This is a genomic window from Paenibacillus sp. RC21 (assembly GCF_044907935.1).
In the GTDB taxonomy this organism is placed as follows: domain Bacteria; phylum Bacillota; class Bacilli; order Paenibacillales; family Paenibacillaceae; genus Paenibacillus; species Paenibacillus terrae_A.
This window is the reverse complement of sequence record NZ_JBIYCS010000002.1, coordinates 633,359-748,701: the sequence shown is the minus strand read 5'-3', so window position 1 is coordinate 748,701 and position 115,343 is coordinate 633,359. Positions and strand designations below refer to the sequence as shown.

Annotated in this window: 101 protein-coding genes, 1 other RNA gene and 1 other annotated feature (2 of these 103 running past the window's edge); of the genes, 88 read left to right on the top strand and 14 right to left on the bottom strand. The window is 48.2% G+C overall.

Annotated elements, in window-relative coordinates; genetic code table 11:
- The 9 genes from ABIA61_RS08695 to ABIA61_RS08655 form a co-directional block, all read left to right on the top strand.
- Positions 1–24, top strand: the 3' portion of a protein-coding gene (locus ABIA61_RS08695; protein ID WP_044645131.1) for a YqeG family HAD IIIA-type phosphatase. The gene continues 507 nt to the left of window position 1, outside the view; 24 of the gene's 531 nt are visible here — the last part of the coding sequence; its start codon lies beyond the left edge, outside the window; it ends in the stop codon at positions 22–24.
- Positions 17–1,144, top strand: coding sequence for a ribosome biogenesis GTPase YqeH (gene yqeH / locus ABIA61_RS08690; RefSeq protein ID WP_283652577.1), 1,128 nt, complete (start codon positions 17–19; stop codon positions 1,142–1,144). Before ABIA61_RS08695 ends, yqeH begins: the two co-directional genes overlap by 8 nt.
- 105 nt (positions 1,145–1,249) lie before the next feature.
- On the top strand, positions 1,250–2,119 hold the full coding sequence (aroE, locus tag ABIA61_RS08685) for a shikimate dehydrogenase (RefSeq protein ID WP_404518707.1): 870 nt from the start codon (positions 1,250–1,252) through the stop codon (positions 2,117–2,119).
- A gap of 68 nt (positions 2,120–2,187) precedes the next feature.
- The gene (yhbY, locus tag ABIA61_RS08680) at positions 2,188–2,484 is read left to right on the top strand and encodes a ribosome assembly RNA-binding protein YhbY (protein WP_014282548.1); all 297 of its coding nucleotides are present in this window, start codon (positions 2,188–2,190) and stop codon (positions 2,482–2,484) included.
- Positions 2,485–2,502: 18 nt separating this feature from the next.
- Positions 2,503–3,093, top strand: coding sequence for a nicotinate-nucleotide adenylyltransferase (gene nadD / locus ABIA61_RS08675; protein ID WP_283652575.1), 591 nt, complete (start codon positions 2,503–2,505; stop codon positions 3,091–3,093).
- Positions 3,077–3,673, top strand: a complete 597-nt coding sequence (gene yqeK / locus ABIA61_RS08670) for a bis(5'-nucleosyl)-tetraphosphatase (symmetrical) YqeK (protein WP_283652574.1) — start codon at positions 3,077–3,079, stop codon at positions 3,671–3,673. Before nadD ends, yqeK begins: the two co-directional genes overlap by 17 nt.
- Positions 3,670–4,017 carry a ribosome silencing factor gene (gene rsfS, locus ABIA61_RS08665; RefSeq protein ID WP_025682016.1) on the top strand — a complete coding sequence of 116 codons (348 nt, stop codon included), beginning with the start codon at positions 3,670–3,672 and terminating at the stop codon, positions 4,015–4,017. The genes yqeK and rsfS overlap by 4 nt, the downstream gene beginning before the upstream one ends.
- On the top strand, positions 4,014–4,922 hold the full coding sequence (locus ABIA61_RS08660) for a CvfB family protein (RefSeq protein ID WP_014282544.1): 909 nt from the start codon (positions 4,014–4,016) through the stop codon (positions 4,920–4,922). The genes rsfS and ABIA61_RS08660 overlap by 4 nt, the downstream gene beginning before the upstream one ends.
- Before the next feature lie 3 nt (positions 4,923–4,925).
- Positions 4,926–5,699, top strand: a complete 774-nt coding sequence (locus ABIA61_RS08655; protein ID WP_283652573.1) for a class I SAM-dependent DNA methyltransferase — start codon at positions 4,926–4,928, stop codon at positions 5,697–5,699.
- Positions 5,700–5,784: 85 nt separating this feature from the next.
- Here ABIA61_RS08655 and ABIA61_RS08650 read toward each other — a convergent pair whose 3' ends face one another.
- On the bottom strand, positions 5,785–6,171 hold the full coding sequence (locus ABIA61_RS08650; protein ID WP_404580570.1) for a tautomerase family protein: 387 nt from the start codon (positions 6,169–6,171) through the stop codon (positions 5,785–5,787).
- 175 nt (positions 6,172–6,346) lie between these two features.
- Positions 6,347–6,604 (top strand) — a binding site (T-box leader).
- A 61-nt stretch (positions 6,605–6,665) separates the two neighbouring features.
- On the opposite strand from ABIA61_RS08650, the gene leuS reads away from it, so the two are divergent.
- Positions 6,666–9,104, top strand: coding sequence for a leucine--tRNA ligase (leuS, locus tag ABIA61_RS08645; protein WP_283652571.1), 2,439 nt, complete (start codon positions 6,666–6,668; stop codon positions 9,102–9,104).
- Here leuS and comER read toward each other — a convergent pair.
- A complete protein-coding gene (gene comER, locus ABIA61_RS08640) occupies positions 9,085–9,930 on the bottom strand; it encodes a late competence protein ComER (protein WP_283652570.1) in 846 nt (281 codons plus the stop codon). The genes leuS and comER overlap by 20 nt on opposite strands.
- A 281-nt stretch (positions 9,931–10,211) precedes the next feature.
- Here comER and ABIA61_RS08635 point away from each other — a divergent pair, with 281 nt between their 5' ends.
- From ABIA61_RS08635 to ABIA61_RS08625, 3 genes are all read left to right on the top strand, one after another.
- Positions 10,212–10,841 (top strand): ComEA family DNA-binding protein, encoded by a 630-nt coding sequence (locus ABIA61_RS08635; RefSeq protein ID WP_283657165.1) that lies wholly within the window; start codon positions 10,212–10,214, stop codon positions 10,839–10,841.
- Positions 10,842–10,920: 79 nt separating this feature from the next.
- Positions 10,921–11,439 (top strand): deoxycytidylate deaminase, encoded by a 519-nt coding sequence (locus ABIA61_RS08630; protein WP_404580569.1) that lies wholly within the window; start codon positions 10,921–10,923, stop codon positions 11,437–11,439.
- A gap of 227 nt (positions 11,440–11,666) precedes the next feature.
- Positions 11,667–14,348 carry a ComEC/Rec2 family competence protein gene (locus ABIA61_RS08625; RefSeq protein ID WP_404580567.1) on the top strand — a complete coding sequence of 894 codons (2,682 nt, stop codon included), beginning with the start codon at positions 11,667–11,669 and terminating at the stop codon, positions 14,346–14,348.
- A gap of 89 nt (positions 14,349–14,437) precedes the next feature.
- Here the strand turns inward: ABIA61_RS08625 and ABIA61_RS08620 are convergent, their stop codons facing one another.
- Positions 14,438–15,109, bottom strand: coding sequence for a TetR/AcrR family transcriptional regulator (locus ABIA61_RS08620; protein WP_283652566.1), 672 nt, complete (start codon positions 15,107–15,109; stop codon positions 14,438–14,440).
- A 174-nt stretch (positions 15,110–15,283) separates the two neighbouring features.
- On the opposite strand from ABIA61_RS08620, the gene ABIA61_RS08615 reads away from it, so the two are divergent.
- The 5 genes from ABIA61_RS08615 to holA all read left to right on the top strand — a co-directional run bounded on the left by ABIA61_RS08615 (position 15,284) and on the right by holA (position 20,895).
- Complete coding sequence (locus ABIA61_RS08615) at positions 15,284–16,255, top strand: aldo/keto reductase (RefSeq protein ID WP_283652565.1); 972 nt, start codon at positions 15,284–15,286, stop codon at positions 16,253–16,255.
- Positions 16,256–16,409: 154 nt separating this feature from the next.
- Positions 16,410–17,399, top strand: a complete 990-nt coding sequence (locus ABIA61_RS08610; RefSeq protein WP_283652564.1) for an iron-hydroxamate ABC transporter substrate-binding protein — start codon at positions 16,410–16,412, stop codon at positions 17,397–17,399.
- Between the two features lie 231 nt (positions 17,400–17,630).
- On the top strand, positions 17,631–18,179 hold the full coding sequence (locus ABIA61_RS08605; RefSeq protein ID WP_014282534.1) for an RNA polymerase sigma factor: 549 nt from the start codon (positions 17,631–17,633) through the stop codon (positions 18,177–18,179).
- Positions 18,176–19,648: an anti-sigma factor family protein gene (locus tag ABIA61_RS08600; RefSeq protein ID WP_283652563.1), complete on the top strand. Its 1,473-nt coding sequence runs from the start codon at positions 18,176–18,178 to the stop codon at positions 19,646–19,648. Before ABIA61_RS08605 ends, ABIA61_RS08600 begins: the two co-directional genes overlap by 4 nt.
- A 215-nt stretch (positions 19,649–19,863) precedes the next feature.
- Positions 19,864–20,895: a DNA polymerase III subunit delta gene (holA, locus tag ABIA61_RS08595; protein WP_134913416.1), complete on the top strand. Its 1,032-nt coding sequence runs from the start codon at positions 19,864–19,866 to the stop codon at positions 20,893–20,895.
- Positions 20,896–21,029: 134 nt separating this feature from the next.
- Here holA and rpsT read toward each other — a convergent pair whose 3' ends face one another.
- Positions 21,030–21,302, bottom strand: coding sequence for a 30S ribosomal protein S20 (rpsT, locus tag ABIA61_RS08590; RefSeq protein WP_044645117.1), 273 nt, complete (start codon positions 21,300–21,302; stop codon positions 21,030–21,032).
- 198 nt (positions 21,303–21,500) lie between these two features.
- Here rpsT and gpr point away from each other — a divergent pair, with 198 nt between their 5' ends.
- From gpr to ABIA61_RS08505, 17 genes are all read left to right on the top strand, one after another.
- Positions 21,501–22,502, top strand: a complete 1,002-nt coding sequence (gpr, locus tag ABIA61_RS08585; protein ID WP_283656298.1) for a GPR endopeptidase — start codon at positions 21,501–21,503, stop codon at positions 22,500–22,502.
- A 226-nt stretch (positions 22,503–22,728) separates the two neighbouring features.
- Positions 22,729–24,000 carry a stage II sporulation protein P gene (locus tag ABIA61_RS08580; protein WP_283652562.1) on the top strand — a complete coding sequence of 424 codons (1,272 nt, stop codon included), beginning with the start codon at positions 22,729–22,731 and terminating at the stop codon, positions 23,998–24,000.
- Positions 24,001–24,027: 27 nt separating this feature from the next.
- Complete coding sequence (locus tag ABIA61_RS08575) at positions 24,028–24,540, top strand: hypothetical protein (RefSeq protein WP_283652561.1); 513 nt, start codon at positions 24,028–24,030, stop codon at positions 24,538–24,540.
- 71 nt (positions 24,541–24,611) lie between these two features.
- The gene (gene lepA, locus ABIA61_RS08570) at positions 24,612–26,426 is read left to right on the top strand and encodes a translation elongation factor 4 (protein WP_283652560.1); all 1,815 of its coding nucleotides are present in this window, start codon (positions 24,612–24,614) and stop codon (positions 26,424–26,426) included.
- A gap of 340 nt (positions 26,427–26,766) precedes the next feature.
- On the top strand, positions 26,767–27,954 hold the full coding sequence (hemW, locus tag ABIA61_RS08565) for a radical SAM family heme chaperone HemW (protein WP_014282526.1): 1,188 nt from the start codon (positions 26,767–26,769) through the stop codon (positions 27,952–27,954).
- A 154-nt stretch (positions 27,955–28,108) separates the two neighbouring features.
- Entirely contained in the window at positions 28,109–28,585 is a 477-nt protein-coding gene (locus tag ABIA61_RS08560) for an N-acetyltransferase (RefSeq protein ID WP_283652559.1), read from the top strand.
- Positions 28,586–28,724: 139 nt separating this feature from the next.
- A complete protein-coding gene (locus tag ABIA61_RS08555) occupies positions 28,725–29,603 on the top strand; it encodes a hypothetical protein (RefSeq protein WP_283652558.1) in 879 nt (292 codons plus the stop codon).
- Between the two features lie 357 nt (positions 29,604–29,960).
- The gene (hrcA, locus tag ABIA61_RS08550) at positions 29,961–30,992 is read left to right on the top strand and encodes a heat-inducible transcriptional repressor HrcA (protein WP_044645111.1); all 1,032 of its coding nucleotides are present in this window, start codon (positions 29,961–29,963) and stop codon (positions 30,990–30,992) included.
- A gap of 180 nt (positions 30,993–31,172) precedes the next feature.
- Positions 31,173–31,742, top strand: a complete 570-nt coding sequence (grpE, locus tag ABIA61_RS08545; RefSeq protein ID WP_283652557.1) for a nucleotide exchange factor GrpE — start codon at positions 31,173–31,175, stop codon at positions 31,740–31,742.
- An 87-nt stretch (positions 31,743–31,829) separates the two neighbouring features.
- Positions 31,830–33,674: a molecular chaperone DnaK gene (dnaK, locus tag ABIA61_RS08540; protein WP_283652556.1), complete on the top strand. Its 1,845-nt coding sequence runs from the start codon at positions 31,830–31,832 to the stop codon at positions 33,672–33,674.
- A 251-nt stretch (positions 33,675–33,925) separates the two neighbouring features.
- Positions 33,926–35,056 carry a molecular chaperone DnaJ gene (gene dnaJ / locus ABIA61_RS08535; protein WP_283652555.1) on the top strand — a complete coding sequence of 377 codons (1,131 nt, stop codon included), beginning with the start codon at positions 33,926–33,928 and terminating at the stop codon, positions 35,054–35,056.
- Positions 35,057–35,256: 200 nt separating this feature from the next.
- Positions 35,257–36,912 (top strand): DcuS/MalK family sensor histidine kinase, encoded by a 1,656-nt coding sequence (dcuS, locus tag ABIA61_RS08530; protein WP_283652554.1) that lies wholly within the window; start codon positions 35,257–35,259, stop codon positions 36,910–36,912.
- Entirely contained in the window at positions 36,905–37,612 is a 708-nt protein-coding gene (gene dcuR / locus ABIA61_RS08525) for a two-component system response regulator DcuR (protein ID WP_283652553.1), read from the top strand. Before dcuS ends, dcuR begins: the two co-directional genes overlap by 8 nt.
- Before the next feature lie 121 nt (positions 37,613–37,733).
- A complete protein-coding gene (locus ABIA61_RS08520; protein WP_283652552.1) occupies positions 37,734–39,080 on the top strand; it encodes a 2-hydroxycarboxylate transporter family protein in 1,347 nt (448 codons plus the stop codon).
- Positions 39,081–39,156: 76 nt separating this feature from the next.
- A complete protein-coding gene (locus tag ABIA61_RS08515) occupies positions 39,157–40,362 on the top strand; it encodes an NAD(P)-dependent malic enzyme (protein WP_404580565.1) in 1,206 nt (401 codons plus the stop codon).
- Between the two features lie 171 nt (positions 40,363–40,533).
- Positions 40,534–40,908 (top strand): hypothetical protein, encoded by a 375-nt coding sequence (locus ABIA61_RS08510; protein ID WP_044645105.1) that lies wholly within the window; start codon positions 40,534–40,536, stop codon positions 40,906–40,908.
- A gap of 24 nt (positions 40,909–40,932) precedes the next feature.
- Positions 40,933–41,118 (top strand): YfhD family protein, encoded by a 186-nt coding sequence (locus tag ABIA61_RS08505; protein WP_044645104.1) that lies wholly within the window; start codon positions 40,933–40,935, stop codon positions 41,116–41,118.
- Between the two features lie 87 nt (positions 41,119–41,205).
- Here ABIA61_RS08505 and ABIA61_RS08500 read toward each other — a convergent pair whose 3' ends face one another.
- Complete coding sequence (locus ABIA61_RS08500) at positions 41,206–41,625, bottom strand: hypothetical protein (RefSeq protein WP_283652550.1); 420 nt, start codon at positions 41,623–41,625, stop codon at positions 41,206–41,208.
- A gap of 194 nt (positions 41,626–41,819) precedes the next feature.
- Here ABIA61_RS08500 and prmA point away from each other — a divergent pair, with 194 nt between their 5' ends.
- From prmA to ABIA61_RS08475, 5 genes are all read left to right on the top strand, one after another.
- A complete protein-coding gene (gene prmA / locus ABIA61_RS08495; protein ID WP_404580563.1) occupies positions 41,820–42,785 on the top strand; it encodes a 50S ribosomal protein L11 methyltransferase in 966 nt (321 codons plus the stop codon).
- A gap of 2 nt (positions 42,786–42,787) precedes the next feature.
- Entirely contained in the window at positions 42,788–43,480 is a 693-nt protein-coding gene (locus ABIA61_RS08490) for a site-2 protease family protein (protein ID WP_283652548.1), read from the top strand.
- Between the two features lie 163 nt (positions 43,481–43,643).
- Positions 43,644–44,408: a 16S rRNA (uracil(1498)-N(3))-methyltransferase gene (locus tag ABIA61_RS08485; RefSeq protein WP_404580561.1), complete on the top strand. Its 765-nt coding sequence runs from the start codon at positions 43,644–43,646 to the stop codon at positions 44,406–44,408.
- A 1-nt stretch (position 44,409) separates the two neighbouring features.
- On the top strand, positions 44,410–45,753 hold the full coding sequence (mtaB, locus tag ABIA61_RS08480) for a tRNA (N(6)-L-threonylcarbamoyladenosine(37)-C(2))-methylthiotransferase MtaB (protein WP_283652546.1): 1,344 nt from the start codon (positions 44,410–44,412) through the stop codon (positions 45,751–45,753).
- 105 nt (positions 45,754–45,858) lie between these two features.
- Positions 45,859–46,293 (top strand): NUDIX hydrolase, encoded by a 435-nt coding sequence (locus ABIA61_RS08475; RefSeq protein WP_283652545.1) that lies wholly within the window; start codon positions 45,859–45,861, stop codon positions 46,291–46,293.
- Here ABIA61_RS08475 and ABIA61_RS08470 read toward each other — a convergent pair.
- Positions 46,283–47,305, bottom strand: a complete 1,023-nt coding sequence (locus ABIA61_RS08470; protein ID WP_283652544.1) for a Na/Pi cotransporter family protein — start codon at positions 47,303–47,305, stop codon at positions 46,283–46,285. The two genes, ABIA61_RS08475 and ABIA61_RS08470, sit on opposite strands and share 11 nt — an antisense overlap.
- A 536-nt stretch (positions 47,306–47,841) precedes the next feature.
- On the opposite strand from ABIA61_RS08470, the gene ABIA61_RS08465 reads away from it, so the two are divergent.
- The 6 genes from ABIA61_RS08465 (at position 47,842) to ABIA61_RS08440 (ending at position 62,394) form a co-directional block, all read left to right on the top strand.
- Positions 47,842–49,218: a class I SAM-dependent rRNA methyltransferase gene (locus ABIA61_RS08465; protein ID WP_404580559.1), complete on the top strand. Its 1,377-nt coding sequence runs from the start codon at positions 47,842–47,844 to the stop codon at positions 49,216–49,218.
- A 230-nt stretch (positions 49,219–49,448) separates the two neighbouring features.
- Positions 49,449–53,015, top strand: a complete 3,567-nt coding sequence (gene addB / locus ABIA61_RS08460; RefSeq protein ID WP_404580558.1) for a helicase-exonuclease AddAB subunit AddB — start codon at positions 49,449–49,451, stop codon at positions 53,013–53,015.
- Positions 53,012–57,106, top strand: a complete 4,095-nt coding sequence (addA, locus tag ABIA61_RS08455; protein WP_404580557.1) for a helicase-exonuclease AddAB subunit AddA — start codon at positions 53,012–53,014, stop codon at positions 57,104–57,106. Before addB ends, addA begins: the two co-directional genes overlap by 4 nt.
- 48 nt (positions 57,107–57,154) lie before the next feature.
- A complete protein-coding gene (locus ABIA61_RS08450; RefSeq protein WP_404580556.1) occupies positions 57,155–58,342 on the top strand; it encodes an exonuclease SbcCD subunit D in 1,188 nt (395 codons plus the stop codon).
- Positions 58,339–61,737: an AAA family ATPase gene (locus ABIA61_RS08445; protein ID WP_404580555.1), complete on the top strand. Its 3,399-nt coding sequence runs from the start codon at positions 58,339–58,341 to the stop codon at positions 61,735–61,737. Before ABIA61_RS08450 ends, ABIA61_RS08445 begins: the two co-directional genes overlap by 4 nt.
- Before the next feature lie 264 nt (positions 61,738–62,001).
- A complete protein-coding gene (locus ABIA61_RS08440; RefSeq protein ID WP_044645091.1) occupies positions 62,002–62,394 on the top strand; it encodes a hypothetical protein in 393 nt (130 codons plus the stop codon).
- Between the two features lie 214 nt (positions 62,395–62,608).
- Here the strand turns inward: ABIA61_RS08440 and ABIA61_RS08435 are convergent, their stop codons facing one another.
- The gene (locus tag ABIA61_RS08435; protein WP_404580554.1) at positions 62,609–63,460 is read right to left on the bottom strand and encodes a DMT family transporter; all 852 of its coding nucleotides are present in this window, start codon (positions 63,458–63,460) and stop codon (positions 62,609–62,611) included.
- A gap of 77 nt (positions 63,461–63,537) precedes the next feature.
- On the opposite strand from ABIA61_RS08435, the gene ABIA61_RS08430 reads away from it, so the two are divergent.
- From ABIA61_RS08430 to rnpB, 27 genes are all read left to right on the top strand, one after another.
- Positions 63,538–64,887, top strand: a complete 1,350-nt coding sequence (locus ABIA61_RS08430) for an aminotransferase-like domain-containing protein (RefSeq protein WP_404580553.1) — start codon at positions 63,538–63,540, stop codon at positions 64,885–64,887.
- A gap of 161 nt (positions 64,888–65,048) precedes the next feature.
- A complete protein-coding gene (locus ABIA61_RS08425) occupies positions 65,049–65,408 on the top strand; it encodes a histidine triad nucleotide-binding protein (protein ID WP_014282498.1) in 360 nt (119 codons plus the stop codon).
- Between the two features lie 169 nt (positions 65,409–65,577).
- The gene (gene rpsU / locus ABIA61_RS08420) at positions 65,578–65,751 is read left to right on the top strand and encodes a 30S ribosomal protein S21 (protein ID WP_005547957.1); all 174 of its coding nucleotides are present in this window, start codon (positions 65,578–65,580) and stop codon (positions 65,749–65,751) included.
- Between the two features lie 16 nt (positions 65,752–65,767).
- Positions 65,768–66,211, top strand: coding sequence for a GatB/YqeY domain-containing protein (locus tag ABIA61_RS08415; protein WP_013311146.1), 444 nt, complete (start codon positions 65,768–65,770; stop codon positions 66,209–66,211).
- A gap of 283 nt (positions 66,212–66,494) precedes the next feature.
- Complete coding sequence (locus ABIA61_RS08410) at positions 66,495–67,862, top strand: NfeD family protein (RefSeq protein WP_404518724.1); 1,368 nt, start codon at positions 66,495–66,497, stop codon at positions 67,860–67,862.
- 45 nt (positions 67,863–67,907) lie between these two features.
- Positions 67,908–68,909, top strand: a complete 1,002-nt coding sequence (gene floA, locus ABIA61_RS08405) for a flotillin-like protein FloA (RefSeq protein WP_283652536.1) — start codon at positions 67,908–67,910, stop codon at positions 68,907–68,909.
- Between the two features lie 44 nt (positions 68,910–68,953).
- Positions 68,954–69,544, top strand: a complete 591-nt coding sequence (locus ABIA61_RS08400; protein WP_283652535.1) for a hypothetical protein — start codon at positions 68,954–68,956, stop codon at positions 69,542–69,544.
- 452 nt (positions 69,545–69,996) lie between these two features.
- Entirely contained in the window at positions 69,997–71,406 is a 1,410-nt protein-coding gene (gene bcaP / locus ABIA61_RS08395; RefSeq protein WP_283652534.1) for a branched-chain amino acid transporter BcaP, read from the top strand.
- Between the two features lie 384 nt (positions 71,407–71,790).
- Positions 71,791–72,084 carry a sporulation protein YqfC gene (gene yqfC / locus ABIA61_RS08390; protein ID WP_283652533.1) on the top strand — a complete coding sequence of 98 codons (294 nt, stop codon included), beginning with the start codon at positions 71,791–71,793 and terminating at the stop codon, positions 72,082–72,084.
- Positions 72,081–73,274, top strand: coding sequence for a sporulation protein YqfD (gene yqfD, locus ABIA61_RS08385; protein WP_404518728.1), 1,194 nt, complete (start codon positions 72,081–72,083; stop codon positions 73,272–73,274). The genes yqfC and yqfD overlap by 4 nt, the downstream gene beginning before the upstream one ends.
- 6 nt (positions 73,275–73,280) lie before the next feature.
- Positions 73,281–74,252: a PhoH family protein gene (locus ABIA61_RS08380; protein ID WP_014282491.1), complete on the top strand. Its 972-nt coding sequence runs from the start codon at positions 73,281–73,283 to the stop codon at positions 74,250–74,252.
- A 90-nt stretch (positions 74,253–74,342) separates the two neighbouring features.
- A complete protein-coding gene (locus tag ABIA61_RS08375) occupies positions 74,343–76,589 on the top strand; it encodes an HD family phosphohydrolase (protein ID WP_283652531.1) in 2,247 nt (748 codons plus the stop codon).
- A gap of 58 nt (positions 76,590–76,647) precedes the next feature.
- Complete coding sequence (gene ybeY, locus ABIA61_RS08370; RefSeq protein ID WP_283652530.1) at positions 76,648–77,145, top strand: rRNA maturation RNase YbeY; 498 nt, start codon at positions 76,648–76,650, stop codon at positions 77,143–77,145.
- Entirely contained in the window at positions 77,145–77,519 is a 375-nt protein-coding gene (locus tag ABIA61_RS08365; protein WP_283652529.1) for a diacylglycerol kinase family protein, read from the top strand. Before ybeY ends, ABIA61_RS08365 begins: the two co-directional genes overlap by 1 nt.
- Positions 77,520–77,611: 92 nt before the next feature.
- Positions 77,612–78,514: a GTPase Era gene (era, locus tag ABIA61_RS08360; protein WP_283652528.1), complete on the top strand. Its 903-nt coding sequence runs from the start codon at positions 77,612–77,614 to the stop codon at positions 78,512–78,514.
- A 405-nt stretch (positions 78,515–78,919) separates the two neighbouring features.
- On the top strand, positions 78,920–79,057 hold the full coding sequence (locus tag ABIA61_RS08355) for a YqzL family protein (RefSeq protein WP_013372137.1): 138 nt from the start codon (positions 78,920–78,922) through the stop codon (positions 79,055–79,057).
- 42 nt (positions 79,058–79,099) lie between these two features.
- Positions 79,100–79,852: a DNA repair protein RecO gene (gene recO, locus ABIA61_RS08350; protein ID WP_283652527.1), complete on the top strand. Its 753-nt coding sequence runs from the start codon at positions 79,100–79,102 to the stop codon at positions 79,850–79,852.
- 404 nt (positions 79,853–80,256) lie between these two features.
- Positions 80,257–81,144, top strand: a complete 888-nt coding sequence (gene glyQ, locus ABIA61_RS08345; RefSeq protein ID WP_404580552.1) for a glycine--tRNA ligase subunit alpha — start codon at positions 80,257–80,259, stop codon at positions 81,142–81,144.
- Positions 81,137–83,212 carry a glycine--tRNA ligase subunit beta gene (gene glyS / locus ABIA61_RS08340; RefSeq protein ID WP_283652525.1) on the top strand — a complete coding sequence of 692 codons (2,076 nt, stop codon included), beginning with the start codon at positions 81,137–81,139 and terminating at the stop codon, positions 83,210–83,212. The genes glyQ and glyS overlap by 8 nt, the downstream gene beginning before the upstream one ends.
- A 114-nt stretch (positions 83,213–83,326) precedes the next feature.
- Complete coding sequence (locus ABIA61_RS08335; protein ID WP_404580650.1) at positions 83,327–83,809, top strand: YaiI/YqxD family protein; 483 nt, start codon at positions 83,327–83,329, stop codon at positions 83,807–83,809.
- Positions 83,802–85,676: a DNA primase gene (dnaG, locus tag ABIA61_RS08330; RefSeq protein ID WP_404518733.1), complete on the top strand. Its 1,875-nt coding sequence runs from the start codon at positions 83,802–83,804 to the stop codon at positions 85,674–85,676. Before ABIA61_RS08335 ends, dnaG begins: the two co-directional genes overlap by 8 nt.
- Positions 85,677–85,719: 43 nt before the next feature.
- Complete coding sequence (rpoD, locus tag ABIA61_RS08325; RefSeq protein WP_014282481.1) at positions 85,720–86,853, top strand: RNA polymerase sigma factor RpoD; 1,134 nt, start codon at positions 85,720–85,722, stop codon at positions 86,851–86,853.
- An 86-nt stretch (positions 86,854–86,939) separates the two neighbouring features.
- A complete protein-coding gene (locus ABIA61_RS08320; protein WP_283652522.1) occupies positions 86,940–87,779 on the top strand; it encodes a hypothetical protein in 840 nt (279 codons plus the stop codon).
- The gene (locus tag ABIA61_RS08315) at positions 87,776–88,537 is read left to right on the top strand and encodes a tRNA (adenine(22)-N(1))-methyltransferase (RefSeq protein ID WP_283652521.1); all 762 of its coding nucleotides are present in this window, start codon (positions 87,776–87,778) and stop codon (positions 88,535–88,537) included. Before ABIA61_RS08320 ends, ABIA61_RS08315 begins: the two co-directional genes overlap by 4 nt.
- A complete protein-coding gene (locus ABIA61_RS08310; RefSeq protein WP_404580551.1) occupies positions 88,513–89,628 on the top strand; it encodes a Nif3-like dinuclear metal center hexameric protein in 1,116 nt (371 codons plus the stop codon). Before ABIA61_RS08315 ends, ABIA61_RS08310 begins: the two co-directional genes overlap by 25 nt.
- A gap of 64 nt (positions 89,629–89,692) precedes the next feature.
- The gene (locus tag ABIA61_RS08305; RefSeq protein ID WP_283652519.1) at positions 89,693–90,259 is read left to right on the top strand and encodes a flavin reductase family protein; all 567 of its coding nucleotides are present in this window, start codon (positions 89,693–89,695) and stop codon (positions 90,257–90,259) included.
- 77 nt (positions 90,260–90,336) lie between these two features.
- Positions 90,337–90,735: RNase P RNA component class A (gene rnpB / locus ABIA61_RS08300), an RNA gene on the top strand.
- A 343-nt stretch (positions 90,736–91,078) separates the two neighbouring features.
- On the opposite strand, the gene ABIA61_RS08295 is transcribed toward rnpB, so the two are convergent.
- The 4 genes from ABIA61_RS08295 to ABIA61_RS08280 all read right to left on the bottom strand — a co-directional run bounded on the left by ABIA61_RS08295 (position 91,079) and on the right by ABIA61_RS08280 (position 96,705).
- On the bottom strand, positions 91,079–92,299 hold the full coding sequence (locus ABIA61_RS08295; protein WP_283652518.1) for an aminotransferase-like domain-containing protein: 1,221 nt from the start codon (positions 92,297–92,299) through the stop codon (positions 91,079–91,081).
- 330 nt (positions 92,300–92,629) lie between these two features.
- A complete protein-coding gene (locus ABIA61_RS08290; RefSeq protein ID WP_404518741.1) occupies positions 92,630–94,480 on the bottom strand; it encodes an ABC transporter ATP-binding protein in 1,851 nt (616 codons plus the stop codon).
- A complete protein-coding gene (locus tag ABIA61_RS08285) occupies positions 94,473–96,236 on the bottom strand; it encodes an ABC transporter ATP-binding protein (protein ID WP_404580550.1) in 1,764 nt (587 codons plus the stop codon). Before ABIA61_RS08285 ends, ABIA61_RS08290 begins: the two co-directional genes overlap by 8 nt.
- Positions 96,237–96,294: 58 nt before the next feature.
- Positions 96,295–96,705 carry a MarR family winged helix-turn-helix transcriptional regulator gene (locus tag ABIA61_RS08280; protein WP_283652516.1) on the bottom strand — a complete coding sequence of 137 codons (411 nt, stop codon included), beginning with the start codon at positions 96,703–96,705 and terminating at the stop codon, positions 96,295–96,297.
- Positions 96,706–96,935: 230 nt separating this feature from the next.
- Here ABIA61_RS08280 and pdxR point away from each other — a divergent pair, with 230 nt between their 5' ends.
- Together pdxR and ABIA61_RS08270 are read left to right on the top strand one after the other, a co-directional pair.
- Complete coding sequence (gene pdxR, locus ABIA61_RS08275; RefSeq protein ID WP_283652515.1) at positions 96,936–98,411, top strand: MocR-like pyridoxine biosynthesis transcription factor PdxR; 1,476 nt, start codon at positions 96,936–96,938, stop codon at positions 98,409–98,411.
- An 87-nt stretch (positions 98,412–98,498) separates the two neighbouring features.
- Positions 98,499–98,741 (top strand): hypothetical protein, encoded by a 243-nt coding sequence (locus tag ABIA61_RS08270; RefSeq protein ID WP_082067272.1) that lies wholly within the window; start codon positions 98,499–98,501, stop codon positions 98,739–98,741.
- A gap of 62 nt (positions 98,742–98,803) precedes the next feature.
- On the opposite strand, the gene ABIA61_RS08265 is transcribed toward ABIA61_RS08270, so the two are convergent.
- Positions 98,804–100,687, bottom strand: a complete 1,884-nt coding sequence (locus tag ABIA61_RS08265; protein WP_404580549.1) for a S8 family peptidase — start codon at positions 100,685–100,687, stop codon at positions 98,804–98,806.
- Between the two features lie 187 nt (positions 100,688–100,874).
- Here ABIA61_RS08265 and ABIA61_RS08260 point away from each other — a divergent pair, with 187 nt between their 5' ends.
- The 6 genes from ABIA61_RS08260 (at position 100,875) to thiI (ending at position 105,687) form a co-directional block, all read left to right on the top strand.
- Positions 100,875–101,381: a YpuI family protein gene (locus tag ABIA61_RS08260; RefSeq protein ID WP_044648202.1), complete on the top strand. Its 507-nt coding sequence runs from the start codon at positions 100,875–100,877 to the stop codon at positions 101,379–101,381.
- Positions 101,382–101,567: 186 nt separating this feature from the next.
- Positions 101,568–101,795: a DUF1540 domain-containing protein gene (locus ABIA61_RS08255; protein WP_149093304.1), complete on the top strand. Its 228-nt coding sequence runs from the start codon at positions 101,568–101,570 to the stop codon at positions 101,793–101,795.
- A gap of 45 nt (positions 101,796–101,840) precedes the next feature.
- Positions 101,841–102,236, top strand: a complete 396-nt coding sequence (locus ABIA61_RS08250; RefSeq protein ID WP_283652513.1) for a hypothetical protein — start codon at positions 101,841–101,843, stop codon at positions 102,234–102,236.
- 224 nt (positions 102,237–102,460) lie between these two features.
- On the top strand, positions 102,461–103,156 hold the full coding sequence (locus ABIA61_RS08245; protein ID WP_404580548.1) for a lytic transglycosylase domain-containing protein: 696 nt from the start codon (positions 102,461–102,463) through the stop codon (positions 103,154–103,156).
- A gap of 154 nt (positions 103,157–103,310) precedes the next feature.
- The gene (locus ABIA61_RS08240) at positions 103,311–104,459 is read left to right on the top strand and encodes a cysteine desulfurase family protein (protein WP_404580547.1); all 1,149 of its coding nucleotides are present in this window, start codon (positions 103,311–103,313) and stop codon (positions 104,457–104,459) included.
- A 1-nt stretch (position 104,460) separates the two neighbouring features.
- Positions 104,461–105,687 (top strand): tRNA uracil 4-sulfurtransferase ThiI, encoded by a 1,227-nt coding sequence (gene thiI / locus ABIA61_RS08235; protein WP_404518745.1) that lies wholly within the window; start codon positions 104,461–104,463, stop codon positions 105,685–105,687.
- A 100-nt stretch (positions 105,688–105,787) separates the two neighbouring features.
- Here the strand turns inward: thiI and ABIA61_RS08230 are convergent, their stop codons facing one another.
- The gene (locus ABIA61_RS08230) at positions 105,788–106,474 is read right to left on the bottom strand and encodes a TerC family protein (protein WP_404580546.1); all 687 of its coding nucleotides are present in this window, start codon (positions 106,472–106,474) and stop codon (positions 105,788–105,790) included.
- Between the two features lie 249 nt (positions 106,475–106,723).
- On the opposite strand from ABIA61_RS08230, the gene ABIA61_RS08225 reads away from it, so the two are divergent.
- The 5 genes from ABIA61_RS08225 to ABIA61_RS08205 all read left to right on the top strand — a co-directional run bounded on the left by ABIA61_RS08225 (position 106,724) and on the right by ABIA61_RS08205 (position 113,024).
- Positions 106,724–107,383, top strand: coding sequence for a TerC family protein (locus ABIA61_RS08225; RefSeq protein WP_283652508.1), 660 nt, complete (start codon positions 106,724–106,726; stop codon positions 107,381–107,383).
- Between the two features lie 116 nt (positions 107,384–107,499).
- Complete coding sequence (locus tag ABIA61_RS08220; RefSeq protein WP_283652507.1) at positions 107,500–107,991, top strand: hypothetical protein; 492 nt, start codon at positions 107,500–107,502, stop codon at positions 107,989–107,991.
- A 294-nt stretch (positions 107,992–108,285) separates the two neighbouring features.
- Positions 108,286–110,127, top strand: coding sequence for a translational GTPase TypA (typA, locus tag ABIA61_RS08215; protein ID WP_283652506.1), 1,842 nt, complete (start codon positions 108,286–108,288; stop codon positions 110,125–110,127).
- 124 nt (positions 110,128–110,251) lie between these two features.
- Positions 110,252–111,316, top strand: coding sequence for an LCP family protein (locus tag ABIA61_RS08210; RefSeq protein ID WP_283652505.1), 1,065 nt, complete (start codon positions 110,252–110,254; stop codon positions 111,314–111,316).
- Between the two features lie 376 nt (positions 111,317–111,692).
- On the top strand, positions 111,693–113,024 hold the full coding sequence (locus ABIA61_RS08205; protein ID WP_283652504.1) for a PhoH family protein: 1,332 nt from the start codon (positions 111,693–111,695) through the stop codon (positions 113,022–113,024).
- Between the two features lie 142 nt (positions 113,025–113,166).
- Here the strand turns inward: ABIA61_RS08205 and ABIA61_RS08200 are convergent, their stop codons facing one another.
- Positions 113,167–114,255 carry a hypothetical protein gene (locus tag ABIA61_RS08200; protein ID WP_404580545.1) on the bottom strand — a complete coding sequence of 363 codons (1,089 nt, stop codon included), beginning with the start codon at positions 114,253–114,255 and terminating at the stop codon, positions 113,167–113,169.
- A gap of 298 nt (positions 114,256–114,553) precedes the next feature.
- Between ABIA61_RS08200 and ABIA61_RS08195 the strand changes: the two genes are divergently transcribed.
- Complete coding sequence (locus tag ABIA61_RS08195; protein ID WP_044648191.1) at positions 114,554–115,204, top strand: RsfA family transcriptional regulator; 651 nt, start codon at positions 114,554–114,556, stop codon at positions 115,202–115,204.
- A gap of 126 nt (positions 115,205–115,330) precedes the next feature.
- Positions 115,331–115,343, top strand: partial view of a ketopantoate reductase family protein gene (locus ABIA61_RS08190; RefSeq protein WP_404580544.1) — the start only. The gene runs 947 nt beyond the window's last position; 13 of the gene's 960 nt are visible here — the first part of the coding sequence; it begins with the start codon at positions 115,331–115,333; the stop codon falls past the right edge of the window.

Below are 115,343 nucleotides of genomic sequence, written 5' to 3'. Positions count from 1 at the left end.
GAGGAGGAAAAGAAGAATGACTGAAAGACCTGACGGCGGAACTGCTGTCAAATGTAGTGGGTGCGGTATCACGATGCAGACCACTAGCCCGGAGCTTCCGGGATATATTCCTGAAAAATTGCTTACACGCGAGCCTGTCATCTGTCAGCGCTGTTTCCGGATTAAAAACTATAATGAAACGTCTTCGGTAGCTGTGGATCAGGATGAGTTCCTGAAACTGCTCAGCCAAATTGGGGACAAGGACGCTCTCGTCATCCACATTGTGGACATTTTCGACTTTGAAGGCAGTCTGATTTCCGGCTTGCAACGTTTCGTAGGATCTAATCCGGTTGTACTGGCTGTGAACAAGACGGATTTGTTGCCTAAGGTAACGAACTGGAACAAGGTCCTCAACTGGGTGCAAAAGCAGGCTAAGGAGCAAGGACTTCGCACGGCCGATATCGTTCTGTGCTCGGCCAAAAAAAATCAGGGCTTTGATCGTCTGCTGGATGTGGTGTCCGAGTTGCGTGGCAATCGGGATGTGTATGTGGTCGGTGCAACAAATGTTGGTAAATCCACGCTCATTAACCGCTTGATCCGTGATCATAGCGATATGGAGCAGGAGTTAACAACATCCCGTTACCCGGGAACGACGCTGGATATGGTGAATATTCCGCTCGACGACGGTAAGCATATTATTGATACACCGGGTATTGTGTACCCTTGGCGGTTCAGTGAAATCGTGTCCCGGCAGGATTTGAGCGCCATTATGCCGGACAAGCCGCTGAAACCTGCTGCTTATCAGCTGGACCCCGGACAAACCTTGTTTTTCGGTGGGATGGCGAGGTTTGATTTTGTAGAAGGTCAACATCAATCGTTCACCTGCTACATCAACGGTAGTCTTAAAATTCATCGCACCAAGCTGGAGCGGGCGGATCAACTGTTCGAAGATCATGCCGGAGAACTGTTGTCACCGCCGACACGTGATCAGTTGGCAGATATGCCGGAATGGACAAGACATGAGTTCCGCGTTCCTCGTAAATCTCAATCGGATATTTATATCTCCGGTCTGGGATGGATCAGGGTCAATAGTGAGAACGGGGCTTTGGTAGCGGTTCATGCTCCTCGGGGAATCCGTGTCCTTCTACGGCCTTCGTTGATTTAACGAATGTTGAACCATGTGATCGGGCGGCAAGGAACAGATTCAGGTTCCTGCCGCCGTTCATGTATTTGTGCAGCCTAATATTTTGCAACATGGGGGAGAACGACGATGAGCAGCGGGGAGTCTGGAGTGACCGAACAAGGTCTTGTATTATTGGGCGTATTGGGTGATCCGATCAAGCACTCCAAATCGCCTCTCATGCATAAAGTAGCTTTAAAGGCAGCGGGGATAGAGGGGGATTTTGTTCCTCTTCACGTCAAGCCCGATCAGCTGGAGGACGCCATGAAGGGGATTCGGGCTTTGCATTTCCGCGGAGTCAATGTGACGATTCCCCATAAAGTTGAAGTTATGAAATATTTGGATGAGATTGATGAAGGAGCCAGACTCATCGGCGCTGTCAACACGATTGTGAACGACAACGGACGACTTAAGGGTTACAATACGGACGGGATCGGCTACGTGCGTTCCCTCAAAGAAGAGACTTCGGTCAAGCTGAAAGGCACAAGAATTGCGGTCCTCGGAGCCGGAGGTGCTGCCAGAGGTGTGATTCATGCGTTACTGGAGGAACAGCCGGAATCGGTCATTATTCTGAATCGGACACGCGATAAGGCCGAGCAGCTGGCATTGGAGTGGACGACGGAAGCAATCCCTGTGACGGGTTATTCTAACGATGAAGCGGAGAGCGTGCTTGCATCGGTGGATGTGCTGATCAATACGACCTCGGTAGGAATGTCTCCTCTATCCGATGAGCTTCCGCTGGAAACGAGTCTGATTCCAGAAGGAATCATTGTAAGTGATTTGATCTACAACCCGCTGGAAACGAGATTTTTGCGCGAAAGCCGTAAACAGCGCGGCTGCACCGTACACGGAGGCTTGGGCATGTTCGTGTATCAGGGAGCAGTGGCCTTTGAGTATTTTATGGGCGTAGCCCCTGCTGTAGACGAAATGAGAGCGGCTGTGCTGAGAAGCCTGTCGTAAGTCGGATTTTACACTAAAATTATGGAATTGCCGCATGGCATATGTGGTTATGAAGGAGTTAAGTATACATGTTAACAGGTAAACAAAAAAGGTATTTGCGCTCGATGGCGCATCATCTGGACCCGGTTTTTCAAGTAGGGAAAAACGGTACGAACGAGCATCTTATGCGTCACATTAACGATGCGATTGAAAAGCGCGAGCTGATGAAGGTGCAGATTTTGAACAACTGTCTGGATGACAAGCATGAAATTGCGGAAGAACTGGCTACGGAAACAGGTTCCGAGCTTGTACAGCTCATCGGGAGCACGATTATTTTGTACAAGGAATCCCGTGATAACAAGCAAATCGAGCTGCCTAGAGGATAAACACGCGGGGAGGAGACTATGAAAATCGGTATTATGGGCGGTACATTTGACCCGATTCATATTGGACATCTGCTGGCTGGAGAAGCGGCAAGGGATGCCTATGCGCTGGACCATGTATGGTTCATGCCTTCCCATATCCCTCCCCACAAGCACCAGGCGGGGGCTAGCGGCACAGAGCGGCTGGAGATGACGAGTGAAGCGGTGGCGGGCCATCCTGCTTTTGGAGTGTTAGATATTGAAGTGCTTCGAGGTGGGGTATCTTATACTATTGACACGATCAAAGAGCTTCAGGAGCTGCATCCTGCTGTAGATTTTTATTTTATTATCGGCGCGGATATGGTGAATTACTTACCTCATTGGCAGGGGATTGAGGAGCTGGCACAGCGAATTTGTTTTATCGGTGTCCGGCGTCCCGGTTTCCAGCTTGCGCTGAATGAACTACCGCATTATTTGCAGAACAAGGTGCTGCTGGCGGATATGCCGGTGGTGGATATTTCTTCGACGGATATTCGGGAACGTGTTGCGGAAGGGCGCACCATTCGCTATCTTGTGCCTGATCGTGTGCATGACTACATTACAAGGGGCGGTTTGTATGAAGTACAGCCGTGAGCAATTGATGGAGGCTGTATCCGGTCAAATGCCTGAAAAACGCTGGAAGCACACACTGGGTGTCATGCATACCTCCGTGGAGCTTGCCAAGCGGTATGGCGCGGACCCGGATAAGGCCGAATTAGCGGCTATTTTGCATGATGTAGCGAAATATTGGTCCGTTCAGCAGATGGAGGAAGTGATTCGCAGTCATCCCGAATGTGACCAGGAGCTTTTGCAGCATGACAAGCAACTGTGGCATTCTGAGGTAGGATATTGCGTTGCAGCGAGAGACTATGGGGTGGAAGACTCTGAAATACGGAATGCCATTCGCTGGCATACCTCAGGCCGTGTGGGCATGAGTTTGCTGGACAAGGTCGTGTGTCTCGCTGATTATATCGAACCGGGACGAGATTTCCCTGGGGTAGATCATATCCGCAAACAGGCGAAAAAAAGTTTGGAGCAGGGTCTTGTCGCTGGATTTGATTCCACGATTTCACTGCTGCTGGAGAAGCAAAAGGTTATTTTTCCGCTGACGGTACTGTCGCGAAATGATCTGATCCAACAACTTAAACAGAGAAAATCGGAGGTTCATGAATGACCATAACTAATGAGAAATTAATGCAAATTACGGTTGAGGCCGCTGAAGATAAGAAGGCCATGAATATTGTAGCCCTTGACTTGCGGGGCGTATCCCTTGTCGCGGATTATTTTGTAATCTGCCACGGTAATTCGGATACTCAGGTACAGGCGATTGTGACGGAAATTCGCAAACGCGCTCATGATGAAGGTACAACAATCAAAGGGATCGAAGGAATGGATTCCGGCCGCTGGGTTCTGATGGACTTGGGAGATGTCGTAGTGCATGTCTTCCATCGCGACGAGCGTGAATATTATAACATTGAAAGACTTTGGTCGGACGCTAAGGTTGTGGAGAAGGTATGAATCTGATTGCTGGTACTTATGTCACGATTATGGTAGATCGTGAGGTATCCCCTTTCGGCTACTTTCTCACAGTTGGCGATCAGGATGTACTGCTGCATTATACGGAGCTGACACGTGAGATTGAGGTTGGAGAACGGCTGGAAGTATTTATTTTTCACGATACAGAGGACCGTTTGGCCGCTACCATGAAAAAACCGTTCCTGTCGTTGGGCGAACTGGCAAAGCTACAGGTGGCGGATGTGCATCCGCGTCTGGGTTGTTTTCTGGAAATGGGATTGGGTCGTCAATTGCTGCTGCCGATTCGTGAGTTGCCTGAGAACCGGGATTTGCATCCTCAGGTGGGCGACTACGTCTATGCTATCATGGAACATGATAAGCAGGGCAGGCTGCGAGCGAAGCTGGCGGGTGAGCAAGAGCTGGCTCCATTGTCCTTCCATGCACCTGATTCATGGCTCAATACGTGGGTGCAGGCGACGGTGTACAAGCCGCTTCAGATGGGGACATTTGTCCTGGTGGACGGAGGCGTGCTTGGTTTTGGCGCGATTGGCATGATCCATTCCTCGGAACGTAACCGGATGCTTCGTTTGGGTGAAGAGGTGAAGGTACGGGTCACACTGGTTCGTGAAGACGGTCGGGTGAATTTGGCGATGTCGCCGCGCAAGGAAGTGGGCCGTGATGAGGATGCGGATCGTCTCATTGCCTTTTTGAAAGAGCGGCCGGGTGGCGGTATGCCTTATTCCGACGCCACGCCGCCGGATATTATTAAGCAACGGTTTGGTATCAGTAAATCCGCCTTCAAGCGTGCCATGGGCAAGCTGATGAAGGAAGGGCTGGTTACGCAAAAGGAAAACTGGACCTATCTGGTGGAGAAAATGCCTGAACCGAAGGACGGGAATGGGGAATAAAAAATGGCTTCTTACCGGAAGTTTGCCTATGTGTATGATGAGCTGATGCAGGACATGCCGTACCCGGACTGGCTGCGTTTTGCTCGGCAGGCCTGGGATCAGCATGGTATGCCGCATACGGTGGCAGAGCTGGGCTGTGGGACGGGCTCCATTACGATTCCACTGGTCAACTCGGGCTTCGAGGTGGCTGGCATCGACTTGTCTTCAGATATGCTGGCAGTAGCCCGTCGCAAAATGGAAACGACTACGCAAGGACAGCGTTTGTTCCGTGAGGGTAGCATTCGCTGGATAGAGCAGGATATGCGGGAATGGAGTTTACCAGAGCCTGTGGATTCTGTCATTTCTTTTTGCGATTGTCTGAATTATTTGCTGGAGGAAGAGGACATTACTGCTACTTTTCGCAGAACGTATGCCGGTCTTAAGCCTGGCGGAACCTTTCTGTTCGATGTACATCATCCCCAGACGTTTGTGCGTTATGATGATGAGCAGCCCTTTGTACTGGACGAGCGCTCCATCTCATATATCTGGACTTGTGCGTTGGACACTCCGCGCTGTGAAATTGAGCATCATCTCAGCATTTTTGCGAGAGCAGAAAATGAAGGGCGCGATGTATACCAGCGGTTCGAGGAGATTCATGTGCAACGTGCCTATGACCCGGACTGGATGAAAACGGAATTGTCCAAAGCCGGTTTTCGCGATGTGAAGGTATATGCGGACTTTGAATGGGTAGAAGCAGTAGATGACGCGGCCAGATTATTTTATGTTGCTGTAAAATAATGAAGCTTTATCAGGCTAATATAGGACAAAGAAAGACGCTTTTCATGATGACATGAAGGGCGTCTTTTTGCATAAGAGCTTCAAATTATATGTTTACTTTATAGTTCAGTTGAAGTTCATCACCGGGTACACCGCGAATGCCCCAATTCTGTTTCGGTGTCTCGAATATAGTAATTTCAAGATCCTGCGGGGCAATGCCTAAATTGTTAATTCTTTGGAATAGCAGCTGGATGAGGTGCTTTTTAGCCTCTGTCGTTCTGCCTTCAAACACACTAATTTCAATAATGGTGTATGCCTGCGAGCGATCGTGGGCAAATATGAAGTCTTCCTGATTCATCGGGAAAAAACGATGAAACCTTTTGTCGGGGGGATATTGGAACGCATCCACCACAGCGAAGTGAATCACATCTGAAAGTTGCTCCTTGATTGGATTCAGTGCTTCTTTTATTCCGTAAATTTTAATTTGTGCCATGTCTCAGCTCACCTTTCTCATCTCAACTCATCTCAATCTGGCTCGGAGCTAATTATAAAACATTTGCCTCCGTGTGTCATGGAGCAAACGAATGAAGTTGGTGTTTAGCACCAGATGTAGTCCTTATTTGACTTTTTTCGCGGTTTTCAATATAATAGTGCCATTATTAACGGTTAAACAATCGCTGATGAGGAATAGTAGTTTTGTCTGGACATGTAGAGAGCCGGCGGATGGTGCAAGCCGGTTGACAGTGCAAAGTGAACTCGCCTCGGAGATATGCGCCCAACGCAGGAATGCCCTATACAGGTGCTTGAACCCTGTTATTAACCCGCATCGGATCACCTCCGTTATCAGGTGCAAAGGGAGTAGAAGGCGAAGAACGCTTTCTGCTAACTAGGGTGGTACCACGGGAATATAACCTCTCGTCCCTAGCGCTGACACGCTACGGGATGCAGAGGTTTTTTTGTTGCATACCGTTTGAGGAGGAAATGACAATGACAGACACACAGCCGAAGCACGGCTATCAACCGCAAAGTATTGAACCAAAATGGCAGAAATATTGGGATGAGAACAAAACGTTCCGTACCGGGGAAGAGCCGGGCAAACCGAAGTTTTATGCTTTGGATATGTTCCCGTACCCGTCTGGAGCTGGTCTGCATGTAGGCCACCCGGAAGGTTACACGGCAACGGATATTGTTTCACGGTATAAAAGAATGCGCGGCTATAACGTACTGCATCCGATGGGTTGGGACGCCTTCGGTCTGCCTGCCGAGCAGCATGCGCTGGATACGGGAGAGCATCCACGTGAAATTACGGTAAAAAATGTTAATAACTTCCGCCGTCAAATCAAATCGCTTGGCTTTTCATACGACTGGGATCGTGAAATCAGCACAACAGACCCCGATTATTATAAATGGACACAGTGGATTTTCATACAGCTGTATAAGCGCGGTCTTGCTTATGTAGCTGAAGTGCCTGTGAACTGGTGTCCTGCATTGGGAACGGTGTTGGCGAATGAAGAAGTAATTGACGGCAAGAGTGAGCGTGGCGGTCATCCGGTTATCCGCAAACCTATGCGTCAATGGATGCTGAAAATAACGGAATATGCTGATCGTCTGCTGGATGATTTGGAGGAGCTGGATTGGTCCGAAAGCATTAAAGATATGCAGCGGAACTGGATCGGCAAGTCTACTGGGGCAGAGGTTCATTTTCCAATTGAAGGCCATGACAAGCAATTAACGGTATTTACAACCCGCCCGGATACGCTGTTCGGCGCAAGCTACTGTGTGCTGGCTCCTGAGCAGGAATTGGTGGATGTTATCACTACACCTGAGCAAAAGGATGCCGTAAATCAATACCGTGAACAAGCTGCCCGTAAAAGCGATCTGGAGCGTACGGATCTGGCGAAGGATAAAACGGGTGTCTTCACAGGCGCTTACGCGGTGAATCCGGTGAACGGTGAAAAGCTGCCGATCTGGATTGCTGACTATGTGCTGGCAGGCTACGGAACAGGCGCGATCATGGCTGTACCAGGTCACGACACACGTGACTGGGAATTTGCGAAGCAATTCGGGCTGAATATCATTGAGGTTGTCCAAGGTGGAGACGTGGCTAAAGAGCCATACACCGAGGATGGTCCGCACGTCAACTCAGGTCCGCTGAATGGACTTACGAATGAGGAAGCCATTCCGAAGATGATTGAATGGCTTGAAGCCGAGGGTAAAGGACAAGGAAAAGTGACGTACCGCTTGCGCGACTGGCTGTTCAGCCGTCAACGCTATTGGGGCGAGCCGATTCCGGTGATTCATCTGGAAGATGGAACGATCAAAACAGTTTCTGAGGATCAACTGCCGCTCGTACTGCCGGAAATGGATAACATCAAGCCTTCAGGCACAGGAGAGTCCCCGTTGGCCAATGCGACGGACTGGGTAGAAACTATTGATCCCGAGACGGGCTTGAAAGCACGCCGTGAGACGAACACCATGCCACAATGGGCGGGAAGCTGCTGGTATTACCTGCGCTATATTGATCCGCATAACGATAAAGAGCCTGTATCCAAGGAGAAGCAGCGCGAATGGCTGCCTGTGGATCTGTACATCGGCGGTGCGGAACATGCGGTTCTTCACTTGCTGTATGCTCGTTTCTGGCACAAGGTGCTGTATGATATTGGCGTTGTAGAAACAAAAGAGCCTTTCTACAAGCTGGTCAACCAGGGTATGATTCTAGGCAACAATAATGAAAAAATGAGTAAATCACGCGGTAATGTCATCAACCCTGACGATATTGTGAATACGTTTGGCGCGGATACGCTGCGCATTTATGAGATGTTTATGGGGCCGCTGGAAGCGACCAAGCCTTGGAGCGAAAACGGGGTTGAGGGAGCGCATCGTTTTCTGTCCCGTGTATGGCGCCTGTTCGTTTCCGAGGATGGCAGCCTGAACGATAAAATTTCAAATGAAGGCGGCAGTGATGAGTTCAATCGGACCTGGCATAAAACGCTGAAGAAAGTAACCGAGGATCTGGACGCGCTGCGCTTCAATACGGCGATCAGCCAACTGATGATTTTTACCAATGATGCATACAAAGCAGACCGTTTGCCGCGTGCAGCAATGGAAAACTTCGTGCAAATGCTGTCGCCGCTTGCACCGCATCTGGCCGAGGAACTGTGGCAGCTGCTGGGACACAACGAAAGCATTACCTACGCGGCTTGGCCTGCTTATGATGAAGCATGGACGGTGGATGCCGAAGTGGAAATTGTGGTGCAGGTGAACGGTAAAATCGTGCAGCGTGCGACGATTGCCAAAGACCTTGACGCCAAAGCGATGGAGGCATTCGCTCTGTCGCTGGACAACGTTCAGCAGGCGCTGGCCGGTAAAACGGTTCGCAAGGTGATTGCAGTACCAGGCAAACTGGTCAATATTGTTGCGGGTTAATCGGCTTTAAGCCGAAGGAGGCGTCTATCTTTTGCATGTCCTCCTCATACTTGTTGTGTGTGGCCCGTATCAGCTCGGGGAAGACGCTGTGCAGGCTGATGTCCAGCAGTGCGAGGGCTTCAGCGGTAATACCTCCGGGAACTGCTACCCTCGCCTGCAACTCGGCTGGTGTCATTCCGCCCTCAGTAAGCAGCTTTCCTGTGCCGATAATCATTTCACCAGCCAGGGCGCATAGTTCCGTACGGTCTATACCCGTGGCCTGAACCGCAGCATGAATCCACTGGTCCATAAAAAAGGCTAGGAAAGCAGGGCCGCAGCTGGAAAAATCCGACGTAATACGTGTATGGGATTCCTTAACCCGAATCGGCCTGCTAATGTGGGACATAAGCTCTTCCAGAAGGGAGCGATCCTCCTCTGTAATCCGGCTGCCATGGATGCATAGTGAGGCTCCGCTGCCTACCTGGTGGGTAATGCTGGGAATAATTTTGGACACTTTGGCTTTCAGTGAATGCTCCAGGATGCGTAGCTGTACCGGACTTGTAATAGAAACGACGATTTGCTCTTCTGTAATGACGTTGCGTATTTCATCCGTTACGGCTTTGGATTCCAGCGGCTTCACGCAGATAAACAGGATATCGCTATCCGCTGCCGTCTCACGGTTGCTTTGGGCTGCATGTAATCCTGGATAACGACGGGCCAGCTCGGCTACCTTGGAATACGTTCGATTGCTTGCTGATATTTGCTGTGGTTTAAGTGCGTTGGAATGAATAAAAGATTCAATCAGCAGACTTCCCATGCTGCCAGTCCCGATAAATCCAACTTTCATCGTTCAACGTCCTCCTTTCATACTTTGCGGTATAGACGCTGTCATTCTTCTTAGTGTATGCACCCGGTCTTGGCCGACATGACGAATTTTATGTCTGAGCATGTTAGATCGTGCCCAAGGTCGTACCACTCTTTGGAAAATGGCTCACAGCGAGACCGTATGGAGGTTGTTTACATCCTCCGGTTAACGGGAATAGGACAGGCTTGCTCTGTTCGATTGAGACGCTGTATTGAGTGGCTCACTTTCCCTAAAATCTATGTGGAGAAGGGGACAAAATGGAAATGAACCGCTTATGGACTGGAACGGCAATAGTGCTTTCCCTAATCGGCAGTGGGCTTATTCTGTTTGCTGGTGGGCAGCGTCCAGAGCCGGAAGAAGAGTGGCAGGTGCTTAATCATAAGGTGGAGCAGGCTTTAGCGGTAGAGCCGGAGCAAAATGAGTCACGGAGCAATAGCGGCCAGACTCAGGGAAAGAGTGCTGTAGCCGAAGCCTCAGGCAAAGCTGAACTCAGTTCGGGTGGCGAAGGAGCTGGCCATGTGAAGCGTGAGGCTGTACAGGATTCTGCTGGTGCATCGGTCGATGGAAGCGAAAGCTCCAGTACCATAAAGCAGTCTGAGGTGATGGATTCGAGTTCCGTTACTGGCGTTGAAAGCTCGAATGCCACGACGAACAGGTCGAATACAGCAGGCGATCCGGTTGCTTCATCCGCTTCCGGTGAAAAAAAGGTGAACATTAATACGGCGACTGCTGCTGAGTTAATGGAACTGCCAGGGGTTGGAGCTAAAAAGGCCGAAGCGATTCTGAGCTATCGTAATCAGCATGGGCCGTTCAAGCGTGTGAGCGATTTGGATCATGTGAAGGGAATCGGTGCTAAAATGTTGGCGAAAATGAAGCCTTACGTCAGCTTATAAGTGGACATGTGGCAAGGCTGTCAGGATGGCTTTAGCGGATATATTTACGTTGTAACTTGTGTTTACGGGAGAGATGGATATGAGTACAGATGTACGCAAGGACTGGGACACCTATTTTATGGATATCGCTTATATGGTATCCACCCGTTCACGCTGCTCGCGGCGTCATGTTGGAGCCGTACTTGTACAAGGCAAAAAGCTTTTGGGCACGGCCTATAATGGTGCACCATCCGGGGTACCCGACTGCTCTGAGGCAGGCTGTATGATTTCGGAGGAGTACGAAGTCGTTCATCGCGAGGGGCGGGATGAAATGGTTAAGAAGCAGCGCTGTATCCGCACTATTCATGCGGAGCAGAACTTGCTGCTGTTCACCGACCGCATTGATCGTGAAGGGTCCTCAGTATATGTGACCGACCAGCCATGCTGGACGTGTGCCAACATGCTGGCGAACAGCGGAATTGTGGAGATCGTATACCACCGACCTTACCCAAAGGATGCCGACAAGGTTCGTGGCATGATGGAGCAAAAAGGGATTGCCTTCCGTATGCTGGATAACTACCATCCACCGAAAGAAACGCTGATGGATGTTATGAATTAAAATGTATGAATTAAGACTTGATGAATTAAAGAGTAACCGAGGAAGAACCTCTGACGAATGCTATTTTGTCAGGGGTTCTTTTTTGTTTTGCGGTTTGGACACAGAGCAATATTCTGCTATCGGGAGGTGGTTGTATTCAAGCCAAACTTGTTTTAAGCAGACCTATCTTAGCCCTTACGGTATGTTGGATTACGGGGAGTGCAGGAGCTTGTTTGTATTCCGGACGTATGCTTCTATTGCTCTGGGCGGGCGTCACGTTGATTTTTCCTCTTATGGCTCTACTGATGAAGATTCCCGTCCGGCATGTGGTGTTATTATGGCTTGCCTTGAGCGGAGGTGGATTCCATTGGGCTTGGCATGATATGCATAATGTGAGCCATATTCCTGAGGCTCTTCACGTATCGGCCTCCAAGCTGGAAGACGTGCCTGTTCGTGCATCCGGGTTCATCGCTTCCGAGGTACAGGTAGACGGTGATCGGGCACAGTTTGAGATGAGGATTAATGCAATAAGCAGTATGGGAAGTGATTCTCAAAATGACACTTTTCAGGGCGGAGTTGGGAAGAGCGAAGCTATTTCTGAACAGGTTATCGTACACATCAAGCTGGCTGCCAAACAGGAACAGCAACTGGCGGCAGGATGGCAGCGTGGAGATGCAATTCAACTGCGTGGTAGCTTAAAGGCTCCTGCAAAAGCGGGGAACTTTGGCGGCTTTGATTACAATGAATACCTGCATACACAGGAGATTCACTGGCTTTTCAAAGGGAATGGGGCCGCTTCGCTACAGAAGCAGCAAGCTTCGCAGTGGAACCGTTACACCTTGTTCAGGTGGAATGATCAGCTTAGGGAGCAATTAGGGCAACGGATGGAATCGGCATTTGGTTCTCTTCATCACGCAGGATATATGAAAGGACTTGTACTAGGAGTTACGGATGAGCTGGACCCGGCAACGTATAACGAATTTACGCAGCTTGGATTAACGCATATTTTAGCGATATCCGGTATGCATGTGGCGGTATATGCAGCTACACTACTGTATTTGTTCAAGCTATTGCGAGTGAGTCGTGAGACGTCTCTTACGGTCGTGATGGTGCTTATTCCGGCTTATGTACTGCTGACAGGTGCTTCTCCCTCTGTTGTGAGGGCTGGAATTATGGCCATGATCGGCCTGTTTGCAGCCAGACGGGGAATGCTCAAGGACGGGCTTAGTATTTTGAGTGTGTCTGCGTTATTGATGTTGCTTTGGAATCCGTATTACCTGCTTAGTGTCAGTTTTCAGCTTTCTTTTCTGGTAACAGCCGGACTGCTCATTTATATGCCGCTGATGAAGCCGTTTTTCGCCAAATGGCCTCTTCTGATCGGCGGCGAAATTGCGATTACGATCACAGCGCAGCTTGTTTCGTTTCCGATGACAGTCTTCTACTTTAATCAGTTTTCGCTGCTATCGTTTGCGGCTAATTTTGTGCTTGTTCCACTTATTACGTATATCGTGCTTCCACTGGGAACGGTGGCGATGGGAATCACCTTTCTATGGGAGGACGGGGGACGTATCATTGCGTGGCCAGCAGAGCAGCTGAACGAACTGACCTTTTGGCTTGTAAAATGGATGAACGTGGATGACACTTATGTGAGTATTTGGCCGTCTTCCTCCATTCTGTGGGTCATAGCGTATTATGCTGCTTTGTACAGTATTCTGTACTGGCTCAAAACATGGATGATATCTCGAAGGCGAACAGATGAATCTCTGGGCTTTGAGGTAGCACTGGATAAGGACAAGGGGAGGCTTTCAGCCGGACGCAATTTGGTGGGACAAAGCACATCCGTTCCCATGCCATCACCCATACATACAGGATTAGCGGCATCTGCGGAGTGGGCAGCTATATTGCAGACGGAGCATGAGCCTGAAGGAGCAGGCAAATATGCACGTCGACAGTGGAATGGTAATAGTCATTTGGCGCTGGCCGTAAGCGGTATTGGCTGGCTTGGCATTCTGTGTATAGGTTATATAACTCCAGGTGATGGGAATACGGGAATGGTTCAATACCTGGATGTGGGCCAAGGCGACAGCATTTTGATTACAACGCCGAGTGGTAAACACATTTTGGTGGATGGTGGGGGCACGATGGATTTTACGACAGGAAAAAATGCTTGGCGTAAGCGAAAAGACCCCTACGAGGTAGGTGAGGATACGATTGTGCCCTTATTGAAGCAGCGCGGTGTACATCGGCTGGATGCTGTCATTTTAACGCATGGAGATCATGACCACGCTGGGGGATTGCAGGCTGTGCTTGACCAGATTCCAGTATCGGCCTTGGTTTTGAACGGCACCCTGACAGACAAGGCACCTTTCCGCAAGCTATTGAACACGGCTGTAAACAAGCAGGTCAAGCTGTACGGTGCGCATTATGGTATGGAGTGGAGACCGGATCAGGATACGAAAATCCGCTTTATTCATCCGCTTCCGTTGCAGGAGGACGAAACCGGAAGTTTGCCCGTTGTGAAGGAACAAAATCATTATTCCGTTGCAATGATATTGGAGATGGAGGGGGCTTCCTTTTTGTTCACAGGAGATATGGATGATGCAGCAGAATCGTTGTTGCTCTCCGAGTTAACTCATTCTCCTTTCCATACCGAAGCAAAAGGGGAAACGGTGGCTGTAAGGCAAGTGGTAGACGTCATGAAAATAGCACATCACGGTAGCAAGCATTCCACCTCGGAAGAATGGTTATCCTACTGGCGACCGAAGGTATCCGTCATTTCAGTCGGAGCGAGCAACACGTATGGGCATCCAAATGAAGCGGTATTGGGTCGTTTATCGGCGGTTGATTCTGCTATATATCGGACAGATACGATGGGAGAGGTGCAAATCCGTGCGCACCAAGGCAAATTGAGTGTGCGGCACAAAAAATGAGGAGTTTGAAAAATTCTCAAATACAAACAAGCAGGCGCTGTGGCAGCCTGCTTTTAACTTGACCGGAATGGACCTAATTCTCAATGAATTTAGTATAGTTCCTTGGAGATTTTTTGGGCCAGATGCTCAATTCTAGGTATCATCGATGCGTCATCTACGCTTTGAATTTTCTCAGGCTTAAATAATTGAACCTTTTTTAATTGGTAGAAGTCATACAAGACCTGATAAATCGTCAAGTGGTTTAACATTAAGTATTTAATATCAGTCATGGACCGCAATAGCTCATCCTGCAATATTAATAGTTTGCCATTGACTTGGTTGAACACCCCTTTTTGTATGCCCTCTTCATAAAATTCTAACAATTGCTGTTCTTGGAACTGCAACGCTATCCTTAAGCGATCATACTTCTCAGGATATATGTGCTCCAGTTCATTTAAAAAAATGTCTGTAATATATACAGCAAGTAAAATTGATTTTTCAAAAAGCTGCTGAAACCGAGTCCCGTACAATTGATCTGTATCCAATGAATCCATAACCAATTCGTTGATAAACTCAATAAAATTGTTCACAACGTATTCTATAACTTCTTCTTTCGTTGAAAAGTATTTATATAAGGTTGCTCTACTTATATCCATAATTTTTGCGATTTCATCCATACGTAATGTCTGAAATCCGTGTTTTTTTACATAGGGAGCCAGCTTCATGCTGAGTTTAATGCATGTCTCGTTTTTTTTATCTATTACCTTGCTATCGTCGGTCACATCATTAGCCTCCAATCCTGCTTTATTATAACTGATATCCATAATGGAATATATATTATACACTCCAAAAACAATATAGACAAAAAACGTATATTTTGTTTGAATTGTGTTTTTTGATGTGCTATGATGAATCTCGAAGTTAAAAAATGAAGATTTGGAAGAGAGGTCAACTACATGAAAACACGTAACCTGGGTAATAGTGATTTGGTCGTTTCATCTCTTGGTTTGGGTTTAATGGGCATGTCTCCTGGAATATACGGTGAAACTAATGATGACGAATCGATTCGGACGATTCATCGCGCTTTAGAGTTAGGTGTCACCTTGCTGGATACTGCGGATGTATATGGTAATGGACATAATGAGGAGCTACTGGGACGAGCTTTAAAAGGCCGCAGGGAACAAGCCGTTATTGCTACAAAGTTTGCTTTTGGCCCTAATTTTGAAGGCATTAATGGTCATCCGGATTATGTAAAAAAGGCAGCGGACGAAAGTCTTCGTCGGTTAGGTGTGGACTATATTGATCTTTATTACCAGCACCGGGTAGATCCGAATGTTCCTATTGAGGAAACCGTAGGGGCTATGGCTGAGCTTGTAAAGACCGGGAAAGTTCGTTATCTCGGCTTGTCAGAGGCATCTGCTGCTACAGTTCGTCGCGCACATGCGGTACATCCCATCTCTGCTTTACAAACCGAATATTCTCTGTGGAGTCGGGAGATTGAGGATGAAATCCTGCCTGTGATAAAAGAATTGGGAATCACGCTTGTGGGTTACAGCCCTTTGAGCAGAGGCTTTATTTCCGGCGAGTTGCGTAAATTTGAGGATCTTGAAGCTAGTGATGTTCGCAGATATATGCCGCGCTTCCAAGGTGATAATTTCCAGAAAAATGTTGATCTTGTCGATAAGATTAAAGAAGTTGCCCAAGAGAAGAATTGCACTCCTTCCCAATTAGCATTAGCATGGACCATAGCGAATGGCGCATTGCCAATTCCGGGAACCAAACGTGTAAAATATTTGGAGGAAAATGCAACATCCGTGGATGTTGAACTGACCACAGAAGATTTAGCTCTCATCGAAGCCGTGAGTCCCAAAAATAAGGTGCATGGCAGCCGATATGCTGATGCCCAATTGGACACTTTGGATCAATAAGCACAAGAGCGACTCAGGTAAAACACTAAAACATATGCTCACTCTAAGGAGTGGGCTTTTTGCTATTAACACAACCTGCATGGACATAACCTAAGAGCTTTGATAGAATCTAATAGTATTGAAAATGAGAATCATTATTAATGGGAGGACTATTGTGAACTATTTAAAATTCCGAACTTTGGCTTGCCTGTTGATTATTTCATTAATGCTGGTACTGAGCGCATGCGCTACGAATGGAGGAGGAATGGCAACGGATAATGGGACAACGGCTGATTCCAAAACTGCGTCTACTGGTGATGCAGCTGCCACACGTACATATGAAAGCGATAAAGGTACAGTTACTATTCCTGAACATCCACAGCGTGTCGTTGTAGCGGTCGGCGACTATGTAGGCGATGTTCTTGCACTTGGGATTACACCTGTAGGGGCTCCAGACACTGTATTCGATGCTCCATACTATAAAAAATACTTGAATGGTGTTGAAAATATCGGTGATAGCTCCGCACTGTCCCTTGAAAAGGTGACCACCCTGAATCCGGATCTGATCATTACCTATGATGAGAAAGCTTATGAAAATCTGAAAAAAATAGCGCCTACTGTATTCATTCCATATGGTACATATAATTATAAGGACCGTCTGATAGAGCTGGGCAAGGTGTTGAACAAGGAGCAGGAAGCGAAGAAATGCCTGGCTGATTTTGCGTCCAGGATTGCTGAGAAGAAACAGGCTTTGTCTGATGTTATTGATTCAGGTAAAAAAATTGCTATTTTTGAGATAACGGGCAAAGAATTATATCTCTATGGCAAGTCCTACGGACGGGGAGGAGCCGTACTTTACGATGAGTTGGGGCTTCATGCCCCGGCGAAGGTAGAAAAGGCGGCGTTCGAACAGGGCTGGGCCAGTATTTCGATGGAGGCTTTACCGGAGATGCTGGGCGATGCCGATTACCTGATGCTGGGGATTAGGGGAGATGGAGTAGATCAGGGGAAAGATATTGAATCTAAAAGCGTATGGAAAAATCTTCCTTCTGTTAAAGCAGGGAAAATATATCAGTATTCGATTGACGACTTTTATTTTCAGGACCCGATTGCCCTGAATTACCAGTTAGAGCTCATATCGGATTTCCTGATTTCCAAGAAGTAACAATATGCAAGTTCAATTCGACAGATTCCAGCAGATTTATGTGAGTAAGGGCTAAGGGAAGGTGACGACCTTCCCTTTTTCTGTTATTCTAAGGGAGGCTATAATGGGGAATATGGGCTTTTTGGTAACATTTTTTACACTATAAAAAATAAAATTATCGTCAGACGTCTATCCTGCAACAATTTGCAAAGGGGAAACGTCTGTAATATTGCAGGGAGAGGGGGATCCTTTGTGGTAGAGCAGGGACTCATTCGAGCCGCTCAATCGGGCGATCGCGACGCTCTCATTACCCTATTAAGAGAGATAGAACAGCATGTGTACCGTACGGCATATTACATTTTAAACAATGAACAGGACGCCATGGATGCTTCACAAGAAGCCCTCATACGGATTTATTCCAAAATTAACTCTTATGAGGAAAAGGCGCAGTTCAAAACCTGGGTTCAACGCATTGTAACGAACATATGTATCGACAAATTCAGGAGGACGAAGCCCTCGGTATCCATTGACGAGCACGACATGATATTCAACGATCCCCAAAATGTGGAGGCCGAGGTGCTGACCTCTTACTTGGCACAGGATGTTCGTGAGGCTATACAGCAGCTTCCAGAGCACCACCGGACGGTGATCGTATTGAGATATCTGCAGGATTTCTCTTATAACGAGATTGCCGACTCTCTGGATTTGCCGCTTAATACGGTCAAGTCATACTTGTATCGTGCAAGACAGCAATTGCAAGGGCTACTTCAGGAATATCAGAAAGGTGGTGTATCAGGATGAAGTGTGGGGAAGAGGTGATGGATTGGATGCAGCGTTATGTGGATCATGAGCTGGGCGAAGAAGAGACGTCCCAATTAATGAACCATATTGCGACTTGCCCGGACTGTGCGGAAAAATTTCATATTCTTCAGACGCTCTCCCGCGAGCTGGAGGAATTGCCTGCGGTTTCCCCGGCGTTCAGCCTGGTGGATTCCATCATGCCTCAGCTTGATGCCATTGACCGCGCACGTGAGGAGCAGGGAAGCGCGCTTCAGGAGATGCAGCCTGTAGCTACCGATCCTGGACCGGGGCCGAGACGGCGTACCCAACCTATACCTTGGTGGAACCGGATGAGTGGGCGAGCTGCGATGGGCGTGGCTGCCGCTGCTGTTGTACTGGGAATTGTAGTATTCAATTTTGAACCGAAAACGGTGCAGGATGCAGAAGGCTTGCTTGATCCCCAGTCGCCTGGAGTGATGAGTCAGCAGGAACAGACAGAAGTTCCAAGTACGGTGAATGGAAGCGGAGGCCGCGATGCAGCTATTGGATCGGATTCGACCAAGCAGCCGTTAGAGGAGGATCAGGGAACGAACGCAACCCAGCCATCCACAGGGGAGCAATCTGATCCGAGCAAACTGGATGTGAACAGTGCGGATGATGAAAAGAACCCTTCCAAACAGGATGCTGCACAAAATGACGATCCACAGACTGGTGAACAAGATTCAACGAAGCATGCGCCAGCGGGACATCCTCCCCGTCAGGATCGACAGCAGGGACAGCCAAGCGCGGATCGTCAGACCACAAAAGAAAAATCTGCCGGGCAAGATTTTGCTGCGGATGCTCCTAAGTCTGATGACAAACAGTTAAAGCAGGGTAAATCCGAGCAACAAACGATTGCCCCTGAACAGCAAGGAGAACCAAAAGTAGAAAAAGCACCCATAGCGGGTACGGGTACTACTGAAGACAGTAATGACAACAGCACGGCTGCTAATGATTCGTCATCGTCTGTCAGTCAGGGTATGATGTTACAGAATCGGATTGCTTCAAATGATACGTCGAAAGACACGACCTCCAAAGGGGTTACCAAGGATTTGGGGACTACGACGGGAGATATGGGCAGCAATACAGCTTCTAATGATCAGCAGCCCTCCGCGTCGCAAAACCCGGTACGCAATGAAGGATTTTCATCGAATTTGATGATCTCTCCGGACAGCAGTAATCCTTCCACCTTTAGCGCCCAAGCGACGTCTACAGATCAGCTTAATTCGCCTGATGGCAGCTATGCGGTGGTCATTGAGGGCAAAAAACTGAAAGTGTATAAGCTTTCCGACAATGGTGTAGACCGGACAACGCTGGAAGTGCGTACCTTGAAGGGTGCCTGGGTCAAAGGAAGCTGGTCAGAAGACAGCCAAACCTTCATGTATGAGACGGAGCAGGATGGTACAGCAAGTAAATATACGTATACCATTCCGCGTACCTTTGGAAAATAGTTGCTATGAAGATGGCACATTTTTAAAAGCAGAGAATAGATTGTATGAACCGACGTCGTATCCCGACGGTCGAAAGTTTCTAGAGCTTTCTGCTGCCGTGTTGATATAGATGGTGGTGAAGGGATCTTGCCTATAGGCAGGGTCCTTTCGTTTGTATAATGACTTGCCTTCCGACCAGATGTCGGGTACGATCAATGGATGGGGGGGTACGGAGAATGGATGCAAAAACAGCCGCTAAGGCTATTCGCAAAGGCGATATTTCGCCAGTGTATTTGCTTTACGGCAGCGAAAAATATCAAATGAAGCAGTTTGTCGATATGCTTAAGGAAAAAGTGGTGGAAGAGGAGCATCGTGACTTTGCCATTATTCCCTACGATCTGACCGAGACGCCGATTGAGGTAGTCGTGGAGGAAGCCGAGACTGCGCCTTTTTTGGTGCCAAAAAAGCTGATTATTGTACGGGACACCAGTGTATTTGCGGCAGGCAAGGACGGCGGTAAGATTGAGCACCACATTGAAGCGCTGCTGACTTATATGGATAACCCGGCTGACTATAGCATTATCATTTTTACGGTTCAGGCTGAAAAGCTTGATGAACGGAAAAAGATTGTTAAAAGGCTGAAAAGTGACGCCTCGGTTATTGCCTTCACTCCGTTGGGTGGAGATGATCTGGTGGCATGGATTCATAAGCGTGCAGCGGAAAGAGAAGTCCAATTGGCGGCGGGAGCTGCTGAAAGTCTCATTCAATATACGGGGACCGGGCTGCAATCACTGGCTGCCGAGATAGACAAGCTGTGCCTGTATGCGGGAGCGCAGGGTACCATCTCCACAGCCGATATTGAATCACTTGTGCCTCGCAGCACGGAACAAAATGTGTTTGCGATGGTCGAGGATTTGGCTAATTTGCGGCTGGATAAGGCGCTCAGTATTTTTTATGAGCTGCTTAAGCAAAAAGAGGAGCCGATCAAGATTGCAGCTTTGATCACACGACAGTTTCGTATTATGTTGCAGGTCAAGGAGCTGATGGGTCAAAGCTATTCCCAGCAGCAAATTGCGAGTCAGCTTAGTTTGCATCCATATGGGGTGAAAGTTGCCGGCGAGCAGGCCCGGAGATTCCGTCCTGAGCAGTTGCGACAGCTTCTCTACGACTTGGGCGAGCTGGATTACCGTATGAAAACCGGGGTTGTTGACAAGGTGCTGGGGCTGGAGATGTTTTTGCTGAAAATGGGCGCGGGGGCTTCGGTCTAATCCGGCCCGTTTGCCGAGCGGTTTAATGAAAGGTTAACTAGTGTAACGCAGAATCCAATCGTGGTGAACTAAAAAATCCTGATCAGCCAAGGCTGGTCAGGATTTTTTCATTAACGTATAAAAGTAGCTCTTGCTTACGCTTGAGCTGTAAGAGCGTTAAGTTTTTTCGCCAAGCGGGATTTCTTGCGAGCAGCTGCATTTTTGTGGATCAGACCTTTAGTTACAGCCTTGTCCAGCTTTTGGGAAGCTACTTTGAAAGCAGCAGTAGCATTTTCAGCTTCGTTATTCACCAACGCTGTATCGGCAGCTTTTACTGCTGTACGAAGCGCGGATTTTTGAGAAGCGTTCAACGCACGGCGTTTGTCGTTTGTTTTAACGCGTTTGATAGCGGATTTGATGTTTGGCATTACATTCACCTCCTGTAAAGGCATTACTTATGAACACAAACGTTTCACAACTTAAAATATTTTAGCACGCCACACCTCAAATTGCAATAAGAAAACATTCCGGGCTTGGGTAGATTACAGGATGAAAATGGATGTGCATAAACCTGCCGGGTGTCTCGCACACTATAACCTGAGATGGTATAAAAGGAGGCGTAAATGATGGATTTGGATTTGCAGAAGTATGCGGTACGTACGGATTTGGCGCTGGAGGCAAGAGAGTTGGCGGAACGAGATCAGCCAATGCCGCTGGCGGGCATCAATGAGGACGTGGAGGAAGATAACGGTATTAAAATCACGCGTCTGGATGTGCTTAATGAAGAGGGTGCTAACCGTATTGGACGGGTACAGGGGCATTACGTCACGCTGGAAGTGCCCGGCTTACGTGAAGGTGACACGGGGCTCCAGCAACGGGTAGCCATTGCATTCGCGAAGGAGATGGAGCAATTTATACAAAAAATAGGGATCTCCAGTAAGGCAAGCGTACTTGTGGTAGGTCTGGGCAACTGGAATGTCACTCCCGATTCACTAGGTCCGCTTGTCGTTGAAAATTTGATGGTGACTCGTCAATTTTTTGAACTGACGCCTGATCAAGTCAATCCTGGTTATCGGGATGTGAGTGCGATTGCACCAGGAGTTCTTGGCATAACGGGGATCGAGTCGAGCGAAATTGTTCAGGGTATCGTTGATCGAACGAAGCCAGAACTGATTATTGCTATTGACGCTCTGGCGTCACGTTCATTGGAGCGCGTCAATACGACTATCCAGGTGGCAGATATCGGGATTCATCCGGGCTCAGGTATTGGTAACAAGCGGCGTGGCATCACCAAGGATATTATGGGTGTCCCGTGTATTGCCATCGGCGTTCCAACCGTATGCTACGCTTCGACCATCGTGAATAACGTAATTGAGCTGATGAGAACACATTTTGCCAAGGAAAAGGCTTCTACGAAAGCAATACTGGGGATGCTGGATGATATTTCAGAGCCTGAGAGACTGGGATTGGTGAGAGAGGTACTTCAGCCGCTGGGACATGATCTGATTGTGACCCCCAAGGAGATTGATGAATTTATAGAAGATATTGCGAATATTATTGCAACCGGATTGAACGCCGCCCTGCATGAAGCTGTCGATCCCGGCAATGTCGCCGCTTATACACATTAATGAGGGTTAGTAAAAGCATATTTCATACACAAAATTCTCTATCTAGCAGGCATCCTATCTCTTGTAATAAGGGGGGGGATTTACCTGGGGGTGGAGATTTTTTTGTGTTCTAGCAATTGTTCTCCGTTCATAGAGTTGAAGTATAAGAGATTTCCGCTGCTGACTGGAACCTATAGGTTCTGAATATGAGGCGGGCTTCGACGGGACGAAGGAGGACAAGACCCACATGAAAAAAATTCAAACCTGGAACGTCGGAAGATGGAGAAGAAAGGGCCTTGAAATTTTGGCTATGGGACATACGCTTGTGCTGCTTATTATGGGCTCGGCGCTTTTATTTGTTGTATTGGGACTGGGAGGACTGGCGGAAAATCGTTTGCAAACGTCTCCGGTGTCTTCGATGAAAGGATTTGCAGGCTCGGTTTCCAGCGGTTTTTTTGCGGATATGCTCGGCATGGAAGTACCTCATTTGGTACAGAAGAAGCAACAATCTTCGTTGTCGGGTGAACAATGGTCGCCTTTTGTTTTCCAAATGCTCACAGGTATTAATCCACAGGACCCCAAAAGTCTCATAGCTCGCGAAATTCCTGGTATGTCTGCGGGTACGCCTGTTTTGTTGCGTAAGGGCTCAGGGAACAACAAGGTGGAGGCGCCTACTGATTATCAGCCTGATCAGGGAACGACGGATGCTCCCGGCGGCCCGGATGCTTCTACCAATCCACCGAACAATGGCTCTACAACGCCAGATCTTCCGACAACTCCAGAAACGGACCCTGCGCAAGAGGATGATCCGAGTGATACAGCAGTCAAAGGTGCCAAACGTATATTAATCTACCATTCTCATCCGAGAGAGGCATATAACCCTTTGCTCAGTAAAACCAGCTCCAATCCTAATTCTGGCTCTAAATCAGCCAATGTGTCGAGAGTAGGAGATTTTGTAAAAAAGAGATTGGAGAAGCAAGGGATATCTACTTTGCATGTGAACAAGGACTATGCCAAAAACGTTCAAAATTACAATTGGAATTATTCCTATAAATATTCGCGTGAAACGGTCAAGGAAGCTTTGGCTGGAAATAAAAGCTTAACCTATCTGCTTGATATCCACAGAGATTCTCAACGTCACGGCAAAACGACAGCAACGATAAACGGACTTTCTTATGCCAAGGTGTATTTTATTATCGGCCATGACAACAAAAACTGGCGCAAGAATGAAGCTTTCGCCGCTCGTATTCATGAGAAGCTGGAAAAGTCGTATCACGGCGTTTCCCGTGGGATATGGGGAAAGGATGGCGGTAAAGGCAACAACGGTGAGTACAATCAGAGCTTGTCCTCCCATAGTATTTTGATCGAAATTGGCGGGATTGATAATACCGAGGAAGAATTGAAACGTACCTCTGACGTTCTGGCGGATATGATCGGTGAGGTGTACTGGGAGGATCAGAAAGCACAGAAAGCGGGTACTAACGTGTTCGATGCGAAAAAGAGCAACGATGGCAATTAATTGAGGCGGTGGAAAGGAGGAAATGCAATGTCTGGACATTTTCGTAAAAAAGCGCTTGGATTTGTACTTCTGATGGGGGCGGGGGTCCTGCTCGGCATGCAACTGGCAGGCTCCGGACTGCGTTCTGTATATGGTCCTGAATGGGTCGGGGACTCGGTTCAGAGCAAAGTACAGCAGAACGTTGTTGGATATGAGCAGACGGTTATTGAAGACACACCCGCAGCCGATGCTCGTGCGTATACCCGCACATATAACAGAAATGGGAATGTCGTAATGGACTCCGGAACGGGAGCGGCTACTTACAAAGCTAATCCACAAGAACGAGGTGAGACCCAAGCCACAGGAGAAACTCGCCAATGGTATTCGACAGCACAGGATGCCAATTTGCAGGGCCAGGAGACACCGCGTGAACTATTGGCTGTCAAGGCAGAACAAACCTCGGTGGATACCATGGCGGACAAAACGGCCGGGCTGCTGCAAAACCTGTCAAGACAGGGGATTCGCTGGGTTGTGTCTGTTTTTGACGGAGTAACGGAATAGAAATATTGCTGACCCCCTATACAACTGCTATAATAAGCTGATTGACACTAGGCATTGTGTGGGGGTAAGGCATGACTGACATTTTGGCAAGACAACGTAAAATTCGGAACTTTAGTATCATTGCACATATAGACCACGGTAAATCCACGCTGGCTGACCGGATTTTGGAATACACCGGTGCACTCACATCCCGTGAAATGCAGGAGCAAGTGCTTGATCAGATGGACCTGGAACGGGAGCGCGGGATTACAATCAAGCTCCAGGCAGTGCGACTCACTTATAAGGCCGATGACGGCGAAGAGTACATTTTGAATCTGATTGATACACCGGGACACGTCGATTTTACGTATGAGGTTTCCCGAAGCTTGGCGGCCTGCGAAGGTGCCTTGCTGGTTGTAGACGCGGCACAGGGCATTGAAGCACAGACATTGGCTAACGTATATTTGGCGTTGGACAACAATTTGGAGATTCTGCCGGTGCTTAACAAAATTGATTTGCCAAGTGCCGATCCTGAACGGGTGAAGCAGGAAATCGAGGATGTTATCGGCTTGGATACGAGCGAGACTGTACACGCATCGGCCAAAGCTGGAATCGGTATCAAGGAAATTTTGGAACAGGTGGTCAGAAGCGTGCCTGCTCCGCAAGGGAATCCGAATAATCCGCTGAAGGCGCTTATTTTCGATTCGCATTATGATCCATATAAAGGCGTTATCGTGTATGTTCGCGTCGTGGATGGCAGCATCAAGGCTGGTTCCAAAATTAAAATGATGGCGACCGATAAAACGTTTGAGGTTATCGAGGTAGGAGCCTTCATGCCACGTATGAGCATTGTGGACGAGCTGAATATCGGTGATGTTGGTTTTATCGTTGCCGGTATCAAGCATGTGGGCGATACGCGTGTCGGGGATACGGTGACGGATGCCAAAAATCCAACGCCAGAACCGATGCCAGGTTATCGGAAAATTAATCCGATGGTATATTGCGGTCTGTATCCGATCGAAACATCCGAGTATAACGATCTGCGCGAGGCACTTGAAAAGCTGCAACTGAACGATGCTTCGCTCAGCTTTGAGCCGGAAACATCAAGCGCGTTGGGCTTCGGATTCCGTTGTGGTTTCCTCGGTCTGCTTCATATGGACGTTATTCAGGAGCGGATTGAACGCGAATTTAACATCCCTCTGATTACGACAGCGCCGAGCGTTATTTACCGCATTAAGCTGACGAATGGCGAAACGATCCAGATCGATAACCCGTCGAATTACCCGGAAATCGGACGAATTGAGCATGTGGAGGAGCCTTACGTAAGAGCAGGCATTATCGTGCCTAATGATTACGTAGGTACGGTTATGGAGCTTTGCCAGACCAAGCGCGGTGAGTATGTGAACATGGAGTATCTGGATACGACACGGGTAACTATTACGTACCAGATTCCGCTGTCCGAAATCGTGTACGATTTCTTTGACCAGCTTAAATCTAGCACCAAGGGCTACGCTTCCTTCGACTACGAGATTTCAGGCTATCGCCAGTCCAATCTGGTAAAAATGGATATTCTGTTGAATGGCGAACAGGTCGATGCGTTGTCGTTCATCGTTCACAGAGATCGCGCTTACCATCGCGGACGTATCATTTGCGAGAAGCTGCGTGAGCTGATCCCACGCCAAATGTTCGAGGTGCCAATCCAGGCATCTGTCGGAACGAAGGTTGTAGCGCGTGAAACCGTTAAGGCTATGCGTAAAAACGTCTTGGCCAAATGCTACGGTGGCGATATTTCCCGTAAACGGAAGCTGCTTGAAAAGCAAAAAGAGGGCAAGAAGCGCATGAAGCAAGTGGGTAACGTAGAAGTACCACAGGAAGCATTTATGGCGGTACTGAAAATAGATGAGTAAAGCTGCTTGATACAAGCAGCACCATATTCAATTTGGTACATCACAGAACGTGAGTATGAATTGAATACGAATAAGTACCAACAGCATGATCCCGTAGTAACTTAGGTACACACTCTGTGATGCACCGCAAGATACTACGGTCCGCTTGTTCCCAAGCGGTATTCGTCCATTCTTTCATGTGGCCTTTGCCGTGCATGGAGAATGGACGTTCTTTATTTGAGCAAGCTATCCAGAGACGGAGTAAAAAAATGGCCGATTGACGGTGGGCAGCAGCGAAGCGGTTGATCTCGACCTCGGCGCACTTTTTTTCACCACATCACACCTAACAAGGAGGATCGGTATGACCGCATCCATACACAAACATGAACATTCATCCGCGCCTCAAGCGGTTTATCTGCATATACCTTTTTGCACGAATAAATGCTTTTACTGTGACTTCAACTCATACGTGCTCAAGGATCAGCCTGTTATGGAATACCTGTATGCACTGGAACGTGAGATGGAGCATACAGTTCGCCTTCACCCGCCAGGTGAAATTAAAACTATTTTTGTCGGGGGTGGAACACCAACAACGCTGAATCCGAAGGAAATGGAATATTTCCTGAAAAGCGTCCGTACCTACTTCCCGAACTGGTCGGAAGATATTGAGTTTTCCATGGAAGCCAATCCAGGCACAACTGATTTTGAAAAACTCACCGTGATGAAAGAAGGCGGCGTGAACCGGCTCAGCTTCGGCGTGCAGGCTTTTCAAAACGAATTGCTTACGGGCATTGGTCGTATTCATAATACAGATGACGTTTATCGTAGTCTGGAAAATGCACGTAAGGTCGGATTGGACAATCTGTCGATTGACCTGATGTTCGGTTTACCGAATCAGACCGTAGAAATGCTGCATGAAAGCGTCAGCCGGGCACTGGAGCTGGGGCTTCCTCATTACTCCATCTATAGCTTGAAGGTTGAAGAGAACACCTTATTCCACACGCTGTACCAGAAAAATCAGCTTCCGCTTCCACATGAGGACGACGAACTGGAAATGTATTTGCTCCTGATGCGTCGCATGAAAGAGGCGGGCTATGAGCAGTACGAGATCAGCAATTTTGCGAAACCAGGTCTGGGGAGCAAGCACAATATGACCTACTGGCGGAATGAGGACTATTATGGCCTCGGCGCTGGGGCGCACGGATATGTTGGCAGAGAGCGCCATATGAACATTAAGGGCATTAATCCTTATGTGGAGGCTACCCGTAACGGACTGCCGCGTCTGGATAGCTTTGAGGTGCCAGCGGCCGAAGCGATGGAGGATTTTCTCATGGTCGGTTTGAGAATGCTGGAAGGTGTCTCGAAGTCCCGCTTTGAGGCTCAATTCGGCCAGTCACTGGAGGATACGTTTACGGCCCCACTCGGAAAAATGCTGAATGCGGGATTGATCGAACCAGTCGAAGATGGTTATCGTCTGAGCGAACGTGGTATTTTGTTCGGAAATGATGTATTTGCGGAGTTCATCGGTTCCATTACCGTAAATTCATAAGTCGTAGCTTCAAACGGTACATTTGCACACCATAAGCGGGGACATTCATTTTATAACACATTCTGTCACGGCAGGGTAAATGAAGTATTGCGATTCTATGCGTAATGTTGTATATTTATTCATTATATGCGGCAAGCGGCAGGAGGAGAGCAAGATGGCTTCAGTGTGTAAAGATGTATTGTGCAGAAGTGCGGTTCCTGAGGATGTGGAGCCTTTATACCAAATGATTAGCGGCTATGCGGAGCGGGGAATTATGCTCCCACGTTCAAGGGAAGTTCTTATGCGCCAACTGGAGCTGTTTATTGTGGCAGAAGTGGACGGCGAAGTCGTCGGTTGTGGTTCTTTATGCAAACTGGGTGATGATTTGGTAGAGATTCGCTCACTTGGTATTTCTGAAGGACATAAAGGTATGGGCATCGGCTCCAAGCTCGTAGAGGGCCTTATTATAGAAGCACGGCGGCAGCGTATCCCTAAAATTATGGCTTTGACCTACGAGGTCTCCTTTTTTATAAAAAACGGGTTTGATGTGGTAGACAAAGAGATTTTCCCTGAAAAGGTATGGACTGATTGCATTAACTGTAGTAAACAAAACAATTGTGATGAAATTGCAGTGTTGAAAATGCTGAACTGATCTGAGAATATCAGGTCAGTTCGTTTTTTTGTCGGATCGAGATTGCAGCGATTCGTCTCAGTGATACAGGTGCAATCGTTGAAGTCAAAAAGGTAAGCTTTATTTTTGTAGCTAATTTTAAGTGAAGGGCCTAACATCAATGGAAAGAATGAAATTACAAAAAGACTGGCTTGATTATGTTAACAGACTACAAGAAAGAGAGCGGCAAAAAATTATTTCAAGTGGTATTACCAATTGGACTTTACTTTTGGCCGTTTTAGGTCTTGCTTATTGGATATATCCAGACATCATAGCAATGCAAAAAAATTGGCATACTGTTTTAATTGGTTATGTGGTATTCGGAAATATAGCAACCACATTTTTTGATTTTTTTAATAATTTTTATAGGCAAGTAAAAATAAAGAGATACAGTTCCCCGATTACATCAACTGATGTAAAAGGATTGAAAATTCTTTGGAGATACCAGCTTATTTTGGTTACGTCATTTTTATTATCTAATGGGTATTTTCTTTTTTTTCATTCAGTAAATTTTTTCTTCAGCTTATACTTTACAATATACTGTGTAAGATATCTTCTTGAAGCAGTGCAAGCTTCTATTTATATATTCTTAGAAAATAAGAAGAGAAAGTTTGATAGAAAAGCTATCAAAATGGAAATCGAACAAAATAGTTCTAAAATGGAGGCCTATAAATTTCTTAAGCAGTTGTTGATATTTCTAATGTGGCTTCTATTTAGTAATTCGTATAAAGTCATACTAACTTTTCTACTCACCATTTATATTTGTATAAATTACAATTTTAATAATATATTGTGGAAACAAATTTTTGATGGTTTAGCTTCGGTCATTATTGTAATACTGCTTCAATTTTTGTTCACTATTTTTATGAAACGAATGAAGATTGGTTGGTTGGAGAATCTCGAAAGAGAAATTGTTATAAATAATTTAACAGAAGACCAAATAGTTAGTAAATTGAAACTAGGTTATTTCAACGCAAGTAATATTGATAATTACTTTTAAATTGATATATTTTAGAGCTTTATAGGCTTAGTTTGAAAAATGAACATCAAAATGGAGTAGGCGGAATGGTGCTGTACAAGCGAAGCGGTCGCTTTTGTCCCCGGATTTCTATCCTTATAAGGTTATTCAAGAAATCCGGGGGCGGTGGCGATGGGAAGCACTATCCGACTGCGTAGTGGCACGATAAGAAACTTTTGACCGTCTAGAAGCTTATATAGTTGAAAATACGGATCTGACTTGACAATGATCAGGTCGGTTTGGTATTTTTGTATTATCAGTTAGCACTCATCGCGAACGAGTGCTAATGATTCCATTGAACGATCATGCTATTATGGATAAACAAAAGGGGGGATTCGCTTGTTAACCGAACGTCAGAGACTCATTTTGAATGCGATTATTGATGACTACATTCGTTCGGCTGAGCCAGTGGGATCCCGCAGCATATCCAAAAGGCAGGATGTCGGATTTAGCCCCGCCACGATCCGTAATGAAATGTCGGATTTGGAGGAACAGGGCTATCTGGAGCAACCCCATACTTCTGCGGGACGCATCCCGTCTCATAAAGGCTACCGCTATTATGTGGACCATTTGGTACCACTGGATACGCTGAAGCCTATGGAAACGCGGGAACTAAAAGCCTTTTACGCCGAAAAGCTGAATGCAATGGAGCAAGTAATCCAGCATGCATCTGGTATTTTGTCCCATATGACCAATTATACTTCCATCCTGCTTGGGCCGGAGGTTTTTCATACTTCATTGCGTCATTTTCAGCTATTGCCACTCAACGAAACGACGGCTGTAGCGATTATCGTGACCAATACCGGTCAGGTGGAGAACAAGACAGTGGATATTCCGCCGGGAATTTCGATTTCCGAGATGGAGAAGGTCGTGAATTTGTTGAACAGCAAGCTGGTCGGCGTGCCGATTTATCAGTTGAAATCACGTCTTTACACCGCACTTGGTCAGGAAATGGAGAAGCATGTGTCTCATTTTGAGGACGCTATGAAGGTGCTGGATAAAGCACTGGATAATGAATCGGATCAGCGCTTGTATTTGAGCGGTGCGACGAACATGCTAAATCAGCCTGAATTTAAGGACGTTGAAAAGGTCAAACATATTCTCGATCTGCTGGAGGAAACACCGACGCTGCTTAAGCTGATGACGCCTGTCGCCGGAGCGCCTGAAATTCAAGTCCGTATCGGCACAGAAAATGATCATGAAGCATTTGCCAATTGCAGTCTGATTACCGCGACGTATGCGGTAGATGGCGAAGCGTTGGGCACAATAGGCATACTGGGTCCCACACGGATGGAGTATGCGAGAGTTATTAATATTTTGGGTATCCTGTCTAAGGATTTGACCGCAATGCTTACGCAGCGGTTTAAATAGAATAAGACTGCACATGTTGCGGTTCTACATGTTCCGCGCCGGGATATGGTATGTATCCTGCGCGGGTGCATTGCTGCGTGTTTTTGCAAAGTAACAGCAACTTGAAATAAAGTGCAGCAAACAAGTTTGAATACAAATATGAATGTAACGGTAGTTATGACTTGAAGGAGGTGAAACATTTTGAAGGAAGAACAAGCGTTCCAAGAAGAAAAACAACAAAATGTAAGCACAGAGGAAGCCACTGAGACGAGCCAGCAGGAAGAGCCGGTGAACGAAGCGGCAGCACTGGAAGCCCAAGAGAGTGATACAGAGCTGGCTAAGCTTCGCGTGGAGGCGGAAGAGCACCAACAGCGGTTTTTACGCGCACAGGCGGATTTCGATAATTTTCGTCGTCGTACGCTGAAAGAGAAAGAGGACCTTGCCAAATATGCATCTATGAAGCTGGTTACCGAATTGGTACCTGTTCTGGATAACTTCGAGCGTGCGCTGGCAACAGCACCGCAAGGAGAGGCTGAGTCATTCACAAAAGGTGTGGAGATGATCTTCCGTCAGTTTGAGAGCGTGCTTCAGGCTGAGGGAGTAACGGCCATGAATGCGGTGGGTCAACCGTTTAACCCTGATTTCCATCAGGCGATTATGCAGGTGGAAAGCGAAGAGCATGAGGAAGGCATCGTCGTTGAAGAGGTGCAAAAAGGATACATGCTGAAGGACAAGGTGCTTCGTCCGGCTATGGTAAAAGTGAGCATGTAGCTTTTTTAATATACATTAGCAACACATCATTGGCTTTAACTAATTTCGGCCTGAGGGCCTCGTATATACAGAAGGAGGAATTGTCTGATGAGTAAAGTAATCGGTATTGACTTAGGTACAACCAACTCTTGTGTGGCTGTTATGGAGGGCGGCGAAGCCGTTGTAATTCCAAATCCGGAAGGCGCACGCACAACCCCTTCGGTTGTTGGTTTCAAAAAGGATGGAGAACGTACTGTAGGTGAAACAGCAAAACGCCAAGCGATCACGAACCCGGATCGTACAATTATGTCCATCAAGCGTCACATGGGTACAAACTATAAAGAAAGCATTGACGGCAAGGAATACTCCGCACAAGAAATTTCTGCTATGATTTTGCAAAAGCTGAAATCCGATGCTGAAGCTTACCTAGGACAAACGGTAACTCAAGCCGTTATCACGGTTCCAGCTTACTTCAATGACAGCCAACGTCAAGCAACCAAGGATGCAGGTAAAATCGCGGGTCTGGAAGTGCTGCGTATTGTCAACGAGCCAACAGCAGCTGCACTGGCATACGGTATGGAAAAATCCGAAGACCAAACAATTCTTGTTTATGACCTGGGTGGCGGTACATTTGACGTATCCATTCTGGAACTGGGCGACGGTTTCTTCGAAGTTAAAGCGACAAGCGGCGACAACAAGCTGGGCGGCGATGACTTCGACCAAGTGATTATTGATTACCTCGTAACTGAGTTCAAAAAAGATCAAGGCATCGACCTGAGCAAAGATAAAGCAGCTGTACAACGTTTGAAAGATGCAGCGGAAAAAGCGAAAAAAGAGCTTTCCGGCGTACTGACAACGACGATTTCCCTGCCGTTCATTACGGTAGCTGACGGCGTTCCACAGCATTTGGAGTTGAACCTGACTCGTGCGAAATTTGAGGAATTGTCTGAAGGTCTGGTAGAACGTACTTTGGGACCTACTCGTCAAGCGATGAAAGATTCAGGCATGAGTGCCAGCGACATCGATAAAATCGTTCTGGTCGGCGGTTCCACACGTATTCCGGCTGTACAGGAAGCCATTAAGAAACTGACAGGCAAAGAGCCTCATAAAGGTGTAAACCCTGATGAAGTGGTAGCTTTGGGTGCCGCAGTTCAAGCAGGCGTATTGACAGGTGATGTGAAAGACGTCGTTCTCCTCGACGTAACTCCATTGTCCCTCGGTATTGAAACCGCAGGTGGCGTATTCACTAAAATGATCGAGCGTAACACGACGATCCCTACGAGCAAATCGCAGGTGTTCTCGACGTATGCCGACAACCAGCCTAGCGTGGAAATCCACGTATTGCAAGGTGAACGTGAAATGGCAGCAGGCAACAAAACGCTGGGCCGTTTCCAACTGGGAGATATTCCTCCAGCACCACGCGGTGTACCGCAAATCGAAGTTACTTTTGATCTGGATGCCAACGGTATCGTGAACGTATCCGCTACAGATAAAGGTACAGGCAAGAGCCAAAAAATTACGATCACATCCTCCAGCGGCTTGAGCGACGAGGAAGTAGAACGTATGATGAAAGACGCTGAGTTGCATGCGGAAGAAGATAAAAAACGCAAAGATCTGGTAGAAGCGAAAAATTCTGCGGACCAACTGATTTACTCCGTAGACAAAACGATTAAAGATCTGGGCGAAAAAGCGGATGCAGGCGAAGTCGAAAAAGCGAATGCAGCTAAAGAAAATCTGCAAAAAACGCTGGAAACTGACAACCTGGAAGACATCAAAAAGGCTACTGAAGAGCTGACTGAGATCGTTCAGCAGTTGTCCGTGAAGCTGTATGAGCAAGCTGCTCAAGAAGCACAGGCTCAACAAGCTCAAGACGGCGCAGCAGACAGCAAAGGCCGCGATAATGTGGTTGACGCGGACTATGAAGTTGTTGACGAAGACAAGAAGAAAGACTAAGCTACGGATCGGGTAGTGGTAGTAGCATTACGGTACACCGGTGCGTTATAATATACTGAATGAAAAGAAGCAGCGTAGCTGCCTTGATAAATAACGATTAGCCGAAGGGTATCAGTTATTTTCAGAATAAATAAGCATATTACGGATTGTACTGCCTTGAAATGATGGGAAGGTCAAAGCCGGGTCATCCCGTGCCTTTGACTTTCCTTTTATATGTAGTGCAGACACGTTGTAGGCATGGGGGTGGAACATTGGCTGATAAGCGCGATTATTATGAGGTGCTGGGCGTCGCGAAGGGCGCTTCGGATGAAGATGTTAAAAAGGCTTACCGTAAGCTGGCGCGTCAGTATCATCCGGACGTGAACAAGGCTGCGGACGCGGAAACCAAATTTAAAGAAGTGAAAGAGGCTTATGACGTTCTCAGTGATGGTCAGAAGCGGGCAAGATATGATCAATACGGTCATGTAGACCCGAATCAGGGCATGGGAGGCGGCTTCGGTGGTGGAGCCGACTTTGGTGGCGGATTTGGCGATATTTTTGATATGTTTTTTGGCGGTGGCGGCAATGGTCGACGTGACCCGAATGCACCGCAGCGTGGTAATGATCTTCAATATACAATGACGATCGAATTCAAGGAAGCCGTATTCGGCAAGGAAACCGACATTAACATTGAGCGCACGGAAACGTGTGATACGTGTCATGGTACCGGAGCCAAAAAGGGTACTCAACCACAAACCTGTTCCGTCTGCCACGGTAGCGGACAAGAAGAGGTGGTGCAGAATACACCGTTTGGCCGGATGGTTAATCGTCGGGCCTGCTCTAACTGTGGTGGTACTGGAAAAATCATCAAAGAGAAATGCACCACTTGTAGCGGTTCTGGTCGTGTGCGCAAGCAGCGTAAAATTCATATCCGCATTCCGGCGGGTGTGGATGACGGCGCGCAAATGCGTATCAATGGTGAAGGCGAAGGCGGTGTCAACGGAGGACCGGCAGGTGATCTGTATGTCGTTTTCCGTGTGAAGTCGCATGACTTCTTTGAGCGTGAGGGAGACGACATTTACTGTGAAATTCCGCTGACGTTTTCGCAGGCAGCGTTGGGAGATGAAGTCGAAATTCCGACGCTGACCGAGAAAGTGAAGCTGAAAGTTCCAGCTGGTACACAAACAGGAACATACTTCCGTCTTAAAGGCAAGGGTGTACCAAAACTTCGTGGCGTAGGTCAGGGTGACCAGCACATTAAGGTGGTTGTGGTAACGCCTAGCAAGCTGAGTGAGGAACAGAAGGAATTGCTGCGTCAGTTCTCTTCGCTTAGCGGTGAGCAGACACATGAGAATGAGCAATCCTTTTTTGACCGTGTGAAGCGCGCCTTCCGAGGCGACTAAGCCAGGATAGACTCGCGGAGCATCAACCATGAATCGGAGGGAACTGTTCCGCAATTGCGGAGTAGTTCCCTTTTTTATTATACGAAAGAGTGGAAGGAAGCTGTATAAGATTATAACTATGCAAATTCACGTAAACACATACATAACCATTTTTGTATAAGCATATTGGACTATTTAGATTTAACATGAAGGGTGAAAGGGTGAGTTCTATCAAAAAGTCACAGCCTAAGCTGCGTCGGGGTAAACCGCTATTCAAGCTCAGAGGGCTGATTACGCTGCTGGTTTGTCTGGTTATGGCACTGGTGCTCCTGCCTGTAACTTTGTTATTTGCCGAGAGAGTTGAGCATGAAACCGAAATGGGACTGGAGGAAAAAGCGATGTCCATCGCACGTACACTTTCCCATACGCCGCTTATTATTGAGCATTTGCAGCAGTCTGATTCGTCTTCCTCCATGCAGAAGTATGTGCAGAAGGTTTCATCTGCTAATCATGTTCAGTTTATCGTAGTTATGGACATGAAGGGTATTCGCAAAACACACCCGGATCCCAGGATGATCGGCAAAGCCTTTGCTGGTGGAGATGAATACACTGCACTTCATGGTCATGAGAGTGTATCTGTTGCGAAGGGAACATTGGGCCTGTCCATGCGCGCTTTTTCTCCCGTATTCAGCTCGACGGGGAAGCAGTTGGGAGCGATCGTCGTCGGTATATCCATGCAAGATGTACTGAGGGCTCAGGGAGGCAATTACCGCCTTATTGCTATCGCCATTGGCGTCGGAATGTTAATTGGTGCCGGAGGGGCTGTTGTGCTGGCCCGTAAAATCAAAAATATGCTGTTTGGTCTGGAGCCACCGGAAATCGCACGCTTGCTGGAGGAACGCAACGCTATGCTGCAGTCCATTAAGGAAGGCGTCATTGCGGTGGATGAATCCGGACGTGTTATGTTAATGAATGCGGAAGCGATTCGTCTGCTCAGACAAGCGGGAATTGAGGATATCTCGTCCTCAGGGCAGGAGATTAACGCTTATTTGTCCGCTTTTCGATTACAAGAGGTTTTGGCGGCAGGCACTCCACGAATGGATGAGGACATGGAGCTGGGGGGAATAACCTTGCTTACCACCAGTGTTCCGATACGGGTCAAAGGGGGAATTGTGGGAGCAATTGTAACTTTTCGGGATAAAACGGAGGTAAACCAGCTTGCCGAACGTTTGACAGGAGTGTCCCTGTATACGGAGGCGCTGCGTGCACAGGCTCACGAATTTATGAACAAGCTGCATGTCATTATGGGGATGGTACACTTACGAATGTACGATAAACTGGAGCATTACATCTTGGATGCCGTTGAGCATCATCAAGTGGAGATTGGCTCGATTACCCGGCAGATTAGGGACCCGGTGATGGCGGGCTTTGTTTTGGGGAAATTAAGCCGGGCCAGAGAGGTTGGTGTGAGCTTCGAATTGACTCCGGGCAGCTATTTGCCTGAAACCGGTCGAACTCAAACGATTCATGAACTGATAACCATACTGGGGAATCTGTTTGATAATGCCGTGGAAGCGATGGAATCTCTGGAGCACAAGCAGATTACCTTGACGCTTTATTATGAGGAAAATCAGAAGAACGGCTGTCTGACATGTGTAGTAAGTGATAACGGACCTGGTGTACCGGAACCTCTCGTAGAGGCGATATTTGAAAAGGGATTTTCGACCAAGGGAGAGTCACGGGGAATGGGGCTTTATCTGGTAACGCAAAGTGTGAAAAGATTAAAAGGAACCATAAAGCTGATTCCGGCTGAGCAAGGGTGCTGTTTTCAGATTAAGATTCCATACACCATAATGGGGAATGATGAACATGATTAATGTCTTAATTGTAGAAGATGATCCGATGGTTGCCGAGTTTAACCGCAAATATACGGAGCAGGTAGAGGGCTTTCGATGTGGAGGCTGGGCTGCTTCCGTGGAAGATGCCAAGGAATTTCTGGAAGAACAAGCGATTGATCTGATTTTGCTGGATGTGTATATGCAGGAAAGCAATGGACTTGATTTGCTGGCTTTTATTCGTGAGACAGGAGTGAATGTGGATGTCATCGTGATTTCGGCTGCAAGCGATATGAACAATATCAAAAAAGCGATGAATTTCGGCGCGGTGGATTATTTGATTAAGCCGTTTCACTTTAACCGTTTTCTGGAGGCGCTCACGGGTTATCGGGAGCACGTCAGTATCGTGCGTGAGCGCAGCTTGCTTTCGCAGGAGGAGTTGGATCGGCTGCTTTATCATAAAAGCTCGACCAAAGAGCTGGCCCGGCTACCCAAAGGAGTAACCAAATCCACGCTGGCCATGATATGGAACTGTATCCGGCAGCATGAAGCGATGTTATTTTCCACCGAGGATATTGCGGAGAGTGCAGGGATATCCAGAGTATCTATGCGCAAGTATCTTGCTTTTTTGACGGAAATTGAGGCACTTGCCATGGAAACCATATACGGCACCATTGGACGGCCTGTTTATCAGTATCGAATTTTACCGCAGGCGGAGGAAATTATGAGCGGTTATATTTAAGCCCTCTTTTTGATTACTTTAATTACAAAAGTGAATGATTAGTTTAAAAACCAAATAAAGCGTTTTCCGAAGTGTAGAATGGAAGCATGGTCATCATTCTTCACTACAAGGAGGGAGCTTTATGGAAAATGCTACAAACCAGCCGGTCATTCAAAAGTGGCAAAAATGGCGTAAAAATCCTGCAGACGGCATCAGGATGCTGGGCAGGATAAAAGTGGGGGTTATTCCGCTTCCGCTTTACGTCGTGATTGCGTTGATTGTATACGCAGCTGCGATTACACAGAGACTTCCGAACGATCTGCTGGGCGGATTTGCTGTCATTATGATTTTAGGCATATTGCTCAGTGATCTGGGGGCGAAACTTCCGCTGCTCAAGCATATTGGCGGTCCGGCCATTCTGTCACTCATGGTTCCATCGTTGATGGTATTTTGGAACATGTTTCCTCCATCTGCGATGGGTGCTGTACACACGCTGATGAAAACCTCGAATTTTCTTTATTTTTATATCGCTTGTCTGGTCACCGGAAGTATTCTGGGCATGGATCGGAAGATGCTGATGAACGGAATTGTCAAAATTTTTGCCCCCATTATAATAGGCTCCATTGCAGCCGTAGCAGTAGGTATGGTGGTGGGTATGGCTTTTGGCTACAGCGCCTATCATACGTTTTTTTACATCATTATTCCGATTATCTCCGGCGGGATTGGAGAAGGGATTCTACCATTGTCCATTTCATATGGATTGGTGCTGGGCAAGGATTCAGCGGTATTCGTATCCCAGTTTATCCCGGCCGCAATCATTGGCAATATTGTTGCCATCATAGGTGCGGGTATTTTGAAAAAAATGGCGGAGAAAAATCCTCATACTTCTGGTAACGGGAAGTTGTTGAAACTTGATAAAAAAGGGGAAAAGTTATCTTCGGTGAGTCTGGAACAACCTGTCTCGTTTCCATTGATGGGTGGGGGGCTGCTGCTAGCCTGTACTTTCTTTATTGTAGGTAAACTGCTGGAGCCGTATCTTCATATTCCTGGCCCGATTCTGATGATTCTGGCTGCGGCCTTAATGAAGTGTATTCAAGCGATGCCGGCCCAGATAGAGCAGGGAGCTTTTCATTTGTACAAATGTATTGCGGCAAGCTTGACATGGCCGTTGATGGTGGGATTGGGTATTTTGTATGTGCCTTTGGATAGTGTGATTGGAATTCTTACGATTCCTTATGCCATAACCTGCGCATCCGTTGTGGTTGCATTGATTGTTGCTGGATACTTCACAGGAAAATGGATTAACATGTACCCGGTGGAAGCTGCGTTGGTGACCAGTTGTCGTGGCGGATTGGGCGGTACGGGGGATGTAGCGATCCTGTCTGCATCGAATCGTATGGAGCTAATGCCTTTTGCGCAAATAGCAACACGCATTGGCGGGGCAGCCACAGTCATTTTAGCAACCTTGTTACTCAATTTATGGAGCTGATGAGTCTATACAAAAGCCTGATATCTATAACAAATGTACAGAAAAAATATACAGACATGAAAGGATGGAGAGAAGCATGAGTAGCTTGACAGAAGAGATCAGACAATTACATGAGGGCGGTAAAATGGAGACCCAACCGAAGCAGCCGATTGCAAGCATGGAGGAGCTATCCAAGATTTATACCCCCGGCGTAGCTGAAATCTGTATGGAAATTGCGAATGACCCAGCCAAAGCCTATCAATTAACGATCAAAAAAAATACAGTGGCGGTCGTATCGGATGGAACAGCGGTGCTAGGATTGGGAGATATCGGACCAGAGGCGGCTATGCCTGTGATGGAAGGTAAGGCGGTTCTGTTCAAACAATTTGCAGGCGTAGATGCATTTCCAATCTGCCTTAATACGAAGGATCCTGACGAAATTGTTCAAATTGTCAAAATGATTGCTCCTGCCTTTGGTGGTATTAATTTGGAGGATATCTCTTCACCGCGCTGCTTTGAGATTGAGAGACGATTAAAAGAGGAGCTGGACATTCCGGTATTTCATGATGATCAGCATGGTACGGCCGTCGTCGTGTTAGCAGGTCTGGTGAATGCATTGAAGGTATGTGGTAAAAAAATAGAGGATGTCAAAGTCGTATTTGCAGGTATCGGTGCGGCGGGTACGGCTTGCTCTCGGATGTTGCTCAAGGCGGGTGTACGCAATCTGATTGGCGTTGATCGGCAGGGAGCCATTCATCGTGGCGTGGAATATAGCAATCCACATTGGACGGAGTATGCGAGCATGACCAATCCGTACAATTTGAGTGGCAGTTTATCTGAGGTGATTGTGGGGGCCGATGTGTTCATCGGTCTGTCAGGCCCGGATTTACTGAGTGTGAAGGATATTCAGAGCATGGCTGTTGATCCCGTTGTCTTCGCTATGGCGAATCCGAAGCCGGAGATTGATCCGGCTTTAGCAGCGCCTTATGTACGCGTTCTGGCTACGGGCCGCTCTGATTATCCTAATCAGATTAACAATGTACTGTGCTTTCCGGGAATTTTCCGGGGCGCACTGGATTGCCATGCCACGACGATTAATGAAGAAATGAAGCTGGCTGCCGGACTTGCCATTGCTGATGCGATCAGCCCTGAAGAGCTAAGTGAAACTTATATCATACCCAATGTGTTTAATCCGCAGGTAGTCTCTAAGGTTCGGGATGCTGTAGTTCGCGCTGCGTGGGAGACAGGAGTAGCCAAGGCAGGTAAAGCTCCTGCCGCTGCTTTGCACCCGCAAAAGTTATAATCTTCACAAGCTACTTTCCAACCGTTTCAGCATACTAAACTCGGTGTTGTTTGTTCCGTTCAGCCTTCGTGGGGAATATAAATCCGTGCCAATGAGCAGGATATAGCAAAGCGCAACTGTCTATGTTTTTGAACAGGAGTTGCGCTCAATACCACACAGGGAGTTTTGGGGATGAGTGAAAAAAATATATTGGCGTATTTCAAAAGCCCCGAGGAAGCACAAGGAGCAGCTAGAAAGCTGGAAGCTCTCCGGGCAGCAGATGTATCTATAGACCGATTTAGCCGCTATCCCCGACAGTCTACGGGCAACGTCGGATTACCTGTATTTGCGGGACAAATTAGCAGCTTGTCCTCACTGACGCAGGGAGTGGAGTTTACGGATGCAACTCCAGCGATACTGGCTGCGGCTGATCCATCTGCCAGCGGAATGAGTGACGGCGGGCAAGGTGGGCCGACAGGCCGCGATATATTGTTAACCGCTGTGGTGGATGAATCCATTCATCATCAGGCGATGTCTATTGTGGAACAAGCGGGTGGTATGCTGTGAAAACGTTGGAAGGAGCTGTGACAGATGCCCACAAACAAACGGTTCGATAAAGTGCTGACCAAAACCGAGAAAATCAAGCGTGCACAATCTGCTAAAAATGAGGATGTTGAGTTCTCGGCAGAGCAGGCAGATGCTCAGGATTTGGAAGCGATCCGGCGCGGTGAAGTAGCTGATCGTCGTCAGGAGCGCATCATAAACGACAGCGAGTAGAATTCAATAAGACGGGTCATCCCTATCATTAAATATGATTTGTGGGATTGCCCGTCTTATTTGTGTTTCATCCTCTTGTCTATTTAATTATCCGCTATAGGCTGTTGCGCTAAAAACAAGGGGACCGGAGACGAAAGCAGTAGTCGCAGGCGTTTGATTTTCAATAATCAGTTGATAGTTTTGCACGCCCAGAGGTGCAACATCTACCGTTTCGACATTAATGATAATGTTGTCGTCAAACAGATTAGTCTGCAGTCCGTAATAAATTTCCTTGCCGGCTCTCCATATACGTACAAGTGTTCTAATGTTGCCCGCACCAACAAAACGCAAGCCTATGGATGCCTTTAATTCTACCCGATTGTTAACAGCTCCAGGAATAGTCGGATCAATAAATACGGAAGCAGTAGCAATCCCTAGTCCGGCTGGAGAAATAGGAACCGGAAGACTAATCCCATTGGTAATAGGTGTGATGACAGCAGCATTATAATCCAAAACGGTTTTGGCCATTATAAGTCACTCCTTCTTTGAATATACTATATTGTATGTACTAGAGTTAAGGAGGCTTGGACTAAAAGAGTGGGCAACATGCACAAGTTCTACAAAACATTTTGCACTTCGATGATACTAGCTTTTTTGAACTCCTATGCATGTATATAGTACAATATAGAGTATGCATGTGAAATGAGGAGGAAATGAAAACCATGTTGTGGCATGAAATTACAATACATACAACCGAAGAAGCCGTCGAAATGATTTCGAATTTTCTGCACGAAGCAGGTGCGGGAGGGGTTTCCATTGAAGAATCCGGTTCGCTGAACAAACCACGCGATACGTCCTATGGACAGTGGTATGATCGGCCCTTGAATGACATTCCTGAAGGACAAGCGACCATCAAGGGTTATTTTGCCGAAGAAGTTGAGATGGACGGCATCCGTTCGCAAATTGAGCCACGCGTCGAAGAATTGAGAACATTCGATATTGACCCTGGCGAGGTTCGGTATGAGCTGAAAACGGTCAATGAGGATGACTGGGCGAATGCCTGGAAGCAATTTTTCAAGCCTTTGCGTGTGTCGGATCGTCTAACGATCAAACCGACTTGGGAAGCCTATGAGCCTGCCAGTGAAGATGAAAAAATCATTGAGCTGGACCCCGGCATGGCCTTTGGCACCGGAACGCATCCCACAACATCACTTTGTCTGAGAGCGTTGGAATCTGTGATCAAGGGTGGAGAAGAAGTCATTGATGTGGGCACAGGCTCCGGCATTTTGGCGATTGGAGCCGTGCAACTGGGAGCGAAGCATGTACTGGCTCTGGACCTTGATCCCGTAGCGGTATCTAGTGCGCGGGAAAATACCCATCTGAATGGGTTGGAGGATCGCATTACCATTAAAGAGAGCGATCTGCTGTCCGTGCTGAATGCGAGCGATCCGACGCTGGGTATCCAACTGCCAGTCAAGCTGGTGGTCGCTAATATTTTGGCCGAAATTATTTTGCTGTTTATTGATGATGTGTACAAGGCTCTGGAGCCAGGTGGTATTTATATCGCTTCAGGGATTTGGAAGAACAAAGAAGGGGTTGTCGAAAACGCATTGAAGGCGGCGGGCTTCGACATTGCCGAAACGTGCCGGGATGAGGATTGGCTGGCGTTTGTGGCGAGAAAGAGGTAACCATGGATTTTTTACAAAATATTTTTCGTGTGAAGTTAGAGGTTCTTCCATTTTACTTGCTGGCTCTGATCATATCTTTTACGGTACATGAGTTTGCACATGCGTATTATGCCAATAAATTCGGTGACCCTACAGCCAAGCTGCTGGGACGCGTGACTTTAAATCCGGCAGTGCATATTGATCTGATGGGTACGTTGCTACTGCTGATCGGGGGTTTTGGCTGGGCCAAACCGGTTCCGGTCAACCGTGACAATTTCAGTCGCCCACGTTCTATGGGGATTGTCGTGTCTGCTGCTGGACCACTGAGCAATTTGCTGCTTGCCTTTGTGGCTACCCTGATTTATGCGGTGCTGCTTCATTTTCAGGTGCTGCCGAATATCGAGAATCAGCGGGTGGCTCAGGCCATCAACTTGTTTATCAATTCACTGATTAGTTTGAATCTGTTTTTGTTTATTTTTAATCTAATTCCGCTGCCACCGCTGGATGGTTACCGGATTGTGGAGGATGTGGCCCCTACACCTCTGCGCCGCAAACTTCAGTATTTTGAGCAGTGGTCTATCTTTATTTTTCTGTTGATCCTTGTTATCCCGCAGGTGAGGGCGGTGACGATTGAGCCGCTGTACGTGCTTTCCCAGACGATTTATGTGCAGTTTTTGCAGTTTGCTTTTTACATCATCGGATTATTCGGAGCCTAACGGCTCCTTTTTTTGCGGGTATGGAAGGTAGTATAACAATTGAAGCAGCAACATACTGGTCATGCGGGCGCAAAAGATGATATGATGGTGCTTGGTGATTTATTCGGATATTGTACAGAAAGCCAATGGATAACAGTTATTTTCAGAATAGGTGTGAGAGACAATGCAGCGTTATTTTATTCCGGCAGAGCAGTTTCTGGAAGACCATGTGATCGTGGCGGGTGAGGATGCGCGACATATTGCCAAGGTCATGCGCGGTCGTAGTGGTGACAAAATTATAGTCAGTGACGGGGTATCAAAGGAAGCGCTGGCTGCGCTGGATACGATAGAACAAGATCGTGTAACGGCGACGATAGTCGAGCCGCTGGAGATGACCTCCGAACCGCATGTGCAGGTCACCATTGCCCAAAGTCTTCCCAAGGGAGACAAGATGGAGACCGTTATGCAAAAATGTACAGAAATCGGGGCAGCGGGGTTTGTCCCGTTTTTGTCCGAGCGTACGGTCGTGCAGTATGATGCCAAAAAGGAAGGCAAACGGCTGGAGCGATGGCGCAAGATTGTAAAGGAAGCGGCTGAGCAAAGCCACCGTAACCGGATTCCGGAAATAAGTGCGCCGATGACGTGGAAAGAGCTGCTGGCTTCTTTTTCGCAGTATGATTTGATATGCTATTGTTATGAAAAAGAGCAGGGGCGGCAGCTACGGGACGTGATTCAGCCTTTGGCAGGACAATGGACGTCGATGGACAAGCTGCGTGTTCTGCTGATAGTGGGTCCGGAAGGTGGATTCAGCGAAGCGGAGAGCCTGGAGGCCGAGCAGGCCGGGGCGCAGTCTACGGGGCTGGGAAGACGCATTTTGCGTGCGGAAACCGCAGGTATGACTGCATTGGCTTGCATTTTATATGAGTCAGGAGAAATGGGAGGGGTTTAATATGCCGTCAGTGGCATTTTACACATTGGGTTGTAAGGTAAACTTTTATGATACAGAAGCGATTTGGCAGCTGTTCAAAAATGAAGGCTATGAGCAGGTAGATTTTGATGAGCAGACAGCTGACGTCTACCTTATTAATACGTGCACCGTTACGAATACCGGCGATAAAAAGAGTCGTCAGATCATTCGCCGTGCGATTCGTCGGAACCCAGATGCTATTGTGGCAGTGACGGGCTGTTACGCCCAGACTTCTCCTGCCGAAATTATGGATATTCCCGGTGTCGATCTCGTTATTGGTACACAGGATCGGGACAAAATTATTCCGTTTGTTCAGGAGATTCAAGAGTCGCGTCAACCTGTGAACGCTGTGCGCAACATTATGAAAACGCGCGTGTTCGAGGAAATGGATGTGCCTGATTTTGCTAACCACACACGTGCGTTTTTGAAAATTCAGGATGGCTGCAACAACTTTTGTACCTTCTGCATCATTCCGTGGTCGCGTGGTTTGTCCCGCAGCCGCGATGCCGCGAGCATTATGACTCAGGCGCGTCAACTGGTACATGCGGGTTATAAAGAAATTGTGCTCACAGGCATTCATACAGGTGGTTATGGTGACGACATGGACAATTATGATCTGTCCGATCTGCTGTGGGATCTGGAGAAGGTAGAAGGGCTGGAGCGTATCCGTATCAGCTCCATTGAAGCCAGCCAGATTGATGAAAAAATGCTTGATGTGCTGAACCGTTCCACCAAGCTGGTACGTCATTTTCACATTCCGCTTCAGGCGGGAGATGACACCGTGCTGAAACGGATGCGCCGCAAATACACAACAGAAGAGTTTTACAATAAAATGCTTATGATTCGCAAGGCGATGCCGGATGTGGCGATTACGACAGACGTTATTGTTGGCTTTCCTGGGGAAACGGACGAAATGTTCCGCAACGGTTATGAGCTGATGAAAAAAATTGGCTTCTCGGAAATGCATGTGTTCCCTTATTCCAAACGCAGCGGTACGCCTGCGGCGCGTATGGAGGATCAGGTGGATGAGGACGTGAAAAATGCACGTGTGCATGAGCTGATTGAACTGTCAGAGCAAATGCAGTTGGCTTATGCAGAAAAGTTTGTCGGTCAGGTGCTGGAGGTCATTCCGGAAGTTGCGCCGAAAGGGACCGAAGATAGCGGCATGCTTCACGGTTACAGTGACAATTACATTCAACTGGTGTTTGAAGGTACTAAGGATCTGGTTGGCAAGGTGTGCCGCGTGAAGTTGACGAAGGCGGGCGTTAATGAAAGTGAAGGCCAATTGGTCCGTGTGCTGGAGAATGGACTGCAAGCAGCCCTATAATAACTAAAAAAAGCCTGAATAGGCCATAGAGATGGCAAACAAGGATTTCGCCTTTCCTTACAGGGAGGACGGAATCCTTGTTGCGCAAGGAAAGGGGATTGCAGGATGGCAGAAAAAAAGGAAATTTCCGCCGGCGGTGTGGTGTACCGCAAACAGGGGGAGCAGCTTGAAATTCAGCTGATAACCGATCGATACGGCAAGGTCTCCTTGGCTAAAGGTAAAATGGAGCAAGGAGAAACGATCGAACAGACGGCTTTACGTGAAATTCGTGAGGAAACAGGGCTGAACGGACGGATTATCCAGCATGTGGATATGATTGCTTATACGTATCAGCATCCTGAATTCGGGGAAGTGGACAAGGAAGTCCATTATTATCTCGTAGAAGCACTGGATGGGGATTTACAGGCACAGATTGAAGAAATTAAAGGTGTTGCATGGCATACGCCTGAGGAAGCATGGCGTCTCCAGCGCCAAGGCGGATATGACAACAATGATGTCATTTTGAGCAAGGCGCTGTCCATGCTTGGAATTAACGTTTGATGATGTTGGGAGACATGCGATTCTCCAAACGTGTCCATACAGGTAAATAGCAGATTGGCAAGACAAGCAGAGAGCTGATCACGTTAAACAGGGTTTGAGCATGGGCGACCCTGGCTCCAGGCTCAGCAGATATCCAGGCGGCTGCCATTTCCAGCCCAGGGATCAGCGGCATAAACAGCAACGCCCCGCCTACGTTCAGCAGCACGTGGGACCAGGCCACAAATTTGCCGGACATGCTGCCGCCGACAGCCGCAATCAGGGCCGTCACGCAGGTGCCAACGTTGGAGCCGATGACGATGGCGATACCCACATCGACTGGCAAAGCTCCCGCAGCAGCAAGGCTGATCGCCATACCAATAACGGCGGCGCTGCTGTGAACCAGTGCGGTCAGGCAGGCCCCGGCTGCGAAGGCCCACCACATGTTGGCCGCGGCGTGGTCAAGAAACCAGCGGAACAGCCCGGCCTGCTCAATCCAAGGGCCGACTGTTTGCATCACTCGGATACCCGCAAGGATCAGCGAAAATCCGGCAAAGGCGAGGCTGATATATTGTACAGCCTGCGGTCGGCTGAGTTGATTGGGGCTGGATGGTGGCTCGGCAGACGCATACTGGCGGCTGGAGACAGCCTCGCCCCACAAGACGGCGGTGCTCCAGCAAAGCAGCGAGCCGCAGAGCAGTGGAACAGCCAGTTTGCCTAGCTGGAGCCCCATCAGCTCGGTGGTCAGGCAGGTACCAATATTGGTACCGAGGATGATGCCGAGCGTGCGGCCGTAGGTCAACAGCCCGGCGTTGACCAGTCCGATGGTCAGCACCGTGACAGCGGTGCTGCTTTGCAGCAGGGCGGTAATGCCTGAGCTGAACAGCATGCCCCGCCAAGGGGAAACGGTGGCCCGGTTTAGCCAGCGGGTGAGGAAGGGACCAGCCAAATGCCGGAGGGCCGCTTCCATCAGCTTCATCCCGCCCAAAAAAATAAGCAGCCCACCGGACAGCGGCAAAATAACATGAATAAACACGGGCGTTCCCCCTTTCTAAACCGTTTTACGTTGGCCAATTAAGGACGCTTCGTAGTCTATTTGATCTTACGATCGCTACGCTTCTCCAGATTCAAATGGACCGCTACGCTGTTACCTGCCTTTAAAGTGGAATGATGTTCCCCTGTGATTCACTCGGAATAAAGAACTTGAACCTAAGCAAAAAATTCTTTTCAAAACTGCTGAGACGCTTATGTAACAGCCTATGATCTGTCAAGGACAGCCATGACAAGCATGACCAAGCTGTTTTTTAGGAAAACGAAAATTTTTATAGAACTTCACAAGCTTTAAAAGTGTGACGTCGATATTAAGGCGGGCAGTAGCGGAGCGGTTCATTTGAATCTGGAGAAGCGGTAGCGTTCGCCTTTGCAGGGGGATTCTTACCATTAAAATTATTTGTAAAATCCAAGAATCCCATTGCAACAGCGATCGTAAGATCAAATGAATCGCGGAGCCGCGCCCCATCGAACCCCACACTTTTAACACTTTGATTAATCCAAGAATGGGAGTGAAGGACTTTGCCTTCAGTAATATTGGAACGCAGCCGCAAAAAAAGGCTGGAACACGCGCACCCCTGGGTGTTTAAAAATGAAATAGCCAAGGTGGAGGGTGAGCCGGAGGCGGGTGATCTGGTCAGTATCGTAAACCATCAGGGCCGTTATTTGGCAACGGGTTACTATAATCCGGCCTCGCAAATTACGGTGCGTGTGATGTCCTACGAGCCGCTGGAAGCGATGGATCAAAGCTTTTTTGCCAAACGGTTCCGCGATTGTCTGGAGCACCGTGAACGTTTTGTGACCGGGGGAGACGCGTATCGGCTGGTATACGGCGAGGCTGATTTTTTACCCGGGCTGATTGTAGACCGTTTTGGCGACGTGTTAGTCATACAATTATTAACGCTCGGTATGGATCGCCGCAGGGAAGAAATCAGGGATGCACTTGTTGAAGTGATTGGCCCTGTTGGTATATATGAGCGCAGCGATGTATCCATCCGCGAGCTGGAAGGACTGGAACAGACCAAAGGGCCTTTATATGGCGACTGCCCACGTCATGTCGTGGTAACGGAAAATGGTTTGCGTATCAAGGTCGATATTGTAGAGGGCCAGAAGACAGGCTATTTCTTTGACCAGCGTGAGAATCGTGCGGCGATTGCGCCGCTGATGACAGGCTGGGGAGGACGCAGCGGAATTACGCTACAGGAAGTAGCAGAACAGGGTGACGCTGGCACAGCGGTCATGAAGCCTGTGAACAGAAGCGGCAAGGTTGTGGAGTTCCCATTCTGGGATGGTGCAACCGTGCTGGAGTGTTTTTCACATACGGGAAGCTTTACGCTCAATGCCTGCAAATACGGTGCTAAAAAAGTAACTTGTCTTGATATTTCCGAGCACGCAATTGAAAGCGCACGGGATAATGTCAAGCTGAACGGTTTTGAGGAACGCGTCGAGTTTGTCGTGGACGATGCTTTCCAATATTTGCGCAATCAGGTTAAAGGCTTAGAGGAACGCACCGCGCGGGCCGGGGGAAAGGGGGATACTTCCAAGCCACTCACAGCAGGGGGCGGACGTACCTTTGATGTGGTGATTCTTGATCCGCCAGCTTTTGCCAAAACCAAGAATGCGGTCAAAGGAGCTACGCGTGGATATAAGGATATTAATCTGCACGGGATGAAGCTGGTCAATGAGGGCGGCTATTTAGTGACTGCGAGCTGCTCATTCCATATGCGGCCGGAGCTGTTTCTGGACACGATTAAAGAAGCTGCGGCAGATGCCGGAAAAATCCTCCGTCTGGTGGATTGGAGAGCGGCTGGCAAGGATCATCCCCAAATTCTAGGTGTAGAGGAAGGCCATTATTTGAAATTCGCTATTTTTGAGGTGCGTAGCCGGACACAACTGTAGAATTCATACACAGTTAACCGCCTTTTGGGGTAGCGGAATAAGTAGATTAGGCTCGTTTTTCAATAAAACAGTCCTGTAGAGAAGGCATGCACCAAGCCAAACCTGCGGGACTGTTTATTTTTTGAGGGAGGATAAAATGCTACAAGATGGCAAACGTACGTTCTTTTCTCCCTTGCCTCATATGCTATACTGTTTAATAGATTGTTGTTCGTTGGAAAGGAGGCCGCATCATGTCGGTCCGTTTGTTAATTGGCCGCTCAGGCAGCGGGAAAAGCACGTTAATCCGTCGTGAAATGACGGCTATGCTACGCGGAGAACCGCTAGGTAAGCCTATGCTGTTGCTTGTGCCGGAGCAATCGTCATTTGCTTCCGAGCATGCGCTGCTTACAGAAGCCGGAAACGGTATTCAGGGGACGGTGCGTGCACAGGTCAAGGGATTTCATCGTCTTGCCTATTTGGTCATGCAGGAAACCGGGGGCTCGGCGCTGGTACCTGTGACGGAGGAAGGCAAGAAGATGCTTATATATAAAATTATTCGTCGTCGCAAGGATGAACTGAGTTTATTTAAGGATTCGGGAGACCAGCTTGGCTTTGTGGATCGGTTAAATACGCTGTTTACAGAGCTGAAGCAGTACGGGAATGATACTTGGTCTGTACCGGAGCAACTGGAGCGAATGAATGCTGCGGGGGAATCCATTCCGATTTTACACGGCAAGCTCAAGGACATCAGTCTGATTTATGAGGATTTTGAAAGAGAGCTGACGCTTAAATATATTGACGGCGAGGATACGCTGCGTATGCTGGCGGAACAGATTGCTGAGTCGTCCATTGTACGTGGAGCGGATATTTGGATGGATGGCTACCGCAGGTTTACGCCGCATGAATACAAGGTGGTGGAGCAGCTCATGCTGCACGCTTCTTCGTTGACGGTCGCACTGACCTGCAATCGCAGCTACGAGAGTGGACAGCTTCCGCATGAGCTGGATTTATTTCATCCTGCGGCGGCTACCTATGTAAAGCTTAAAGGGATGGCGGACGAGCTGATGATGGAGACGCAGACACAACTGCTGCGCCCTGATCCGCTTCCGAGATTTAAGGACCGCCCGGCGTTGGCGTATCTGGAGGCAGAGTTTGAACGACGTGCGGTGTATCGGAACCAGGAACGATCTATGCCGCAGCAGCAGATGCGGGAGCAATGGAAAAACAAGCAGCCAGAAGAAATCAAGCTGTATGCCGCAGCGAACCGGCGCGTGGAGCTGGAGGGGGCCGTGCGCGAAATGCGCCGTCTGGCCCGGGATGAGGGAGCGCGTTATCGGGAAATGGCTCTGTTTGTACGCCATATTGAGGATTATGAGCCGTGGGTGGAGCCGATATTTAAGCAATATGAGGTTCCGGTGTTTCTGGATCAGCGCAGAAGCGTATTGCATCATCCCTTGGTGGAAATGATTCGGGCTTCGCTGGATATCGTCCAGCGGCGTTGGCGGTACGAGGATGTATTTCGTGCGGTCAAAACGGATCTGCTGTTGCCACAGGATGGACGGGTCAGCCGCGAGGATATGGACCGTCTGGAAAATTACGCATTGGCCTGCGGGATACAGGGCAGCCGCTGGACAGACGGACGGCCTTGGCAGGCTGTACCCAGCCTTTCGCTGGAGCTGGAGGAACAGGAGCGGAACCGTCAGCGGGACGAAACGCTGGATCTAATGGAGCTGTGCCGCGATGTGATCGTGACGCCTTTACGTGCGTTTGAGAAACGTCTGGGTAAGGCCCGGACTGCACTTGAGAAGTGTAAAGCGGTGTATTTGTTGCTGGAGGATGCAGAAATTGGGCATAAGCTGGATAACTTGATCCATCAGGCCGAGGAAGCGGGAAATCCCGAGCAGGCGAAGGAGCACCGTCAGGTATGGGATGCGGTGCTTGAGCTGTTGGATCAGATCGTCGAAATGATGGGTGACGAGAAGCTGGACACTTCTTTATTTGCCGATGTTCTGGAAACGGGTCTGATAGAGTACCGTATGGGTCTTGTTCCGCCAGCTCTGGATCAGGTGCTGGTCGGAAACACGGACCGTACACGCGTTGCTGGTATTCAACATGTCTTTGTGCTGGGTATGAACGAAGGTGTGATGCCAGCTGTATTTCATGAGGATGGCGTGCTGAACGAGCAGGAACGCACCGCCTTGAATGAACGGGGCGTAGAGCTGGCGCCGGATATGACAAGACGTCTGCTGGATGAACGTTTTCTTGCGTATACGGCGCTCACGTCAGCCGGAAGCAGTCTGTGGATGAGCTATGCCGTGACCGACGAAGAGGGCAAGTCGTTGCTGCCGTCAGAGTTGGTACGGCATGTCCGTCAACTGTTCCCTGCTCTGGAAGAGCACCCGTTAGCTGCCTATCCTTTGCCTCGGGACCCATGGGCGACTCAATGGGAGTATGCTTCCCATCCGTCCGAGGCATTGCCACAGCTGATCGCGCAATTCCGGCAATGGCGGCATGGTGGAGAGATTTTATCTCCCTGGTGGGAGGTATACAACTGGTATGCGGGCCAGCAGGGGCGTGAAAGGGACAAGCTGCGTCAGTTGCTGACCTCACTTTTTTACGAAAATCATGCCGAAATGCGGAAAGAAACGAGTCGCCGTCTGTATGGCAGCAAGCTGCGTACCAGCGTATCTCGTATGGAACGTTTTGTCGCTTGTCCGTTTTCGCATTTTGCTTCCCATGGTCTTCGCTTGAAGGAGCGCCAAATGTATCGGCTAAAGGCACCGGATATCGGGCAGTTGTTCCATGCGGCGCTCGGAGAGATGGCGATGAATTTACGTAAACGAAACGTAAGTTGGGGGAGTCTCAGTACAGAGGAATGCCGACAAGAGGCGGAATCGACGGTGGAGCGTTTGGCCCCTCGTCTGCAAGGCGAGATTTTAATGAGCTCCAAGCGGTACGGGTACATTTTGCGCAAGCTGAAAGACATTGTGAGTCGGGCTTCGCTGATTTTGGGTGAACATGCGCGTAGAGGCAGCTTTGAGCCACTGGAGCTGGAGCTGGGCTTTGGGCCGGGAGAAAAGCTTCCTCCTCTGACCTTTCGACTGGACAACGGTGTGGTGATGGAAATCGTCGGACGAATTGACCGCGTGGATGTGGCAGAGGGAGAACAAGGCTTGCTTTTACGCGTCATTGACTACAAATCCAGCCAAAAGGATCTCAAGCTGCATGAAGTGTACTATGGCTTGTCCTTGCAAATGCTCACATACCTGGACGTGCTGCTGAATGCGGCGGAGGAATGGCTTGGCGAGACGGCTTATCCGGCGGGTACGCTGTATTTTCACGTCCATAATCCGATGTTGCAGTCGCCGAATGGTCTGAGCGCGGAACAGGCCCGTCAGGAGCTTCTAAAACGCTTCAAGATGAAAGGGCTATTGCTCGCGAATCGGGATGTGGTTGGGCAAATGGATACGGCATTGGACAAGGGGTATTCCTCCATTTTGCCAGTTGCGGTAAAGGCGGACGGCAGCTTTTACAGCAGTGCGTCTGTCGCTTCGCCGGAACAGTGGGATAGCCTGCTGGCTTCGGTACGCGATAATATCCGAACGATTGGGACACGTATGACAGAGGGCGACGTGGCGATTGAACCTTATCGTATCCAGCAAGAGACGGCATGTACCTTCTGTTCTTTCAAACCTGTTTGTCAATTTGATGACAGTCTGGAAGGTAGCGGCTACAACCAATGGGGGAAACCCGGCAAGGATCAGATCTGGGATTTGCTTGGTCATACGCAGGAAGGGAAAGGAGGAATGGACCAATGATAAGTACATCAGACACCAACGGCATACCCAAGCCGGAAGGCAGTATGTGGAGTGATGACCAGTGGCGTGCGATTTCTGAATCTGGCAACAACATGCTGGTAGCGGCAGCGGCGGGGTCTGGTAAAACAGCGGTGCTCGTAGAGCGCATTATTCGTAAAATCGCCGATCCGCGGCTCGGTTTCAGCGTGGATCGGTTGCTGGTAGCGACCTTTACAAAGGCTGCTGCCGCCGAAATGCGCCAACGTATACGTGAAGCTTTGGAACGTGTGCTGGAACAGGAGCCGGATAGTGAGCATCTACGTCGTCAGCTATCGCTGCTGAATCGGGCCTCGATTACGACACTTCACTCTTTTTGTATGGAGGTCATTCGCAGGCATTATCAGGCCATTCCTCTTGATCCCGGTTTTCGGATTATGAATGAGCATGAGACGGAATTGCTGCGGCAGGAGCTACTGGAAGAATTGTTTGAGGAAAAGTATGAGGCTAACGATGAAGGCAGTACATTCCGCAGACTGGTGGACTGGTTTAGCGGTGAGCGTACAGATGATGCGATGTATGTGCTTGTTCAGCGCTTGTACGATTTTTCGCAAAGTCATCCCTGGCCAGAGCACTGGCTGAGCGAGACGGCAGCAGCGTTCCGTGTACAGGATGTGGCGGCTTTGGGAGAAACTCCTTGGGTCCGCAGCATTTTGGCGGATGCGGCACTTTCGCTGCGCGGAGCAGCAAGCCTGCTGGAGCAGGCGTATGAAACGGCTATGCAGCCCGGCGGCCCTGCGCCCTATGCAGTGACGCTGCAAGAGGATACCGCGATGGTGAAGGGACTATTGCAGGAGCTGGAGACACAGCCGTGGGCATCGCTGTATGATCACTTTCAGATAGCGGCCTTCGGCAAGCTCAAGCCGGTCAAAAAGGATCAGACTGAGCCTGCACTACAGGAACGGGTCAAGGCGCTCCGTGAGGCAGCCAAAAAAATGATTATAGATATGAAGGCATCCCTGTTCGGCAGGAGAGCAGAAGCCTATTTGGAGGAACTGCATGCGGCGGCTCCTCTGATGGACGAACTGGTGGAAACCGTTATTTTATTCGGCGAACGATTTCAACAGCACAAGCAGTCTAAAGGGCTGGTGGATTTTGGAGATTTGGAGCACTATTGTCTAAAAATATTACGTCATCCCGACTCCACTCCGCACAGACTGCTGCCTTCAGACGCTGCGCTTGAATACAAGGAGCAATTCGACGAGGTACTGCTGGATGAGTATCAGGATACGAATACGGTACAGGAGGATATCGTCAGGCTGGTATCCCGTGAAGAGCCGGGTAACCGTTTTATGGTAGGGGACGTAAAGCAGAGTATTTATCGGTTTCGGCTGGCGGAGCCGGGTCTGTTTTTGAACAAATACCAGCGATACGGTATGCAGGAACAGGAAGATGGCTTTTTAGTTGATCTGGCGCGTAATTTCCGCAGTCGGGTGGAAGTCGTCGATGCAGTCAATCTGGTGTTCCGACAAATCATGAGCGTGGATGTGGCGGAAATTGAATACGATGAACGGGCATGGTTGGCGCATGGTGCTTCCTATCCTGAACAGACGGAAAAGGATGCCACATCCCCGTATGCACCTGAACTGCTGTTAGTTGATAAAGGCGGGCGCGGTCTTTCGGAGGCTCCGGAACTGTCCGAAACGGGTGATGAACCCGCTTTACAGGAAGGCGAAATGGCTGAGCTTGCGGAGCTGGAAACGGCACAATTGGAAGCTCGCGCAATCGCGCAACGGATTAAGGAGCTGACGGGAGATACAGGCCAACCGCTGTTGATTTATGACAGAGGGTTAAAAGCGATGCGTCCGGCAGTCTTCGGTGATATTGTCATTTTGCTCCGTTCGGCAAGCATATGGGCACCGCTGATTGTAGAGGAACTGCGTCTTGAGGGCATTCCGGCATCCGGGGAGCAGACGACAGGCTTTTTCAAAGCAACGGAAGTTGAGGTGATGCTGTCTCTGCTACACATTATTGATAATCCGCAGCAGGACATCCCGCTGGCATCTGTGCTTCGTTCACCGATTGTAGGCTTGACCGAGGACGAGCTGGCACAAATCCGGCTGGAGAAGCCGGACGGACTATTTTATGGCGCTCTGCTTGCGGCGGCTGAGGCTGACCATACACAGGATAGCGAAAATAGAACGTCCAGCGACATGCTGGAATTGGAGCTTCTCGCAGGAGATTCGAGAGATGCCTCTGATATGGATGACAGAAATAGCGGAAATACGTTGCCTGCCCGACTGCATTCGTTTTTGCGCGATTTGGAAGCGTGGCGGCAGGAAGCAAGACAAGGCAGCTTGAGTGCATTGATTTGGCGTTTGCTGGAGGAAACGGGATATCTGGATTGGGTAGGTGGATTGCCTGGCGGCTCCCAACGTCAAAGCAATTTGCGGGCGTTATATGACCGGGCGAGACAATATGAGACTTCAACCTCTAACCGGGGCTTGTTCCGGTTTTTGACCTTTATTTCCCGTTTGCGAGAGCGAGGCGGTGATTTAGGATCATCCAGTGGCGGTACTGAACCCGATCAGGCTGTGCGCATTATGACGATTCACAAAAGTAAAGGACTAGAATTTCCTGTTGTGTTCATCGCGGGAACGGCTAAAATGTTCAATCAGCAGGATCTGAATGCGCCGTTTCTGATGCATAAGGAGCTGGGGTTTGGTCCCAAATATGTGGAGGAACAAAATCGGGTCAGCTACCCGACGCTGCCTAATTTGGCGATCCGTCGACGCTCCCAGCTGGAGCTGTTGGCTGAAGAAATGCGGGTGCTGTACGTGGCGCTTACGCGTCCACGTGAAAAGCTTATTATGACCGGAACGGTAAAGGATCTTGCTGCACGCGCTGCGGGTTGGGCACGTGCCAAAGAGCATACGGAGACAGTTTTACCCGATTATATGCTGGCGGCAGGCCGCAGTTATCTGGACTGGGTAGGTCCTGCGTTGATCCGACATCCTTCTGCTGCTGTACTGAGGGAAGCGGCAGGGGATCAGGAGGGGGACTATCACAGGCTGGAAACTATGCCGGGCGGGGATTGGCTATTTAGAATCATAGCTTCGGAGACTCTTTCCGGCTCTCGTTTGAATTCGGACCCTGGGGAAGAGACTGTTAATGAAGAGCGTCAGCAGAAGACGGTAGCGTTGAAAAATGCCGAGCCGATCGACAAAAGGTGGCTCTCATCCGATTCCGTATCCAATAGCCCAGCAGATATGACAACAAGGGCTGATGCAGATATTGCCGCTGCGCTTTCCTGGTCCTATCCGTATGAACGGGCAAGCAAGACGGCGGCGAATACATCGGTTACCGAAATGAAAAGATGGCTAACGATGCAGGAAGCTGGATCGGAAGATTGGCTGAATCTGTCTTCTTTTCAAGTAGCAGAGTTACCAGAGGAGATGGAAGATTCTCAGACTGGGGGAAATCGATTGCACTTGCGCAGACCCAAATTTATGGGCAATCGGCAACTGACGCCAACGGAGCGTGGAACGGTATACCATACGCTGTTCCTGCATTTGCCGCTGGGTGGTGTGATGAACGCCGAGGTGATTGAGGAAACGAAGGCCCGTCTGCTGAACCAGCGCTTATTGCTGGATGTTCAGGCGGAGGCATTAGATACGGATAAAATATTGCGCTTCTTCACCAGCGAGCTGGGTCGCAGATTGCTGGAGGCATCCCATGTTCAGCGTGAGCTTCCGTTCACCTATACGATAGGAGTCGCTGATTTTTGGAGCCGCAGCTTGCCGTCGATGCTGTCTGCACAGGAAATAGAGTCAGGAGCCGAGCAACAGGAGGAAAACATGACGTCAGAGCCTGGCCACGATGATAGAGTGCTGATGAACGGGATTATTGACTGTCTTTTTGAAGGGCCAGAAGGGCTGGTTTTGCTTGATTACAAAACAGACCGGGTTTCCGAATATAGGACGGTGCCTCATTTAACGGAGCAATATCGTTTTCAACTGGAGCTGTACGCACATGTGATCGAAGATATTACAGGTACAAGGGTTGCTGAGAAGTGGTTGTATTTTCTGGAGGCTGGAGAAAGTGTGCGGTTGTAGTTATTTAATATTTAATGGACGAAATGAAAAGGAGAGAGGAGGAACAGCATGCGGATTTTGCATACGGGAGATTGGCATTTGGGGAGAACGCTGGAAGGGCGCAGCCGTTTGAAGGAGCAGGAGGCGTTCCTGGAAGAATTGGCGAAAATGGCTGACGATCAGCAGGCAGATCTGATTATGATGGCTGGAGACGTGTACGACTCGGTCAATCCTCCAGCCGCTGCCGAGCAGCTATTTTATGAAACGTCTGCCCGTTTAACGGCTGGAGGAAGACCGCTGGTCGTTATTGCGGGGAATCATGATCAGCCGGAACGGGTATCCTCGGTTACGCCGCTAGTGAGTCAGCGCGGAATTACGTTGCTGGGGCTGCCCAGCGGGGAAGCGGTGCGGATTCATACACCGCGTACAGGAGAAATGGCATGTATCGCAGCCTTGCCTTATCCTTCGGAGTCCCGCCTGAATGAGCTGTTGTCCGAGGACGGAGACGAAACGGTGTTGCGAGAGGCTTACAGCCGTCGTGTGGGGATGCTGATGGCACAGCTCGGTACGGCGTTTCGGCCTGATACCGTTAATCTGTCCATGAGCCACATTTATGTGCTTGGCGGGCTGGAGTCGGATTCGGAGCGTCCGATTCAGGTCGGGGGAGCCTATACAGTAGACCCGTCTGCGTTGAGCATCGGGGCGCAATATACGGCTTTGGGGCATTTACACCGTCCCCAATATGTGAAGGGTGACGGGCTGATGCGCTATAGCGGATCTCCGCTGGCTTATAGCTTTTCCGAAGCAGGGCAGGCCAAATCAGTCACGCTCATTGACGTGGTCGCAGGCAAGCCCGCACAGGTCGAGGAGCTGTACATTACGAGTGGACGGCCTTTAGTGAAATGGCGTGCACGGGGAGGTCTGGAAGAGGTGTATCGCTGGCTGGACGAAGGGCTGGATGCGGACGCCTTTATTGACCTGGAAATTACGCTGGAGGAAGCGATGTCTCTGGGAGATATTCAGCGGCTGCGTAAAAGCCGTGAAGGCATCATTCACATCCGCCCGATGTATCCTGAAATGGCGGCAGCACAGCTGGAACATCAGCGCTCAGAGCTGCCGGTTCACGAGCTGTTTCGGGCTTTTTATCAACGGCAAACTGGCGGCGCACAGCCGGATGACGGATTGGTGCAGCTATTTTTGGAGTTGGTGGAACAGGATGATGCAAGGGACCAGGCCGAGGAGGAGGAGGATGTATGAAACCGATTCTTCTGAAATTGGCGGGGTTGCAAAGCTACCGGGAGTCGCAGGAAATCCATTTTGACGAATTAACCGAAACCGGGCTATTCGGGATCTTTGGCCCGACAGGCAGTGGTAAATCGACGTTGCTGGACGCGATTACGTTGGCTATGTACGGTAAGGTGGAGCGGGCGATGAATGGAACACAGGGCATTATGAATCATGCCGAGGATACGCTGTCTGTTGCGTTTACGTTCGAATTGATGTCAGCCCAAGGACCTCGTCGTTATCGAGTGGAGCGCCGATTCAAACGGGCTGGAGGCGTATCGGTGAATAATACGCTTAGTCGATTTATCGCGTTCACAGCGGACGGCGAGGAAGTCCTTGCTGACAAGGTGCAGGACGTGACGCGTTGTGTGGAGGAGTATATCGGCCTGAAAATGGACGACTTTACACGTGCTGTTGTATTGCCACAGGGGAAGTTTGCCGAATTTTTATCTTTAAAGGGCAGTGAACGCAGACAGATGCTGCAGCGTTTGTTTCATTTGGAAAAGTACGGAGACCAGCTCGCACAGAAGCTGAGCCGCCGTGTGAAGGACAATGACGCTGCACTGAAAGCACTGGAAGCGGAGCAGCAGGGTCTGGGAGATGCGGGTGCCGAAGCGCTTGAACAAGCAGAACAGCGTCTCAAAGAGGCTTTTGCCCATGCGGAGGTCTCACGCCGCGAGCTGGAACGGGTGTCGCGCGAGACGGAAGCGCTGAACAAAATCCGTGAGCTGGTCATGGAGCGCAGCCTCCGGGCGAACGAACTAGAGCAGCTGACAGCACTGGAGCCGGACATTGCTTTGCTGGAGCGCAAGCTCCGTCAGGCCTCCGCAGCTGAGGCATTGCTGCCTGCGCTGACAGATTGGAAGGAAGCCGCTGTCGAAGCGGATAAGCGACGGAAGGCAGCCGAAGAAGCGGCGGTGCAGGCGACATTGACGCAGGAGGCTACGGTTGTGTCTGTGCAAGCAGATGAGCAGGCCCGGCAAGCTCTGGGTGCAGAGGAACCGAAGCTGTTGCTTCGAATCGACCAGTTGGAGCAGGCGCTGCAATTGGAGCGTGATACGGAAGCGTTGCGGACGGAACGGGACCGTCTGGCGGTAGAGCTTGCACAGAGTGTGCAAACCCTTGCTGCATATGCCGAAGGTCTCGCCAAGGAACAAGAGCTACAGGCGCGAGGATCGAAGCGACAGCAGGAGATTCAACAGGCATTGAAGCAAAATGAAGTGCGTGCAGATGAACGGCGAATGCTTCAAGAGGCTGTGCAACGGCTGCAACAACTGGAGACGGTGGATGAGCAGCTACGCGAAGCAGAGCAGGATTGTGTCACGCAGGAACAAAGGCTTGCCCAGGCTGACGAACGCCTGAAGCTGACGGAGCAGGAGACACTTGAGACGGAGGGACGTCGTTCCGCCCTTGCCGCACAGACGGCTGAGGGCATCGAGGCGCTGCTCACGCTGGAGGCAGAGGTCACCGCCGATGTGTCGGCGCTGGCTGCCGAGGAAGAGCAGCTGCGCCATAAGCTGCGCGCCGAAGAGCTAGGCCGCCTCGCGCAGCACCTCGCCGCCGAGCTGCGCGAGGGCGAGCCGTGCGCGGTGTGCGGCTCGCTGCACCACCCCGCGCCTGCGGCCACCGCGGCCCATGGCGCGGATGCCGCTGCGCCGGACGAGCTGCACCGCCTGCGGCTGGGCTTGCAGGAGCTGCGCCTTACGCTGCGCCAGCAGCTGCACGAGCAGCGTAGCCTACTGGCGCAGCCCGCCGCCGCAGACGCCAGCGGCGCGGCCGCCACGGGCGAGCCGGCCGCGCCCACCGCCGCTCCAGCGCCGCCGCGTGGTGCCGCCGCTTGGGCGGAGCGCTGCGCGGCGCTGGAGCAGGCGGCCGCCGAGCTGGCCGCCCGTGCGCGTGCGCTGCCTGCGGAGGCGCACGCGTTACGCGAGGCGGACGCCGCCGGACAGCAGCGGCGTATCCGCGCAGCTGCCGAGCAAGAGGCGGCTGTCGCAGCGCTGACGCAGGCGCGGAGCAAGCGCGAGGCATGCACCACGCGCAGCGGGGCATTACGCGCCGAATGGGCAGCGCAGCTGCCGGACGTGGCGCTGGGCGAAGCCGCGGAGCGTTATCGCGCCATGCAGGAGCGCGATACGCGTGCGGAAGAGCTGCGGTCCCGGTTGGAGACGAGCGTGACCTTCCTCGAAGTGAAGGCGGCGCGTGTTCAGCAGATCCAGCAGAGCATCATCGAGGAAGACAAAATCATTATTGCCCGTCGTACCGGACTCCAGAATAAAGATGACTCGCTGCGCGAAAAAATGGTCCAGCTTCGTAAGTGGGTTGGAGAAGACCCTGCGGCTTCCTTGCTGGAAGAAGCGAACTCGCGCCTTCGAGGACTGAGAAACGGAGCCGAAGCCGCCGCACGCCGCCGCGCTGAAGCGGAGGAACGCAAGCAGCAAGCCGTTCATGCTTCGCTGATTGCCCGGCAGGCATCTGATTCGGCAGAAGAAAGACGGCAGGTATCGGAGTCCCGCTGGAGCAGTCGTCTGGAAGCCTCCCCTTTTGCTACCGAAGCAGAGGTCGTGGAATGCTGTCTCGGGCCGGAGGAAGCTGCACGTTATGAACGTGCAGCGAGTCTGCACCGGGAACGTGAAAAAGAGCTGTCCTCCCGTTTAAAGCATGTGGAAGAACAGCTGGATGGAGCAACAGTGACCGAGGAACAGTGGGAAACGGCCGCAGCTCAGCTGCGTGATTGCCGTACACGTGACGAAGAGGCGCTTCAAAATCGTGCCAAGGCTGAGCGTGATTTGGAGGATTTGCAGCATCGGCATGTCCGCTGGATGGAGCTGGAGTCCAATCGCGCTCATTTGCGCAGCGAGGCAGAAAAGATGTCCAAGCTCCAGTCCGTTTTCCGGGGCAACGCTTTCGTGGAATACATTGCCGAGGAGCAGTTAATGCAAGTCAGTCAGTCGGCTTCACGCCGTTTACGTTTTCTGACCAAGCAGCGTTATGCGCTAGAGGTAGACTCCAGCGGTGGCTTTGTCATTAGTGACGATGCCAACGGCGGAGTCAAGCGTCCGGTATCGACCTTGTCCGGCGGTGAAACGTTCCTGACCTCCTTGTCGCTCGCACTCGCGCTGTCGGCCCAGATTCAATTGCGCGGCCAATACCCGCTGCAATTTTTCTTTCTGGATGAAGGCTTTGGAACGCTGGACCCTGAACTGCTGGACACGGTGATCACCTCGCTGGAAAAGCTGCATCACGATCAACTGTCAGTCGGCGTGATCAGCCATGTGCCCGAGCTGCGGGCCCGTCTGCCGCGCAAGCTGGTCGTTCTTCCCGCAGAGCAGGCTGGAGGCGGCTCCCGCGTGGTTATGGAAACATTTTGAAGCGACGTGATACAGATCACAGATACAGTTTCAAAGTGTTGTTATAATACAGCTAAGCCGACAAGTTAATCATACAGCACCCCGGCGGACGTATGCTGCGGAAGGAAACTTCCCGTCATACGTCCGTTCAGAGGGGCTCTACCAAGAGCCTCCGGGGTGCTTCTTTTTTTGTTTGCAAGCCGGAATTCGCCCAATTTGATGTAGCACATAGCCCATTTTTGAATAACATACGGTATACATGCAAGAGCCTAGGAGGAAACAACCATGGAAAAAAGCATGACCAACGAAAAAGGGACTGCACCAGAAAAAATGGATGCTAAAACGCTATGTCAACAGCATATGCACCGCTACGTATGCGTATGGGTGAAGGATGGAACGATGTATGATGGAATTGTGGAGCATGTGGATGATGAAAAATTATATTTGGCAGTTCCCGTGGGTGAAGCAGAGAACGTAAATCTCCCTTATCCGCCTAACAACTGCGGCTGCGGTTCCCGTGCTTATGGCGGCTTTGCATCCTACCCGCCATATCCGTACCCAGCCCCGGTACCCGGCATAGGCTACGGATATGGTTTCCCATATGGACGTCGGCGCTTTAACCGTCTGATCCTGCCGCTTGCTGCGCTGACCGCAATCAGCCTGCTCCCTTATTATTAAACCCCTGCCTTTTTAATCGCCATAGTGTGGTCATCATGACATACTTAAGGCTGCTTCTTCCGCCAAGAAGAAACAGCCTCTTTTTTTACCTGAGGATTTTGCAAAATCCTGATCTATGTCATTCCAAATCTAATCTCAGCATGCCACCTACCTCATAACATGCCCTCAGCTATCTCGACAATCATTCTTTTCCAGCTCACTTCTCTATGAGCGATTACGTCTTAAGCGTGTCTGCACGAAGCGGTACTGTCTTTTTCCGGCCCAAATAATTGGTTCCGATCACCCCGGCTATGATCAGTAACGAGCCAATCAGATGGTACACTGTTATTTCTTCTCCAATAAACAAAACCCCGGCTGCGATAGACACGATGGTCGACAGATTGGTAAATACGCTCATTTTCGACGCCTCTATTTTGGACCAGGCATAATTGGCAGTCAGTGAAGAGATAAGCGAGGCCACCACGCCAAGATATATAATGACAGTACGAAAGTACCGTAAATAACTGATTTCCGTCGGACTAAAATGCTTCCACAGAGAGCGTGCCAAACGCTGTATCCGGCAAAAGCTACACACGTCAGAAAGAGCATGGAGAGCCCCCAAAAAATTGGACAAGCTAAAGCTGCTCCCTTTCATGATAAAGATGAACACAACGCCGAACACTGATAAAAAGATCGACAGCTTCTGTAAAAGGGTCGTTGTTTCCTTTAAAAATAGGGAAGCGACGATCATCGTTACAACGGGTGTGAAGGCATACATAATACCTCCCTCGGCGGAGGTTGCGTGTTGTAATCCAAATGCTTGTAGCGTGAAAAATCCCAACGGGTACATCAAAGCCAGCAGCAGCGCTTTAAATATGGGTTTGCCCCGATAAGATAACTTGATCCACCCCAAGGCCACCGGAATCGACAGAACTATAAAAGAAGCTGCAAACCGATAAGTCAGCGTATCCATGGGATGGGCATACACTAACGTCCTCTCCGATGAACTAAAGGTACAACAATGGACGAGCCAGTGTGATATCAAATTATCATAACTGTATCGGTACAATTTTATAAAATGGGGCATCCTTGTTATTCATAAAGCATGCTAACATCAACCGTATAAAGAAGTAGGAAGTGAAATAAACAGGCAGGAGGATCATCGTGAAAAAATATATTTCGATTTTATCGGATATTGAGCTTAAAATCCGCGAGGGGCAATACAGCTCTGGTCAGAAGCTGCCTTCGATCCGAGATGCTTCAGAGCTGTACGGGTGCAGCAAAAGCACGATTTTGCGGGCATACGCCGAACTTGAAAAAAAACACGCCATCTATTCCATTCCGCAAAGCGGATATTATGTGGTGGAGAACTCCGGCGATTTGCGTCATAGTCAAGGTCATATTCAGGCATCGATTGATTTTGCTTCGGCCTCCCCGGATTTAAATGTATTTCCGTATCTAGACTTTCAGCACTGTCTGAATCAGGCCATTGATACGTACAAATATCATTTGTTTACCTATGGAGATTCGCAAGGGCTGGAAACATTGCGTCATACGCTTGTTTCTCACTTGGCCGATAATCAGGTATTTGCAAAAATGGAGCGGATTATCGTCACTTCTGGTGTTCAGCAGGCACTGGAAATCCTTGCTAAAATGCCGTTTCCGAACGGCAAAAAGACGGTTTTGGTAGAGCAGCCGAGCTACGATATTTATTTGCGTTTATTGGAGGGAGAGAGCATTCCCGTCAGCACCATCGTCCGAACAGCGGCAGGTATGGATTTGCAGGAATTGGAGCATCAATTTAAGAACGATAGCATCAAGTTTTTTTACACCATGTCAAGATATCATAATCCCCTGGGAACCTCATACAACACAGAGGAACGCAAGGCTATAGCCGCATTAGCTGCCAAATACGATGTGTACATCGTAGAGGATGATTACATGGCTGATTTGGGGATTGATCACCTTTTTGATCCTATATATGCGTACGATCAGACAGATCGTGTTATTTATTTAAAAAGCTTCTCAAAAATCATTTTTCCGGGCTTGCGTTTAGGCGTTGCGGTTTTGCCGGAAACCCTGTTAAAGACGTTCAGCGTATACAAAAGATACGTCGACACCTCCATTTTATCTCAAGCCGCACTCGATATTTATATTAAAAATGGAATGTATGAACGCCACAAGCACACGATATGCAGCCTGTATGCGGAACGCATTCGCATTTTAAACCAGGCAGTGGAGCGATATAATCAGGACGGGGTGATTGAAGTGTCGGCTGTAAGCTCGGGAGTGTATATGCAGTTGAAGCTACCCCGGACGGTGAACATGGAGCGTTTGGTACAGCGTCTTGCCGCGAGGAAGGTGCTGGTGGTATCCGGTAAAGGATTTTACTTATCCGATTATAAGGAACACGAAAAGTTTTTACGCATCAGTATTTCGCGTGCTCAGCCGGATCAAATTGATGAAGGGGTAAAAGCTATTATAGAAGAAGTGGGAAGAGGGAACTGGTATTAAGCCCCTTTTTCCGTTATGATACATATAGAAACATAGGTATAACAAACCATAACTGTATATGTTTAATTCGGTTGTGGGAAATACATAACTTTGAATGCCGAGAGCATGGGTTCTGCACTTTCGAACCTGATGATCGGCTCACTGCCAAAGGAGGGTTTTGAATGGACGATTTGTTTTTGAAAATTGTGGATGGAACGATCCCCAGCAAAAAAGTGCTGGAAACCGACAATGTGCTTGCATTTCATGACATCCAGCCTGCGGCGCCAGTACACGTGCTCATTATTCCGAAGAAATATATTCCTTCAATGAATGCTGTGACGGAAGAGGATCTTCCTCTGATTGCGGAGATTCATCGTGTTGCGGTTGAGGTGGCGAAAAAACTGGGTATCGCTGAATCCGGTTATCGGTTGATTAACAACTGCGGTCCGGATAGCGGGCAAGCGGTGGGACATCTGCATTATCATCTACTGGGCGGTGCCCCATTAGGTGCCTTGACGGGTATTTCGGACTCACATTCTTAAAAATGACAGTGCTTGTCTTTCGGTAATACGGCGTGAATGGAGAAATATGTATCCTTTATTTATTCATTTTTTCTTATAGGTTGACACCCGGTTTCCGTTTCACCTATAATAAAATTTGATGAACCGTGTTATTGCTCTTGGACGGTCTGGTCGGAGGGAGGGAAAACTGGTGTCTGAAACTAAAGTTCGCAAAAACGAGACAATTGATGCTGCACTTCGTCGCTTTAAACGTTCCATTGCTAAGGATGGCGTATTGGCTGAGGTGAAGAAACGCAAGCATTATGAAAAGCCAAGCGTAAAGCGCAAGAAAAAGTCCGAGGCTGCTCGTAAGAGAAAGTTCTAGGAGGATCTAAGCAATCATGAATTTGAGCGAACGATTGAACGAAGATATGAAGCAAGCAATGAAGAGTAAGGACAAGTTCAAACTCTCCACCATTCGAATGGTTCGTTCTACGATTAAAAATCTTGAAATAGATTTGAAACGGGATTTGGACGACAACGAAGTGCTTGATATTCTGAGTCGTGAGATCAAACAGCGAAAAGATGCCCTCCATGAATTTGAAAAAGCCGGTCGTGATGAACTTGCGACAAGCACTAAAGCAGAAATAGAGATCATCGCTCAGTACCTTCCCGAACAACTTTCTGAAGAAGAAATTAAAGTTATTGTACAGCAGACCATCCAGGAAACCGGTGCTTCTTCGAAAGCCGAGATGGGGAAAGTAATGACGGCCTTGATGCCTAAGGTAAAAGGCCGCGCTGACGGTAAGCTCGTGAACCAAGCGGTTCAGCAATTTCTGCAATAAACCTGCGACAAACAGGAAAGCGCAACACCCTCTGTTTACAGAGGGTGTTATTTCTGTATCTGCCGCGCTTGTTTTAGGCTGCTGTTATTATAAAGAGGGCCTTTTTTGTAAGCGTTATCTATAATCATTTGAAACGTGATGTCCATCGGGTACGTAAAGTACATGACAGCCATCAGGATTAGCAACATACTCAAGAATTTCACAATAAATCCTGAAAACTGTATGGTTTACCTGACAAAATTTGATATGCTATAACATAGAAAGATCGAAAGGGGGGAGAGTAATGCATAGAGAACATCACCACTCCAGCCGCAAAATGATCTTTTGGACCATGTGGATCATGATATCCGTTTTGCTGTTGCCATTATTCCATTCGGGATCAGCGGCGGCCGCTGTGAAAGGCGGTGCTGTGTTTGTTATACCGGTGGATCAGGAAATTGAGCAGGGACTGGGCAGTTTTATGGAACGCGGCTTTACAGAAGCGGCGGAGTCCAAAGCGGGCCTCATTGTGTTGGATATTAATACGCCAGGCGGACGTGTAGACACGGCGGAAAAGCTGGGCAAGCTGATTAAGGACAGCACGATTCCGACCGTAGCTTATGTAAGAGGCGAAGCGGCCTCTGCGGGGAGCTATATTGCGTTAAGCGCAAACAAAATTGTTATGAAGCCGGGCAGCATCATTGGAGCAGCAGCACTGGTGGACGGCAAAGGGCAAGCTATCACTGACCCGAAAACGGTGGCTTGGTGGAAGAGCAGCATGGCATCTGCTGCAGAATCCGGCGGACGTAACCCGGATATTGCGAGAGGTATGGTAGACTCCAAAATTGCTGTAGCTATACCGGAGCTGAACTTTAATAAAGAAAAAGGTCAGATCATTTCTTTAACCAGCGAGGAAGCGCTTAAACTGGGCTATGCGGATCACATCGCCTCTTCAGAACAAGAAGTTATCCAGTGGATGGGCTATAGCACGGATGATGTATTTCACGTGGAGCGGACATGGGCTGAAAAAGCAGCCGAGATATTGACCAACCCGATTGTACAGACATTGCTTTTATTTATCGGTATCGCAGGGGTTGTCATTGAACTACTCGTACCTGGCTTTGGAGTGCCAGGAATTTTAGGTGTGCTCGGATTTGGTTTGTACTTTTTCGGCAATTATATTGCTGGCTTTGCAGGTTCCGAGACGTGGCTGTTGTTTATCATCGGTCTGGCTTTGCTTATACTTGAAATGTTCATTCCAAGCTTTGGTATTCTGGGTATTTTAGGTTCCATCAGTCTTGTCGCCGGAGTTGTTCGCGCGGCCTACAACATGCAGCATGCTTTTATATCATTGGGTATAGCCTTTGCTGCTGCCGTTGCTGTGGTGGCAATCATAGGGATTGCTTTCAAGGATCGGGGAATATGGAACCGTTTTATACTTAAAGAAAGCTTGACGGCTGACCAGGGCTTTTCTTCGGTTGTGAACCGGGAAGTGCTATTGGGACAGCGAGGTGTGAGTCTGACACCGCTTCGTCCAGCAGGAACCGTGCTTATCGCTGACGAACGTGTGGACGTCGTGACGAACGGCGAGTTTATCGCTACGGATATGCCCATTATCATATCCAAAGTAGAAGGAGGACGCATTGTGGTCAAGTCGGACACCAGCGTCTGAAACATGCTAACAAACGAAGAATTAGATTAATGGAGGATGATGCGAGTGTTCGAATCGGGTATTGTCAGCGTTTTGCTGATTGCCGTTGTAGCGATTATTGTGTTAAGTGTATTTTTTAGTTTTTTCCCGGTGATGCTGTGGATTTCGGCATTGGCTTCGGGGGTGCGGATTGGCATCATTACACTGGTGGCTATGCGATTACGGCGTGTAACGCCAAGCCGGATTGTGAATCCGCTGATTAAGGCTACCAAGGCTGGTCTGGGCTTAAACATCAACCAGCTGGAAAGTCATTTTCTGGCGGGTGGTAATGTAGACCGAGTGATCAATGCGCTGATTGCTGCGCAGCGGGCCAACATTCCGCTCGAATTTGAACGCGCAGCTGCGATTGACCTTGCGGGTCGGGATGTTCTGCAAGCGGTCCAAATGAGCGTTAATCCGCGTGTCATTGAGACACCTACTGTCGCTGCGGTAGCCAAGGATGGTATCGAAGTGAAGGTTAAGGCTCGTGTTACAGTGCGTGCTAACATTGATCGACTCGTCGGGGGTGCCGGAGAAGAAACGATTATTGCGCGGGTCGGTGAAGGTATTGTTACGACTGTCGGCTCCAGTAATTCGCATAAGGACGTGCTGGAGAACCCGGATTCCATTTCGAGAACGGTACTATCCAAAGGTTTGGATGCCGGGACGGCGTTTGAAATCTTGTCCATTGATATTGCGGACGTCGATGTAGGTAAAAACATTGGTGCCTTCCTGCAGACCGAGCAGGCGGAAGCCGATAAACGGATTGCGCAGGCAAAAGCGGAAGAACGCCGTGCAATGGCCGTGGCGCAGGAGCAGGAAATGAAGGCGCGTGTCGTAGAGATGAGAGCGCGTGTGGTTGAATCCGAATCAGAAGTGCCGCTGGCGATGGCTGAGGCGCTGCGTGGCGGAAAACTCGGCGTTATGGACTATATGAATTTGAAAAACATTGAGGCAGATACGCAAATGCGCGGCTCCTTGGGCAAACCGAATGAAAACTCGGGAAATGACAACAAAAACCGGGATTAACAACGGGATATAGCCGATGAATTACGGCAGTAAGGCGGTGAGTTATGAACTTTATGAGCTGGATTTTTGAGCATTTGTATATCCTGATTGTGATCGGCTTTGCGTTGGTGTCTTTTTTGGGCAAAAGCATGAAAAGCACAGAGAGAAAAGCGCCGCCGCGAAAGGGCATGCCTACGTTTGGTGGCGACCACGGCTCTCGCGGTCCTTCATCACCCTCCGGACCTTTCTCTACGGAACACAGACAGGAGCAACGTCAGCCGCAAAGGCAGGATACTGCCGGAGAATTGCAGCGTCAGTTTCCTGATGAACGACGTGTAGTTATGGAAGCTCGGCGTATGGAAGAACAAATGAATGATTGGACGGAAACAGAGCAACAGACGAATCGGGATTCCCTGGATAACGGTTCTACTCTGGAGGATCGAATCCGGGCCATGGAAGAAGAGCGTAGATCGGTTTTGGCACGTCTCGACCGCATATCCAATGCAAGGGAGTCGGGAGAGATTACAGATGCCTCAGAGGGAGCTCCGCAGGAGCGTAGTACAGTAACTGCGGCTGACCTGCGGAGAGGCGTGATCTGGGCAGAAATACTGGGTCCTCCGCGTTCCAAGCGTTATATGGGTGGAGGAAGACGTTAAAAAGACAAGAGCTGTTATCGTTCAATTTGAGCAGTTTGCATGAATGGTTTAGTCCGCCCCGGCTTTAGCTGGTGGCGGACTATTTTTTTGCTAATACATAGGCCAGTCCAGAATAGAAATCAGTTTAGCAGAAATACTCTTATGAACTTACATAAGATGTCATAAACCCAGTAGTAGCAAGGTTTTCTTACGTCATTTGTAAGCAAAAAATCTGTCATTGTGTCTAGTTTAATACTGAACTTTCGAAAAAAATACAGAGGCAAAATGATCGAATGTAAGAAAATGAATGGAGCTTTCCGAAAACGGTTTTCATTTATTTGTTTTTATATATAATGTTCTCAAAGATAGTGTTTCTGAAAATTTACTCCAAATTTAGAGAAAATAAACGTAATTTCGAGGTGAGGTGACCCAGGTATAAAAGTATATATTACATGTCTAGGGAGATGGGATGGATGAATAATAGCTTATTCAGAAAAAAGAGCATTGATCAGCTACTTGCTGCAACGCGGGGTGAAAAAGCACTTCAAAAAGAGCTTGGTGCCTTTGATTTAACGATGCTTGGCATTGGAGCTATAATCGGAACGGGGATTTTTGTGTTGACTGGCACGGGAGCGGTTACGGCTGGTCCGGGTTTGATTATTTCTTTTGTGGTTGCGGGGCTTGCCTGTCTATTTGCAGCACTGGCTTATGCAGAGTTTGCATCCACCGTTCCGGTATCCGGTTCTGTTTATACTTTTACATATGCAACGATGGGGGAACTTCTGGCTTTTATTATCGGATGGGATTTGATTTTGGAATATATGCTTGCTGCCAGTGCAGTTTCCGCAGGCTGGTCGGGTTATTTTGTATCATTTTTGAATGGACTTGGTATCCATATCCCCCTTGAATTCACTGCGGCACCAGGGGCTTTAAAAGATCAAACCACCTATTTTAATCTTCCTGCTTTTTTGATTTTGATGGGGATTACCTCCTTGCTCTACTTTGGAATCAAAGAATCGAAACGTATGAACAACATTATGGTTATTGTAAAAATTGCTGTGATTTTATTATTTATTTTCGTTGCTTTTAAATATGTAAAACCGGATAACTGGACGCCTTTTATGCCATTTGGGTTCAGTGGAGTGCTTGGAGCCGCAGCGCTGGTATTCTTTGCTTTTATCGGCTTTGATGCTGTTTCGTCTGCCGCAGAAGAAACCAAAAATCCGGCTCGTGATTTACCGCGCGGCATTATTTTTTCACTTATTATATGTACGCTTCTATACGTCATTGTCAGCGGGATTATGACAGGGATTGTCCCGTTTATGCAGTTTGAAGGTATTTCCCATCCGGTGTCACTCGTCTTGCAGGTTGCAGGTCAGAACTGGGTTGCAGGGATTGTGGATGTGGGGGCCATTTTAGGGATGACCACAGTTATGCTGGTCATGCTCTATGGCCAAACCCGTATTATGTTTGCCATGTCGCGTGATGGTCTGGTACCAAAAGTATTGTCCAAGGTTCATCCTAAATACAAAACTCCGTATATTAACACATTGTTTTTTGGTACATTATCTGCATTAATGGGCGGGTTGATTCCGCTGGATGAATTGGCGAGTTTGGTGAACATCGGCACTCTTTCAGCCTTTATACTGATTTCTGTCGCTGTGATTGTGATGCGAAGAACGCAGCCGGATCTGCCCAGGGCCTTCCGATGTCCGGGTGTTCCGTATATTCCGATTTTGGCTATTATTTCGTGTGGGGCGCTCATCCTGAATTTACATAGCCAAACGTTTATCCGTTTTCTGATTTGGCTCGTTATAGGTCTGGCCGTTTATTTTCTATATTCCAGAAAAAACTCTCTTTTGAATCATGATTCCGAAAAATAGCAGAATGGCTCTATAAAATCAGGAAAAGACAATCTCGTATCGATGCTTGAATTGGGGTTGTCTTTTTCATTTTTCATTTTGCAAGTATCCAGACTCTTGCTATGCAAAATCAGAGCTACGATGAATTGTTAGTTTCGTTTCATAAATATGGCGGCTGGATCATAAAGTGTACAGTACAGATATCTGTGGCGCTGGTGTAATGACGCCCATATCTAAGCGGCATCGGCATTGGTTAAAAAAGCATCGTAGCTGCCATGAAAATGACTATGATCCACCGGATGGCAATAACAGGAGACGAAAATCAGCAGCGTAGCTGCCATAAAAACAATTATTAGCCGTTTGAAAACAAATTTTTTTTCATGACAGGAAAGGAGATTCCCTCGTATGAGCCGGATGAGCCGCAAACTGCGAAAGTGGGCCAGTGAGACGCTGGAACTTCCGCAGGACATTCTATTTGACCTGCCGCGGTTAACTCTCATTGGCAGCAGCCAGCTTTATGTGGAGAATCACCGGGGCGTCGTGGACTTCACGCCGGATCGGCTAGTACTTGCGCTGGCGCAAGGCAGGTTGCGGGTGACGGGGCATGGGCTTGTCATTACGTCTATTGTGCCCGAGCAGGTAAGTGTGGAAGGACACATTACGGATATCCAATTGGAAGGAACGGAGGAAGGCTCATGAAACATCCCGCTTTAACAAAGTTGCGTGGCACGGTTACCCTTGCTGTCAAGGGAGAGAGCGTGGAAGCTTTCATTAATCTGCTCACTGAGCATCAAATACCTGTTTGGAACGTGCGGCCGATGGGTACAAGACATGCAGAAATGAACCTTCTGCTCCCGCACGTCTTCCTGCTGCGTCCGTTTTTGAGAAGGACAGGCTGCAAAATGCATATTTTGAAACGACAGGGAATTCCCTTTACCGTTGCGCGGCTTGCCAAACGCAAATTTTTTCTGGTTGGACTGGCTGTATTCTGGGTAGGCCTGTTCCTGATGTCTTCGCTCATCTGGGACGTTGAAGTAAAGGGAAATGACAAGCTCTCAACGGAAGCTGTACTCAAGGCTGCCCGTCAGGAGGGGTTGTATCCTTTTCAATGGAGCTTCCGCGTTTCCAGTCAGGACAAGCTTTCGCGTGCGCTCATGCAGAAGCTCCCTGAGGCATCCTGGATCGGTGTGGAGAAGCAGGGTACCTCGGTGACGATTCAAGTCGTTGAAGCCTCACAGCCTACTCCAGAGCCGCTCTACAGTCCACGTCATCTCATCAGCAAGGCAGATGCGGTAGTCACTGAAATTTTTGCCGAGCAAGGTCGTCCTGTCGTGCATAAAAATACACGTGTCAAAAAAGGAGCCATTCTTATCTCGGGAACGCTCGGGGATGAAGAGAATCAGCAGCAGGTTGTAGCCAAGGGGGAGATTAAGGGCCTCGTGTGGCATGAGTACGAAATCAGCAGTCCGACGGTACGACGCAGCAGCACATATACTGGAAACAGTCACGAACGCCTGTATCTTGTGCTGGGCAACCGTGCGGTGCAGCTATGGGGATATGGGAAAATCCCTTATTCCGCACATAAAACCACAGTTGAGCATGACCCGCTGACGTGGCGCTCCTTCCGTCTTCCAGTCGGTTGGATGACCGAAAACGTGAGGGAGACAAAGATACATGAGGATAAGCTTACGGAAGCAGAAGCCCAAAATAGGGGAATAGAAGGGGCGCGAGCCAATATTTTAGCCAAATACGGCAAAGGAACCAAAATAATGAGCCAAAAAATTTTGCATGAGAAGAGAGAGAATGGTAAAGTTTATATGAAAGTGCTTTTTGAAGTGGAACAGAATATTGCGGAAGAACTTCCGCTAGTTCATAACCAAGGAGAATGAGGCTATTTGGCAGAACAACAACGCAGCATACAAATTGCATTGAACAATGCGGGAGAAGGACAGGCGCTGTTCGGCCCGCAGGATTCCTTTTTAAAATTGATTGAAGCAGCTGTTCCCGCAAAAATGGATTCCCGTGAGGCGGAAATCAATATTTTTGGCAACGCACATGAGGTGGAAGTGCTCGAACAATTATTCGATGTACTACTTCAGTTAATTCGTAATGGATATATCCTGACCGAAAGAGACGTCCATTATGCGATTGAGTTGGCAAAAGATTTACGCGCCGATCAATTGCTTGATCTGTTCAAGGGAGAAATCACGACCACCTTCCGGGGCAAGCCGATCCGTGTCAAAACAATTGGACAAAAGCACTATGTAACCACGATAAAAAAACGCGATATCGTATTTGGAATTGGCCCGGCGGGTACGGGTAAAACGTATTTGGCCGTGGTGCTGGCGGTAGCTGCCCTGAAGGAAGGTTCGGTCAAGCGTATTGTATTAACCCGTCCTGCGGTGGAAGCAGGCGAGAATCTGGGCTTTTTGCCAGGGGATTTGCAGGAAAAGGTTGATCCGTATCTGCGTCCATTGTATGACGCGTTGTACGATGTTATGGGACCTGAGCAGACAGCAAAGGCACTGGAGCGAGGGTTGATTGAAATCGCGCCGCTGGCCTATATGCGGGGACGGACGCTGGATGATTCATTCATTATTTTGGATGAAGCGCAAAACACCACGCCGGAGCAAATGAAAATGTTTTTGACCCGACTTGGCTTTGGCTCCAAAATGGTCATCACCGGCGATGTTACGCAAATTGATTTGCCTCGTGGCAAAAAATCCGGTCTGATTGAAGCAAATGCGATTTTACAGGGAATTGAGGAAATAGGTTTCGTACATTTTGCACAAGAGGATGTTGTCCGTCATTCCCTGGTTCAGAAAATCATCGTGGCTTACGACCAGGTTGCCGAAAATCAGGGATAAGCCTTCATATCACGAAAGTGGAGCTATCAGAAGTATGAAAATAAGCAGCGTAGCTGTCTTGAAAAAGATGATGGAGAGGGATTGTTTCAGATGACCTCGAAGGAATTGTCTAAGGGCAAAACGTTCCAGCATAGAATGAGTGGATGGAAGTATAGCGTGGCAACACGCTATCTTCTGTTTTTATTTTTAGTGGTTCTTTTTTACGTCGGTTTAGCCTCAAAGCTGCTTCCCGAGCGCTATGACATTCGGGTAAACCAGCCAAGTGAAAAGGAAATTGTTGCTCCGATGCAACTTCCCAACAGCAAAGCGACGTTAAAGGCTCAGGAAGAGTCTGCAGAACGGGTACAGCCGATGTATACGATTGTACCGATTCGCAACGATAACCTGATTACTGGTATTCTGGACCGAATTGAACGGCTTAATCAGGATGACCAGGTTTCCAGATCCGATAAAATTTCCATTTACAAAGACGAGATTCCTCAGCGTGCGCGAGAATTTGTGCAAAATTTTGTAAACAATAGCCGTAATGCCGATGCCTACCCGGAAAAGCTATTGGACGAAGTGCTGCAAAAAACAAAAGAGCAGACATACCGGATTCCAGAGGAAACCTTTATCAAAATTCCGCGTCTCACGTCTGAGGATATTGCAGAGATGCGGCCGGTTGCCCGTGAAATCGTGACCGGATTGATGAACGATCAGATTACAGATGCACAAACAGCCCGAGCCAAGGTGGCCGAGCGGGTCAGTACGAGTACGCTTACCAAGCGCACCTCTCGTGAAGTCGTTCAGGAGCTTGCAAGGCTTGTGATTACGGCCAACAAGTTTTATGATGATACAGCTACGAAGGACGCTAGGGTACAGGCTCGTGAAGATACACCGACAGTCTACATCAAACAGGGTGAAGTGCTCGTCAAGAAAGGCGAGATTATTACCCAGGAAATCTATACCTTACTGGATGAGAACGAGCTGCTAAAGGACAAGATCAACTATTGGCCGCAATTTGGCCTGTTGATGCTGTCTGCGATGCTGGCCTTGGGCCTGTTTATGTATATTCGCCAGTTCCAATCACGAACACGCCGTTTTAAGTATAACAATGCGCAGTTGCTCATGCTGGTGTTGATTTTTGTGATCACGGTAGGCGCAATGATGTTAACCGCCATATTGCAGGACAGTGAACGGTCTTATCTCGGCTATCTGGCGCCTATCGCGCTTGGAGCCATGCTCGTAACGTTGTTACTCGATATGTCACTGGCCTTCGTTTGTGCCGTTATATTCAGTATATTGGCAAGTGTCATTTTGAATGTCCGACAAGGACAAATTTTTGATTTTAACTTCGGATTTTTTGCCCTTGTGGTTTGTCTTGCGTCGATTTTCTCAACGCATCGAGCCAGTCAGCGTTCAACGCTGTTCAAGGGAGCAATTATGGTATGCTTGTTCGGCACCGTGTCGGTCTTCACTCTGGCGCTGATCGACCAAAGCAACTGGACTCAAACGACGACGCTCTATGCGGTAGCTTTTGCTTTTGCGGGCGGTTTGATTACAGCGATACTTGTTATTGGGCTAATGCCATTTTTTGAGTCTACCTTTGGCATTTTGTCAGCGCTGAAGCTGGTTGAGCTGTCTAACCCGAATCATCCGCTACTGCGCAAGCTGCTTACAGAGACACCGGGTACGTATCACCACAGCGTAATGGTAGGTAATCTGTCAGAGGCAGCAGCGGAGGCTATAGGTGCTAACGGCTTGTTGTGCCGGGTCGGTTCGTATTATCATGACATTGGTAAAACAAAACGGCCTTCGTACTTCATTGAAAATCAGAACGGTATGGATAATCCGCATGATACGATAGAGCCAAAGCTGAGTAAGTCCATCATTATTGCCCATGCCCGTGATGGTGTGGAAATGCAATTGGATTACAAGCTGCCCAAGCCGATTCGCGATATTGCCGAGCAGCATCACGGAACGACATTTCTGCACTATTTTTATCATAAGGCGCTGCGTGAGGCGGAAGAACAGGGCGTAGAGCCAGACTTTACCGAGGATGATTTTCGTTATCCTGGGCCAAAAGCCCAGTCCAAGGAAGCCGCTGTAGTCGGGATTGCTGATAGTGTGGAAGCAGCCGTCCGTTCCCTGCGGAAACCAACAGTGGAACAGGTGGAGTCGATGATTGAAAAAATTATTAAAAGTCGTCTTGATGATCACCAGTTCAACGATTGTGAGCTAACGATGCGGGAGCTTGATATTGTGGCTCAAACTCTTAAAGAAACCGTGATGGGAACTTTCCATTCCCGGATTGAGTATCCCGAAGAAAGACCAAAGCCTGAGAGCGGGAAAACATAGCATAATAGGCTTGTGCATGAAGTGCGGCGGAGCATTAGAATTAAAAGGAGCGGTTGGCATGAGCCTTCAATTAGCTTGGAATAATGAACAAAACGATATGGTAATTAATGAATCCTTGATTGGTTTGCTGAACACTCTATTGGAGGAAGCAGGCAAGGTGGAAGGGGTGACGGACGGTGAGGTTGCCCTCACCTTCGTGAATGATGAGCAAATTCATGAATTAAACAGGGATTATCGGGGAATCGACCGTCCAACCGATGTGCTGTCATTTGCCATGAAGGAAACACTGGATGAAGAGCTTGAAATCATCTATGAGCCGGATGACGAAGGACCGCTGAATGATGTGCCGGATGTGCTGGGGGATATTATTATTTCCGTTCAGACAGCTCAGGCTCAAAGTGAGGAGTACGGTCATTCCATTGAGCGTGAAATCGGATTTTTGTTTGTTCACGGCTTTCTGCATTTGCTGGGCTATGATCATCAGGATGAAGCTAGTGAGGCTGAAATGATGGGCAAGCAAGAGGCGGTACTGGCTCAAGTGGGGTTGACACGGTAATGAGACGTCAGCCTTGGAGAATGACTTTTCGTTATGCCGCAGAAGGCGTGATGTATGCTCTGCGCACGCAAATAAATATGCGGATACATGTGGTCTTGGCGTTTCTCGTCATCGCAGCAGGCTTAAGCCTGCGCATCTCCCGGCTCGACTGGTTATTCGTCTCTGTGGCGATTGCCATGGTAATCGTAGCCGAGCTGATCAATACCGCTGTTGAAGCGGCGATAGATTTAATCTCGCCTGATATCCATCCGCTGGCCAAAGCGGCTAAAGACACCGCCGCCGGAGCTGTGCTCCTGGCAGCGGTTTTTGCTGTAATTATTGGTATATTTGTGTTTTACAGGCCGTTGTTGACCTTGATTAGTCAGCTTTTTTAATGGAAAAACACATTTTTGTAATCATATACTATAGAAAAGACCTAACCCAAAAACCAAAAAAATAGGCGCTTAATAGTGCTGGAGGAAACGAAATGGCTAAGAAACACTTTAAATCAGGCTTTGTTGCGATTGTCGGCAGACCCAATGTAGGGAAATCAACTCTGATGAACCATGTCATCGGCCAGAAAATCGCCATCATGTCGGACAAGCCCCAAACCACACGTAACAAAATACATGGGGTATTCACTACAGAGGACACGCAAATTGTATTTTTGGACACACCGGGCATTCATAAGCGCCAGTCTAAACTGGGCGACTACATGAATCAGACAGCCTTTAATACGTTGGGCGAAGTTGAGGCTGTACTTTTTCTTATTGATGCCGCTGAAGGATTAGGCGGAGGCGACCGTTTTATTGCCGAGCAGCTGAAACAGGTAAAAACGCCAGTTATTCTGGTTTTAAATAAAATTGACCGTATTGAGCCGGAAGCACTGCTGCCCCTGATTGAGCAGTATCGCAAGCTGTACGACTTTGCAGAAATTGTGCCGATCTCGGCTAAAATGGGCAACAATGTGAACCGTTTGCTGGAGCAGGTTCAGAAATACTTGCCTGAAGGTCCACAATATTACCCGGATGACCAAATTACCGACCATCCGGAGCAGTTCGTCATTGCCGAGCTGGTACGGGAAAAGATTTTGCATATGACTCGTGAGGAAGTACCGCATTCGATTGCAGTCATGATTGAAGACATGAAGGTACAGGACAACGGCGTAGTGCATATTATGGCAGTCATCTTTGTAGAGCGGGATTCCCAGAAGGGAATTATTATCGGTAAGCAGGGAGCTATGCTCAAGGAAGTGGGCAAACAGGCACGTGTAGATATCCAAAACCTGCTGGGATCTAAAATTTTTCTGGAACTGTGGGTAAAGGTCAAAAAAGACTGGCGTAACCAGGATCGTGTACTGCGTGACCTCGGCTTCCACCGCGACGCTTAAAAAGCATGTTATATTTCACGCTTTAGTTCCTTAAGGGACCTTAAAATTGAGTTTTAAATTAGTTAAACCAAGTATGTTTAGTCTTTTAGGCACCATAAAAAAAGCCGTCCCGACTGTCTATTCACTACCACAGGCAGAAGGTAAAGTGTCTTTGGTAATTCAAGCGCCGGGCCTTTGCGGCGCTTAACTCTTGCACTTCCCTTACCCTCATTTCCAGCACTGAAAAAATGAATGCTTTAAAAAAGGTAGTGTAACTGTATGCACGCTGTAGCGGAGCGGCGGCCCACCCCGCATACAGCAGCCTTTTTTAACGCAATCCATTTATTTCATCGCATACTTCACCTCTCTTCGCATCATTCTAATTTTGAGATGCAAACGTCATTTCCGAAGAAAGGATGAATACGATTGCGAGATTTTTCGTGGAAGTATTTTGCGATGACTGGGGATGTCGGTGCGTATCTGTTATACAGGGAGAGCGCCGTGACAAGGGAGCAAGACACGGATGAAGGAGAGTCGGACGAGCATGAAGAAGCCCGTGAATAGCGCGAGTCACTGGCTTCTTCGCGAATGTTTGGGGGAAGAGGCATGCTTTACAGGGTGGAAGGAATCGTCATCCGCAGCATGGATTACGGTGAGGGGAACAAAATTATTACGCTTTGCACCGAAAGCGGCGGTAAGACAGGCGTGCTGGTCAGAGGAGCCAAGAAGCCCAAAAGTCGTCATGCCGCTTTAACGCAGCCGTTTACGTATGGTGAATTTGTTTTTTTTCGAAATACCGGCTTAGGCACGTTGAATGCCGGTGAAATTATCCAATCCCACCATACACTGCGCGAGGATATTACCAAGGCCGCTTACGCCTCATATGCCTGTGAATTGCTCGACCGGGTACTACATGATGAAGAAACGGGCACCTTCTGGTTTAAGCAGCTTAAAGCATGTCTGGAAGCGTTGGAGAGCGGCAAAGATCCGCTGATCGTCATGAGCATTTATGAATTTAAAATATTGCAGGCGGCCGGATATGCTCCCCAGCTTGATGCCTGTATTTCCAGCGGACAACAGTGTGCTGATGAAGATATGTTTATCAGTCCGAAGCTGGGCGGAGTTTTGTGTCGAGGCTATAAGCATTTTGATCCGGCTGCATTGAGTGTCACACCGCGTACGTTGAAGTTGTTACGTTTGTTCGCGAGAATGGATTTAAACCGGCTTGGCAACATCGATGTGAAGGACTCGACCAAGCTGGAAATCAAACATGTCATGCGTCAGTTCATGGATACGCAGCTGGAGGTCAAGCTGAAATCCCGCAATTTTCTGGACCAGCTCGACAAGTATGATATGTGAAACCTCCTGCTCCCTTGACTGTGCTGCTGAAAACGTGTAGTATTTTACTATATATCTCCTTCGGGAGCAGAGGCATTGAACGAGAAAGTAGCGGAGTTTATTCTCTAGAGTAAGCGAGTCGGGGATGGTGTAAGCCCGGCGGGAAATCTTCGTGAACAAGGCACTCGGGAGCATCTGATTGGACACGGAAAAGAGGATTACGGTCTGGCTGGTGATGGAGGACTGCAATCAAGTAGGGTGGAACCGCGGGAGTCAGCTCTCGTCCCTACGTCTGTACAGGCGTAGAGGCGGGGGTTTTTTGCTGTCTCTGGCGAGGCTTGTTGGAAGTCGGCGGCCCTGTACATAGAAGCTTTACGAAGAATGATCACCACCATTTGAGGTAATTTGGAAGGGAAGTGTGTACCATGAATTTTCAGCAGATGATTTTGACACTGCAACAATTTTGGGCTGAGCACAACTGTATTATTGTACAACCGTATGACACGGAAAAAGGGGCAGGCACAATGAACCCGATGACGTATTTGCGTTCGATTGGACCTGAGCTGTGGAACGTAGCTTATGTCGAGCCGTCCCGCCGGCCCGCAGATGGACGTTATGGAGAGAATCCAAATCGTCTGTATCAGCATCACCAGTTTCAAGTTGTTTTGAAGCCATCCCCTGATAACATTCAGGAGTTGTATCTGGAGAGCTTGAACCGCCTTGGTATTAATCCTCTGGAGCATGATATTCGCTTCGTTGAAGATAACTGGGAAGCGCCAACGCTGGGAGCATGGGGATTAGGCTGGGAAGTATGGCTGGACGGTATGGAAATTACCCAATTCACGTATTTTCAGCAAGTGGGCGGCATCGATGCCAGTCCGGTTGCGGTTGAAATTACGTATGGTATGGAGCGTCTTGCGTCCTACATTCAGGACAAGGAGAACGTATTCGATCTCGAGTGGGTTAATGGCATCACGTATGGTGATGTTTTCCACCAGCCTGAATTTGAGCATTCTAAATATACGTTTGAAGTATCTGATGTCAAAATGCTTTTCACCCTTTTTAATATGTATGAAGAAGAAGCGAATAAAGCCATGGCGCAGCACCTTGTATTTCCAGCCTATGATTATGTGCTGAAATGCTCTCATGCGTTCAACTTGCTGGATGCCCGCGGCGCAATCAGTGTAACGGAACGGACCGGATTTATTATGCGTGTGCGGAATTTGGCCCGTCAGGTGGCTGCAACTTATCTGGAGGAACGCGAGAAGCTCGGCTTCCCGCTGTTGAAGAAAGGAGGTGCGGCACATGTCTAAGGATTTGCTGTTTGAAATCGGTTTGGAAGAAGTGCCCGCCCGTTTTATCCCTGCTGCGATTCAGCAGTTGAAGGAGCGTATGACTGCTTGGCTGGACAGCTCACGTATTGCTCATGGTGATGTAGAAGCTTATGCTACCCCTCGTCGTCTGGCGGTGCTGGTTAAGGAAGTAGCCGAAAAGCAGGAGGATATTAACGAAGAAGTGAAGGGTCCTTCCCGCAAAATCGCACTTGATGAAGCCGGCAATTGGAGCAAGGCAGCTCTCGGCTTTGCCCGTAGCCAAAGTGTTGATCCTGAACAGTTTACATTCAAGGAGCTTGGAGGCGTGGAGTATATTTACGCGACCAAGAGCAGTATAGGTGTACCGACAGCGGAAGTGCTGTCCGAAGGCTTATTGCACATTTTGCATGCCATGACTTTCCCTAAATTTATGCGTTGGGCCAGCTATGACTTTAAGTTTGTTCGTCCAATTCGCTGGTTGATCGCCTTGTTTGGTAACGATATTGTTAACCTGGAAATTGCCGGGGTTCAATCCGGGAATGTGACAAGAGGACATCGTTTTCTCGGGCAGGATACTGTTGTGGAAAGTCCGGCAGACTATGTTGAGGCGCTTCGTAAACAGCATGTCATTGTGGATATTGCCGAACGCCAGTCCATTATTGTGAAGCAGATTGAAGCATTGGCAGCCGAAAAAGACTGGACGATCGCGGTTAAGGATGATCTGCTGGAAGAAGTACTGTATCTGGTCGAAACGCCGACGGTACTGTTTGGAGGTTTTGATCCATCGTTCCTCAACATTCCGAAGGATGTGCTGATTACTTCCATGCGTGAGCATCAACGCTATTTCCCGGTGCTGGATCGTGCGGGAGAGCTGCTGCCATACTTTGTTACTGTACGTAACGGTGGAAGTCAATCGCTGGATGTCATTTCCAAAGGGAACGAAAAAGTATTGCGCGCACGGCTATCTGATGCCAAATTCTTTTATGAAGAAGATCAGAGACTGGAAATCAAGGATGCGCTCTCCAAGCTGGAAAGTATCGTTTTCCACGAGGAATTGGGATCGGTTGGAGACAAGGTACGTCGGATTCGTCGCATTGCCGATGCTTTAGCTGAGAAGCTGCGGGTTTCCCCGGATACACTGGAGTCGGTTAGTCGGGCAGCAGATATTTGTAAGTTTGATCTGGTAACGCAAATGGTATATGAATTCCCGGAACTGCAAGGGGTTATGGGTGAGGATTATGCCCGTAAGGCTGGAGAGAAGGAAGAAGTGGCGAGAGCGGTATTTGAGCATTATCAGCCGCGTTTTGCCGGAGAAACGGTTCCTTCTACGAACGCTGGAGCTATTGTGAGTATTGCTGACAAAATTGATACGATCACCGGCTGTTTCTCCATCGGTATTATTCCGACAGGCTCGCAAGACCCTTATGCGCTTCGCCGTCAGGCCGCAGGTATTGTGCAAATTTTACTGGATCGTAATCTTTCGGCAACTTTGTCTGATGTGTTCAATATTGCACTTGACGTACACGACAACCTTGGAAATATGAAACGTTCTGCCGATGAAATTCGTAAAGAGTTACATGAATTCTTTGGTTTGCGTGTGAAAAAACTGTTGTCCGAGACGCTTCGTTATGACGTCGTAGACGCTGTGCTTGCTGCCGGATTTGATGATGTTGCTTCTGTCGTTGATCGCGGAGCAGCCCTGATGAATGCGGTACAAACGGGAGATACCTTTAAAGCAACGGTAGAGTCGTTTAACCGTGTAGGCAATTTGGCTGCAAAAGCTGTTCATGCATCAGTTAATACGGGTGAATTTACGGAACAGGGCGAAAAAACGCTCTATGAAACATGGTACGGCGTTTATGAATCTTATCATACAGCCTTGCAGGAAGGCGATGCTACGCGAGCTTTAGCACTTGCCTCGTCCATTACTCCTGCGGTGACAGCGTTCTTTGATTCCGTAATGGTTATGGCTGAGGATGATGCGATCCGTAATAACCGTTTGGCATTGCTGGCCGCCATTGATAGAGAGCTGAAGCGTTTTGCCGATTTTTCCAAACTCGTGGGCTAATCGTAGCTGTAATAGTATGAATAACTTGAAAAAATGGGTATAAATATACGGAACGGTGTAAGAGCGATCTTGCAGCCGTTCCGTATTTTACTCGAATCCGTATGGAGAAGGGGGATGCTTGTGGGAATATCCGGAGGTTTATCGGATGTGCGGATCGTTGTTGACGGAGACGCTTGTCCTGTCAAAAGCGAAATTGCGGATACAGCTACCCGTTTTCATGTTCAGGTTATTATGGTATCTTCATATGATCATCTTATCCAGGGCAGCGGAGGCGTGACCGTCGTAAAAGTGGACCGGAGCGACCAAAGCGCTGATCTCTATGTTGCTAATCATATCCGTCGAGGGGATATTGTAACCACCAACGATTACGGTCTTGCGGCACTCGCTTTGGCTAAAGGCTGTGAGGTTATGTCATTTCGCGGAACGATGTATCGAAACGATTCGATTGATTTTATGCTCGATCGCCGTCATACTTCTGCCAAGGAAAGGAAAAAAGGACGTTATGGAAAGGGTCCCAAACCGTTTACATCAGAGGATCGTGAAGTTTTTCAACATAAACTGACAAAACTTTTACTCTTCTTGCAGGAGAATGAATAACGGTATCGAATTATATTTACGTGCTAAAGAGATGAAGGTGGTTAACATGAGTGCTGGACAAGGCAACATACCGGACGATATCATTGAGTCGGTTTTACAACATCATGATATCGTAGATACGGTAAGCAAGTACGTGCATTTGACCAAGCAGGGGAAGTATATGAAAGGCCTCTGTCCTTTTCATTCCGAAAAAACCCCTTCATTCACCGTGACACCGGATCGTCAGATTTTTTACTGCTACGGCTGCGGCGCGGGAGGCAATGCCATCAAATTTATGATGGAAATCGAAGGACTATCCTTTCCCGAAGCTGTCAGAACAATGGCGGAAGAAAGTCATATCCCTCTCGGCGAATGGCAGGGACGTGAGTCAACGCATCAGCATCCTGAGTTGGACAGGTTGTTGCAAGCGTACGAGCTAACATCTAAGATGTACCATTTTCTCCTTAAGAATACGGAGCATGGCAAACCGGCTATGGAGTATTTGCGGTCACGGGGATTTACTGACAAGATCATTGATCAATTTCAAATTGGCTATGCACCTAACCGATGGGATACGATTGTCCAGTTTCTGGAGAAGCGTTCTTTCGATCCTGTTGAGATGGAAAAGGGCGGGCTTATCTCTCCCCGACATGAGGATGATGGGTATGTGGATCGGTTCAGGGATCGCATTATGTTTCCTATTTGGAACCGAAATGGAAAAATAATTGCCTTTGCGGGCCGCATTCTTGGTGAAGGACAGCCCAAGTATTTGAATTCACCGGAAACCAAACTGTTCAACAAGAGCCGGACACTGTACAACCTCCACCATGCAAAGACCTCGATTCGCAAGCTTCGTCAGAGTGTCCTTTTTGAAGGATACGGCGATGTTATCTCAGCTTGGGAAGCAGGTGTGCAGAACGGGGTGGCCGCTATGGGCACAGCTTTGACGGAGCATCATGCTACGATGTTAAAGGGACTGTGCGACGAGGTCATTATTTGCTATGATGGTGACCGGGCAGGACAAGCTGCTGCGCTTAAGAATTTTCCGTTGCTGGAAAATGCGGGGCTTCACGTTAAAGTAGCGCTGGTCAGCGACGGTATGGACCCGGATGATTTTATCCGGCAATACGGCGGGGAAAGGTTTCAGCGCCAAATTATCGAAAGTGCCGTTTCAACGGTGAAATTTAAGCTTATATATCTGAAAAAAAACCATATACTGCAAGAGGAAGAAGGAAGAATCGCGTATTCCCGCGAAGCATTAAATGTCATTGCACCTCTGTCATCCCCGACCGAGCGGGAAGTGTATTTGCGCGAAGTGTCAGCCGAAGTCAAGGTGGATTTTGAAACCTTAAAGCAAGAATGTAATTTACTCCGCCAGTCCCTGCAAAAAAAACAGGACTTTGGGGATAATAACGAAAATCGGTGGAATAATGGTAGGCATAAAAAAGGGCAGGTCGTTACACCAAATTTGCTGCCGGCTTACCATGTGGCGGAACGCAGATTGCTTCACTGGATGATGCAGGATTTAGAAGCTGCACAGTATGTAGAACAGCATCTGGGGGACGCCTTTAATATTGAGGATCATGCAGCAATTGCTGCTTATCTATACGCCTATTACGCACAAGGAAAGTTACCAGATACAAGCCGCTTTATTTCATCTTTGCAAGATGATCGGCTGGAGAAAAACGTAAGCTCGATCATGATGATGGATGCTCCAGGCGTATGGGCACCGCACATTTTGGACGATTATATTCATCAGGTGCGCAAATTTCCATTGCAGGAGCAACTGGATTTGAAGAGGGAAGAGATGAGAGCCGCTGAGCGCTTAGGTGACTTTTTGCGTGCAGCACAAATTGCAAGTGAGATTATAGCCCTAGAGAGACAATGAACACACAGAGGTCGGATGTTTCTAGGGAGGAGGGAGTCGAAAGATGGCGAATGATCAGCATACTGAACTGGAGACGGAACTGACACTGGATCAGGTTAAGGATCAATTGATTGAGTTGGGTAAAAAAAGTTCCTCTCTGAACTACAAAGATATCATGGAAAAACTATCGTCGTTTGATCAGGACCCCGAGCAAATGGATGAGTTTTATGAGCAGCTGGGTGACTTGGGGATTGAGGTTGTAAACGATAACGACGAAGAAGTTACCAGATTGCGTCAAAATGACGACCCGGAAAACAACGACGGGGATGACTTTAACTACGATGACGATCTGAGCCTGCCTCCCGGTATTAAAATCAATGATCCGGTCCGGATGTACTTGAAGGAAATCGGCCGTGTACCGCTTCTTTCTGCTGATGATGAGGTGGAGTTGGCGAAACGGATCAACAATGGTGATGAAGAAGCCAAACGTCGACTCGCAGAAGCGAATTTGCGTCTGGTTGTAAGTATTGCCAAGCGTTATGTTGGCCGTGGAATGCTTTTCCTGGATCTGATTCAGGAAGGTAACATGGGTCTGATTAAGGCAGTAGAAAAATTTGATTACGAAAAAGGATTTAAATTCAGTACGTATGCAACCTGGTGGATTCGTCAGGCCATTACGCGCGCTATAGCTGATCAGGCAAGAACAATCCGTATTCCTGTGCACATGGTGGAAACGATCAACAAGTTGATTCGGGTATCTCGTCAATTGTTGCAAGAGCTGGGGCGTGAACCTACGCCGGAAGAAGTGGCTGCGGAGATGGAGCTAAGCGTGGAGAAAGTACGGGAAATTATGAAAATTGCCCAAGAACCGGTTTCATTGGAAACGCCAATTGGTGAAGAAGATGATTCACATTTGGGGGATTTCATTGAGGATCAGGAAGCGCTGGCGCCTGCGGATGCGGCTGCCTATGAACTTCTGAAGGAACAGCTTGAGGATGTGCTGGATACGTTGACCGAACGGGAAGAGAACGTATTGCGTCTCCGTTTTGGTTTGGACGACGGTAGAACCAGAACCCTTGAGGAAGTGGGTAAAGTATTCGGTGTAACACGCGAACGTATTCGTCAGATTGAGGCTAAAGCGCTGCGTAAGCTGCGCCATCCAAGCCGCAGTAAGCGACTGAAGGATTTCCTCGAATAGAAGCGTAACATTGCGGACCTTCTGCGGCTTGGAGCGCGCAGAGGGTCTTTTTTTATCCCATGGCAGCCTTGGTGGAGGGGAAAAGCTTGGACCAAGAGAAAAAACGGGCAATACTGTTACATGAAATTGAGCATTGGCGGCGAAGTCGGCTTCTCCCTGAGCAATATTGTGATTTTTTGTCTAACCTCTATCGAGAGGACGATAATCCATCACAAAGCCGAAGTCACACTGGGACCGGGCTGCTTACATATCTTCGAAACGGGCATGGAATCGCCTGGCTTCTTGGTTTTGTCATTATTTCCTGCATTTGTTTGATCGGTTTTTATTTTACCGCTTTTCCGTTGGCAATGCAAATATTCTCGGCATGTGCAGTAATCGCGATCTGCTATGGAGTAGCCGCTGTTTGGCGTTCTTCAGAGCAGAGCATGAGCGCCATGCTGAGTACCTTGGGCAGTGTGATTATGCTGGGTTCAGGTGTGTGGATTATTCAGCTTCACCAAGGTGAGCCTAAATTTTGGTTTCTTGTTCTGGTCGGTCTGTGCGGACTGGTATGGTGCCTTGTGGGCTTAACCCTGCGTATCAGCTTGCTTCACTACTGTGGCTTTATTGCGCTGCTTCTGGTGTACGCAGTACTTATAGGCCGCTACTGGCCTACGGCTTCTCACGTAATGCTGGAGGGATTTTGGATTTTACATGTAGCATTGCTGGTATGGTTAAGCTGGTGGGTACACCGTCGCTTTTCACGTCTGGCTTCGGTCTATTTTGCTATCGGAATGACACTGGTTTTCATGCCTGAAGCAGACATGATCGTGCTGCGCCATCAAGCGCCGGGAGATGTTGTATTGTACGCCTTATTGAAGTTGGCTATTGTTGTAGGAATTTTATTTTGGACTCGAAAAAAATGGATTACGTGGGTGACGTCATGAAGCTTTCTCAACGATTACAATATATTATGGAACAAATTCCTGCCGGGAGCAGATTAGCGGATATTGGCTCTGACCATGGGCTTTTGCCTGTGGCTGCGATGCGCAGTGGTCGGGTAACGCAAGCTGTGGCGGGCGAAGTCAATGATGGGCCGTTGCGAGCGGCTCAAAAGCAGGTCGCCGAAGCAGGTCTTACTGACCGCATAACCGTTAGAAAAGGCGACGGCTTGGCCGTAATTACAGCCGATGAGGTTGATGTTATTACGATAGCAGGCATGGGCGGTGCCTTAATCGCTTCCATTTTGGAGCAGGGGAAAGACAAGTTGGATTCAGTGAAGAGTCTTATTTTACAGCCAAACGTAGGCGAGGATATTTTGCGCCGATGGCTGATCGAGCATCAATGGGTATTGACAGGCGAGCATATTATGGAAGAAGACGGAAAGATATATGAAGTTTTGACGGCTGTACCCGTGTCGGATAGTCCTGTGAAGCAGGAAAAGCTATACCGACCGTTAGCCCTTACCGGTAGCTCGCTAGTATTGACGCAGAATTGGCTGGAACAGCTTGGACCGTTGCTGGTCAGAGAGCCCAACGAAGTCTTTTTCCGTAAATGGAAGCTGGAAATTCATAAGCTCCAAAATGTGCTTGCGCAGTTGGCGCGATCAGAGCAGGAATCGGCGCAGCAAAAGCAGGAACAATTACGCAAGCAAATTGAACAGCTAGAGGAGGTACTTGCATGTTTGCCAAAGGACAAACGGTAATTAGCTATATGGAACAGCTGGCTCCAAAATATTTGGCAGTTCCGGACGACAGAATCGGGCTTCAGCTTGGCAGCCTGCAAAAGGAAATCAAAAACATACATGTAGCTCTGGATGTCAATGATGAGGTTGTTGAAGAGGCGATCCGAGTAAAGGCCGACCTCATTATCGCCCATCATGCTATCATATTCCGTCCACTCAAAGCATTGAATACGGATCAGCCTGCAGGCAGATTGTATGAAAAGCTGATTAAGAACGATATAGCGGTTTACATCAGTCACACGAATCTGGATACGGCAGAGGATGGTATGAACGACTGGATGGCGGAAGCATTGGGCATTGAAAGTGAAGGTACGCTGGAGGATGTCCACACGGAGCAATTGTTCAAGCTCGTCGTTTTCGTACCGAAAACACATCATCAACAGGTGTTGGACGCTGTGCTGGGTGCGGGAGCCGGACATATCGGCAATTACAGCCATTGCAGCTTTAACATTGATGGCTATGGAACTTTCGTGCCGGGTGAAGGCACACAGCCGTTTTTGGGTGAGCCAGGTAAAATGGAACGCAGCGAAGAGGTACGCATAGAGACGGTTGTACCACAGGGTGTGCGCAACAAAGTTGTCCAGGCGATGCTCAAAGCTCATCCTTATGAAGAGGTGGCCTATGACCTGTACCATATAGATTTGCAGGGCCGCACATTTGGCCTGGGACGGGTGGGTAAGCTCAAGGAAGCCCGCACGTTACGCGAGTTTGTCAATGATGTGAAAGAAGGCTTCAACGTCGAGCATGTACGTGTAGTGGGCGACTTGGGCCGTACAATTAAAAAAGCAGCCGTGCTCGGAGGCTCTGGCAGCCGCTATGTAAACAAGTCGATTTTCAAAGGAGCTGACGTCTTAGTTACGGGTGATATCGACTATCACACGGCTCAGGATGCCCTTATGGCTGGCATTGCCATCATTGACCCTGGTCATAACGCAGAGAAGATTATGAAGCCTAAAACCGCAGAATGGATGCGCAAACGGTTGGAAGAAGGCCGATACTCTACGGAAGTACATGTATCTGAGGTGAATACAGAGCCTTTTCAATTTTTGTAAAAGCTTAACTTCTATGAGAAGATGAAAGTGTTTCATTACTTTTAGTTCATAGGGGAGAGGTTGTATGCGAACTTTAATTGCTGATCCTGCGATCCATGCCTATCCGGGGATGGTTGCTATTGTTACTTCCCGTCATAACGGCGTGCAGAATGTAATGGCTTCTGGCTGGCATACATATATCGGATCATCACCGGGCATGTATGGCATTTCGTTGCGGAAGGAAACGTATTCGCATGGTCTGATTGAAAAAAGCGGAGGCTTCGGTGTTCAATTTTTGCCCGCCCACAGATCGGAATGGATTCAGGCTGTAGGTACCTTTAGCGGTAGAGATATAGATAAGTTTCAGCATTTCGAGATTGCATATGAGGACGGAATTTCTGTGGATGTCCCTGTATTGCTGGATGCTTATCTTGCTTATGAGTGTAAAGTGGTGGATAGTCATACCTATGGAGATCATGATTGGATTGTCGGTGAGATACAGCAAACTTACCGGGACGATGAACTCTTTCTGGATGAAGGCATACCTGAATTTAGCAAGCTTCATATTCCGTTATACGTGGGTCGCTCTACTTATTTTGTGGCAGATGATACATTACAAAAGAGGGTACACCCGTTTTATTTGAACAAATAAAGGAAGCTTGCTAATTTACAATATTTTTAGGGTTGTGTCGAGCGTGCGTTCCCTGTATACTATGTAATGTTGTTCGGAAAGTTTAACAGACAATCGCTGGCGGTGTGAACCGCGAGAGGAAAGTCCGGGCTCCATAGGGCAGGATGCTGGATAACGTCCAGTCAGCGCGAGTTGAAGGATAGTGCCACAGAAATGGACCGCCGATGGCCGCTTGCGGCACAGGCAAGGATGGAACCGAGGTGTAAGAGACCCCGAGGAACGCTGGTGACTTCGTTCCTGGTAAACCCCATCTGGAGCAAGACCTAATGGGACACAGCTTCTTCGCGAAGCGGCCTTAGCCCGAGGCGTGTCTAGGTTGGTCGCTGGAGCCGGATAGCAATATTCGGCCTAGATAGATGATTGTCGCTTGTAGTGGGAGGGTAGTTCCCGTCTGAACCACGAATAGCACAGAACCCGGCTTACGGAAAACTTTCCACACTGCAACACCTTAAAATGTATGATGTTAACCTTTTAAATGACTGTTTGCATGAAAACTTGGAATCCAAATGTATTTAATGAATTACAAAAAAAAGGTTCAAGCCATATTCCTTTGGGAATCAGGCTTGAACCTTTTTTTGTATACCGTATTTTACGCAGCGTACGTGTATGTTTAGGTCTATTTCATTCTGTTTTTTTATCTACTCATTCCCTCTATCGTAAAAACGTCCGGGGATGAGGCACGTAGTCAGCGTAGCGGAGCATTTGAATCCGGAGAAGCGCAGCGATCGTAAGATCAAATGATTCGCGAAGCGTTCTCGCGTGCCTGCCTGCCAACCTTCATCAGCGCACGCTTTTTTCCAATCTTTCTTCTGTATACATCTTCAATGCCCGATCCAAACGGTTAACCGCTTCAGGAAGCAGTGAAGGATCGGTATGCGTAAAGTTGATCCGCATATGGTTACTGCCGCTCAGATCAGCATAAAATACTTGTCCTGGCACAAATGCGACGCCTTCCTGAATGGCCAGTTCCAGCAAGCGATCGGAACGGAAGCCTTCGGGTAAAGTGACCCACATAAACATGCCGCCAAGTGCATCATTCCACGTAATGCCTTCCCATTGACGTTCTTTCATCAGTGTTGTGAGGCGTAGCATACGAGAGTGATATTCGCTGGATACGGTACGAATATGTCCATCCAAATCAAAAAAGTCCAAGAGCTCATTTAAAGCACGTTGATCGATACTGCTGGAGTGCAGATCAGCAGATTGTTTGGCCTTCGAGACTTTATTGACAATCGCTTGATCAGCAACCAGCCATCCAGAACGAACACCAGGAGCAACGGTTTTGGAGAACGTAGAGGTGTACATGACATGACTATCTCCACCTTGCTGCTGGTCAATGGATAAAAGGGTAGGGAAGTTAAGGTTTTCGTCAAATTTGAGACGTCCGTAAGGATCATCCTCAAAAATCAAAGTTCCGTATTTACGGCATAGCTCAACAACGCCTACTCTGCGGTCCATGCTCCATACACTCCCCGCCGGGTTGGAGAAAGTTGGGATGACATACACGAATTTAGGCTGATAGTCCTTGAGCTTGGCTTCAAGATCATCTAATTGCATACCGTTGGAGTCTGTATTTACACTTACAATGTTGGCGCCATAGGACTTAAACACCTGAAGAGCTGCCAAATAAGTAGGGGACTCCACCAATACAGTATTCTGTGGATCAAGCAGCACACGCGAAACCAGATCGATAGTCTGCTGTGAGCCCGTCGTCATGATGATGTTATCTCTGGTGACGGAGATGCCTTGGGATGCCATTATGGTTGTAAGGCGTTCCCGTAGAGGAATATATCCATCGGTTAGACCGTATTGAAGCGCGGTAGTACCGCCGAGACGGAATACCCGCTCATAGGCTTGAGCAACGGCTTCGATGGGAAAAAAGGCATCGGCCGGAAGACCACCTGCCAGGGATAACACTTCTGTTCCCTGTGTCAGCTTCAAAATGTCCCTAACGATGGACGAGCCCTGAGTACGAGCCATACCCGAAAATTTGTATTCCAATCCAATCATCTCCTGTGTTCTATACTGTACTATGAAATTTATTGTATTATAACAATAATGAAGTATAACAGTAAACGTCTGAATATAACAGTTGATTGGTCTAATGGAAAGCCGAAAAAATCCTGATCCCAAGAAAAAATTCGACCATACAAATCACTATCACTAAATCTTGCAATTATTCAGCGCAAGCTTGAAATGCTTGACAGCTTTTGAGCACACCAAAAACGTGTCTGGATCGCCCTTCGCAGCGATCATCCAGACACGTCTCTCTTTTACCTTGATATGCTATTAGTGGCTACTACCCTGTTTTTCAATAAGGACTGGTTATTTTTAGGATGCATGTTCAAACTGACTGTTGTATAGATCGGCATAGAAGCCGCCTTTAGCCAGCAATTCCTTATGGTTACCTGTTTCGATAATGTCACCGTCCTTCATGACGAGAATCATATCGGCGTTCTTGATCGTCGAGAGGCGGTGGGCAATCACAAAGGAGGTTTTCCCTACGGTAAGCCGGTCCATCGCTTGTTGAATCAGCAATTCCGTACGCGTATCGACCGAGCTTGTGGCCTCATCTAGAATGAGCATGGGTGCATCTTCAATCATGGCTCTTGCAATGGTAATCAATTGCTTTTGACCAGCAGAGAGATTGGCTTTGTCGTCCAGCACCGTATTATAGCCCTGCGGCAGTGTTTTAAGGAAGCTGTGCAGCCCCACCGCTCTACATGCGGCTTCCACCTGTTCATCGGTAACATGCTCTTTGGAAAAGGCGATATTCTCACGGATCGTTCCTTCAAACAGCCAGGTATCCTGCAGCACCATACAGAATAATTCATGAATATTCTCACGTGTTAATTGGCTGATCGGGGTTCCGTCAATATAGATTTCTCCGCCGTTCAGCTCATAGAACCGCATGAGTAAATTCACGAGCGTCGTCTTACCGGCGCCTGTCGGACCAACAATGGCAATTTTCTGACCGGCTTCAGCTTTCATGGAGAAGTCTTTGATAATCATACGGTCTTCGTTATAACCGAAACGGACATGTTTGAATTCGACATCCCCTTTGGCGTTGTCCAGCTTCTTGGTCTTGTCGCTCTCATCCGCCAATTCTTCTTCACCCAGAAATTCGAATACACGTTCACTGGCGGCAGCCGCCGATTGCAGATTGGTTGCGGCCTGTGCCAACTGTGACAAGGGCTGTGTAAACAGACGAATATACACCATGAAGGCCACAATGGTTCCGATCGTTATAGCATGTTGGTTTACCAGCAAAGCGCCCACGACACAGACCGCGACATAACCGAAATTCCCGATGAACATCATAACCGGCATCATCAGGCCAGACATGAACTGGGACTTCCATGCATTTGTATATAAGCGGCTGTTAATGCCATGGAACTCTTCCTTGGCTGCTTTTTCTCCGTTATATACCTTGACTACGTTATGACCGGCATAGGTTTCTTCGATATGACCGTTGATCTGGCCAAGTTCCGCTTGCTGTGCTACAAAATATTTCTGTGAATGCTTCATAATCACGGTCATCAGGGAAAAACCGATCAGCGTAGCTACAATCCCGGTAACGGTCATGATCCAGTTTGTATACAGCATCATAATCAAGGCGCCTACGAAGGTTGCCAGCGCGCTGACAAGCGTGCCGAGACTGTTGTTTAACGTTTGTCCGATGGTATCGACATCGTTGGTCACACGGCTGAGCACATTACCATAGCTCGTAGCATCAAAATATTTTAAAGGCATATGATTGATTTTTCGGGACAGCTCTGTCCGCATCTTCTTTGTAAGACGCTGTGACACAGTCGCCGTAATGAAGCCTTGGAAATAGTTAAAGATAAGACCAAGACCATACAAAAGTACCAAAACAAGAACAATTTTCTGGATAGCACTCACATCAACGCCTGTTACGATTCCTTCCTGGATCAGGTTGGCAATATCGCTGAGCTTACTCGGACCAATGACGTTGAAGGCGGAACCGACCAGGGCCAGCACCATAGAGAGTATAATGATGGGCACATAGGCCTTGATGTAGGATAAAAGCTGGCTGATGGTCTTTTTAAAATCATTCGCTTTTCCACCAGCACCCATGCCCCCCGCAGGACCTCCACCCATGGGACCTCGCTGTTTCGTTTTCATATGCTGGCTGTCGACGGTGTGTTCATTCTTATCCATGTACGAGTTCCTCCTTCGAAAGCTGCGAATAAGCGATCTCCTGATAGGTGCTGCAGTTCGCCATCAGCTCATCATGTGTGCCGCTTCCTACAACCTCACCCTGTTCCAGTACGATAATTCGGTCAGCGTCTTTAATGGTGCCTATGCGCTGAGCAACAATGAGTGTGGTAGCATGGTCAGTTTCTTTTTTGAGAGCCGAGCGCAGAATCCGGTCTGTTTTGTAGTCCAGTGCTGAAAAGGAATCATCGAAGATATAAATCTCCGGCTGACGGTAGATGGCACGCGCAATGGACAGACGCTGCTTTTGACCACCGGACACGTTCGCTCCACCTTGTGAAATCCGTCCCTGATACTGACCGTCCATTTTTTCGACAAACTCCGTGCTTTGGGCAATCCTTATGGCTGCTTTAACGAGTTTTTCCGAAGCTCCTTCTTTTCCGTTATTGCCATACGAAACGTTGGATGCCACCGTACCGCTGAAAAGCACGGCTCTTTGAGGGACATACCCGATTTTGTTATGGAGTGCCTGCTGCTTATAGTTTCTGACATTCACACCATCCACGAGCACCTCTCCCTCGGTCACATCGTAGAAACGGGGAATCAAATTGATTACGCTGGTTTTGCCGCTGCCTGTTGCGCCAATAAAGGCAACCGTCTCGCCCCGTTTCGCCGTAAAGCTAATGTTGCGAAGCACAGGCTCATCCGCGTCCGGATATTTGAAGCTGACATTACGGAATTCAACCTGACCCATAACGTCCTCTTCTCCAGCCGTCTCATGCCCGTTAACGATGCTGGATTTGGTATTCAATATCTCCATGATCCGTTTGGCAGAGATCGAAGCGCGAGGCATCAGGATGAATATCATACTTACCATCATAAAGGCCATGACCACCTGCATCGCATATGAGGAGAATACGACCATATTGGAGAACAGCGTAATGCGGTCCGGCACGGCCGCGCCGTTAATGAGGTAAGCGCCGATCCAATAGATAGAGACACTCAGACCCGACATAATAAAGGTCATACCCGGGCCAATCATCGTCATTAACCGGTTCGCAAACAGGTTTGTATTCGTCAATTCGACGTTGGCCTGCTCGAACTTCTGCTCCTGATACTGATCTGCATTATAAGCGCGCACCACCCGAAGTCCGGTCAGATGCTCACGTGTTACCTTGTTCAGATTATCGGTGAGACGCTGGATTCTCTGGAAACTTGGGAGAGCGAAAATAACAATGACACTCAGCATCAGGATCAGGGCAGCCACGGCCGCTCCAGTAGAGGCGGTCCACTGCCAGTTTTTATCCGCAATCTTCACAATGGCCCACACGGCCAGTATCGGTGCCTTGATGATCACCTGCAGCCCCAGCGCAACCACCGTTTGAATCTGGGTAACATCGTTCGTGGAGCGGGTGATGAGGCTTGCCGTCGAAAAGCTGTTCATCTCTTCCATCGAAAAGGATAGGGTCTTATCAAAGACCATCGCACGCAGACGCATGGCCAGCCCTGCCGCCACCTTCGCCGCGAAATAGCCGACAATAATAGATGCAATCATACTGCCGACGGCACACAACAGCATGTAACTGCCGGGAATCAGCAGTTCCGACATAGGCGTTCCTTCCGTTTGCAGCTTGGTCGTAATTTCCGCCATATAATCAGGCAGCTTCAGATCAAGCCATACCTGCACAACAATGAAAGCCAGGCTGCAAAGCACGAGCATCCATTCATTTTTCTTGAGATATTTGAATATCTTCAGCATTCTGTTGCTCTCCTTTTATCTGAAAATCTTAGGTGTTTGGTGCAATTTACATATGAATTCAACTTTTAGAGACAATAAGCTTAATGAGTCGGATAAATTCTTTGGCATCCTGTTCATCCAGCTTGCGAAGAATGCTCTCGGTCCATGCGATTCCTTCATTATACTTGTCAATCATAAATTGCTTGCCTGAATCCGTAATGAATACAATCACCTTACGTTTGTCGGTGACATCGGTATGGCGTACAACCAGACCTTTCTTCTCCAGGCTCTTCAGCGCCGTTGCTACCCGTCCCGTACTGACGGACAAGTATTCGCTCAAGTGGCCCGAGGTAACCCCGTCCTGATTGAAATTCAGACAGATGAGAATCCCCATTTCACCACGTGAGAAGTGTCCTCGTTCCTCTAATGCCGGTTTGCGCGATTTGACAACATACTCGAACAGTTCTTTCGCTAATATCTTATAATCCAATGGTCACAACACCTTCTAACTTTTATCTTATACTATAAGATAATAATGATGCCCGGGTAAAAAGTCAATTCGAGAAAATATGGAATAAAAGAAGCATCCATGACGGGAATACATTGAATGGGATCGATGATCTGGGAAAAAGAAGCTCGTTCGGCCGATTCGCGTCGTCTATCAAGTGATTGAATGTTACAATGGAAGCCAATGGTCAAGATCCTGGAGGGACGATTCCGATGCATATTGAACTCAGCCGCAATAGCAGTGTTAAATTATATTTACAGATTGCCAAAACATTGGCGGACCGTATCCAGTCAGGACTGCTGCCTCAGGGTACAAAGCTTCCCTCTGTCCGCCATTTGTCCAGTCTGCTTTCCGTTAGCCCTGTAACTGTAAGCAAGGCGTATGCGGAGCTGGAATCCATACATCTTGTGGTGTGTACACAGGGAAAGGGATGCTATGTAGCCGAACCTTCTGTGTCATTGCATCGTGAGGAAGCGCTGGATTTATCATGGCAAATGTCGCTGATTGATTACTTGCCGCGTGCACAGTTGTGGAGAAACTTTAATCATAGCCGTCAGGTTCCCTATTCATTTCATATTGCGGCAGTTCAGCCAGAGCTTCTTCCCACTCGTGAAATCATTGACGATACCCGACGTTTATCCTCCGAAGATCCCGATGCGATGGCTGTTTACGGCACCTTCGAAGGGGATGTAGAACTGAGGGAAGTATTTGCAGTTCACCTGAGCGAACGTGGAGTCCGTACTGAAGCAGAACATCTGCTTGTGACAAGCGGTGCCCAACAGGGGATTGATCTTGTGGCGCGTACGTTCGTTGGCCCTGGTGACGTCGTCTATATGGAGGCTCCTACGTATACGGGTGCGATTGATGTATTCACCAGCCGAGGTGCCAAGGTGGTCATGATTCCGATGGATGAGCAGGGCATGCGCATGGATATCCTGACACGCCTCTGTGACACTCATCCTCCAAAGCTGATCTATACGATACCTACCTTTCATAATCCCACTGGAACAACCTTAACGACGGTCAGACGCATGCAACTTCTGGATCTGGCGCAAAGTTATCATTGTCTGATCGTCGAAGATGATCCGTTTTCTGATCTGTACTACAAAACAAAGCCGCCGCTTTCCATCAAGGCGCATGATTTGTCCGGACATGTGATTTATATTAAAAGCTTCAGTAAAACCGTCGCTCCCGGCTGTCGCATCGCTTGTGTAGTGGCTACAGGAAGTGTGCTGGACCGCCTTGTGGCAGCCAAGTCAACTACGGATCTGGGAAGCCCTCTGTTGACGCAAAAAGCATTGTTACCTTTCATCAGGCATCGGCTGGATAACCATCTTGTCTCGTTAAGAGATCAAATGCAGGACCGTCTGACAACTGCTTTGCACACACTCCAGCGCTTTGCCCCTGCAGAAGTCACCTGGCAAGCACCTGAGGGTGGTCTTAATATATGGATAAAACTCCCGCCTGTTGTTGATATCGCAGAGCTGGGACGATTAGCTGATCGGGAAGGCATATCTTTTTTACCCGGCGGGGTATGTTATGCAGGTGGTATGGAAAGCAATCATATTCGTATTTCCTTTTCATACACGGCCAAGGACACACTCGAAGCAGGATTGCGCAAGTTATGCCGCTTGCTGGGAGAACTGCTTGACCGCTCGGTCATCATGGAACGAAGGCCTATTTTGTAAGGATATTTGTAATAGGGGGTAATCATCCAATCACAGGGAGCCCCTTCGCAATATGCTGTACTAATTCACCGAAAGGAGTTGCACATTATGAGTCATTGCCCTAACGAACCGATCGTGTGCCCGCCGATCCAATTTGTAAATCATCAATTTTTCCCACAAGTGGTGCCTGTTATTCATCCGATTGAAATTATCAACCAAGCGCACATTATACCTGTACCACACCATGTATTCCCAGTGACTGTAAAAGACCCTTCTGATCCTTGCTGTCATACCCGCAGTCATACTCGCAGTAATGGCAAGCGTCAGGTACGTAGCAGCTCTAAGCGCTAAGGGATTACAAAAAAGCAGCCATGGAGCGTACATGGCTGCTTTTTGCCCAAACGGAAACTTTTTTACGTTTCCAGCATCTTCAAGAGAGATTTTATCTTGTCACCCAAATGCTGTGGATAAAACTGCAAAGGAACATACGGACGTTGAGCTGCTTTCAACGCCTTATATACATCGATTTGGCCATATCCGAAATATTTGTCATGCCCCGGTGTACCCAAATCAATCACGCTGTTTCTCATCAATTCCATGACCTCTTTGTTCGTCAGGTCGGGGTTGATGGAACGAACGAGGGCCGCAAGCGCTGATACATGCGGACTGGCCATTGAAGTGCCTGAGAGGGCAGCGTATTGGTTCCCCGGATACGTGCTTGCTATGCTTGCGCCGGGGGCCATAACGTCAACATAATCTCCGTAGTTGGAAAAGGAAGCACGGTGCATGGACGCGTCTGTGGCAGATACGGCAAATACTTCAGGATAGGCAGCGGGATAGCCAGGCCGTTCCGTATTATCATTTCCCGTGGCCGCGACTAATACAATATCCTTGTCATAGGCATATTTAATCGCATCGTGCAAAAATTCAGCTTGCGCATAATTGCCGAGGCTCAAATTAATGACCTTGGCTCCATGGTCTGCGGCCCATATAATGCCCTCTGCCACGGAATATGTGGTACCGGAGCCGGACTGATCGAGTACCTTGACTGGCATAACCTTGTTGTACCATGTCATGCCAGCAACACCCTCGCCGTTGTTCACAAGCGCGGAAATAATGCCGGCAACATGCGTTCCGTGACCGACGTCATCGTAAGGCTTTTCCTTCGGGCTGACTACGTTGTGTCCCGCTAGGATTTGGCCCTTTAGATCAGGATGGTCCATATCTACTCCCGTATCCACGACGGCTACGACTACGTTTTTGCTGCCTTTGGATAGCGCCCAGCCCCGGTTGGTTTCAGTGGCCGGCAGATTCCACTGATAGCGGGAAAAGAGCAGGTCATTCGGAATAGAGACATCCGACGCTTTTACGGGTGTTTTTTCATTAGTCAGATACATGTAGTGAGGTTCTGCATATATCGGGTTCCACTTCTGCGAGAAATATTGCTTTAGCTCTTTGAAGTTCATGTTATTCGAATGGAACACATACGTATAACCGAGCTTTCGGCCTGGCTCACAGTTCAAATCTGCTGCAATATCGCGTAATTGCCGTTGATCAGGATTTTGGCGGAAGCGAACGACGATTTCATTTTCAAAATAATGGCTCGCATTTTCATTGTCATGTCCCGTCTTGACAGTAATATCATGCAGTGTGTCGGGATGTACAGATTCGATTTTGTAGCTGCCTTCCTTCGGGTATGGGATCAGGCGCAGGTTTTTACGCTGATGCTTTTCCACGTCACGAAGCACTTGCTGGCTGACCAGCGCGGCAACGCCGTATGTCCCGTCAGTCGATGGCTCTGCCATGACAAAATATTTTCCATCCTCTGCCTGAAAAGCAGCGGACTCGTAAGATTTGTTTTGCAGGACGGAACGGCGAGCCGCAGCCAGGCTGTTTTTGACTTGAATGTGATTAAGCAGACGAGGTTGTGCCTTGCTGCCTGTGTAGGTAGTGCTCTTCCCGTCACGTGTATTGATCCATTGCAGTGTGTGAAGATGACTGTGCGACTGCTGAAGCTTGCGGGCAAAATGCTTTTTCTGATCATTAGTTTTATCATTCAGTTCTCGCATTACGTATTCAATATCCTGCCTCGCATCCATGCGAGTGATGGTATCCGTAGCGGACAAGTCCAAAGCCAACATTCCTTTTTTGAGCTGCTTTTCCTGCTGTGGCACCATTTTTGCCGTATATTCGGGCTGTGGTGTGTGGCGGTGATCTCGGGAAGGCAGCATCAGGGTGATGATAAGCACCCCGGCGGCTGCTCCGATCAGGGGTTTTAACCATTTTTGCCGAGACATGGGACCGTCCTCCTTGGGAGTTTATGAATTTATGGTTTAGCGTGAGAAGGTTGGCATGTTTTTATACCTTTCAATCCTTATTTGTGTTAGGATAAATACTGAAAATTATAGCTCTTTCGGTTAAGAAGGATCTATTTTCGGGTAACCAAATTGATGAAGAAGCAACAAATAAGGGGGAGCTGCATTAATGTCAGCAGTCAACGTACAAAAATTATGTGAGTCGGCGCAGGAGAAACTGAAATCTGCCGTGGAACGGGTGGAAGCATTCCTTAATGAGCATGCACTGCCGGAGCTGGCTGTGGATCGCAGTGAGGAGTCCGTACTCTTTTACAAAGGCTTTTTGTCGGATCTCCGCCATGTCCTTGTTTTTTCCGAAATATCTTATGAAAAGCTGGGTGTGGCTTTGCGCCGTGCCAACTTTGACGTCGATTTTGCGGAAAAGGCATTGTATAACGTTTACCATGACTGCGTGAACAGCTTTTTTTATCCCAAAAATGAATCTTACGCAGAGGATGGACGCTACGCTTATACGGGACAAGATGCTATACGCTTCCGTAAAACGCCAGTAACGCCCGCCCGCGAAGTGATCATGGACATTACGAAAAATTTTGAAGAATTGCGCGATGATCTTGCTTATTATGAAAGTGATTATTTGACTCAGCGCCGGATGCAGACTCGCCGTACACATGCGTAAGCATCTAGCCAGAGATTTTTTTAATTGAAAACAAAAACATATGAGACAAGCAAGCCGTTTCCTGTTTGCTTCCTGCCAGTTTGGAGGAGGTGCCGGAAACGGCTTTTTTCGTATGTCACCAACTGCCATATGCCGTGGCGCATAGGTGAACGCTACGGGGGAGACAATGAATCCGAGGTGATAATCATGAGCCAAGAGGCCAAGCCAATAGTCAAATGCAGCGTAGCCAATTGTCATTATTGGGGAGAAAACAACTTGTGCAAGGCAGATTTGATCATGATAGAAATTGACAGTCATGCAGGAAAAAAATTTGATGAAGAATATGCGGGTGAAAGCTTCAGCTCAGTTGAACGTGACCAGGCTGCAACATCTGCTGCAACCTGTTGCCACACTTTTAAACCAAAGTCCCTGTAAAAATTCATACCGCGAATCATTACGTATTTGGAGGTGCAGTGTATTATGGAGGATCATAAAACTGATAAGCATCAAGACCAAGAGCATTTTAGCCGTGAGCGTGTGGACTACCCCCGTCGCACTCAAGAGCGGTCTGCCAAGCGTCGCAATCACCGGGAGGAATATGCGGCTGAGGTAGCTCCAGGCTCACCAGCCGTGACTCGGCATGAGGACAAGGATGAGCAGCATGTCATAAGCCAAAGTGGACGTATCTCTGGCTATATCGGTCTAGCCGCAGGAATTGCTGCACTGTTTATGTGGTCTATTGTGCTGGGGCCTATTGCTGCAGTGTTGGGCTTTTTTGCTTATGTAAATGGTAACAAAACAACAGGTATTTGGTCGATTGGACTGGGTGCGCTGGCGACATTAAGTTACTTTGCTTTTATTCCGTTTGTTCGTTGATCTCGTGAAGGCACGAAAAGCCAGGTGATCGCTTGCTCTGTTCGAGTAAAATTATAAGCGATCTATTCTGTATTGATCCAGTACCATGAAGCTCCGCTGTCAATTCGACAGATGCGGAGCTTTTTTCCTTAAAAAGTATGGCAGTACATATCAAAACGTTGTATCATAAGCAGTAATGATAGGCTGTTTGGGATATAACAACTAAAGAAAGTTGGGAATGCCACATGCAAATAGATCCGCGCGTGTCCAAGGCCATAATAGATACGCAGTTGTTGAGTAATATAGGTTCCACAGCACAAACGGGTACAACGGACGCTTTTTCCGGATTACTTGAGCAGGCAGGGCAGTTGGAGACAGATGATGCTGCAGCTCGTGTAAATTCAGGGTACGTTACAAGGGATGAAAATGGGTTGCTCTGGCTTCAATTGGGACCATCGAGGGGAACGACTTCGCCATTGGCGGTATATCCTGCTTCCGGCACAGCAACCGATGGGCCGACCAAACCTACAGCTTATGATGATTTCATTAACGAGGCCAGCAATAAATACGGAGTTCCGGTGTCGCTGATTAAAGCAGTCATTGATACAGAATCTTCGTTTAACCCGCTTGTCACTTCTTCAGCTGGAGCCAAAGGGCTTATGCAGCTTATGGATGCTACGGCCCAAGGATTGGGAGTTAGCGATGCGTATGACCCTGCACAAAATATTGATGCCGGAGTTCGTTATTTGTCTTACCAGATTAAGCGTTTTAATGGACAGGAAAATATGGCCTTGGCAGCTTATAATGCAGGCCCCGGACGGGTACAGCGATTGGGCGTGAATAGTGACGAGCAGTTGATGGCTGTGCTGAATATGCTTCCGGTAGAAACGCAAAAGTATATTGCCAAAATTCAGAATGCACGTGAAAAATATACGTTTTAAGCCCTGTAGCTTATAAAGAAAAAACAAAATTTTAATCAGACAGGTCCGCAGGTGGGATCAATATGGGGAAAGGGTGTCACTGTGTAATACAGTGGCCTTTCCCTGTTTTGGTCTTTTTTTGTTGTAGAGGTTGCAGGGCAGAAAGGGGAGTTTCATGAAATATTTTGATTATGCAGCGACAACTCCGCCTTTTGAAGAGGTGATTACGACGATTGCTGAGGTGATGAGACTCCACTACGGCAATCCGTCCTCAATGCATCGGTACGGGGAAGATGCGGATAAGCTGCTTAAGCGTTCCCGGGAGGTTTGTGCTACAGCTTTGGGGGTGCATCCGGCGGAGATTGTGTTCACATCCGGGGCAACGGAAAGCAACAATCTCGCTATTAAGGGAGTGGCCTTGCAGTATCAGGCCAGAGGCAAGCATATCGTTACGGTGTCAACGGAGCATCCGTCGGTGTATGAAGCTTGCAGACAACTGGCAGACCTCGGTTTTGAGGTCACATCTCTGCCCGTTGATGCGGAAGGGCATGTCAGTGCCAAGCAGGTATGTGCAGCTATCCGTAAAGACACGATTTTAGTCAGCATTATGCATGTCAATAATGAGACGGGAAGGGTACAGCCGTTGCATGATATCGGAGTTGCGTTGAAGGAACAGTTCCCACGTGTACTGTTCCATGTTGATGGTGTGCAGGGCTATGGAAAGCTTCCGGTGAATATCCGGGGCTGGAAGGCTGATCTGTACAGCCTGTCCGCACATAAGCTGCGCGGTCCCAAAGGAGCCGGACTGCTTTTTGTTCGGGAAGGTCTGGAGCTTTTCTCGCTGCTTAGCGGAGGTTCCCAGGAGCAGGGATTTCGTGCAGGTACGGAAAATGTTCCGCTGCTTGTCGGTATGTCCAAGGCGGTCCGGCTGGCAGGAGAACGGCAAGCAGAGGCGGCGCAGCGTATGACTGCGTGGAGAGATCGGGTAGCCGCAGAAGTGAAGACGATTCCGCAATTGCGACTGAATAGCGGGCAGGAAGCGCCGCACATTGTCCATTTTTCGTATCCGGGTATGAAGGCAGAGGTGCTGCTGCATACGCTGGAGCAATTGGGCGTGGCAGTATCGACCAAATCGGCTTGTTCCTCCAAATTGGCCGAGCCTAGCCGGGTATTACTGGCGATGGGTCGCAATGAGGCGGAGGCGTCCGGCGGTATTCGGATCAGCTTCGGCGATGAACATACAGAACAGGATATTGACGAGCTTATCCTCGCGCTCCGTCAGGCTGTGGCGCAATTGGAATCCCTTGAAAGGTGGAAACGTTAAAATGCACTATGATATGCTGTTGCTTCGCTTTGGCGAATTTACATTGAAAGGGAAAAACCGCGCCCGTTTTGAAAAAGCGGTACTGAATCACGTGAAACTGTTGCTCAAGCCGTTTCCCGGCGCTTCTCTGCGTAAGGAATTTGGACGGATTTATGTAGTTCTTGGGGGAGAGTCTTATGAGCAGATCATCCAAGTATTGCAAAAGGTGTTTGGTATCACAACCATCAGTCCTGTTAAAATGGCTCCTGTTGAGCTTGACACGATTATTGAGACCGCTGTAGCCTTGATGCGTGAGTTGAATCCGACGGAAGGAACGACTTTCAAGGTAAATGCTCGCAGGGTGTGGAAAGGATTTGCCCATTCCTCTCATGAGATGAATCATTTGATTGGTTCGCCGATACTGCGTGGGTTTCCAGTGTTAAAGGTCGATGTCCGTCAACCGGATATCGAGCTACGGGTGGAAGTCAGAGAGCAGGCGGCTTATATATTTAGCGATATTATTACGGCTGTAGGAGGCTATCCGTTAGGTACAAACGGCAAAGCTATGCTGCTGCTCTCGGGCGGAATCGACAGTCCGGTAGCGGGATGGTCCTCCATGCGCAGAGGATTGGAAATCGAATGCGTCCATTTTTACAGCTATCCGTTTACGAGCGAGCGTGCGAAAGAAAAGGTTATTGACTTGGCGAGGGTATTGGCGGGTTACGCGGGACGCATCAAGATTCATCTCGTACCTTTTACGGAGGTGCAGACGGCTTTTACACGCACTGGACAGGATAATCTAATCATCACGCTGATGAGACGGTCCATGCTGCGTATTGCTACGATGCTGGCGGAGCGTGAAGGCGCGCTGGCGCTTGTGACGGGTGACAGTCTCGGCCAAGTAGCCAGCCAAACTTTATCGAGCATGAATGTGATTGGGCGTTCGACGGAATTACCGTTGCTGCGTCCTCTGGTGATGATGGATAAACAGGAAATTACGGAAATAGCCAAGCAAATCGGCACATACGATCTATCTATCCTGCCGTATGAGGATTGCTGCACATTGTTTGTTCCCAAATCCCCAACGACCAATCCTAATTTATGGGTTGTTCAAAAGATCGAAGCCTCTATTCGGGATTTAAATACTTTGATTGAGCAGGCCGTGGCTATAACGGAGACTGTTGTTCTTGAGGCAGATGGGGCTATAGAGGGACGTAAAGAGGAAGTTGTGCAAGAGGATTGGTTTTAAAATCTTTTAAGATGCTACGCTTAGCGGTATATAAAAAGGCAGATCCATCGACTAAAGTCGGGTCTGCCTTGTCTATAGATGTATGAGTTTTTTCTTAAAATTATTTCAAAACCGCTTTTTTTCGGCTGGATATGGCTCTGCGGTTTTGAAGATAGCCTGTGAGCAGAATACCAGCCATCACTGTGGCAACAAACAGGATACGCAGTGCGGGGTGCTCGGTAAAGTATGGCTCCAGCTTGCGTTCTTCGGTAATCATATTGGAGGCGGTATAGCCAAGCACAGCCGAGCCCAAATAGATGATCCAGGGGAATTTGTTAATAAGCTTGATGAAAAGAGTGCTTCCCCATACGACAATCGGCACGCTGATCAGCAGACCGAGTACCACCAGTATCAAATGCTGTTGGGCAGCGCCTGCGACGGCAATTACGTTGTCCAGCCCCATGGCTGCATCGGCTACAACGATGGTGCGGATAGCCCCCCATAAAGTCGTTCCGGCTTTGACTTCGGCGTGATCCTCTTGATCTACCAGCAGCTTATATGCGATCCAGATCAGCATTACACCCCCGACGAATAACAGCCACGGCACTTGAAGCAGCCAAAGCACCACAATCGTGGCGGCTATACGAATGAGTAGAGCACCTCCGGTACCGTACAGTATCGCTTTTTTTTGCGTTTCGGGCGGAAGCTTTCGGGCGGCAAGTCCAATTACAATAGCGTTATCTCCTGCAAGCAGAAGGTCAATAAATATCACATTAAGCAGTAGCCCAAAAAACTGAAATCCGGACATGTCAATCGTTCTCATCTCCCTGATTAAACAACCTAAGTTCAGTATGCTCTGTTTATGATTAATACCCGTTTTTCGGAAATACGATTCATTATATTGCTGTTTGCTACTGATTTCAAGGATTATGCTCAACAAATCTGGTATTGATTTTTAATAAATTATGGCTATTGATGAATGAAATGATTAGATTCCAAGTACACAGCATAGCCTCGTCCTATTTCGCATACAAGTAGCATGGGGGTGTTTGTACACATGGAGCATATCATTTTGCTGTTGAAAATATTAATGATCAATTTGGTGTTAAGCGGTGATAATGCGGTTGTTATAGCCATGGCGAGCAAAAACTTGCCTGCAAGGCAGCGGAGTCAAGCAATATGGTGGGGAGCGCTCGCCGCAGTTGTCCTGCGCTGTGTGTTGACTTTTGCAGCTGTCCTTTTGCTAGGCATACCCTTTATTCAGGCGGCGGGCGGTCTGCTTCTGTTATGGATTGCGTTTAAGCTGCTTTATGAGAATAACGATAATGTGGGAGTAAGAGCAGAAACAAGCATATGGAAGGCTATACAGGTGATTCTGGTAGCGGATTTTGTGATGAGTCTGGATAATGTATTGGCTATTGCAGCACTTGCAAATGGGGATATTGCCATCATTGTCATCGGTATTGCAATTAGCATTCCAATTGTGGTGTGGGGGAGCAACGTTATTGCAGTCTGGCTTCACCGTTTCCCTGTACTTGTTTTACTCGGATCTGCAATATTGGCTTTCACGGCAGGTGAAATGCTACTGCGTGATCCCAGACTGGGAGCGTGGTTAGCCGGGCCTGGGGAAGTTTTACATTCATGGTTGCCGGGATTGCTGGCCGCCGCAGTTGTAATTGCAGGAATATTCCAGCAGTTGCAAGCCCGCCGTATTTGAACGTAGTTTTTTTGGAAAACATCGGCTAAACTAGACATAGAGCTTTTGCAAACGCCGGGGAATCTACTCGGTTTTTGTAAAAACACTATAAAATCCAGCAAATAAAGGAGACCACGATGAATTCCGGAAAAGAGCGTATGATCGGATTGGGCATCATTGCCGTAGGACTGATTATTTTGTTGGGAAAACTGGGGGTCTTCTCCTTTTTGGGACAAAACTTCTGGCCCTTGCTGATTTTAATACCTGGTATTATATTGCATGCGATGTACATGATGCGTAAGGTTTCTCCCATTATGCTGCTGCCGGCCGGGATTTTGTCGGTGTACGGTTTTTTATTTTTTCTCTGTAATACATGGGGCTGGCATCTGATGGCCTATCTATGGCCTTTGTTACTGCTGGGTGTGGCAGTTGGATTATGGGAATACGCTATTAATGATATAACGCTGCCTCGCACTGTATATACAGGGAGCATGATTTTGGGACTCGTTTCGGTACTTCTACTGATTATTAGCATGTTGAGGACCGGAATGATTTATGTTGTTGCAGTTGTATTGATCGGTGCAGGGATATGGCTGATGGTTAACAATCGTACCAAACGTAAATGGTGAAACGACAAGCAGTGCAAAATTTATGGCGGTAAATTACGGAACAGCCAATAATGTCTTGCTTTATGACATATTTCAACTATAATATAATGGATATGATAAGAGCGTCGGAATGTTTTCTGACGCTTATTTTAAGGTTTTCACGCGAATCGGAAAGAGAAGCTGCCTGCACAAAGCCTGAAATATACAGAGGGTTAGCAGGGAGCGGGCCTGAAGAACGATTGTTAGCCTTGGATAAGCATTACTTTCAGGATAGAGACACTATTTTGATATACGGAAAGGATATGGATACAAACCATGCATGCAAGAGAGAACATTCGCAATATTGCAATTATTGCCCACGTCGACCACGGCAAAACGACGCTTGTCGACAAGCTTCTTCAACAGTCCGGAACATTTAGAGACCACGAGGCTGTTCAGGAGCGCGCCATGGACTCCAACGATCTGGAGCGTGAACGCGGTATTACGATTTTGGCAAAAAATACAGCTATTACGTACAAAGATTATCTGATTAACATTGTGGATACACCGGGACACGCCGACTTTGGCGGCGAAGTGGAACGGATTATGAAAATGGTTGACGGTGTTTTGCTCGTCGTTGATGCTTACGAAGGTTGTATGCCGCAGACTAAATTCGTACTGCGTAAAGCGTTGGAGCAAAACCTGACGCCAATCGTTGTTGTTAACAAAATTGACCGTCCGGCAGCTCGTCCAGCCGAAGTTATTGACGAAGTACTCGATCTGTTCATCGAGTTGGGTGCGAGTGATGAGCAGTTGGAATTCCCTGTTGTTTATGCTTCAGCACTGAACGGAACATCCAGTTTGGACGCCGAAAAGCAAGATGATAACATGCAGGCATTGTACGAAACCGTTGTGGATCACATCCCAGCTCCAACGGAGAAAATAGATGAGCCTCTTCAATTCCTCGTAACACTGATGGACTATAACGAATATCTTGGCCGCATTGCAGTTGGTCGTGTAAACCGCGGTATTATCAAGCAGGGACAAGCGGTTACGGTTATGCAGCGTGACGGCAGCAGCAAATCAGCGCGTATTGAGAAGCTGTTCGGTTTCCAAGGTCTGAAACGGATTGAAACCGATCAAGCGGGCGCTGGTGACATTGTGGCTATTGCAGGGATCAAGGATATTAACATCGGAGAAACGATTGCCGATCCAAACCATCCTGAAGCTTTACCTGTACTCAAGATTGATGAGCCAACGCTGCAAATGACCTTCCTGGTTAATAACAGCCCATTCGCAGGTCGCGAAGGTAAATGGATCACATCCCGTAAACTCCGCGAACGTCTTCTGAAAGAACTCGAAACTGATGTCAGCTTGCGTGTCGATGAAACCGACAGTCCTGACGCATTTATCGTATCCGGACGTGGTGAGTTGCATCTGGGTATCCTGATTGAAAACATGCGTCGTGAAGGTTATGAACTGCAAGTGTCCAAACCGGAAGTAATCGTGAAGGAAATCGATGGCAAGAAAATGGAGCCAATCGAACGTCTCCTCATTGATATTCCTGAAGAAAGCATGGGCGCAGTTATGGAAAGTCTGGGTTCCCGCAAAGCTGAAATGGTCAACATGATCAACAACGGCACCGGACAGGTTCGTCTGGAATTCCTGATTCCTGCACGTGGTCTGATTGGTTACACTACGAACTTCCTGACTTTGACTCGTGGCTATGGCGTAATGAACCATGCGTTTGACAGCTATGGTCCATTTGTTGGTGGTCAAGTCGGTGGACGTCATCAAGGCGTACTTATTTCGACGGAAAATGGAAGCACTACATTCTATGGAATGATGGGTGTAGAGGATCGCGGTATTCTGTTCCTGGAGCCGGGTACTGAGATTTATGAAGGTATGGTCGTCGGAGAGCATACACGTGATAACGATATCGTTGTTAACATTTGTAAAGAGAAGCAATTGACGAACGTCCGCTCCGCAACAAAAGACGATACCGTAAAACTTAAAACGCCTCGTATCTTCTCTTTGGAACAGGCGCTCGAGTATTTGAATGATGATGAGTATTGTGAAGTTACACCTAATGCTATTCGTTTGCGCAAAAAGATTTTGAACAAAAGTGAGCGCGAGCGTGCAGAAAAACAGCGTAAAACAGCACAAGCAAATTCGTAATTGATTGGATTGGTTTTGGCCACAGCGGCGACGCCCGGCAACGGGATGCGCCGCTGTATCTGTTTTAGGATTGTAAACTTGGAGAAAGTTTTATTTCTAAAAACGCAGGAAAAGGTGTTGAAGCATGAGTAATCTTTCTAACGGATTGCCTCCCCGGACACAAAGCGGGAAAAAATCCGCCAAACCGAAAAAAACGAAAAAGAAAAAAAGCTTTTTCAGATCGTTTATGAAGTTTGTTCTGTTTCTGCTCATTATAGGTATCTTGGCGGCTGGCGGTTATGCCTATTACCTATACAATCAGGTAGAGGAAGTTTTGGATACGGGGATCAATAAGGAAGTGCCCAAAACACAATTGGCCGAGGCCAAGCCTTTGACCATTTTGTTGCTTGGAACGGATTACCGCCCTGATCATCCAACTTATTTGTCGGACGTTATTATGGTAGCTACACTGAATCCGAATACCAAGTCATCTACAATCGTGTCGTTGCCGAGGGATACGCGACTGGAACTGGATGGATATAAACCTCGTAAGCTGAATGAGTACTATCCGGTGTTCAAGGCCAGAGAGAAAGAGTCTGGTGAAGTCGCTGAAGAGCAAATGAAGAAGATGGTCGGCAAATATTTGAATATTGACATCGATTATGTGACGGTTATTAACTTCCAGGGCTTCAGAGATGTTGTGGATAATTTAGGTGGCGTAGATGTTACGGTCGACAAAAATATGTGTTACCGTGACAGTGCAGATGGTACTAACATTAACTTGAAGGCTGGAGCACAACATTTGAACGGTGATCAGGCCCTTGATTTTGTTCGTTACCGTAAATCAAACTGTCGCCCGAGAACAGCTGAATCTGATGATTTTGATCGCAACCGTCGACAAAATCAGGTGCTTCATTCCTTAATTGACCAAATGCAGTCCTTCAGTGCTCTAAGTAAATTCAGTGCAATTATTAAATCTGTTGATAAGAATTTGATGACAGATATTGAATCTCAGCAAATGAAAAATCTCGTACAGACCTATTGGAATATTTCCAAGCAAAATGTGAAATACAATCCGGTAGCAGGAACATGGCGCAGTCCTTATGTCTATATTGATGAGAAACAGCTTGAATTGGCCAGACAATCCTTGCAAGAGGAGCTATCAAAAAAAGCGAGCGACAATAATACTGTCTCTTCTTCCAATTCTTGAGTGTGTATCTTTCTTCCCTCTTATGTTATACTCGCAGCGAGTAAAAGCTCTATTGCATAAGGGGGTTGAGGTATGTCTGAATGGGTAGCACGCCAAGTATATGGTTTTGACATTCATACCCGTTTGCTGTCTAAGGTTGTTAGCTTTTTCTGTAATGAAATGAATGAAATAAGTAAGGTCCAGTGAGTGATCACTGGGCCTTTTGTGTCTGATCCAAAGGTGTACAGGCTCTAAGGCTCTAATTACCTACCAACTTTTCGTTGTTTAACGCTGCTGCTGGGGTCTTTTTTCAGGGAATCAGCAAGTATTGGCTACCCGGTGAATAGGTATAGGTATGAAACACGAGATTGTCCACGCCGCTTTGGAGGGGATCTAAATGAAGAAAATTTTTGTGCTGGATACGAATGTGCTACTGCATGATCCGAAAGCCATCTTTACCTTCAAAGAACATGAAGTGGTTATTCCAGCTGTTGTTCTGGAAGAAATCGACTCCAAAAAACGCAACGCGGATGAGATTGGACGGAATGCCCGCAACGTATCACGATTGCTGGACGGGTTGAGGAAAGTAGGACATCTGCACAGCGGTGTTCCGCTTCCGCAAGGTGGGAGGCTCAAGGTTGAATTAAATCATCGGAGCTTTTTGAAAGTTCAGGAGATGTTCGGGGAAGTTTCGAACGATAATCGAATTTTGGCGGTCGCCTTGAATTATCAGTTGGAGGAGCAGGAACTGCCTGAACCGCGTTCGGTGGTGCTGGTTAGTAAAGATGTGCTGGTGAGAATCAAGGCAGATGTGTTGGGACTGCTGACCGAAGACTATTTATCCGACAGAACCGGTGATCTGAGTGAGCTATATCCCGGGTACTCGGCAATTCAGGTGCATCCGTCCATCATAGATGAGTTTTATTCCAATCGTTTTTTACCGATTAAGCCATTGGAGCTGTCTTATACGCTATATCCTCATGAATTCGTTATTCTAAAGGACGAGATGGGGACTGGAAAATCAGCATTGCTGAAAGTAAACCAGGAAGCAGACCGATTAGAGCCTCTGTATTTAAGCAATGAACCTGTGTGGGGGATCAGTGCGCGTAATGCCCAACAGCGGATGGCGCTGGAGCTATTGCTTAATGACGATATACCGCTGGTGACGATTACCGGAAAAGCAGGTACAGGCAAAACGTTGCTGGCGCTCGCTGCTGGTCTGCTCAAGGTAGAGGATGAACATCGCTTCAAGAAGCTGCTAATCGCCCGTCCTGTCGTTCCTATGGGCAAGGATATCGGTTATTTACCGGGAGAAAAGGAAGAAAAGCTTCGTCCGTGGATGCAACCGATTTACGACAATCTGGAATATTTGTTTGATACCAAAAAATCAGGCGATATTGATAAAATTTTGATGGGCTTGGGCAGCATTCAGGTGGAGGCGCTCACTTATATTCGCGGGCGTTCAATACCTGGACAATTTATTATTATTGATGAGGCACAGAATTTGTCGCGGCATGAAATCAAAACAATCGTGTCCCGTGTAGGTGAGGGGAGTAAAATCATCTTGATGGGAGACCCGGAGCAAATTGATCACCCCTATCTGGATGCTGCCAGTAACGGCTTGACGTATGTAGTAGAACGCTTCAAGCAGGAAGGGATTAGCGGGCATATCATGCTGGAAAAAGGAGAGCGCTCCAAGCTGGCGCAGTTGGCAGCCGATCTGCTGTAGAAGCTCATATCACTACCCCATGATAAGGATGTTTATATACTGCGTAGTATTTGTTGTAAATAAGAAGACCTCGGGAACATCCCGGGGTCTCTTATTTTTGTCCATGTATTATTTATGATAGCAATACAAGGGTGTCAAAGCCTTACTTCAGGCTCAATTCGAGCTTAACCTCAAGTATTCCGGCTATGGTGCGTACCTCTGTAGCTTTGACATAAGAAATGAGTTGCTGCGGATAGAAGCCTAGATCAAAATCCTTTTCCAGCTTGTTACGGGTCGTATCTGGTAGCTCCAGCCCGTTAAAGACCAGGCGATCCACATGGAATAAAATTGCATTTTGTGGTTCATTCTCTACCGTGTAGTGCCCCTCTACCCTTAATTTCATGGTGCCCTGTTGGCCTTCTACAACAATACGATCCTGCCCGAAGGAAAAGTTGAAGTGATTAAATAATTCATTTTCCGATTTCAGAAAACGGTTAAAATCATCCTCACGTATGCTTATCGTAATGACTTTGCCGTTTGTAATCATGGCTCCTTGCTGTTGTTGAATAAATTGAGGCAAATCCTGCATCGCTTGAGCCAGCGCTTTAAAATGCTTGTTCACCTCGTAGACGCCTACATTCTCCCAATAAGCTGTCATTTCGCCGATCAGCTTGCGTAGAGTATCCGGGTCCTTGCTGGCGTTAACACCGTCATTTACACGCGCTTGAAGCAGGACAATACGCTTACGTTGTTCCAGCAGGTTTGTTTTGACGGTTTCCAAATCTGTTGAAGCCCGGGTGACCTGTTCTTCTGTTTTTCGCATATTCCGATAATTGGACTCGTATTCTTGAAGTACATCCTGATCGTGGCTAATCAGCAACAAGTAGTAATCGTACAGGGAGAGAAGCTGTTTTAGACTTTTGGCACCCAGTACTACACTGAGCAGCTTGTCCCTTTCACCCATATAATAGGAGCGCAGCACAGAACTCGCGCGTTTCCTTTGCATAGTCATCTGTTCCTGCTGAGTGGCAAGATTGCTCCTGAGTTCCTGCTGACGTTGTAAAAGCATCTGCTGTTCATGGCTGATCCGCTCAATTTCATGATCAATCTCGACGATTGACAGACTATCCTGCAAAATCCGGTTTGCCTCTTCTGAAGGAGCTCCCAGAACAGGATGTGCTGACATGGAGGTCCAAATCATAATGATGGTCAGCAGAACACAACTTATCATTTTTAGAGTGGGTCTGATCATTGGTTTTCCCCTTTTGTGTATTACCGAAAAAAGTCTAACAGTAATATATATGTGCCTTTCTTATTCTTTAACCATTTCATTTATTGTACAGCAGCCAGAGGATGCTTGAAACCCGAAACTATATTTGTCCACGTATGAGTTCTTATAGAAATGGAAATACAATTTAGTATCAAATAGATTCTATGAACTCTACGAGAGGCATAGAAATGAATAAACAGCTTTTATACCCTATTCAAATACCGGTAAGGCCGGTTCATGAAGACGGTTATTTCAGGATGTTGTTAGGAGGGCTAGAGGCATGACTGCAATAAGACAAGATGCATGGAGTGTTGAAGATGATCTGATACTGGCGGAGGTGACATTGCGTCATATCCGGGAAGGTGGAACACAGCTCGCTGCATTTGAAGAGGTTGGGCAAAAAATAGGAAGAACCTCCGCAGCATGCGGCTTCCGCTGGAACAGTTGCGTGCGCAAGCGTTATGATGAAGCCATCAGCATTGCTAAAGCGCAACGTCAAAAACGCAGTTATATTCGCAAGCAGAGTCCGGTTGGTGTATCTCAGGTGGCAGCTTTTGCCACGCTTGATACGGCTGAAGGGCTATACAGAGCGGATGGAACGAGTGAGGATACGTTGTCCATCGACGCAGTGATCCGTTTTTTGCGTCAATGGAAGGGATCTGTACAGGAAACCAATCGACAGATCAAGATGCTGGAAAAAGATTTACGTGAAAAGGAAGAGGAATTAAATCAACTTCGCTCCATTAATGATCGGTTGTCCAAAGAGGTTAATGAGGTGCAAACCGACTATCGCGTCGTGAATGATGATTACAAAGCCTTGATTCAGATTATGGACCGGGCCCGCCGTTTGGCTTTAATCACTGAGGATGAGGAAGAGCTTAAATCCAGATTCAAAATGGACGCCAATGGGAACCTGGAGCGCATTGAGTAGCAAAATTACAGCAGCAAATATTAAATAGAACGTCAACTCACGCTTTGCCGTAGTTGGCGTTTTTTGTATTTCTCTAGAGTGCATATGATATAGTAGAAAAAAAGATGGAAGAGAGACGATACATAGGTGATTGATATTA

Excerpts from the sequence above, each read along its gene's own strand:
- nadD (WP_283652575.1), top strand. The coding sequence starts at position 2,503 with ATGAAAATCGGTATTATGGGCGGTACATTTGACCCGATTCATATTGGA.
- ybeY (WP_283652530.1), top strand. The coding sequence starts at position 76,648 with ATGAGCCTTCAATTAGCTTGGAATAATGAACAAAACGATATGGTAATT.
- ABIA61_RS08445 (WP_404580555.1), top strand. The coding sequence starts at position 58,339 with ATGAAACCGATTCTTCTGAAATTGGCGGGGTTGCAAAGCTACCGGGAG.
- prmA (WP_404580563.1), top strand. The coding sequence starts at position 41,820 with ATGTTGTGGCATGAAATTACAATACATACAACCGAAGAAGCCGTCGAA.
- ABIA61_RS08195 (WP_044648191.1), top strand. The coding sequence starts at position 114,554 with ATGACTGCAATAAGACAAGATGCATGGAGTGTTGAAGATGATCTGATA.
- ABIA61_RS08500 (WP_283652550.1), bottom strand. The coding sequence starts at position 41,625 with ATGGCCAAAACCGTTTTGGATTATAATGCTGCTGTCATCACACCTATT.
- ABIA61_RS08265 (WP_404580549.1), bottom strand. The coding sequence starts at position 100,687 with ATGTCTCGGCAAAAATGGTTAAAACCCCTGATCGGAGCAGCCGCCGGG.
- bcaP (WP_283652534.1), top strand. The coding sequence starts at position 69,997 with ATGAATAATAGCTTATTCAGAAAAAAGAGCATTGATCAGCTACTTGCT.
- thiI (WP_404518745.1), top strand. The coding sequence starts at position 104,461 with ATGCACTATGATATGCTGTTGCTTCGCTTTGGCGAATTTACATTGAAA.
- ABIA61_RS08555 (WP_283652558.1), top strand. The coding sequence starts at position 28,725 with ATGGAAAGAATGAAATTACAAAAAGACTGGCTTGATTATGTTAACAGA.
- leuS (WP_283652571.1), top strand. The coding sequence starts at position 6,666 with ATGACAGACACACAGCCGAAGCACGGCTATCAACCGCAAAGTATTGAA.
- mtaB (WP_283652546.1), top strand. The coding sequence starts at position 44,410 with ATGCCGTCAGTGGCATTTTACACATTGGGTTGTAAGGTAAACTTTTAT.
- ABIA61_RS08250 (WP_283652513.1), top strand. The coding sequence starts at position 101,841 with ATGGAGGATCATAAAACTGATAAGCATCAAGACCAAGAGCATTTTAGC.
- ABIA61_RS08415 (WP_013311146.1), top strand. The coding sequence starts at position 65,768 with ATGAATTTGAGCGAACGATTGAACGAAGATATGAAGCAAGCAATGAAG.
- ABIA61_RS08630 (WP_404580569.1), top strand. The coding sequence starts at position 10,921 with ATGAGTACAGATGTACGCAAGGACTGGGACACCTATTTTATGGATATC.
- ABIA61_RS08505 (WP_044645104.1), top strand. The coding sequence starts at position 40,933 with ATGCCCACAAACAAACGGTTCGATAAAGTGCTGACCAAAACCGAGAAA.
- pdxR (WP_283652515.1), top strand. The coding sequence starts at position 96,936 with ATGCATATTGAACTCAGCCGCAATAGCAGTGTTAAATTATATTTACAG.
- glyS (WP_283652525.1), top strand. The coding sequence starts at position 81,137 with ATGTCTAAGGATTTGCTGTTTGAAATCGGTTTGGAAGAAGTGCCCGCC.
- ABIA61_RS08600 (WP_283652563.1), top strand. The coding sequence starts at position 18,176 with ATGAAGTGTGGGGAAGAGGTGATGGATTGGATGCAGCGTTATGTGGAT.
- ABIA61_RS08260 (WP_044648202.1), top strand. The coding sequence starts at position 100,875 with ATGTCAGCAGTCAACGTACAAAAATTATGTGAGTCGGCGCAGGAGAAA.
- ABIA61_RS08255 (WP_149093304.1), top strand. The coding sequence starts at position 101,568 with ATGAGCCAAGAGGCCAAGCCAATAGTCAAATGCAGCGTAGCCAATTGT.
- ABIA61_RS08625 (WP_404580567.1), top strand. The coding sequence starts at position 11,667 with ATGCTTCTATTGCTCTGGGCGGGCGTCACGTTGATTTTTCCTCTTATG.
- dcuR (WP_283652553.1), top strand. The coding sequence starts at position 36,905 with ATGATTAATGTCTTAATTGTAGAAGATGATCCGATGGTTGCCGAGTTT.
- dnaG (WP_404518733.1), top strand. The coding sequence starts at position 83,802 with ATGAATAACGGTATCGAATTATATTTACGTGCTAAAGAGATGAAGGTG.
- ABIA61_RS08520 (WP_283652552.1), top strand. The coding sequence starts at position 37,734 with ATGGAAAATGCTACAAACCAGCCGGTCATTCAAAAGTGGCAAAAATGG.
- ABIA61_RS08655 (WP_283652573.1), top strand. The coding sequence starts at position 4,926 with ATGGCTTCTTACCGGAAGTTTGCCTATGTGTATGATGAGCTGATGCAG.
- ABIA61_RS08440 (WP_044645091.1), top strand. The coding sequence starts at position 62,002 with ATGGAAAAAAGCATGACCAACGAAAAAGGGACTGCACCAGAAAAAATG.
- ABIA61_RS08245 (WP_404580548.1), top strand. The coding sequence starts at position 102,461 with ATGCAAATAGATCCGCGCGTGTCCAAGGCCATAATAGATACGCAGTTG.
- ABIA61_RS08410 (WP_404518724.1), top strand. The coding sequence starts at position 66,495 with ATGCATAGAGAACATCACCACTCCAGCCGCAAAATGATCTTTTGGACC.
- holA (WP_134913416.1), top strand. The coding sequence starts at position 19,864 with ATGGATGCAAAAACAGCCGCTAAGGCTATTCGCAAAGGCGATATTTCG.
- ABIA61_RS08285 (WP_404580550.1), bottom strand. The coding sequence starts at position 96,236 with ATGCTGAAGATATTCAAATATCTCAAGAAAAATGAATGGATGCTCGTG.
- ABIA61_RS08310 (WP_404580551.1), top strand. The coding sequence starts at position 88,513 with ATGTTTGCCAAAGGACAAACGGTAATTAGCTATATGGAACAGCTGGCT.
- aroE (WP_404518707.1), top strand. The coding sequence starts at position 1,250 with ATGAGCAGCGGGGAGTCTGGAGTGACCGAACAAGGTCTTGTATTATTG.
- hemW (WP_014282526.1), top strand. The coding sequence starts at position 26,767 with ATGACCGCATCCATACACAAACATGAACATTCATCCGCGCCTCAAGCG.
- ABIA61_RS08375 (WP_283652531.1), top strand. The coding sequence starts at position 74,343 with ATGACCTCGAAGGAATTGTCTAAGGGCAAAACGTTCCAGCATAGAATG.
- yqeH (WP_283652577.1), top strand. The coding sequence starts at position 17 with ATGACTGAAAGACCTGACGGCGGAACTGCTGTCAAATGTAGTGGGTGC.
- era (WP_283652528.1), top strand. The coding sequence starts at position 77,612 with ATGGCTAAGAAACACTTTAAATCAGGCTTTGTTGCGATTGTCGGCAGA.
- yhbY (WP_014282548.1), top strand. The coding sequence starts at position 2,188 with ATGTTAACAGGTAAACAAAAAAGGTATTTGCGCTCGATGGCGCATCAT.
- ABIA61_RS08200 (WP_404580545.1), bottom strand. The coding sequence starts at position 114,255 with ATGATCAGACCCACTCTAAAAATGATAAGTTGTGTTCTGCTGACCATC.
- gpr (WP_283656298.1), top strand. The coding sequence starts at position 21,501 with ATGGATTTGGATTTGCAGAAGTATGCGGTACGTACGGATTTGGCGCTG.
- lepA (WP_283652560.1), top strand. The coding sequence starts at position 24,612 with ATGACTGACATTTTGGCAAGACAACGTAAAATTCGGAACTTTAGTATC.
- addA (WP_404580557.1), top strand. The coding sequence starts at position 53,012 with ATGATAAGTACATCAGACACCAACGGCATACCCAAGCCGGAAGGCAGT.
- ABIA61_RS08225 (WP_283652508.1), top strand. The coding sequence starts at position 106,724 with ATGGAGCATATCATTTTGCTGTTGAAAATATTAATGATCAATTTGGTG.
- ABIA61_RS08315 (WP_283652521.1), top strand. The coding sequence starts at position 87,776 with ATGAAGCTTTCTCAACGATTACAATATATTATGGAACAAATTCCTGCC.
- ABIA61_RS08335 (WP_404580650.1), top strand. The coding sequence starts at position 83,327 with ATGCTTGTGGGAATATCCGGAGGTTTATCGGATGTGCGGATCGTTGTT.
- ABIA61_RS08450 (WP_404580556.1), top strand. The coding sequence starts at position 57,155 with ATGCGGATTTTGCATACGGGAGATTGGCATTTGGGGAGAACGCTGGAA.
- ABIA61_RS08290 (WP_404518741.1), bottom strand. The coding sequence starts at position 94,480 with ATGGATAAGAATGAACACACCGTCGACAGCCAGCATATGAAAACGAAA.
- ABIA61_RS08515 (WP_404580565.1), top strand. The coding sequence starts at position 39,157 with ATGAGTAGCTTGACAGAAGAGATCAGACAATTACATGAGGGCGGTAAA.
- ABIA61_RS08615 (WP_283652565.1), top strand. The coding sequence starts at position 15,284 with ATGAAAACACGTAACCTGGGTAATAGTGATTTGGTCGTTTCATCTCTT.
- ABIA61_RS08580 (WP_283652562.1), top strand. The coding sequence starts at position 22,729 with ATGAAAAAAATTCAAACCTGGAACGTCGGAAGATGGAGAAGAAAGGGC.
- ABIA61_RS08560 (WP_283652559.1), top strand. The coding sequence starts at position 28,109 with ATGGCTTCAGTGTGTAAAGATGTATTGTGCAGAAGTGCGGTTCCTGAG.
- ABIA61_RS08365 (WP_283652529.1), top strand. The coding sequence starts at position 77,145 with ATGAGACGTCAGCCTTGGAGAATGACTTTTCGTTATGCCGCAGAAGGC.
- glyQ (WP_404580552.1), top strand. The coding sequence starts at position 80,257 with ATGAATTTTCAGCAGATGATTTTGACACTGCAACAATTTTGGGCTGAG.
- ABIA61_RS08230 (WP_404580546.1), bottom strand. The coding sequence starts at position 106,474 with ATGTCCGGATTTCAGTTTTTTGGGCTACTGCTTAATGTGATATTTATT.
- ABIA61_RS08400 (WP_283652535.1), top strand. The coding sequence starts at position 68,954 with ATGAACTTTATGAGCTGGATTTTTGAGCATTTGTATATCCTGATTGTG.
- comER (WP_283652570.1), bottom strand. The coding sequence starts at position 9,930 with ATGAAAGTTGGATTTATCGGGACTGGCAGCATGGGAAGTCTGCTGATT.
- rpoD (WP_014282481.1), top strand. The coding sequence starts at position 85,720 with ATGGCGAATGATCAGCATACTGAACTGGAGACGGAACTGACACTGGAT.
- recO (WP_283652527.1), top strand. The coding sequence starts at position 79,100 with ATGCTTTACAGGGTGGAAGGAATCGTCATCCGCAGCATGGATTACGGT.
- ABIA61_RS08490 (WP_283652548.1), top strand. The coding sequence starts at position 42,788 with ATGGATTTTTTACAAAATATTTTTCGTGTGAAGTTAGAGGTTCTTCCA.
- ABIA61_RS08475 (WP_283652545.1), top strand. The coding sequence starts at position 45,859 with ATGGCAGAAAAAAAGGAAATTTCCGCCGGCGGTGTGGTGTACCGCAAA.
- typA (WP_283652506.1), top strand. The coding sequence starts at position 108,286 with ATGCATGCAAGAGAGAACATTCGCAATATTGCAATTATTGCCCACGTC.
- ABIA61_RS08270 (WP_082067272.1), top strand. The coding sequence starts at position 98,499 with ATGAGTCATTGCCCTAACGAACCGATCGTGTGCCCGCCGATCCAATTT.
- yqfD (WP_404518728.1), top strand. The coding sequence starts at position 72,081 with ATGAAACATCCCGCTTTAACAAAGTTGCGTGGCACGGTTACCCTTGCT.
- ABIA61_RS08220 (WP_283652507.1), top strand. The coding sequence starts at position 107,500 with ATGAATTCCGGAAAAGAGCGTATGATCGGATTGGGCATCATTGCCGTA.
- ABIA61_RS08240 (WP_404580547.1), top strand. The coding sequence starts at position 103,311 with ATGAAATATTTTGATTATGCAGCGACAACTCCGCCTTTTGAAGAGGTG.
- ABIA61_RS08425 (WP_014282498.1), top strand. The coding sequence starts at position 65,049 with ATGGACGATTTGTTTTTGAAAATTGTGGATGGAACGATCCCCAGCAAA.
- rpsT (WP_044645117.1), bottom strand. The coding sequence starts at position 21,302 with ATGCCAAACATCAAATCCGCTATCAAACGCGTTAAAACAAACGACAAA.
- ABIA61_RS08575 (WP_283652561.1), top strand. The coding sequence starts at position 24,028 with ATGTCTGGACATTTTCGTAAAAAAGCGCTTGGATTTGTACTTCTGATG.
- ABIA61_RS08305 (WP_283652519.1), top strand. The coding sequence starts at position 89,693 with ATGCGAACTTTAATTGCTGATCCTGCGATCCATGCCTATCCGGGGATG.
- ABIA61_RS08485 (WP_404580561.1), top strand. The coding sequence starts at position 43,644 with ATGCAGCGTTATTTTATTCCGGCAGAGCAGTTTCTGGAAGACCATGTG.
- ABIA61_RS08210 (WP_283652505.1), top strand. The coding sequence starts at position 110,252 with ATGAGTAATCTTTCTAACGGATTGCCTCCCCGGACACAAAGCGGGAAA.
- addB (WP_404580558.1), top strand. The coding sequence starts at position 49,449 with ATGTCGGTCCGTTTGTTAATTGGCCGCTCAGGCAGCGGGAAAAGCACG.
- yqeK (WP_283652574.1), top strand. The coding sequence starts at position 3,077 with ATGAAGTACAGCCGTGAGCAATTGATGGAGGCTGTATCCGGTCAAATG.
- rsfS (WP_025682016.1), top strand. The coding sequence starts at position 3,670 with ATGACCATAACTAATGAGAAATTAATGCAAATTACGGTTGAGGCCGCT.
- dnaK (WP_283652556.1), top strand. The coding sequence starts at position 31,830 with ATGAGTAAAGTAATCGGTATTGACTTAGGTACAACCAACTCTTGTGTG.
- ABIA61_RS08435 (WP_404580554.1), bottom strand. The coding sequence starts at position 63,460 with ATGCCCCATTTTATAAAATTGTACCGATACAGTTATGATAATTTGATA.
- ABIA61_RS08660 (WP_014282544.1), top strand. The coding sequence starts at position 4,014 with ATGAATCTGATTGCTGGTACTTATGTCACGATTATGGTAGATCGTGAG.
- ABIA61_RS08650 (WP_404580570.1), bottom strand. The coding sequence starts at position 6,171 with ATGGCACAAATTAAAATTTACGGAATAAAAGAAGCACTGAATCCAATC.
- ABIA61_RS08635 (WP_283657165.1), top strand. The coding sequence starts at position 10,212 with ATGAACCGCTTATGGACTGGAACGGCAATAGTGCTTTCCCTAATCGGC.
- ABIA61_RS08205 (WP_283652504.1), top strand. The coding sequence starts at position 111,693 with ATGAAGAAAATTTTTGTGCTGGATACGAATGTGCTACTGCATGATCCG.
- yqfC (WP_283652533.1), top strand. The coding sequence starts at position 71,791 with ATGAGCCGGATGAGCCGCAAACTGCGAAAGTGGGCCAGTGAGACGCTG.
- ABIA61_RS08510 (WP_044645105.1), top strand. The coding sequence starts at position 40,534 with ATGAGTGAAAAAAATATATTGGCGTATTTCAAAAGCCCCGAGGAAGCA.